Origin of the sequence: Micromonospora lupini (assembly GCF_026342015.1) — a bacterium.
Lineage (GTDB): Bacteria > Actinomycetota > Actinomycetes > Mycobacteriales > Micromonosporaceae > Micromonospora > Micromonospora lupini_B.
In genome coordinates this window covers 736,204-850,644 of the sequence record NZ_JAPENL010000003.1, presented here as the reverse complement: position 1 = coordinate 850,644, position 114,441 = coordinate 736,204, and the positions used below count along the sequence as shown (strand labels likewise).

The following is a 114,441-nucleotide window of genomic DNA, read 5'->3' as shown; positions in this document are numbered from 1 at the left end:
CAACGACTACTTCATCAAGGCGCACCCGTCGGCAAACGTCCTCTACGGGCAGGTCGGCAAGGGCGACGACGACCACAAGTGGTGGGGCCCGGCCGAGGTGCTGCCGATGGCGCGTCCCGCGTACAAGATCGACGCTAGCTGTGGCGGCGCGGACCTCGCCGGAGAGACGGCGGCCGCGATGGCCGCCTCCTCGATGGTGTTCCGGCCCACCGACGCGACCTACGCCGACAAGCTGCTCACCCACGCCCGGCAGCTCTACACGTTCGCCGACACGGTGCGGAAGTCCTACAGCGAGTGCATCACCGACGCGGCGTCGTTCTACAAGTCGTGGAGCGGCTGGCAGGACGAGTTGGTGTGGGCCGCGATCTGGCTCTACCGGGCCACCGGCGACGCCAGCTACCTCGCCAAGGCCGAGAGCGAGTACGACAAGCTCGGCACCGAGCCGCAGTCCACCACCAGGTCCTACAAGTGGACGATCGCCTGGGACAACAAGCAGTTCGGCGCGTACGTGCTGCTGGCCAACCTGACCGGCAAGCAGAAGTACGTCGACGACGCCAACCGCTGGCTGGACTACTGGACCGTCGGGGTGAACGGGCAGCGGATTCCGTACTCCCCCGGTGGGATGGCGGTGCTCGACTCCTGGGGCGCGCTGCGCTACGCGGCCAACACGTCCTTCGCGGCGCTTGTCTACAGCGACAAGACCACCGACACCACCCGCAAGGCGCGCTACCACGACTTCGCCGTCCGGCAGATCAACTACGCGCTCGGCGACAACCCGCGCAGCTCAAGCTACGTCATCGGGTTCGGCGCCAACGCGCCGAAGAACCCGCACCACCGCACCGCGCACGGGTCCTGGTGGGACAGCCAGACCGTGCCCGTCGAGACCCGGCACACCCTCTACGGCGCGCTTGTCGGCGGCCCGTCCTCGGCCAACGACGCGTACAACGACAGCCGGTCCGACTACGTGATGAACGAGGTGGCCACCGACTACAACGCCGGCTTCACGTCCGCGCTGGTCCGGCTGACCTCCGAGTACGGCGGCACCCCGCTGGCCAACTTCCCGGTCGCCGAGACGCCCGACATGGACGAGCTGACAGTGGAGACCACCGTGACGCAGGCCGAGCCGCGGGCCACCGGGCTCAAGGTGATGGTCTACAACAAGTCGGCGTTCCCGGCCCGGGCCCTGACCAACGGAAAGTTCCGGTACTACTTCCGGCCCGACGGCACCGGCCCGGTGCAGGTCACCGCCGGCTACACCCAGGGGTGCCCGTCCCCGACCACGGCCAAGCAGTACAGCGGCGACATCTGGTACGTCGAGGTCGACTGCACCGGGTACACCATCGCCCCGGCCGGCCAGTCGCAGCACCGGATGGAGGTCCAGTTCAAGATCGGCGTGCCGGAGGGCGGCACCTGGGACCCGACAAACGACCCGTCGTACCAGGCCACCGCCGGGCCGAACCGGAAGGTGCCGCTCTACGCCGGCAGCACCCGCGTCTGGGGTGACGAGCCGGGTCCGGTCGTGCCGGACACCACCGCGCCGAGCGTGCCGGGCAAGCCCGTGGCGTCCGGCCTCGCGCCCCGCTCGGTCACCCTGACCTGGGCGGCCTCCACCGACAGTGGCGGCAGCGGCCTCGCCGGCTACGACGTCCGTGAGGTCCTGGTCGGCGGCGACACGGTGGTGAACCGGCCCGTCACCGGCACCACGCTCACCATCTCGACGCTGCTGCCGGAGCACACGTACGAGTTCAGCGTGGTGGCCCGCGACGGCGCCGGCAACCGGTCGGCGGCCTCCTCGGTGCTCACCGTGACCACGCCGCCGACCGGCTCCGCCGACACGACAGCGCCGAGCACGCCCGGCACCCCGGTCGCCTCGGCGGTCACCGCCACCGGCCTCACCCTGGCCTGGACCCCGTCGACCGACAACGTGGGCGTCACCGGCTACCGGGTCTACCGCGAGGCCGGCGCCACCGACGCGCTCGTCGGCTCGCCCAGCGGCAGCACGCTCGCCGTCACCGGGCTGACGGCCTCGACGGCGTACCAGTTCTACGTGGTGGCCGTCGACGCGGCAGGCAACACCTCCCCGGCGTCCGCGCCGGTCGCGGTGACCACCGCGCCTCCGCCGGTCGGCGGCACCTGCTCGGTGGGGTACGCCACCACCGACTGGAGCACCGGCTTCACCGCCACGGTGACGATCACCAACACCGGCACCACGGCGATCAACGGCTGGACGCTGCGGTTCAGCTTCCCCGGCGGGCAGACCGTCAGCCAGGGCTGGTCGGCGACTGTCAGCCAGACCGGCGCGGCGGTCACCGCCACGAACCTGTCCTACAACGGCACGATCGCGCCGGGCGCGTCGGCGAGCTTCGGCTTCAACGGCAACCACACCGGCAGCAACCCGAAGCCCACGGCCTTCACCGTCAACAACGCCGCCTGCACCGTGGCCTGAGCCGCCGAACGTTCGAGATCGTGGACAGTTTCCGTTCAGCCAGAACGGAAACTGTCCACGATCCCTGACCGGAGTACGCGGACTGCCGTACCCGGGATGACGTCGTGCGGCTGACGCCATCCGGCCCGCGTCGGGCCACGGTGGTGGCATGACTGTTACCGCACGGACCTTCACCATCGCCGGCCTCGTCGTCGGCGCCGCGGGCATCGGCGTGCTGTGGGCCGCAGGCGTCGAGTTTCCCGTCGCCGTGCCGCCCGGGATCATCATCCTGGTGGCCGGCGCCCTGTTCGTCGCGTTCGCCCCGTGGCGCTTGTCGCCCGCGGTGGGCGCGCTGCTGGGCCTGTTCGTGGCCGTCGGGTTCGCGATCAGCCCGACAGGCGTGGACAACCTGCTCGGGCGGCACGGGGCCGCAGTGGCGACCGGACAGGCGATCCAGTTGGTCGGGGTGCTGACCGCTCTGGTCGCCGGAGTGCTCGCCACCACCGCTGCCCGGCGGACGCCGCAGCGCCGCTGACGCCGGCCCAGCGTAGTTCCGAAACTTTTCCGAAACATCATTGCCCGGCCCGGCGCGTGTGCAAGCATCGACTGAATTGGATTCCCCCCCACCGAGACCTCCGGTCGTCCCGCCTCGACGGCCCAGGTGTTGGCCAATAAGGAGGCCGAGATGGCAATGAGCCCAACCGTTTATCGCGGCGGGACTCGGCGACGGCGATCACCCGCCGTCCGAGCGCTGCTCGCCGGCGCGTTCAGCGTCGTGACCGTGGCCGCCGTCGCGGTGATGATGCCCTCGGCGAACGCCGCCGCGACCACGCTCGGCGCGGCCGCCGCGCAGTCGGGCCGGTACTTCGGCACCGCCATCGCGGCGGGCCGGCTGGGCGACTCGACGTACAGCACGATCGCGGCCCGCGAGTTCAACATGATCACGGCCGAGAACGAGATGAAGCCGGACGCGACGGAGCCCCAGCGGGGCCAGTTCAACTTCAACTCCGGTGACCAGATCTACAACTGGGCGACCCAGCGCGGCCTGAAGGTCCGTGGGCACACCCTGGCCTGGCACGGGCAGCAGCCGGGGTGGATGCAGAGCCTGAGCGGCAGCACCCTGCGTCAGGCGATGATCGACCACATCAACGGCGTGATGGGCCACTACCGGGGCAAGCTCGCCGCGTGGGACGTGGTGAACGAGGCGTTCAACGAGGACGGCAGCCGCCGCTCGTCGAACCTCCAGGGCACCGGAAACGACTGGATCGAGGTGGCGTTCCGCACCGCGCGGGCGGCCGACCCGTCGGTCAAGCTCTGCTACAACGACTACAACATCGAGAACTGGTCGTACGGCAAGACGCAGGGCGTCTACCGCATGATCCAGGACTTCAAGTCCCGTGGCGTGCCGATCGACTGCGTCGGGTTGCAGACCCACTTCACCGGCGGCAGCTCGCTGCCGAGCAACTTCCAGACCACGCTGTCCAGCTTCGCCGCGCTCGGCGTGGACGTGGCGTTGACCGAGGTCGACGTCACCAACTCCTCCACCACCCAGTACGCCGGGCTGACCCAGGCGTGCCTGAACGTGCCGCGCTGCATCGGCATCACCGTCTGGGGCGTACGCGACAGCGACTCCTGGCGCTCCAACGAGAGCCCGCTGCTCTTCGACGGCAGCGGCAACAAGAAGGCCGCCTACAACTCAGTCCTCAACGCGCTCAACGCGGCTCCCCCGACCTCGAGCCCCACCGCGAGCCCGACGGTGAGTCCGACGGTGAGCCCGACCGTGAGCCCGACCGTGAGCCCGCCGCCGAGTGGCGGCGCCGGCCGGATCGTCGGGGTGCAGTCGGGCCGGTGCATCGACGTGCCCAACGCCACGCAGACCAACGGCACACGCGTCCAGCTCTACGACTGCAACAGTCAGTCGAACCAGCAGTGGACGTACACCAGCGGCAAGCAGTTGAGGGTCTACGGCAGCAAGTGCCTCGACGCGAACGGCGCGGGCTCCGCGAACGGCACCGGAATCATCATCTGGGACTGCAACGGCCAGTCGAACCAGCAGTGGAACATCAACTCCAACGGCACCATCAGCGGCGTGCAGTCCGGCCGGTGCCTGGACGTCTGGGGCACCGGCAACGGCCAGCAGGTCCAGCTGTACGACTGCCACGGGCAGACCAACCAGCAGTGGCGTACCGACTTCGGTGGCGGCACCACGCCGACGCCGACCACCACGCCGACGCCGACGCCGACCACCACGCCGACGCCGACACCGACGTCGACGCCGCCGAGCGGCTGCGCGCTCCCGTCGACCTACCGGTGGTCCTCGACCGGCGCGCTGACGAGCCCGCAGAACGGCTGGCTCTCGCTCAAGGACTTCACAAACGTGGTCTACAACGGCAAGCACCTGGTCTACGCGTCGAACGTCAACAGCGGCGGCTCGTACGGCTCGATGAACTTCAGCCTGTTCACGAACTGGTCCGACATGGCCTCTGCCGGCCAGACCGGAATGAGTCAGGGCACCGTGGCGCCCACGCTGCTGTACTTCGCCCCGAAGAACATCTGGGTGCTGGCGTACCAGTGGGGACCGACCTCGTTCAGCTACAAGACGTCGAGCGACCCGACGAACGCCAACGGCTGGTCCTCGGCACAGACCCTGTCCACCGCCACCCTCTCGGACGCACCGTACGGCGTGATCGACCAGACCCTCATCGGCGACGACCAGAACATGTACCTGTTCTTCGCGGGGGACAACGGCAAGATCTACCGGTCCAGCATGCCGCTCGGGAACTTCCCGGGCAGCTTCGGCTCGAGCTACACGACTGTCATGTCCGACTCGACGAACAACCTGTTCGAGGCCGTCGAGGTCTACAAGGTGCAGGGCCAGAACCAGTACCTCATGATCGTCGAGGCGATCGGAAGCCAGGGGCAACGCTTCTTCCGGTCGTTCACGTCCAGCAGCCTGGGCGGCTCGTGGACCCCACAGGCCGCCAGCGAGAGCAACCCGTTCGCCGGCAAGGCCAACAGCGGCGCGACGTGGACCAACGACATCAGCCACGGTGACCTGGTCCGCACCAACCCCGACCAGACCAAGACCGTCGACGCCTGCAACCTGCAGTTGCTGTACCAGGGCAAGGACCCCAACGCGAGCGGCGACTACAACCGGCTGCCGTGGCGGCCGGGTGTACTGACCCTCCAGCGCTAGTTCGCGGAGAACCGGGGCGTGCCCGGCACCATGCGGTGCCGGGCACGCCCGCCCGGTTCAGTCGGCCAGGTCCTCCGCGAGCAGGTCCATCAGCAGGGCGTCGTGCCAGCGGCCGTCCTCGCCCCGCTCGTAGCGGCGCATGATGCCCACCGGGCGGAAGCCCACCTTCGCGTACGCCCGGATGGCCGCGCTGTTCGCCGCGGCCGGGTCGATCGTGAACCGGTGGTGGCCGTACTCGTCGATCAGGTGTCGGGCCAGGGTGCGGATGGCGTCCCCGCCCAGGCCCTCGCCGCGTACCGCCGGGTCGAGGAAGATGTCCAGGCTGGCGTGCCGGTAGTCCGGATCCGGTTCGGCGTACCACTGGATCGCGCCGACCAGCCGGCCGTCGTGCTCGATGGCGTACAGGGCGAGGTCGTCGTCGTTCAGGTCGGCGTGGACGGCCGCGGCCAGGTCGTCGCCGCCGCGCCACCACCGGCGTACCTCCGGGTCGGCCCGGATGGCCGCGAGGGCCGGCACGTCCGCGACCGTCGCCGGTCGGAGGGCCACCGCACGCCCACGCAGCATCGGCTCAGCCTCGGCTCTCGCCGTGCTCGACGCAGACCGCCGACCAGCCGACCGGCAGCACCTGCACCTTCATCCGACGTCGGCAGCGCGGGCAGTAGCGCGGCGGCTCCAGCGTCCGGGCCGCCGCGCACGAGTCGTGCCCGGCGGCCGACGCATCCTCGCCGCAGCGGTCACACCAGCGCTGCGCTGCCACAACCTCTGTCACGTCGTCCTCACCGGTCAGCTCAGAGGGTCGCGGACAGGGCCTTGACCGGCATCTTCAGCTCGTCGAGCAGGTCCAGGTCGGCGGTCGCCGGCCGGCCCAGCGTGGTCAGGTAGTTGCCGACGATCACCGCGTTGATCCCGCCGAGCAGACCGTCGCGGGTGCCCAGGTCCCCGAGGGTGATCTCCCGGCCGCCCGCGTAGCGCAGGATCGTGCGCGGCATGGCCAGCCGGAACGCGGCGATGGCCCGCAGCGCGTCCTTGCCCTCGACCACCGGGCGGTCACCGAGCGGGGTGCCGGGGCGTGGGTTGAGGAAGTTGAGCGGCACCTCGTGCGGGTTCAGTTCGGCGAGCTGCGCGGCGAACTCCGCCCGCTGCTCGACGGTCTCGCCGAGGCCGAGGATGCCACCGCAGCACACCTCCATGCCGGAGTCGCGGACCATGCGCAGCGTCTCCCACCGCTCCTCCCACGAGTGGGTGGTGACCACGTTGGGGAAGTACGACTTGCAGGTCTCCAGGTTGTGGTTGTAGCGGTGCACGCCCATGTCGACCAGGTCGTCGACCTGCTCCTGCGAGAGCATCCCCAGCGAGGCGGCGACCTGGATGTCGACCTCGGCCTTGATGGCTGCCACGCCCTCGCGCATCTGCTTCATCAGCCGCGCGTCCGGGCCGCGTACCGCCGCCACGATGCAGAACTCGGTCGCCCCGGTCTTCGCCGTCTGCTTCGCGGCCTCGACGAGCGACGGGATGTCCAGCCAGACCGAGCGCACCGGGGAGGTGAACAGGCCCGACTGCGAGCAGAAGTGGCAGTCCTCCGGGCAGCCGCCGGTCTTGAGCGAGACGATGCCCTCGACCTCGACCTCCGGGCCGCACCACCGCATCCGCACCTCGTGGGCGAGCTGGAGGGCGGCGGGCAGGTGCTCGTCGGGCAGGTTCAGCACGGCGAGGACGCCGGCCTGGTCGAGGCCGACGCCGTCACCCAGGACCTGGGTGCGGGCCTGGTCGAGGATCTCTGGCATGGCTCGTACCCTACAAGGCCCCCGGTCAGGCGGGTACGACCTGCCGTCCGGTCGATCTCCACAAGCGGAGCCCCGCCGACAGTGCGGTAGCGTCACGTGACCTGTCGATGACGTTACGTGGTGGCACTCTCCCCGGCGTCGCCCTGGGTGGCCCCGCGTGCCGAGTGGATTCGCCGGGTCGGTGGTGGCGGGTGGTAATTTCGCCCGGCGGGTGTCGGCGTGACAGGCGCGGACGGCGGTGAAGGGGTGACGGTGGCGGACTGGCTGGCGGCGCTCGATCGTCGCGCGCAGTTGCGGGCGAAGGCCGGCCTGACCCGTCGGCTGCACCCGCGTCCCGCCGGCGAACGGATGACCGACCTCGCCGGCAACGACTACCTCGGCCTGGCCACCCATCCGGAGGTCACCGCCGCGGCCACGGCGGCACTGTCGGCGTACGGGCTGGGAGCGACCGGGTCGCGGCTGGTGCGCGGCTCGACCGACGCGCACGAGGCCCTGGAGGACGAGCTTGCGCAGTGGCTGGGCACCGACCGGGCTCTCGTCTTCTCCTCCGGATACCTGGCGAACCTCGGCGCGCTGCGGGCCCTCGTCCAGCCCCGGACCCTGCTCGTCTCGGACGCGCACAACCACGCGTCGCTCATCGACGGCTGCCGGATCTCCGGCGCGGAGACGGTGGTGAGCGCGCACGCCGACGTGACGGCGGTGGCCGCCGCGCTGGCCGTGGCGCCGGGACGTCCGGCGGTGGTGGTCACCGAGTCGGTCTTCTCGGTCGACGGCGATCTCGCGCCGCTTGCCGACCTGCACGCGGTGGCCCGCCGCTACGGCGCGCTGCTGCTTGTCGACGACGCGCACGCGCTCGGTGTGACAGGTCCGTCCGGGGCCGGCGCGGTAGCGGCCGCCGGGCTGGCCGGCGAGCCGGACGTGGTGGTCACCGCCACCCTCTCCAAGGCGCTCGGCGGGGCGGGTGGGGTGGTCGCCGGCCCGGCGGAGTTCGTCCGACACCTGGTGGAGACGAGCCGTACGTTCATCTTCGACACCGCGCTGCCGCCGGCCGTCGCGGCCGGTGTGCACGCGGCGCTGCGGCTGGCCCGGCCCGGCGACGATATGCGGACCGAGCTGGCCGACCGGGTGGCGCTGGCGGTCGGTCGACTGGGCGCGGCCGGCCTGGCCGTCTCCGCGCCGGACGCGGCGGTGATCTCGGTGGCGGCCCCCGGCCCGGAGGCGGCGACCGCCTGGGCCGCCGACTGCCGGGACCGGGGAGTCGCGGTGGGCTGCTTCCGGCCGCCCTCTACCCCGGACAACCGCTCCCGGCTGCGCCTCACCGTCAGCGCCGGGGTGCCCCGGGCGGATTTCGAGCGGGCCCTGGACGTCATCGTGGAGTGTGCGCCGTGAGCGCGAGGAGTGAGCCGGGTTTGCGAGCCCCGCAGTCGCGAACCACAGGTGGTCCCGTGAGCGCGAGGAGTGAGCCGGGTTTGCGAGCCCCGCAGTCGCGAACCACAGGTGGTCCCGTGAGCGCGAGGAGTGAGCCGGGTTTGCGAGCCCCGCAGTCGCGAACCACAGGTGGTCCCGTGAGCGCGAGGAGTGAGCCGGGTCTGCGAGCCCCGCAGTCGCGAACCGAGAAGCTGCCGTGAGCGCGTGGGAGGGGCCGGTGCTCGTCACCGGCACCGACACCGAGGTGGGCAAGACGGTGGTCACCGCGGCGATCGCGGCTGCCGCGCAGGCCGCCGGCCTGCGGGTGGCGGTGGTCAAGCCGGGTCAGACCGGCACGGCCGGTGGGGAGCCGGGCGACGTGGACGCGGTCAATCGGCTGGCGGCCCCGCTGACCGGTCGCACGCTTGCCAGTTTTCCGGATCCGCTCGCCCCGCTGGCAGCCGCCCGGGTCGCGGACCTGCCGCCGCTGGAGCTGTACGCGGCGGTGGACGCGGTCCGGGAGGAGGCGGACAAGCACGACCTGGTCCTGGTGGAGGGGGCCGGTGGCCTGCTGGTGCCGATGGGGCTGCGCCCGTCGGGCGAGCAATGGACGATGGCCGACCTGGCGGTGTCGCTCGGCGCGCCCGCGGTGGTGGTCACCCGCGCCGGGTTGGGCACGCTCAACCACACCGCGCTGACCCTGGAGGCGCTGGACCGTCGGGCGGTGCCGGCCGGCGTGGTGATCGGCGCCTGGCCGGCGTCGCCTGAGCTGGTGCACTGGACGAACCTGACCGACCTGGTGCCGAACCTGATGGGCGCGGTGCCAGCCGGCGCGGGCGCGATCGATCCGGGGGTGTTCCGGCGGTCGGCGCCGGGTTGGCTCACTCCGGCGCTGCACGGCGTGCTCGACGACTGGCGCGTCTGGGCCGAGGAGAGCAGCTGAACACCTGACTTTCGTCGGTGTCCGCGCAGGTCGGGCGTGGGTAGCCTGGCCGCCGTGAGGATCCTGGACCGGTCGCTGCCGGGGCGGTGGCGGCGTCCGCTGCTGGACGTGCTGCTCTGGGCGGTGGTGGTCGCCCCGATCGCGGCTGCCCGGCTGACTCCGCCGTACCCGCGTTTCGACGTGGCGTTGCTGCTCGGCTCGCTGGCGTTGCTGGCGGTCGCTGTGGCGTCGGCGCGGCGCCTGCCGCTGGTGGGGTTGTTGCTGGTGGTGCTCGGTTCGCTTGTGGACGGTAACTTCGTCTTCGCCATCCCGGTGTTCAGCTATCTGTGCGGGCGGCGCAGTGCGGGCGCCGCGCCGGCGGCCGTGCTGTTCGGCGTGATCGCCCTCGGCGGCACGGTGCTGAACCTGGGGTTGCTCGGCACCGGGGCGGCGACCTGGTTCCTGCTCGCTTCGGTGCTGCTGTTCGCCGGGGTGTTCCCGTGGCTGGTGGGCCGCTACCGGCGGCAGCAGCAGGCTCTTGCCGACGCCGGGCGACGGCACGTCGAGGCGCTGACGCGCGAGCGGCGGGGCGCGGCGGAGCGGATCCGTCTGCGGGAGCGGGCCCGCATCGCCGAGGAGATGCACGACTCGCTCGGTCACGACCTCAGCCTGATCGCGGTGCGGGCTGCCGCGTTGGAGCTGGCCGAGGACCTCGCCCCGAAGCACCGGACGGCGGTGGGGGAGCTGCGGGCAAGCGTCGCGGCGGCGACCGAACGGCTGCACGGCATCATCGGGGTGCTCCGGGAGGAGGGCGGTCCGGCAGGCGTCCGCCCGGTGGGGGAGACCGTCGTCGACCTGGTGGCCGGGGCCCGCGAGGCCGGGATGGCGGTACGCCTGGACGCCCCGCCCGACACCGTGGAGTTGCCCGGGATGACCGGGTCCGCCGCCCATCAGGTGGTGCGGGAGGCGCTCACCAACGCGGCCCGGTACGCCCCGGGCGCATCGGTGACCGTGACCCTCGTTCGGAACGCTGACGGGGTGGAGGTGCGGGTGCGTAACGCGTCGGCGCCGGCTGGCCCGCTGCCCCGGCCGGCCTCGTCGGGGAGCGGCCTGCTCGCCCTCGCCGAGCGGGTCCGGCTGGCCGGTGGCGTGCTGGATGCCGGCCCGTCCCCCGACTGTGGCTTCGCGGTGCGCGCCCGGCTGCCGCTGCCCGCCGAATCGCGCTCCGGCGCGGGGTGGTCGGGGTTGCCCCTCCCGGTGGGCGCCGTGGTCGACGCGACGTTCGACGGTGCCGCCGTGGTCGGCGGTGGCCCGGAACTGCCGGCGGACGCCGAGCGTCGGCTGCGCGAGGCGCGTCGTCGGGCTCGGCGCAGCCTGCTGACGGCGCTCGCCGCCCCGGCCGGTTTCGGGCTCGTCCTGTCGCTGCTCTACTACTCGTTCGCCACGGCCGGGACGGTGTTGGACGAGTCGGCGTACGACCGGATGCGGCCCGGGACCGAGCGCGCCGACCTGCACGGGTTGCCCCGGCGGCAGCTCACCCCGCCGCTCGGTGTGTCGGCGCCGGGGTGCGAGTACTACACCGACGGCAACTTCCCCCTCGCCGAGCCGACGTGGCGGCTCTGTTTCACCGACGGCCGACTGGCCAGCAAGGAGCGGATCGCATCGTGAGCACCGACACGGCCGTGCCGACGCCGGTCCGGGTGGTCCTCGCCGACGACGAGGCGATGATCCGGGCCGGCGTCCGGGCCATCCTCGCCGCCGATCCGGGCATCGAGGTGGTCGCCGAGGCTGGCGACGGGCGGGCCGCGGTGGAGTTGGTGCGCGCGCACCGACCTCGGGTGGCGTTGCTGGACATCCGGATGCCCCGGTTGGACGGACTGGCCGCGGCGGCCGAGATCCACCGGGTCGCGCCGGCCACCGCGACGCTCATGTTGACGACCTTCGGCGAGGACGACCACGTGGCCCGGGCGCTCGGCCACGGCGCGAGCGGGTTCCTGCTCAAGTCCGGCGACCCGCGCGAGCTGATCGCCGGGGTGCACGCGGTAGCGGACGGCGGGGCGTACCTGTCGCCGCGGGTGGCCCGCCGGGTGATCGAGCTGGGGGCCGGACGGCTGGCCCGCCGACCGGCCGCGCGGGACCGGACGGCCGGGCTGACCGAGCGGGAACGGGAGGTGCTGGCCCTGGTCGGGGCGGGGCTCTCCAACGCGGAGATCGCCCGCCGGCTGCACCTGGTGGAGGGCACCGTGAAGAGCTATCTGACAAGCATCTTCACCCGGCTGGACGTGCGTAACCGGGTGCAGGCGGCGATCCTCGCGTACGAGGCGGGGCTTGTCGAGCAGTGAGCGGGGGCCGCGAGGGCCCCCGCTCGGCGTCTCAGGCGTCGCGGCGGCGCAGGGCGGCCCGGCCGAGCAGCAGGGCGGCGCTCGCCCAACCGGCGAGCACCAGCAACCCCACCGCGCCCGGGTACGGCTCGGTGTCGCCGGCCATGAAGTGCCCACCGGCCACGCCGGGGAACGCGTCCGCGATCCGGTTCAGGACGGCGATGTCCGGTTCCTGCAGGGACAGCGGCACGATCATCAGGGTGGCGAAGAGCACGACGATCGTGAGCACCGCGCTGCGCAGTGCCGCGCCGAGGCCGAGCGCGAGGACGCTGACCAGGGCCAGGTAGGTCGCCACCGCCGCGATGTCGCCGATCGTGGCGGCGGTCGGCGCGCTGCCCCACTCGCCGAGCACCGGCCGGGCGACCAGGGCGCCGACACCGCCGAGCAGCAGCCCGAGGACGAAGGTGACGGCGCCGGCCACCACGGCCTTGGCCAGGAGCACCCGGCCGCGTGCCGGGGTGCACTGCAGGGTGCTCCGGATGGTGCCGCTGGTGAACTCGGTGGTGATGGCGAGCAGACCCAGCGCCAGCACGGCGTACTGGGTGAGATCGACCGCGTCGATCAGCACGCTGCCGACGGCGACGATGCCCAGGTCGTCGGCCGGGTCGTCGTTGGTGTTGGCGTTGGCCGCGTAGATGGCGAGTTGTCCGGCGCTCGCGGCCATCACGAGCAGCCCGGCCAGCATCGTCCACCAGGTGCTGCGTACCGAGACCAGCTTGGTCCACTCGGCGGCCACGGCGGCGCGGAAGGCGGCCGGCGCGGTGACGGCCGGCGCGACGGTGGGACGGCTTCCCACCACTGTCTGCGTGCTCATCGTGCGTCACCTCCGGTCGGACCGCCGGCGTACTCGACGCTGTCGGCGGTCAGTTCCATGAACGCCTGCTCCAGCGACGCGCCGTGCGGGCTCAGTTCGTGCAACCGCACCCCCAGCTCGTACGCCAGGTCACCGATCCGGTCGACTGTGGTCCCGGTGACGGTCAGCTCGTCCGGGCCGTCCGGTTCGACTGTGGCGCCGTGCGCGGCCAGACGGGCGGCGAGGGTGGCGAGCCCCTCCGGGTGCGGGCTGCGGACCCGTACGGCCTGCCCACTGCCCGCGATGACGTCGCCGACCGGGGCGTCGGCGAGCAGTCGTCCCCGGCCGATCACCACGAGCTGGTCGGCGGTGAGCTGCATCTCGCTCATCAGGTGGCTGGAGACGAAGACCGTGCGGCCCTGCCCGGCCAGGGAGCGCAACAGGTGCCGGACCCAGCGCACCCCGTCCGGGTCGAGGCCGTTCACCGGCTCGTCGAACATCAGCACCGGCGGATCGCCGAGCAGCGCCCCGGCGATGCCGAGCCGCTGGCCCATGCCCAGGGACAGGGTGCGGCCCGGTTTGGCGGCGGCACGCCCGTCCAGCCCGACGGTGTCGAGCACCTCGTCGACCCGCCGGGCGGGGATGCCGTTGCTGCGGGCCATGGCCAGCAGGTGCGCGCGCCCGGACCGGGTGGGGTGGATGGCCCGGGCGTCGAGCAGGGCGCCCACCTCGTGCAGCGGTCGCCGCAGCTCCCGGTACGACCGGCCGTCGACGAGCGCCGTTCCGGCGGTGGGCCGGTCCAGGCCGAGGATCATCCGCATGGTGGTGGACTTGCCGGCGCCGTTGGGCCCGAGGAAACCGGTGACCCGGCCGGGCGCGATGTCGACGGTCAGCGCGTCGACCGCGACTGTCGCCCCGAACCGTTTCGTCAACCCACGTAATGTGATCATGCGCTGACGCTAGGCGTCCGTCACGTCGGTCCGCCGCGCCCGAAGGGCAGCACCCGACCCTGACTTTCGTCAGGCCGCCCGGGTCAGCGGATGTAGTCCTCCAGCAGCGCCGGGGTGAGCCCCGCCCGGTGGATCGCCTTCAGCGCCGCGAGGAGGTCGTCCATCAGCGCCGGTCGGAAGTGCATCAGCAGCACGTCGCCGGGCTGGACCACCTTCTCCGGGGTCTGGTAGCGCACCTTGCCCTCGTGGACGGTCTCGGACCAGTGCAGGACCGCCTTCGCGCCGCAGTCCCGCGCGGCGGTCAGCGTGGTGCTGTCGTACTCGCCGAACGGGGGGCGGAACAGGGTCGCCCGCTTGCCGAACAGCGTCTCCAGCCTGTCCGCGGCGCCGCAGATCTCCTGCTTCTGGTAGTCGTACGACCGGCCGGCAAGCGAGGTGTGCCTGATCGTGTGGTTCTCGACGATCCCGCCGGCCACCTGGATCTGCCGGAAGTACTGGTCGTGCTCCTCGGCCGCCGGTGAGTTCAGGAACATCGTGACCGGGATGTGCGCCCGCCAGATGAAGTCGGCCACCGCGGGCGGGCGAGCCAGCCCACCATCGTCGATGGTGATGAAGGCGACCTTCTGGTCGGTCGGCAGGCGGTGCCAGAACGGGATCGCTCCGGTCGCGGTCAGCGGCACCGGCTGCGGAGGCGGCGCTTCGGCAAAGGTCGGCGCCTGGGACACGTACCAGTCCAGGCTCTTGGGGGCGGGCGGGGCCGTCGTCGTCGGCGCGGCCGACGGGGACGGCGGGGTCGACGGCGTGGGCACCGGGGCCGACGGGCTCGGCGGGGCCGCGGTGATCTGCCGGGCGTGGAACACCGGTCCGGCTGTGCAGGCGCTCAGCGCCAGCAGGGCCAGAAGCGTTGCGGCGGTGAGGATCCGACGGGCAGGGGTGACGGACACGCCCGAAAACATACCGAGCCGATGTCAGGATCCGGTCAGCCCGGTCCCCTCCGGCCGACGGCGGATCACGAAGGCGTCCGGCATCCGGAAGGTGAGATTGTCCGGGCACCAGGGCGGTCGGACCACTGTCACCCCGTCGAGCAGTGACGTCGCCTCGGCCACCACCACGGCCGCCTCCATCCGGGCCAGGACGTCCCCGACGCAGCGGTGCGTGCCCGCCCCGAACGCCAGGTGCCGGCGCGACCCGCGCTGCCCCGGACGGAACTCGTCGGGGGCCTCGACGATCGCCGGGTCCCGGCCGGCGCGGGCCAGCCACAGCACGATGCTGGCGCCCGCCGGCACGGCGGTTCCGCCAAGCGTGCCGTCGACCGCCGCGACGCGCCGCCACGTGACGATTGGCGGTTCGAGGCGCAGGCCCTCCTCGACGACGTCGGCGACCGCGACGTCGCCGGTGCGCAGGCCGGCGCGTACCGCCTGTTCGCCGGCCAGCCGGTGCAGCAGCAGGGTGAGGAACTGCGACGTGGTCTCCTGGCCGGCGACCAGCAGGAAGAAGAGCGCGCCGACCACCACGTCCGGCGGGTGGCCGCCCGCGCGCAGCTCGGCGGCCAGGCCGCCGCCGGTGGCCGCGAACTCGCGCAGGACGCCGTGGAAACGGCCCACCTCGGTGGCGAGCGCCATTTGCCGGTCGCCGTCCAGGGGCGCCCAGAACAGCTCCAGCGCCGCACGGGCGAACTCCTTGACCGCGCCGACCGGCGCGTCCGGCAGCTCGACCAGCCGGGCCAGCACCAGCAGGGGCAGGTCGGCGGCGAGGTCCGCGTACAGGTCGACAGCCTCGCCGGCGTCGAGCGCGGCGCGCAGCCGGGCCACCCGCTCCCGGACCAGAGCGGTGAGCCACTGGCGCTGCGCCGCGACCCGTGCGGGGTGCAGCGCGTCGGCGACGATCGCCCGGATCTCCGGATGGCTGGCGGCGGAGTTGTTCGCAAGCGTCGGCGGCAGCCGGAACCGGTGCCCGGCGAGCACCCGCAGGGCGGTCGCCGGCATCGGGGTCACCGCGTCCAGGGCGTTGTCCGGCCGGTAGCGGACCGGGTCGGCGAGGACCTCGCGGACCAGCGCGTGCCGGGTGACGACGAGGTGACGTACGCCGACGTGGTCGGTCACCTCGGCGACGTCCGGCCAGGGTGCCTCGACCTCGGACGCCCCGCCGGAGAACAGCACGTCGACACGCTAGCCGGCAGCCCCCGGCAGGCCGGCGCGCAACTGCCAGACGGTGGTGCGCTTCACCCGGACGCTCTCCAGGGCCTCCGACACCGGCACGTCGTACGCGGCCAACTCGTCGAAGCGGTCCCGGGGCAGGAACGCCCGGCCGGGGTCACCGACGAGCGCCGGCGCCCCGGCCCGGGTGGCGCGCAGCAGGAACCGCAGCACCCGGCGGGCCATCGCCTCGCTGTAGAACACGTCCCCGGCGAGCACCACCTCGGCGTCGCCCGCGTCGCCGTCGAGGATGTCGCCGAACTCGGCGTCGACGCGTACCCCGTTGGCCTCGGCGTTGAGCGCGACCGCCGCGACGGCCAGCTCGTCCACCTCGACGGCCCGCACGGACGCCGCGCCGGCCCGGGCGGCGGCGATGGCCACCAGGCCGGAGCCGGAGGCGAGGTCGAGCACCCGGCGGCCGGCGACCAGCTCCGGGTGGTCGGTGACGTACCGGGCGAGTGCCTGCCCGCCGGCCCAGGCGAAGGCCCAGAACGGCGGCGGCCGGTCGCTGGAGAACTCGCCCTCGGTCAGCTCCCACAGCCCGATCGGTTCGTCCGCCTGGTGCAGGCGCACCTCGGGAACGAAGGGGACCGGGGCCAGCCGGGCGTGCAGCCGGACGAACGTGCTGGAGAGCTCGGACACCAGGCAATTCTCGCGCACCTGTCAGCCCGGCCGACGCAGGGAGGTGGTCGAGGACGTGCGGGTACGGGTGAAGGGTTCACCACTCTCGGTGAAATGACCCCCCGTGCTTGGCGTCCGATGCGAAGACACCCCTCTGTCCGGCCCGCCCGTTTCCTCCTAGCGTTTCCTCCAGTGACGAGAAGGAGCGAGGTGGTGGTGATCGTGTGGCGGTACGTGCTGCGGCTCGGAGCGTTGGTTGCCGGCGTTGCCGGGGCGGTGCTGACAGTGGCCGCACCGGCGCAGGCTGCCTTCGCCACCGAGATGAGCGGCCTGCCGGCCCGGTTCACCGCGGGGGACCAGGTGCGCACGATCTCCGCGGTGGTCTCGCAGACGGACCGGCGCGGCGGCTGCGCGAAGGTGCGCTGGTCGATGGTGCTCCGCGTGCAGGGCATCCGGCTCGACCAGGTGAAGATGGACCGGGTGGAGGAGACCGGCGACTTCCCGCTGGAGATCCGGACCGAGGGTGATGTGGCCCGGTTGACCGACAGGCAACTCGACCCGGGCACGCTCTGCCCGGGCCGCACGGTCACCGCCCGCTACCGGGTGGCCTTCGACAAGGACGTTACCCAGGGGCGGGTCACTCTCGCCGCCGAGGCGTACGACGCGAATTCGCGCCTGTTGGCCCGCCAGACGGCCACCCGTTCGGTGGTGGGGGTGGGCGTCCGGCCGACCGGCTCGCCGACACCGAGCGCGACGCCGGCCGAGCCCAGCGACCCGCCGAGCGAACCGGTCGAGGAGAGCTCCCCGGCCGAGGAGCCGGTCGCCGACCAGCCCGTCGACGCCGCGCCGCCCGCGGCCGGCGCCGGCCGTCCAGTCTCGCAGACCGGTGGGTTCGGCGTGGTGCAGGCCGCGTTCCTGCTCGGTGGGCTGCTGCTCTCGCTCGGGTTGGGGTTGCTGCTGCGGCTGCGTCACCTGACCCGGGCCGCCACCGCCGAGGCCGAGGTCGAGGACCCGCCGGTGGACAGGCGCTGGGATCGGCAGACCCCGGCCGGTGGCTGGCGACCGGCCCGCCGCTGAGCGGGAGGTGTCGGGGCCGACGGAGATCCGCCGGCCCCGACTGTGTCACTTCGTGAACGCCTGGAACTCGGCGATCCGGACCTGGGCACGGGCCGGGCTGGCGGTCGCGCAGTCAGTCGTCGTGGCCGGGTCGGCGTCCTGCTCACCGGCGTACTGCGGGCCGCCTGTGCACTGACTGGCCAGCACCTCCAGGCGCAGGTGGGTGGCGAGGGTGGTGGGCACCGCGAACGTCCGCAGGTTGATGTCGCGGCTGTACGCCCGGTACGCCCCGCCGGGGAACGCGTCGCCAGCGCTTGTGTAGATCCGCTGCCAGCGCGCCGGATCCGCGCAGTCGGTGGTCGTCGCGTCGCACGCGGACACCGCGAACGAGCGCAGCGCGCTGAGCGCGTTCTGACTGCCGGTGTCGGCGTCCCCGGTGATCGCGGGCCGCAGCATCGCGCTGACGTTCACCCGCTTGACCGACTGCGGGCCGTCGCCCGGCAGGTCCACGGTGAGCTGCCGGCCGGCCACCCCGTCCAGGGAGGCCCAGTTCGTCGCCTCGGTGTCGTCGGCGACCCGGTCCAGGTTGACCCCGTCGCCGGTGATCGTGGCCCCGGAGGCCGTGGACGCGAGGTTGCGACTCAACCGCAGGTCCACGTAGCCGGTCCGGCCGGCGTCGGCGACCACGCTGAGCCGCTGGTGCCCGAAGCCGGGCGCGACGGCCAGCAGGTCGTACGTGCCGGCCACCAGCTCCAGCGTGTCCGGGATGGGCGTCGCCGGGTCGGTGTCCGCGATGGGGGTGGCCCGCGCCTCGTACGCCCCGACGTACACCCGGATCGGCGCGTCGGCGCTGTCCCCGCGGGGGCGCAGGGTGAGCGTCGCGTTGCCGCCGCGCGGCGAGGCGAAGCTCGGCGTCGGGTCGGTGTCCGCGGCGCCGTTGGTGGCGGCGTCGCGGCCCATCCCGGAGCGCGCGAACTCGGCCCAGATCAGGTCCTGGTTCGCGCCCCCGAAGCGCAGCAGGTCGGCGGTGAGCATGTTGTCGCGCATGTCGAGCATGCTGACCTGGCTGGCGGCCTGGAGCAGGAACGAGTCGAAGACCAGTTGCGACCAGCGCCTGTTGCCCGGGCAGTTGTCCGCGGCCACCCTGCCCTGTGCGCACTCCACCTGCCGCCCGCCGGTGCCGAGGCCGTACCGCTTGACGAGCGCCGCGCGGACCCGGTAGTTGGTGGCGCCCCAGATCTCCCCGTCGGCGTGCACGGCCGGACCGCCTGTGTTGTAGCCGATGTCGGAGTAGTTAAGCGGGCTGCGGCTCAGGTCGTAGTTGCGGATGCCGCTGACCAGGTTGCCTGTGACGTAGCCGCCGGTGACGAAGGGCGTCTCGCCGGGCGCGCGCAGCCCGTTCTGGTACAGGTACTCGGCGGCGAGCAGGTCGCCCCACGACTCACCCATCGCCCCGCCCTGGTGGCCGCTGATCCCGCTGTCCGGGCCGGCGATCATCCGGTTGGTGATGGCGTGCGTGTACTCGTGGCCGATCACCGTCATGTCGTAGTCGCCGTCCACGCACGGCGGGTACGGGCCGCCGGCCTGGGGCTGCCACAGGTACATGTTCGTGGTCGGCGGCTGGCCGTCGCGCCCGGTGCCCTGGTTGGCGTTGTTGCGGTTGCCGGTCAGCGCCCCCTGCTGGGCGCGGCCCTGCTCGGCGTCGCCGCCCAGCCCGGCCGGGGTCAGGTTGACCGCCTGGAGGTTCCACGCCGACTCGGTGAAGCCCAACTGGTACGCCCAGTCGTGCATGCGGTTGTGCATGACGAAGAGGTTGCCGATGGCCGCGTCCGCGTCGTTGCGCTGCGCGGACGTGAACACCTCCGGGTTGCACTTCGCCTGGTGCCACTGGTCGGTGAACGGGTACTCGTAGCGGCGCTCCGGGCTGGGGGTGGCCGGGACGACAGGGGTGTTGTTGCCCCAGGAGAGCACGGTGTTGGCCGAGTTGCCGCGCGAGGTGAAGGTAGGTGTGCCGGTGGCCGCGTCGACGTCCCACGGCTGGCCGGTGGCCGGGTCCCGGTAGGCGGCCTGGCAGCCGGGGGCCGGGTCGCCGCACCAGCGCACCCGGGGGTCCTGCCCGGCGGCGAGGTCGCGGGGCGGGGTGGCCGGGAAGACCGCCCAGCTCGGGTTGTCCGAGTCGAAGTCGACGAGGTCCTCGCGGACCAGCACCTTTCCGGTGCTGCCGTCCACGTAGCTGGTGAAGGCGGCAGGGTGGTCGGCGTCCGCGCCGATCATGGTCACCTCGTAGGCGGCCCGGGGTCCGTCCAGCGGGGTGGGCACGGCCACGGCGCGCACGGTGTGGCTGGCCACCGCCGTCGCGGTCAGCCCGGCGTCGGCGAGGGCGTCGGCGTACGCCTGCTCGGCGGTGCGGCTGGCCGGCGCGGGGGCGCTGGTGTCGCTGGCCAGCGAGGAGTTGACGGCGAGCACCGAGCCGCCGGAGACCGCGAGTGTGACCAGGCCGTCGGGCCCGGCCGGCAGGTCGCCGAAGCGCTGCCGCAGGGTCACCACGGCGCCGCTGCCGATCGGTCGGACCAGCACCCGTTCCAGGTCGGCCACCGTCGCGGCGTCCATCCCGTACAGGTCGCGGTTGGCGGTCAGGTAGGCGCGGGCGGCGGCCTCCGGGTCGGTGGGCAGTCCGGTGGCGAGCGGGGTACGACCGGGGCCGAGCGCCTGCGGGGTGCCGAACCGGTTCCACCGCACGTCGGGATCGGCGGCGCGGGCCAGGCCGCGCTGGCGGGCGTCGGGTGCCGCCGTACCGGAGCGGTTGTCGAGGTCGGCGGGCTCGTGGTTGCCCTCGGCGAACGGCCCGGACGAGCGTGGGGTGGACGGCGTCCCGGCGGGGGCCGCGGTGCTCGCGCCGGTGGGTAGCAGCGCGGCGATGGTCGCTGTCGTCGCCAGGACGGCGATGAGCCGGCGTCGACGCCTGCTCATCGGGGGTGACCACTCCGGTTGTGGCACGGGACCTCCTCGTGGGAGCGGGATGGCCGGCGGCTGCCGGCCGACGCAGCGCGGTGACGCATGCGCATCTGTGGATATCAGCCGGCCGGGGTGGCGGCAAGGCCCGAGATCACTGAGGCGCCACTCAATCGAGATAAGTTGACTTTACAAAAGCTCGTCTCTTGTAAAAGAGCGTGACGGGTGCCACAGTCGGTGCGGGACGCGAGACCGGAGGTTGGCCATGACAGTCGATGCCGATCCGGCAGTCGAGCCCGCCGCCTGGCGGGACCCCCGCAAGCCGCTCTGGCCGCTGGCGCTGCTGGTGCCGGCGCTGCCCTTCGTCGGCTTCGCGCTCTGGCGGGCCGGCGGCGGCGCCTGGGCGTGGTGGCTCACCCCGGCCGTCGTCTTCGGCCTGATCCCCGTGGTCGACCTGCTGCTCGGCGACGACCGGCAGAACCCTCCCGAGGAGGCGGTGCCCCGGCTCGCCGCCGACGGCTACTACCGCTGGCTCACCTACCTCTACCTGCCGGCGCAGTACGCGGCACTGGTGCTCTGCGGCGCGGTGTGGGCCCGCGACAGCCTCTCCGCCGCCGGTGCCGCAGGCCTCGTGGCCACCGTCGGGGTGGTCGACGGCATCGCCATGAACACGGCCCACGAGCTGGGCCACAAGCGCGAACGGATGGAGCGGTGGCTGTCCAAGGTGGCCCTGGCGCCGGCCGCCTACGGGCACTTCTACGTCGAGCACAACCGCGGCCACCACGTACGCGTCGCCACGCCGGAGGATCCGGCAAGTTCGCGGCTGGGGGAGAGCTTCTGGGCGTTCTGGCCGCGTACCGTCCTCGGTGGCCTGCGCTCGGCCTGGCGGTTGGAGACCAGCCGGTTCCGCATCCGCGGCCGGTCCCCGTGGACCCACCGCAACGATCTGCTCAACGCCCTCGCCATGACCCTGGCGCTGTACGCGGCGCTGACAGTGCTCTTCGGTCCGGTGGTGCTGCCGTTCCTGGTCCTGCAGGCGGTGGTCGGCTTCTCCCTGCTGGAGGTGGTCAACTACCTGGAGCACTACGGGCTGGCCCGGCAGCGCACCGCCGCCGGGCGCTACGAGAAGGTCGACGCCCGGCACAGCTGGAACAGCGACCGCACGGTCACCAACGTCTTCCTCTTCCAGCTCCAGCGGCACAGCGACCATCACGCGAACCCGTTACGCCGCTACCAGACCCTGCGCAGCTTCGACACCTCCCCACAGCTACCCGCCGGGTACGCGACGATGGTGGTCGTGGCGCTGGTCCCGCCGCTGTGGCGACGGGTGATGGATCACCGGGTGCTCGCGCACTACGCCGGTGACGCGGGACGTGCCAACACGCGGCCCCGCCGCTGACCGCTCAGCCGCCCGGGGCCCAGTCGGGGTCGCGGCCGAAGGCGGCCAGCAGGCGGTCCTGCTCGTCGGCGTCGGCGGACACCTGTGCGCCGTCGACGACAAGCTTGTTCCGCCGGTAGTCGTCGACCCGCCCGGCGAACCATCGGGCGCACACGCGCACCGCGTCCCTGTCGAGTCGCGGGTCGGCGCCGATCGCCACCGCCAGATCCCAGCCGTGCACCAGGTGTTCGGCGAGGAGTTGCTGGACGTACTCGGCGGCCGGGGTCGGGCCGGCCGACAGGTGCACGGTGCGGTCGATCGTGCCGGGATGGGTGACGGCGATCTCGGCCTGCGCGGTCGCCTCCCGCGCCGTCGTGGCCGGGTCCGCGCCGAGCACGTCACCGTCGAAGCGGTCGCCGACCTCGTCGATGGTGCGGCCGGCGAGCAGCGGAACGCTCCACCGGTCCTCACCGACCACGTGGTTGACGAGCGTGCGGACGTCCCAGTCCGGGCACGGCGTCTCCTCGGCCCACTGGCCGGGCCCGATCTCGTCCACCCGGTCGACGAACTCGGCCAGGCTCCGGCGGTACGCCTCCAGCAGATCCATGCCGTCGATTGTTCCCCCCGGGACGGTGGCAGGAGCCGTTTTGCCCGGCCCGGAGCCCTTCTGCCCAGCCGGGAACCGCGCCGCCCCGGCCCGCTCAGTCCAGGTCGGTCGGGGCCAGGCCCAGCTCCCGGGAGGTGACCAGGCGCACCCACTCCCCGAACTGGCGGCGGGAGATCACCCGGTCGTGCACGGCGAGCTGCACGGCGAGGCCGTCCATCACGGCGCTGATCCGCCAGGCGGCCCCCTCCGGGTCGGCGCACTGGAAGGTGCCGTCGGCGACCCCGGCGGAGATGACGGCGGCGAGGTCCTGCCGCCAGCGCAGGTCGAGCCGTCGGGACACCTTCTCCAACTCGGGGGTACGCAGCGACTCGGACCAGCCGTCGATCCACATCGACCAGGACGTCGCCCGGCCGGCCGGGGTGTAGAGCTTGAGGATCCGGCGGAGCTTCGTCAACGGCGGAGCGGAGGAGCGGGTGACCACGTCCAGGCGGGCCAGATCCTGTTCGACCGCGTACGCGAACGCCTGCGCGAGCAACCGCTCCTTGGTGGCGAAGTGGTAGAACACCAGGGCCTGACTCACGCCGGCGGCCTGTGCCACGTCCGCCGTCCGGGTGTTGGCCAGACCGCGCTCCACGATCACGTCACAGGCGGTGCGCAGCAGGGCATCCAGGCGGATCTCGGCCGCACGTCTCGTCACGACCGTTACCGTAGCCCATCCACCCGAACACGAACAGTTACCGCTACCGTCCGATTCGTGGGGTAAGAGTCGGAAGCCGGACACTTTCCAGGGGTGCCGTGGTCCGGTCTACTGGCGGTGTTCGCCGAGGTCCGCCGCTCGCCGCGGGATGCATCGCCGCCGGTCGGCGGGCCTGCGCCCGGCGGCGGCACCTGTCGTCGCATGATGCCGGAGTGTGACGGTCGGAAGTCAATTGAGAAACCAGGTCAGCTCCCTAGGAAGCCTGCGGCGGGTGGCCCCGGCCCAACCCAGGACCCGTCCCGGCGTCTCGGCCGGCCGGAAGGGGGCGCGCCGACACGGACCCCGAGTTGGCAGTCGTTCACCGGCTCGGCTAAAGTTCTCATCCGTCACCCGGGAACGCCGGGGACGTGCGGACGTAGCGCAGCTGGTAGCGCATCACCTTGCCAAGGTGAGGGTCGCGGGTTCGAATCCCGTCGTCCGCTCGGAGCTGCCGCCACGCATGACGGGGGCAACCTCGGTGGGGTGGCCGAGAGGCGAGGCAACGGCCTGCAAAGCCGTGTACGCGGGTTCAAATCCCGTCCCCACCTCGGTTCTATGCACGGGCGATTGGCGCAGTGGGAGCGCGCTTCCTTGACACGGAAGAGGTCACTGGTTCAAACCCAGTATCGCCCACCAGCTGGACAAGTAGGTTCGAAGGCCCGTTGCCGGATATTCGGCAACGGGCCTTCGCCTATTCGGTCCGAGCCACACCGGCCGTCTACTCGCCGGCGCGGAGCACCTCGCTCAGCCGGTCGCGTCGTCGCAGCGCCGACTCGACAGGAACGACAGTGGCGGCCGCCGCCAGCAGCGCCACGCTCACCAGGCCGAGCAGCCACCACGGCAGGACCGCGCCCGGGTCGGCGGCCTGGCCGGTGAGCAGCCGCAGGTCGAGCGGCCCGAGCAGCAGGCGTGCGAGCAGGGCGCCGAGGAGCGGGCCGCACACCGCGGCGACCACTGCCGGCGGCAGCAGCTCTCCGGCGGCGACCCACCTGGCGTCGCGTGGTCGGAGGCCGAGGGTCCGCAGTCGGGTCAGGGTCTGCCACCGCTCCGACGCGCCCGCGGCGGCGGCGAGCGTGAGGCCGAGCAGCCCCAGCGCCAGCAGCACCGCGGCGGCCGTCCACGCCAGCCGCAGCAGCCCAGTGGTCAGCGGCGCCACGCGCTGCGCCCGCAGGACGTCCGCGCGTAGCACGACGTCGGCGGCGACGCCGCTGTTCGACACGGCCCGCGCCGCGCCGGGACCGGTCACCCAGACGGTGTTCGGGACGGCGGGCAGCCCGGCGTCGGCGAGGGCCGCGGCGTCCACGATGACGACGTCGTCGGCGCCGCCGACGGGGGGAGCGGTACCGACCGCGGCGAGACGGATCGCCGGGGCGTCGTCCCGGCTCAGCTGCAACCGCGTACCGGCCGGCAGAGCGCCGTCGCTCGATCGGACCAGCGCGGGGACGTCCCCGGGACCCTGTGCCGTGAGCCGGGCCAGCGCCGGCGCGTCGGGAAGCGGGGTGGTGGCCAGCAGGCGCTGAAACGCGTCGGCGTCCACGATGACCAGCCGTGGCGTGAGCGGTGTCGATTCGGTGAAGACGCGCGCCGAGTCGGTCACCTGCGCGACGACGACCTGCCGTACGCCGGGTGCGGCAGCGATGCGCTCGGCGAGTGCGGGCGTGGCGGCCTCGGCGTCGACGCCGACGTCGAGGCGGGCGTCGGCGCCGACGGTGCTCCACGCGCCGTCGGCCAGACCCCGGGTGACGGTGGCGCCGAGGATGAGCGCGAACGACGCGAGCGCCATGGTGCTGACCAGGACCAGCGGCGGCAGCGCACGCCCGGCCGTGGTCGCCGCCCGGGCGGCACCGAACACGGCCAGCGGGCGGCGCGAGCGCAGGGCCTGTCGGAGCGCGAACCGTGCCCCGAGAGGCAGCAGCCGGAGCAGGACGAGCGCGCCGACGAGCGCGCCCAGAGCGAGGGCGCTGACCGGCAGGATCAGGTCGCCGGTCGGCTCACCGGTGTCGCCGTCGGAGGCGACGGGCAGTAACCCGCGCTGGTGCAGTGCGCCGAAGGCGGCGACCGCGGCGATCAGGACAGCGGCTTCCACGGCGGCGCGGCGCAGCCGGGCGGTGGCCAGGATCCAGCGCCGAGCGGCCGGATTGGCAGGTTGACGTCGGTCGCGGCTGGCGCGGGCGGCGGCGAGGGTGCCGAACGCCGGCCCGGCGACGGCACCGGCCAGGACCACGGGAACGGCCCAGGCCCAGGAGACGCCCGGCGCGGCCGCGCGGGCGAGCGCGAGCCCGACGGCGGCGGCCGACAGGGACACCACGGCGGACTCGATGAGCAGTTCCGCAGCGACGTCGGGTAGCGCCGCCCCACGCTGCCGGGCGGCGGTCAGCGCCGGGGTGCGGCGGCGGACCAGCAGTTCGGCGGCGAGCAGCAGGACAAGCACCGTGGCGGTCAGCACCCCGGTGAGCAGGACGGCGGCCTGGGTGAGAACGGCGCTGATCCGGGTGCGGGCGTCGCGCAGCGCCGTGTCGAGCTGCGACTCCCACTTCAGGGACTCGTCGCGGTCGCCTGACGAACCGGAGGTCGCCTTGAGCTTGACCACCTGGCTGGCCAGCGCCGCGCTGGTGCCCCAGGTGAGCGCGTCGGGTTCCGGGGCGAAGTGGACTGTGCGCCGCAGTTGGTCCTGGTCGACGGCGAGCCGGGCGTCCGACAGCGACTCGCGCGACAGCAGGCCGGCGAACCGGGTGGTCCCCGCGCCGTCGGCGCCGGGCACGGGGCGCAGTAGCGACGGGGCGAGTCGCCAGGCGGGGTCGGCGCCGTCCGCGGGTCGGTAGATTCCGCTGACCCGGACGTCCTTGTCCCGGCCCTGGCCGTCCCGGACCGGAACTCGATCGCCGGGGCCGAGGTGGAGGGCGGCGGCCTCCGCCTCGGCGAGGCCGACCTGCACCGGCCAGGGCGGCCCGCCGTAGGGCGTCTCGACGTACTCGGCGGTGACAGTGGGGCCGGGCGCGCTGCCGGCGATCCAGGTCACGGCCGGGCCGCCGAGGTCGTCGGCCAGGTAGGTGAACTGGAAGGTACGCGGCACGCTGCCGTCGGTGATGGTGAGGATCGGGCCGTTGACGACGGCGACGGGCGGGAGCAGCGCGGCGTCCAGGTCGGGTCCGAGCGCGTACGTCGCCCGGGCGCGGAAGTCGTCGACGTTCTTGGCGAGGCCGGGTGCCCGGACCCGCCCGCCGGTCGGGCCGTCGTCGCGTTCCCAGTCGGCGCGCGCGAGGACGTTGGCGTCCTGGCCGGCGCGGTGGACCGCGTCCTGGACGGCGTTGTCGGCGGCGGCGCGCAGCAGCGCCGGGGCGGCCCCGGCGAGCAGCGCGACGGCCGCGATGACGGCGGCGATGAGCAGCAGCGGTCCGGCGTGGGTACGACTCCGGCCGCGGATGCTGGGCCAGTGGAGTGCCGGCCACCGGCGGGTCAGCCACCGCTTCACGGCGCCACCCGCAGGTGCGCGGCGTCGGCCCGGCGGGCCTGCACGGTGACCACGACGGCGACCGCCAGCAGGCATCCGACAAGCAGTACGGCGAGTAGTGCGGCCTCGGTCGGCCACGGCCAGTGCGGCTGGGCGGTCGGGACGGGCGCGGCGCCGCTGTCGGAGCGTACGAGCAGGGGAGCGACGACGCGTGTGGCGAGGGCGCCGACGGCCGCGCCCGCCGCGAGCAGGGGCAGCAGGACGCCGGCGTGCTGGCCGAGCAGCACGCCCCGGATGCCGCGCCGGGACATTCCCAGGCCGCGCAGCCGCGCCACCTCGACGGCGCGGACCTGTAGATCGCAGGTGACGTGCAGCACGACGCCTGCGAGCAGCAGCAGCGCCGCGGCCGGGACGATGAGCCGGAGCGCGGCCGGCAGCCCGGCGCGCAGCGGGCCGCCGGTGAGGCGGGCGGACTCCGCCTCGCGGGTCGTGACGGTGCCCAGGTGCAGGGCTGTGGCCCGCTCGGCGGCACCGTCGGCGGGGTGGCCGACCCACCAGGCGTCGACCGGGAACGTCAGGTCGCCTGTGACGACGCGTGCGCGGGACAGCGTGTCCAGGTCGGCCAGGACGGCGACGGCGCCGGGGGCGGACGGTACGGTCGGCACGACCTCGGCGACGACGACCGGGACGGGCGTGGCGCCGACAGTGACGCTGAGCTTGCTGCCGATCTCGGCCCCGACCTCGCTTGCGAAGCGGGCGGAGACGGCGACGGGCACCAGGCCGGGGTCCGGGAAGGCCGAGGCGACGAGGGTCCGGGCGGCGTCCTCGGCGCCGCCGAGGTCGACGGTCGCTGCCATCCGCAGCGCCGTTCCCGTCGGCGTGGCGGACACCCCGAGGGTCAGGTCGCTCACCCTGGTCGGGACCGGCGGCGCGGACGTGGCGGTCCAGTCCGATCCGTCCGTGGACCCCTCGGCCGAACCGGCGGGCGGCACGGTGAGCGTGACGGCCACGGCGACGGGTCCGCCGACCGCGTCGGCGGTGACCGGCAGGGCGACCGCGACGAGGCGCAGCCCGTCAGCCGTCGCGCAGGCCGGCAGTGGAACCTGCCGGCCGTCGAGCGGTACGGCGGGACCGGTGCAGGACGTCCGCAGGCCTGTGGCGTCCTGCAGCAGCAGCCGGGGTGTCACGGCGAGCGAGGTGTCGCCGGCCGCGGTCCCGCTCAGGACGAGCGGGGCGCCTGTCGGAACGGCGAGGCCGGTGACCCGGGTGCGTGGTGCCAGCGTGGCGCCCACGTCCGCCCATCCGCTGTCGCTGTCCAACCGCCCGCGTAGCAGCGCGTCGGCGCGTGTGGTGTCGACGGCGACCAGGCGCGGCGCCTCGCCGGCGGTGCCGAGCCACTGACCCACGCTGGTACCCCGGTTGAGGGCCGGGCTCACCGCCCCCGCGGTGGCGGCGTTGACGACAGCGCCGTCACCGGGCACCGGCGCCGTGCCGAGGGTGAGTGCCAGATCGGTGCCGACGGAGAGCGCGGCTTGGTCGCGCTGCGACTGGTGCCACGTGTCGTCGAAGGCGAGTCCGAAGGTTCCGGCCGCGCAGGCCAGCCCGACGAGCAGGCCGGCGGCGACCGCCTGGGGCCGGCGAGCGCTCTCGGAGGCCGCCAGCGGGAGCGCAAGCCCGCGGGCGCGGTACGCCAGCCGGTCGGCGCCGCGCAGGGCGGGCAGTACCACCCGGAGCGCCAGGGCGGCGCCGGCGGTGAGCAGCAGCGCCGGTGCGAGCACCCGGACCGCGTCGGCGCGCGGGCTTGCGGTGGTGGGCTGCGCGTACAGCTGCCACCATCCGGCGGCGGCGAACACCGCGAGCAGCAGGTCGGCACCGGAGCGGGCCAGCAGTTCGCGGCGGGTGCGCCGGTCGCCTGGTGCCGGGACCTGTCGGATCGCCAGGACGGTGAGGACGGCGGCGAGCGCGAGCGCGCCGCTGGCGACGGCGAGGACCTGGACGCCTGTGACGGCCGGCGGGACGGTCAGGCCGGCGCCGTCCAGCGGCGGCAGGTGGGTCAGGCCGGCGTGCAGTGCCGACGAGGCGGGTATCGCGAGCGCCGCGGCGACGGCGGCGACGAGCCCGGCCTCGAGTGTCGCGGTGGCGGCGAGTTGGCGACGGCTGGCGCCCAGGGCGGACCGTAGGGCGGTCTCGTCGGCGCGGATGCCCGCGGTGAGCCGGCCGGCGAGGACGAGTGCCGTCGCGGTCAGGACACTGCCGAGGACGGCGATGGCCAGCACGACGGCGGAGGTGACGTGCCGTTGGTCGTCGGCCGACCGCAGGGTCTGCGGCAGGTCGGAGGCGACACGTGCGAGTTGGACGCGGTCGCCGAGGGTGCCGGCCAGCCGGCGGTCCGCGCTGTCGACAGCCCCGGCGACGGTCTCCAGGTCGTGGCGGTGGGGGTCGGACAGGTCCGGGTGGGCGGTGATCTCCATCCGGTCGACTGTGGAACCTGTGGTGACCAGGTCGGCGAGGTCGACGAGGAACGGGCCGTAGGCGTTGACCGGCTGGAGGAAGCGGCCGTCCCGGTAGCCGACGGCGGAGCCGGCCGCGGCCAGCGGGTCGCGGTCCCAGCCGCGCCCCGGCAGCGGGCGTACCACGCCGACGACCGTCACGTCGACGGCCGGGACGGGCGCGTGGGCCAGTTCGGCGCCGAGGCGCACCCGGCGGCCGGGGGTGAGGCCGAGCAGGTGGGCGGTGGTCTCCAGCAGCACCGCGTCGCCCGGGTGCTGTGGCCAGCGCCCGGTGACCAGCTCGGCGCGGGCCGGCAGGTCGTCCAGCCCGGACAGGTACGCCTGGGGCGCGACCGTGGTGCCCGGCGCGAGCGCGGGCGGCAGCGCCCGCAGCACCGTCGATGCCCGCGCGGTTGTCGTCGCCGGGAACGGTGCGAGCGCGGAGGCCACCGCGGTGCGGGTGTCGGCGGCGACGGATGCCGCGTCCGGGCCCTCGACGGTTCCGGTGTAGACGGTCACGTCGACGGCGGCGGGGGCGGCACGGGCCATGGCGACCTCAAGCGCCCGCTCGGCGGTGCGGGTGCTCAGCAGGGTGCAGGTGCCCAGCAGGGTCGCGCCGATCGTGACGATCCCGAGGAGGGCTGCCAGCAGCGGCCACTGCGCGCGGGCGCGTCGGCTGACCAGCCTCAGCATCGTCGCGTCACCTGGCGTCCGGCACGGGCTCGCCCGGCTGCCCGGCCGCCTGTTCGTCGAGGTGCCCGTCGTGGATGCGGATCACCCGGTCGGCCAGGGCCATCATCACCGCGTCGTGCGTCGACACCACGACTGTGACGCCTTCGGATTCCACTATCCCGCGCAGCAGGGCCATCACCGACAGGCCGGTCTCGGCGTCCAGTTGCCCGGTGGGCTCGTCGGCGAGCAGGAGCTGGGGCGAGGCGGCCAGCGCGCGGGCGATCGCCACCCGCTGCTGCTGGCCGCCGGACAGCTCGGCCGGCCGCTGCCGGGCGTGGTCGGCCAGGCCGATCAGCTCCAGCAGCAACTCGACCCGCCGCTCGCGCTCGGCCGGGGCGACGCGGGCCAGCCGCAGCGGGGCGGCGACGTTCTCCGCGGCCGACAGCACCGGAATCAACCCGAAGCTCTGAAAGACGTACGACACCTTCTCGCGTCGCAGCCGGGACAGACCGTCCTCGTCGAGGGCTGTGACGTCGGTGCCGTCGACGTGCACGGTGCCGGCGTCCGGGCGGTCCAGGCCGCCGAGAACGTTGAGCAGGGTGGTCTTGCCCGAGCCGGAGCGGCCGACGAGGGCCACCATGGAACCGGCGGCCACGTCGAACGACACGCCGCGCAGGGCATGGACGACTGTCGGCCCGGTGGGGAAGCGCCGGTGTACGCCGCGTACGCGAAGCAGAGGCTCGCCGCTCATTCGCCGCTTCCCGCGTCGGGGTGGATGGTGATGTGGTCGCTCTCCAGGGCCAGCCGGACCCGTCGGGTCAGGGCCAGCGCCTGGCGGAACTCCCGGGGCACCTGGACGCGTCCGGCCCGGTCCATCACCGCGTACTCCTCGGCGATCGTGTGCGTGTCGCCCTCCGCGTCGGTGGTGGTACGGCGCAGCACCTCGCTGCTGGTGCGCCCATCGCGGATCGCGACTGTCCGTTCGACCTGGCCGCTGACCTCCGGGTCGTGGGTCACCACGACGACTGTGACGCCGTAGCGCCGGTTGACGTCCCGCAGCACACCGAAGACCTCCGCGGACGTGTCGGCGTCCAGCTCGCCGGTCGGCTCGTCGGCGAGCAGGATCCGCGGCTGGTTGGCAAGCGCCACCGCGATGGCGACCCGCATCTGCTGCCCTCCGGAGAGTTGCCCGGGACGCCTGTCGGCGCAGTCGGCGACGCCGAGGCTGTCCAGCAGTTCGGCCGCGCGCTCCCGGCGTTCCTCCTTGGCGGTACGGGCCGCTGTCATCGGCAGGTCCACCATCTCCCGCGCGGTCAGGTAGGGGATCAGGTTGCTTGCCGTCTGCTGGCGTACGAACCCGACGGTGTGCCGCCGGTAGTTCACCCGGTCCGCGCGGGACATGGTCAGCAGATTCCAGCTGTCGACGCGGACCCGCCCGGCGGTGGGGGAGTCGATGCCGGCCAGGATGGAGAGCAGCGTCGACTTGCCCGACCCGGAGGCGCCGACGATGGCGACCAGCTCACCGCTCTCCACGGCCAGGTCCAGTCCCTGCAGTGCCTGCACCTCGATCGAACCGGTCTGGTAGATCCGCACCAGGTTTTCGCAGACGATGAGCGCGTCCCGGCCGAACTCGGGCGCCCGCGCGGTGGGCTGCGGCAGGGACAGCGGTGTGGTGGACATTGCCAGCAGTTTCGCAATCGGCGGCGTCGTTGACCATGCCCCCGAGTGGCTTTTCTGCGGCGGCAGCGAGGAATCTTCGCCGAAGGGCCGGGCGACCCGGTCAGAAGGTGGCTCTCACCGGCGAAGACGGGACGGGCCGGCATCCTCGGGGAGGCTGCCGGCCCGTACACCGGATTGCGTCACAGCGGCGGGGCGATGTCCCGCCGCTCCTCGACCCGGCGGTACTCGACCGGCTGCTCGGGGGTGGTCACGATGGCGGTACGGCGACGCTGGAAGATCAACGCCGTCATGATCAGACCGAGTACGCCGGCGCCCATCAGGATCCAGCCGACCACGTCGAGGTTGATGCCGCCGACGCTCGCGTCGAGCGCGAAGGTGAGAATCGCGCCGAGCGCGATCAGGAAGATGCTGGTGCCGATACCCACGACAGCCTCCTTAGGGAGTGTGGTGCGCTGTCGAGGTTCATCAGTACCCCGCCGTCGAGCAGCGCAATCGCCGTCGCCCCAGGGTGCTGCGTCCGCCGATCTTGGCTTCGGGTAGAGTCTCCTCCGTCGCCGGCGGTAGCCGGGGACGTGCGGACGTAGCGCAGCTGGTAGCGCATCACCTTGCCAAGGTGAGGGTCGCGGGTTCGAATCCCGTCGTCCGCTCGCGACCCGCCTCGACGGGCCTAACGGCCGGATCGAGCGGCAACACGGGCGATTGGCGCAGTGGGAGCGCGCTTCCTTGACACGGAAGAGGTCACTGGTTCAAACCCAGTATCGCCCACCACACTTGTCGGCACGTCAGTTGGCCCGTTATCGGATTTCCGGTAACGGGTGTTCTTGTTTCTGCGCCCTGACACTCCCGCGGGACTGCGGGGAGGTGGCGCGCAGCCGCCCGGGCCGGGCGTACGCCGCCGGCGGTGTGGCGGTTGTCTGGCGCGCGCGGCGGGGTGGGTACCGAGGTTCAGGTCCGCCTCAGCCGTTCTTTTCGATCTTCCCTGCCGCGTGCCGGAGTGCGCTGACGAGTTCAGGTATGTGTGCGTCGGTAAAGCGGCCGGACATGCCGATCGCGGCGTACGGGGGTGAGCCGACGGTGACGGCAACTGTGCGTTCGGTTTTGCCGGCGCGCAGGGCGAAACCGGCTTCGCGGATCTCCGCAAGATCGGTGAGGATCTGCTCGACCGGGGTCTCGTTCGCGCTGGTTACCCACATGGCGCGGACGTCCTCGTCGTCCTGACAGGCCAGCAGTGCCATCCCGAGCCCGGATCGGGTGACCGGGAAGAGGCCGATCCGGCCGAGGGCCGTGCTGGTGTCCATGCCCGGGTCGGCGTGGTACAGGTACGACATGTGGTCGCGCCAGAGCACGCCCATGGCCACTGTGTGACCGTGGACGTGAAGCTCGCCGAGCGGTCCGAGCGCGCGGCGGATCAGGCCGGACCCGAAGAGGCTTTGCGCGGCCAGGGCATGGATTCCCGGGCCGGGACGATAGCGGCGCCGCTCGTTCTGCTCGATCAGCCGGACGTGCGCGAGGGTCTTGAGCAGCCGGTTTGCGCGAGAAGGCTCCAGCCCGAGCCGTCTGGCGACTTCGCGTGAGCCGAGGGCCTCAGCGGAACTGGCAAGCAACTGCAGGCAGTCGAGCCCGTCCTGGAGTGATTTGTTCGGCTGAGACGGCAACATGTTGCATTTATAGCATCACTTTGGGTCGGGATGCTACGGGGTCGTGTCGCAGGGGTTTCGGCGAAGCATCTTGACGGTGCTATTACTGCACCATTACGCTCGCCGCACTTGACCAACGATCCCGCCTGGTCGCCGCAGTTGGCCCTGCTTGAGCAGGCGCGATGACTGCTGCCCTGGTCGGTTTCCCACATCACGGGGTCGGTCCGGCGGGCTGCCGCCATGGACGGAAGGGCACCACACGCTGCGAACCGTGGCGAGCCGGTCGGGCTCGCCACGCACCCAAGTCACGGAACGACGATGCGCCAACGAGCGGACCGTGACTGAGCCGAGAGGTGATGACCTTGACACGACTCTCGAATGTGCACTCCCACAGGTGGCGGATGCGCGTCGCGACCGGACTGGCCGTTCTCATCGGTCTGCCCATGATCGGCGTCGCGCATCAAGCGTTCGCCGACGCGCCCGCGGCCTCCGCGGTGCTCTCGGCTACCCCGCAGTGGAACGGCATGGCCGGCAACCCCGGCGACGCCTCCGGCCAGATCTCCGCGGCGGCCACCGAGCGGGGCGGCCGCCCCTGCTGGACCACCACGCAGACGCCGATCACCAATGACTTCCTGTATTTCCGGGTCGACGCCGCCCGGCAGCCGGCCGCCACCGGTTACGCGTTCGTCAAGGTCAGCTACTTCGACGCCGGCCCCGGACACTTCACGATCCAATACGACGGCACGGGGCAGAACCGGGCCGGTGACGCCGTCCCGCTGACCGGCGGGAACGTCTGGCGTTCCTACGTCTTCCAGTTGGCCGACGCCGAGTTCAAGGGCGATCTGCCGTCCGGCGCCGACTTCCGCATCGCCTCCTGGGACAGCCGGCTCGGGCGGTCGGCCACCGACCTGTGCGTGGCCGATGTCTCGGTCAGCTTCAGCACCGCCGAGGCGGTGCGCATCACCGCGACGAACCTGGTCTTCAGCGGATCCGAGCCGCGGACCATCCCGGTGACCTCCAGCGCGGCCAGCGTGCGCTGGGCGGCCGCCGACGAGCAGGGCGTTCCGGCGGCCAGCGGCACGGCCGCGGTGTCCGGTGGCACGGCGACGGTCGACCTCGCCGCGGTCAAGCCCGGCTACTACACCCTCGGCGTCACGGCCGAGGTGGGTGGACTCCCGGTCACCAGGTACACGCCTGTGGCGCTGCTGGACGCGCTCCCCGCCGACGCCCGGCGGCCCGGGGCGCCGTGGGGAGTCGGGACCCACTTCTCCCAGAGCGACCCGCCCAGTCTCATCCCCACGATGGCGAAGGTCGGTTACACCCACGTCCGCGACGCCCTGTCCTGGCAGCATGTGGAGAAGACCGCCGGCACCTACACCATGCCCACCTACGGCGCCCCGTTCCTCAACGGGCTGGCCGCCAACGGCATGGAGCCTCTGCTGGTCGCGGCGTTCGCCAATCCGCTCTACGACGGCGGGAAGACGCCGAGCACACCGGAGGGCCACGCCGCGTTCGCCGCCTACGCCTCGGCGATGCTCAGCCTCTCCGGTACCAACAAGGTCGAGGTGTACAACGAGTTCGACGGGGGCTTCAACAACGGCCTGTGCGGTCGTACCCCGCAGTGCTACCTACCTCTGTTGCAGGCGACCTACGCCAAGGTGAAGGCCGACCACCCGCAGGCCGAGGTCGTCGCGCCGGCCGGCGGCGGACCCGCGTGGTGGGAAGAGCTGTTCCAGATCGGCGGCCTGCAGTACATGGACCGCTTCAGCGCGCACCTCTACGGCTTTCCCGCACCGCCGGAGGTCCGCGGCGTGACCCTGATCCCGACGTTCAAGGACCTGATCCGCCGCTATAACAACGGTCGCGACATGCCGATCGACATCACCGAGAACGGATTCCCGACCCACACCAGCGGCGGCGTCACCGAGCTGCAGCAGGGCGACTACCTCGTCCGGGCGGCCAGCCTGGCCGTGGCCAACGGGGCCAGCCGCTACTACTGGTACGACTTCCTCAACGACGGCACGACCGCGTCGAACCAGGAGTACAACTTCGGCGTGATGCGCCGTCCCGGGTACCTGGGGATGAACGCCTACGCCCCGAAGCCGGCGCTTGTCACGCAGTCGGTGCTGATCCGCCAGCTCGCCGGTCTGGACTTCCGTGCCGCCGACAACCTGGGGTCGGGTGTCTACTCGTACGAGTTCGCCGGTGGGCCCGGCAAGGCGCCGGTCCGGGTGATGTGGGCGACCACACCGACCCAGGTGGAGCTGAGCACCACCACCCCCGTCACGGTCACCAACGCCTACGGCCGGTCGAACACCCTGGAACCCCTGCAGGGCAAGGTGACGCTGGACCTGACCGAGCACCCGGTCTTCACCAAGGGCAAGCCGACGGCCCTCGCGGTGAGCAACCCGAAGGTGTACTCCGTCGCGGTTCCGGACACGGTCGCCGTCGGCGACGACATCCCGGTGACGCTGAAGGTGGACCGGACCCACGGTGGTGGGGGCACGTGGACCAATTTCCACGTCGAGGACAACACCTACGCGGTGTACGCGCCGGCCGGGCAGGTAGGAACGAAGACCGTCACCGTTCCCGGTAGCACGGTGAAGGGTCCGCGAACGGTACATGTGCGGGCCGGGTCCGGGGGATCGGCGTCGATGGTGCTGCGCGACGACGCGATGATCACCGATCCGGTCGTGGCGACAGTCGATCCGATCGTGACGTCGGTCGGGCCGCTCGGTGGGTCGCTGCGGGTGAAGATCACCAACAACAAGTCGGCGACGGCTCTGGACGTCGCACAGATCGCGTGGACGGTGGGGACGCAGAGCGGCACGGTGACCGGCGTCGCCCCGGTACCGCCGAACTCGGTCACCTCTGTCGACATACCGGTCGCGGGGATCGTCGCGTGGAAGTCGTACGACATGTCGGTGCGCGTCGACACGACACAGCTGGGCGCGTTCCGGGCCGGTGGGACCGTCGGCTTCAACCCGATCGAGGCCGACGGACAGAACGCCGTCGTACCCGTGAATCTGGCGGCCGACGGCGCGGTCGACTACCGGCGGGTTCCCTACGGCGGCACGTCGGACCTGTCGGGCACCGTCAAGCTCACCCGCACCGCGGACGCCCTGTGGTTGACGGCCGACGTGACCGACAACAACCACGCCCAGACGAAGACGGCCGGCAGTATGTGGGACGGCGACTCCATCCAACTGGCGGTCAGCCCCGACCTTCCGGGGCGGTCGACCGCCCGCGTCGAGATCGGCGCGGCGCTGCTGGGCACCGGTCCGGCCGTGTACACCTTCACGCCACCGGCCGGCGGAGTGGCCGGGGCGACGCCCGGCGCGACGGCGGCGATCGTCCGGAACGGAACCACCACCTCCTACCGCGTGTCGGTGCCCTGGTCCGCACTCGGGCTCAGCGGTCCGCCCACCGCGCCGGTCGCCCTGTCGTTCGTGGTAAACGATGACGACGACGGCATCGGCCGGGCCGGCTGGATCCAGTGGGGCGGCGGCATCGTCCTGGCCAAGAACACCGCGGAGTTCCGGCCGGTGCAGGTGATGGCGCCGTGAGCGGGCCCCGGCGGATCCTGGTCACCGGTGCGGCCGGACGGCTGGGCCGGGCGGCGCTGACGCTGTTCGCCGATCGGCTCATCCCCACCACCGGTCTCGACCTGCACGACCCGGGCGACACCCGGGCGGACCGGATGGTGACCGGATCCGCCGGGGACCCCATCGTGGTACGCGACGCCCTCGCTGAGGTCGACGCCGTCTTCCACTGCGCGGCCATCCCCGCGCCCACCCTCGGCACACCGCACGAGGTGTTCACCACCAACACCCAGGCGACGTTCACGGTGCTTGAGGAGGCGGCTCAGCGGGGCGTCCGCCGGGCCGTGATCGCCAGCAGCCTGTCGGTGACCGGTCTGCCCTGGTCGCCGCACCCGCAGACACCGGCCTACCTGCCCATCGACGAGGATCTGCCGCTGCAGGTGGCCGACCCGTACGCGCTGTCGAAGCAGACCGACGAGGCGATCGGCGCCATGATGGCCCGCCGGCACGGGATGACCGTCGTCGCACTGCGCCTGCCGCTGCTCGGCGGTCCCGGCGACCAGTTCGAGAAGTACGCCCGCAACTACGTCGAACACCCGTCGTGGGGCGCCAAGGAGATGTGGGCGTACCTGGACACCCGCGACGCCGCCCGCGCCGGCCTGTTGGCCCTCACCGCCCCCGTGACGGGATTCCACGCGGTGTTCGTCGCCGCGCCGGACACCCTGAGCGCCACCGACACGGAGGCGCTGCTTGACGAACACCTACCGGGGGTGCCCCGGCGGACGCGACTGACCGGCCGGAGCGTCGCCATCGACACCGGTCGAGCCACGCGGCTGCTCGGCTTCACCCCCGAGCACCTCCATCCACTGTCCCCACCCGGACAGCCACCATTCTCAGATCAGGAAGTGACGCCATGACACGTACGATCAGCCGCCGGCGCCTGCTCGCGGGCGCGGCCGGACTGGGTTCCGCCGCCCTCCTCGCGGCCTGCGGCAAGGACGAGTCCGGTGACGCCGGCACGGTGACTCTCAACGTCTGGGGCGGAGTGCCTGCGGAGAACGGACCCGACGCCCTGTTCGCCGCGTTCACCGCGAAGCACCCGAACATCAAGGTCAAGTACACCCGTTTCGTCAACGACGATCAGGGCAACCTCAAGCTCGACACCGCGCTGCAGGGCGGTCTCGAGATCGACGTGGTCGTGTCGTACGCGCGCTCGGCCCTGGCCAAACGCGTCGAGGCGGGTCTGCTCACCGACCTCACCGAACGGCTCTCCGGTGACCCGGTGTTGAAGGCCTTCGCCCCCGCCGCGAATCCGGCAAGCAACTACTTCTTCGACGGCAAGGCGTACTCCGCACCGGCCAGCCGCAGCGTGGAGACAGTGCTGGCGAACAAGAGCCTGCTCGACAAGGCCGGCGTCACCGTCCCGACGGACTGGACGACCGCCGACTTCCGCGCGATCGCGAAACAGCTTTCCGGCAACGGCGTGTACGGGTGTCTCATCCCGCCGGACCTTGCCCGCCAGCAGCTCGGCCCGGACTTCACCTACAAGCCCGGCGGCCGCGAGTCCAACTTCGACCACCCGGCGTTCCGGCAGAACTTCCAGCTCCGGCTGGACATGATGGCCGAGAAGTCCGCCGTCCCGATGACCGAGATCGTCGCGCAGAAGTGGGACGCGTTCGCCCAGACCCCGTTCCTCACGGGGAAGGTCGCGATGTGGATCTCCCAGCCGTTCGTCATGCGCTATATCAAGGACACCAAGGAGTATCCGCACGACTTCAAGACCGTTCTGCTGCCGATGCCGGCGCCGCAGAAGGGCGCGCAGTTCTGGAACACCGGTGCCTACGGCGACAACGTGGCCATCACCAAGAAGTCCAAGCACCAGGACGCCGCCTTCACGCTCCTGCGGTTCTGGCTCGGCGAAGGCGCGGCACACATGGTGCCCGGCGGCCGGCTCCCGTCGCTGCCCGGGGGCGACACCGCCAAGCTGGCCGCCGATCTGGGCGGACCCGACGCCGCGAAGCTGTTCGACGAGCAGTCGCTTGTCACCAACCTGCTGACCTCGGACGCGCGGATTCCCGTGGACGCCATCCAGACGGCGCACGCGGAGATCTCCACGATCATGAACGGGCTCAACCAGCGGGTCCTGCTCGGGAACATCAGCATCGACCAGTGGGCCCGGACCGCCAGGGAACAGTGCGACGCCGCGATCAAAAAGGCGGCCTAGAGACACATGCAGACTCTGGTTGGGTCGGCCCGGTCACCGGTACCGGCCGTCGTACGGGAGAAGAAGCGCCGGCCCGCCGGGGTCCGTTCCTGGTTGCCGTGGGTGTTCATCGCCCCCAATCTCATCGGACTGATCGCCTTCACCCTCGGTCCGATGCTGGCCGGGCTGGGCATCGCGTTCACCCGCTGGAACGTGCTGTCCGGCCTGGGCGGGATCGAGTGGGTCGGCCTGGACAACTTCACCGAGCTGTTCGCCGACCCCAAGTTCTGGAAGGCCCTGGGCCGCACGGTGTTCTTCGCCGGCCTCGGCGTTCCGCTGTCGATCGCGTTCGGCCTGCTGCTCGCGCTGGCCCTCAACCGACCGCTTGTCGGCCGGGCCGCGCTGCGGGTCGTGTTCTTCGTACCCAGCATGGTCAACACGGTCGCCATCGGTATGGTCTGGCTGCTCGTGCTCAACCCCAGCGCCGGGCTGCTCAACCAGGCCCTGCGGTTCCTGGGTCTGTCCGAGCCGCCGACCTGGCTGGTGTCCGAGAACTGGGCTCTGCCGGCCCTCGTGCTCATCCAGGTGTGGGCCGGCATGGGCTACCAGGCGGTGATCTACCTGGCCGCTCTTCAGGAACTGCCCCAGGACCTGCACGAGGCGGCGATGATCGACGGCGCCGGCGCGTGGCGCCGGTTCCGCACCATCACCTGGCCGAGCCTCATGCCGACCACCGTCTTCCTGGCGATCACGTCGTTCATCGGCACGTCGCAGGGGTTCGGGTTGATCGCCTTCCTGACCGGCGGCGGCCCGGGGGAGTCCACCACCGTGCTGGCCTACTACATGTACCAGTCCGGTTTCCAGGCCTACAAGTTCGGCTACGCCGCGGCGATAGGCGTCGTCACGTTCGCCGCGGTACTGCTGCTGACGCTGGTGCTGTGGCGGTTCCAGAAGGGACGGGGGCTCTACACATGACCCGCAGCCGTACAGACCGGACCCTGCGCACCTGGTTGCTGAGCGTCGTCATGTGGGCGATCGCCGTGCTCTTCGCCCTCCCGCTGGTGTGGATGATCTCGGCTTCGCTCAAACGCAACATCGACGTGTTCACACTTCCGGTGACGTGGATTCCCGACCCGGTTCGGTGGGTCAACTACGCGGACGTGTGGGCCGGCGACCCGCCCCTGCTGCGCTACTTCGGCAACTCCCTGATCGTGGCGACCGCTGCCGTCACGGGTGAGCTGTTCACATCCTCCCTGGCCGGGTACGCCTTCGCCCGCATGCGGTTCAAAGGTCGCGACCGCCTCTTCCTGCTCTATATCGCGACCTCGATCGTGCCGACCCAGTTGCTGCTCGTGCCCCGGTTCATGTTCTTCCAGGCCGTCGGCCTGTACGACACGCTGTGGGCGCTGATCCTGCCGAGCATGTTCACAGTCTTCGGCACCTTCCTGATGCGCCAGCACTTCTCCGCCGTACCCGGGGAGTTGGCCGAGGCCGCGCGCATCGACGGTGCCGGCGAGTGGTCGATCTACTGGCGCATCTACCTGCCGATGGCGAAGCCCGTCCTCGCGGCACTGGCGATTCTCGGCTTCGTCTGGTCGTGGAACAGCTACGAGACGCCGCTGATCATGCTCTCCACCGACGAGAACTACACGCTTCCCGTCGGCCTGACCCGTTTCGTCGACGGCGACGGCGGCCTCGCCGGTGGCCTGTCGATGGCCGCGGCCACCTCCTCGGTCGTACCGATGATCATCGTGTTCCTCGTGTTCCAGCGCCAGTTCCTGTCCGCACTGAGCCGCACGGGGCTCAAGTGACACCGACGGAGGCTCATCACCATGCGTGTTGAACACGCCGGACACGACATCACAGTGGTGGGCGGTGGTCTGGCGGGTGTGTGCGCAGCCATCGCCGCCGCCCGCCTCGGCCGGACGGTCGCGCTGATCAACAACCGGCCGGTGCTGGGCGGCAACTCCAGCAGCGAGGTGCGGGTCTGGGTGGTGGGTGCTACGAGCCACGGCGACAACCACTACGCCCGCGAAGGCGGGATCATGGGTGAGCTGTTCGTGGAGAACCAGTACCGCAACCCGCAGGGCAACCCGTACGTGTGGGACACGGTCGTGCTCGACGCCGTGCGGGCGGAACCGAACATCTCCCTGTACCTCAACACCGACGTCCGCGACGTCGACGCGGACGGGCCGCCCGAGGCGCGGCAGATCCACTCCGTCACCGGATGGATGATGGGCTCGGAACGGCTCATCCACTTCTCGTCGCCGATCTTCCTCGACTGCACAGGCGACGGACTGGTCGGCCACCTGGCCGGCGCCGAGTACCGCATCGGCCGGGAGGCCAGCGGCCAGTACGGCGAACCCTGGGCGCCCGCCGAGGCCGACGACATCACCCTCGGCAGCACCCTGCTCTTCTACACCAAGGACGCCGGTGAGCCGGTCACCTACGTGGCGCCGTCGTTCGCCAAGGACATCACGCGGACCAGCATCCCGCAGCAGCGCATCATCCGGGCCGGTGACAACGGGACCGCGTACTGGTGGATCGAGTACGGCGGGGAGCTGGACACCGTCCACGACAACGACGTCATCCGGGACGAACTGTGGTCGGTCATCTACGGCATCTGGGACCACATCAAGAACTCGGGCCGGTTCGACGCGGACACGATGACCCTGGAATGGGTCGGGGCCGTCCCCGGCAAGCGGGAGTACCGGAGGTTCATCGGCGACCACGTGCTGACCCAGAACGACATCATGGGCCAGAAGGAGTTCCCCGACCAGATCGCCTTCGGCGGTTGGTCCATCGACATGCATCCCCCGCAGGGCATGTATGCGACCGAGGTCGCCTCCAAACACCTGCACCCGGACGGCGTCTACCCCATCCCCTACCGGTGCCTGTACTCGGTGAACACCACGAACCTGCTGTTCGCCGGGCGCAACGTATCGGCCAGCCACATCGCGTTCGGGTCGACCCGGGTGATGGCCACCTGCGCGACGCTGGGCCAGGCGGCGGGAACCGCCGCCGCCCTGTGTCTCGACGCAAAGGTGGCCCCACGCGAACTCGACACGGGTCACCTCCAGCAGACCCTGTTGCGCTCCGACGCGTCGCTCATGGGCGTGGCCGCGGCCGACCCCACCGATCAGGCCCGCACGGCGCTGGTGACGGCGTCCTCGACGCTTGACGGGATCGAGGTGACCGGACCGGGTGCCCAGTGGCCGCTGACCGCCGACGCCGGGATCGTGCTGCCGGTCGATCCCGCCCTGGCGGGGCCGGAACTCCTCGTCGACGCGGCCGAGGCCACGACGCTCGTGGTGGACCTCCACGACACCGGCCTCGGACAGAACTACGTACCGGGAACGCTGATCGACACCGTGGAGGTCCCGGTCGGAGCGGGCGTGCGGCAATGGGTCCGCCTTCCGCTGGAGTGGACGCCGCCCACCGCGCGCAACGCCTTCCTGCGGGTACGGGCCAACCCCGCCGTGACCCTGCACGTCGCGGACACGACAGTCCCCGGCGTCCTGTCCCTGTCGCACGTGCCGCCGGCGGCGGGCCGCAAGGAGCGGCAACCGGTGCTCGACTGGAAGAGCACGGCCCTGCGCCGCCGGACCTTCTGCCTGCGCACCGGTCCGACGGCTGCCTACTCCGCCGACAAGGTGGTCGACGGGTACCTGCGCCCCTACGCCGGACCGCACCTGTGGATGTCGCGGCCCCTCGCCACGGACGGCGAGCCGTGGTTGCAACTGGCCTGGGCGGAGCCGGTGACGGTGAGCCGGGTCGAGATCATCGCCAACGACGACGTCAACGAGGACCTGATCAATCTGCCCCATCACCGGATGCCGTTCACGCTCATGCCGACGCTCGTGCGCGACTACCGGATCGAGGCCCGCGCCGCCGGGGCCGGTTGGCAACCGCTCGTGTCGGTGGCCGACAACCGGAAGCGTCGCCGCACGCACAGTCTCGCGGCCCCGATCGTGACCGACCGGATCAGGGTTGTCGTCACCGCCACCAACGGCACCGGTTCGGCCCAGCTGATCGCCGTGCGGGTCTACGCCTGACGGTCTGCCGTCGCCGTCCATCCACGCAACGATCCTCGAACAGGAGACCACGTTCGTGCCCCTCAATCCCATGCCGGAGACGCAGGCGCCCTGGCCCGGTCGTGACCGGCTGCGCATCACCGGCGTCCGGTCGATCGTCACCGCCCCGGAGGGCGTGCCGCTCGTCGTCGTCCGGGTCGACACCAACGACCCCGGCCTGTACGGGCTCGGCTGCGCGACGTTCACCCAGCGGTTCCACGCGGTCGCCGCCACCGTCGATCGTCATGTCGCGCCGTTGCTCGTCGGCCGCCATCCGGCCGACATCGAGGACATCTTCCGAATGGTCCACTTCTCGTCGTACTGGCGCGGCGGGCCGGTCACCAACAACGCCCTGTCCGGCGTCGACCAGGCGCTGTGGGACATCGCCGGCAAACGGGCCGGCATGCCCGTGTACGAGATGCTCGGCGGGCGGGTCCGAGCGGCGGCCGACACGTACCTGCACGCCGGCGGGACCACCGTCGAGGCCACCCTGGAGCAGGCCCGCGCCCTGCTCGCCCGGGGCTACCGGCACGTCCGGCTGCAGGTCGGCAGCCCCGGCGTCGGCACCTACGGCGCTCCGCCCACGCCCGGCGAGTACCCCGGAACACCGCATCCCGGCGGGTGGGACGTGCACCGCTACCTGCGCGACACTCCGGACCTGTTCGCGCAGGCCCGCGCGGCCCTCGGGCCCGAGCCGCACCTGATGCACGACGTCCATTCCCGGCTGACCGTCAAGCAGGCTGTCGGACTGGTCCGCCGGCTCGAGGAGTACCGGTTGTTCTTCCTGGAGGATCCGATCGCCCCGGAGTTCTACGACCGGCTTGGTGAGGTCCGCGCGGCCGCGCCCATGCCCATCGCCGTCGGCGAGCAGGTGGCGTCCGTGGCCGACGCGGCCCGGCTCGTGACGGGTGGCGGCGTCGATCTGCTGCGTCTGCACATCTCGTCGATCGGCGGCCTGAGCCCGGCGCGCAAGCTCGTCGCCCTGTGCGAACTCCACGGTGTCGGCACCGCCTGGCACGCGCCGGCCGACGTGTCCCCGGTCGGCGCGGCGGCGAACGTCGCGCTCGACGTGACAAGCGCGGCGTTCGTCGTCCAGGAGGGCCACGAGTACTCACCGGCCGTCCACGAGGTCTTTCCGGGCACGCTCGCACCCCGCAACGGCTTCCTCTTCCCGTCGGACGCGCCAGGGTGGGGCATCGACCTCGACGAGGCGGAGGCGGCCAAGTACCCGCCCGTGGAGCACCTCCACGAACGGTGGTCGGCCCAGGTACGGCACCTCGACGGCGGGATCGTGGCCCCATGAAGATCGACCGTGTCGAGACCTTCCTCGTAGCGCCCCGCTGGCTCTTCTTGAAGATCACCACCGATGACGGTGTCGTCGGCTGGGGCGAACCGGTCGTGGAAGGCCGCGCCGAGACCGTCCGGGCCGCTATCGGTGAGCTGTCCGACCTGCTCATCGGCGGTGATCCGATGCGCATCGAAGACCACTGGCAGGTCCTCACCCGCGGTGGCTTCTACCGCGGCGGCCCGGTGCTGTCCAGCGCCGTCGCCGGCATCGACCAGGCGCTGTGGGACATCGCCGGAAAGGTCCGCGGGGCGCCGGTCCACGAACTGCTCGGCGGGCCGGTACGCGACCGCGTCCGGATGTACGGCTGGGCGTACGGCGAGACCGCCGAACACGTCGCCGAAGCCGCCGCGACGGCGATCGCAGCCGGATACACAGCCGTCAAGATCGCACCTCCGGGCGCGATGGCGTTCCTGGACACCCCCGCCGGCCTGAGATCCGTCGTCGATCTCCTGGCCAAGGTCCGCGATGCGATCGGCCCCGACAACGACGTGGCGATCGACCTGCACGGCCGGGCCTCGATCGCCGCCAGCCGTCGCCTCCTGCCACTGCTGGAGCCGTACGTGCCGCTGTTCGTCGAGGAGCCGCTGCGGCCGGAGTACTCAAGCGACATCGCCCGGATCGTCACGGCGACCGCACTGCCGATAGCCACCGGCGAGCGGCTCTACACCCGGCGCGAGTTCAAGGACGTCCTGGACGCCGGCGTGGCAGTCGTCCAACCCGACCTCTCGCATGCCGGAGGCATCTCCGAGGTCCGGCGCATCGCCGCGGTCGCCGAGATGTACGACGCCGTCCTGGCCCCGCACTGCCCGCTCGGCCCCATCGCCCTGGCCGCATGCCTGCAGATCGACCTGGCCATACCCAACTTCCTCATCCAGGAACAGGCCCTCGGCATCCACTACAACAACGGCCAGGACGGCCTGAACTATCTCGTCGACGCCGACGTCCTGCGGTTGCGCGACGGGCACGTGGAGCGACTCGGCGCACCCGGCCTCGGCATCGACGTCGACGAGAACGCGGTGCGCGAAGCGGCGGCACGAGGCCACCGGTTCCGATCCCCCGTCTGGCGCGGTCCGGACGGCGCCTTCACCGAGTGGTGACGACCCACCCGACTCCCGACCAACCAGCCACCGTGGAGATGCCATGGCACTGTTCGACATGCCCGAAGACCTTCTGCTCAGCTACCGTCCCGCGGTTGCGGAGCCGGAAGACTTCGACAGCTTCTGGACCGCGACGCTCCAGGACGCGCGCGCCCATCAGCTCAATCTCACCGTCACACCTGTCGACAACGGGCTAGCAGTGATCGACACCTTCGACGTCACCTTCGCCGGCTACGACGGCAACCCGGTCAAGGCATGGCTGCACCTGCCCGTTACCCGCACCGGTCCACTGCCCGCAGTGGTGGAGTACGTCGGATACGGCGGCGGTCGCGGCCTGCCGCATGAGAGACCTCTGTGGGCAATGGCCGGATATGCCCACTTCATCATGGACACCCGAGGCCAGGGCTCCAAGGGCCCCAAGGGGGACACACCCGATCCTGACCTCGCTGGTGACCCCGCGTCCGCGGGCTTCACCACCCGAGGTATCGCCAGTCCGGAGACCTACTACTATCGCCGGGTCTTCACCGACGCGGTCCGTGCCATCGATGCCGTACGACGGCTGTCCACCGTGGACCCGAGCAGAGTGGCCGTCGCCGGAACCAGCCAGGGCGGCGGAATCGCCACCGCCGCGGCCGGCCTCGCCTCAGATCTGGTGGCCGTCATGCCCGACGTGCCCTTCCTGGCCAACTTTCCCCGTGCGCTGACCATCACCGACGCCTCGCCGTACGCCGAAATCACCGGCTATCTCAAGGTCCACCGAGACAAACGGGAGCAGGTGATGCGAACGCTGTCGTACTTCGACACGGTCAACCACGCCAAGCGGGCCAGCGCCTCAGCGCTCTACTCCGTCGGGCTGATGGACCAGGCCTGCCCGCCCTCAACCGTGTACGCCTCGTACAACCACTACGCCGGACCGAAGCAGATCCGCGTCTACCCGTTCAACGGCCACGAAGGGGGTGGGGCTTTCCACGAGGCCGAAAAGCTGAGGTTCGCCGCCAAGCCGCTCAGCGGGTGAGCGGGCACACCCGACCCGCTTGCGGCCGGGCTCACGTCACCATCAGCAGCACCGCGAAGGAGCAGCCGGCATGCAGCCGCACCACAGTCACCGATGGCTGCGCTGGCCATCGGATCCGTCCCGGAGCCGCCTCGCGTTCGGCGCCGACTACAACCCCGAGCAGTGGCCACGCCACATCTGGGACGCGGACGTTCGGGCCATGCAGGTGGCCGGCGTCAATATCGTCTCCTTGGCGATCTTCTCCTGGGCGCGGATCCAGCCGCAGGCGGACGTGTGGGACTTCGCGTGGCTCGACGACGCCATGGACCTGCTGCACGCCCACGGCATCGCCGTCGACCTGGCCACAGCGACCGCATCCCCGCCGCCCTGGCTGACCACGATGCACCCGGAGATCCTGCCGATCGACCGAGACGGCCGCACCATCTGGCCCGGCGCCCGGCAGCACTGGCGGCCGACTTCGCCGATCTTCCGATTGCACGCGCTCCGCCTGACCCGCGCACTCGCCGAGCGGTACCGCGACCACCCGGCGCTGACCGCCTGGCATGTGAACAACGAACTGGGCGGCGACAACGCCTACGACTACTCCGACGACGCCGCGACCGCGTTCCGGCACTGGCTGCGCCGCCGATACGGCACCCTGGAGGCCCTCAACCGGGCCTGGGCGACCACGTTCTGGTCACAGCAGTACAGCGACTGGGCGCAGATCCTGCCACCACGGCTGGCGACCACGCACCCCAACCCGACGCAGCAACTGGACTTCAAGCGGTTCTCCTCCGATGCGCTCAAGGACCACCTGCGCGCCGAACGATCCGTGCTGTACGAAGTGACCCCGAACATTCCCGTCACCACCAACTTCATGGTCATGGGCTGGTCCAAGGCCATCAACTACGCCGACTGGGCCGCCGAGGTCGACTTCATCGCCAACGACCACTACACGACGCCGGGCCCGCAGGCGCACGACGAACTGTCGTTCTCCGCAAACCTCACCGCGAACCTGGCCGGCGGGCGGCCGTGGTACCTCATGGAGCACTCCACCAGCGCGCTCAACTGGCAGCCGATCAACGTCGCCAAAGCGCCTGGCGAGATGGCCCGTGACTCGCTCACGCACGTCGCCCACGGCGCTGACGCGGTCTGCTTCTTCCAATGGCGCCAGTCCGCGGCGGGCGCCGAGAAGTACCACTCGGCGATGCTGCCCCACGCCGGCGTCGACAGCACCATCTTCCGCGCCGTCACCGATCTCGGCGCCACGTTGCGCGATCTCGCCGAGGTGGCCGGCACGACGCGCCGGCCGGCCGGCGCGGCCATCGTCTTCAACTGGGAGTCCTGGTGGACGGCCGAACACGACGCACACCCCAGCGACCGGCTCCGCTACCGGCAGGAGGCCCTCGACTGGTACACCGCCTTTCTCGAACTCGGTATCCGCGCGGACGTGGTTCCCGTCGACGCGCCGCTGCATCGCTACGGTCTGCTCGTCGCCCCGATCCTGCATGTCGTGCCCGGCGCGCTCGCCGAACGGCTGGGCAGCTACGTCGCCGGTGGCGGCCACCTCGTCACCACCTACTTCTCCGGCATCGTCGACGAGCACGACCACGTCTGGCTGGACGGCTACCCGGGAGCCCTGCGCGATCTGCTCGGCATCAGGATCGACGAGTTCGGTCCCCTGCCCGACGAGCAGAGCGTCGAGCTCGACAACGGCACGGTGGGCACCCTGTGGACCGACCGCATCGACCTCACGGACCCCGCGACCGAGGTCCTGGCCCGGTACGGCCAGGGCGGCCAGACTGGCCGCCCGGCCATCACCCGTCGGGCCGTCGGGTCCGGATCCGCCGCCTACGTCTCCACCCGCCTACGGCCCGCCGGGCTCACCGTCGTCCTGGCCGACCTGGCGAAACGAGCCGGCATCCACAGCGAACTCCCGCCGAGCCTGCGCGGTCGGGTCGAACTGGTCGTACGCGGACCGTACTGGTTCCTGATCAACCGTACCGGGCAGCCCCTGGACATCTCCGCAGTCAGCGGCGAACGGATCGGCGCTGGGGCCGGCGTCCTGGAACCGCGCGCCGTGGCGGTCCTGCGTCGCGCCGCGGTCCCGGACTCGGCCGGTAAGTGATGATCACTTGGCCCTCGGCGCCCGCTACGGCGCTGCCTGGACTGAACCGTGCCGCCCCATTTCGCAGCGACGACCCGAGGCTCCGGATATCGCGGCCCCTGGTCCGGACGCTGCGCCCGGAGCCGGCCGATGCCTGATCTGGTCACGCTTGGCGAGGCCATGATGGTCGTGCGCACCACGGCCGTCGGCCCGCCGCGGCCCGGCACTGCGGCGCAGCTGTCGTTCGCCGGAGCGGAGTCGACGGTCGCGATCGGGGTCCGGCGGCTCGGCCACTCGGCGCGGTGGATCGGGCGTCTGGGTACGGACGCCTTCGGTGACATGATCCTGGCCGCGCTGCGCGCCGAAGGCGTTGGCGTCGACGCGGTCGCTCGCGACGCGGACCGGCCCACCGGTCTGCTGGTCCGTCATCGGCGTACCGCGGACCGGGCGGCTGTGGCCTACTACCGCACGGGCGGTGCCGGGGCGGCTGTGGGGCCGCGCGACGTTCCCGCCGACGCGCTGCCGGCGGCACGCGTGCTGCACGTGACCGGAATTACCCCGGCGCTCGGGGAACAACCACGCGCCGCGGTCGAGGCCATGGTGGCGGCGGCCCGCCAGGTGCGCGCCCGGATCACCTTCGACGTCAACTACAGGCGTCGCCTGTGGTCCGCGTCCGAGGCCCGGCCGGTGCTGCGTCGACTGGTTGCGGGATCCGCGACCGTGTTCGCCGGGGCCGAGGAGGCCGCTCTCGTGCTCGATCGGCCGGGGCCGGTGGACGCGGTCCAGCTGGCCCGCGGTCTGGCCGAGCTCGGCCCTGAGGAGGTCGTGCTGAAGCTCGGGGCGGCGGGTGCCCTCGTGCTGGCCGGCGATGACGTCGCACGGGTGCCGGCCGTTGCGGTGACGGCCGTGGACGTCGTCGGGGCGGGCGACGGATTCGTCGCGGGCTACCTGTCGGGTCTGCTGGACGAGCTGCCTCCGGCGGGCCGGTTGGCCCGCGGCGCCATCTGCGGGGCGTTCGCGGTGTCCACCACGGGGGACTGGGAGGGTCTGCCGACACGCGCGGAGCTCGGCCTGCTCACCGGCGCGGATGTGGTGCGGTGACTCTGGTGCGAACTGGTCCCGCTACCGCAGGTCGACCACGAGGACGTTCGACATCCTCGTGCCCGGGTCATCCGACGCCGGCCGACAGTCGTGAATCCGGTGGCGGGGCGGGGCCGTTCCTTGCCAGACTCGGCCCCGTGCGAGAGCCGGACCGCTTCCGAGCCGCCGTACGCCTCTGGGCGGCCGGCGGTCCCGACGCGGCGACGGCCGCAGGCGTGGCCCGGGAACTGGCCGCCGGCCTGCGCGCCGTCGTGCTCGTCGAGGGGGTCAGCGACCAGCGTGCGGTGGAGGCGCTGGCGGAGCGACGGGGTCGCGACCTGGCCGCCGAGGGTGTGTGCGTGGTGCCGCTCGGAGGCGCGATGAGCGTTGGTCGGTACCTGCGGCTGTTCGGGGCGCACGGCCTTGCCGTGACCGTACGGGGGCTGTGTGACGAGGCCGAGGAGGGCTTCTTCAGTCGTGGCCTGGAGCAGGCGGGTCGCGGCGCCGGCCTGACCCGGTCGGCGATGGAGGTGCTCGGCTTCCACGTGTGCGTGACCGACCTGGAGGACGAGCTGATCCGCGCGCTCGGCAGCGACGGCGTCGAGCGGGTCGTCGCGGAGCAGGGGGACCTGGCCCGGTTGCGGGTCTTCCAGAACCAGCCCGCCCAACGTGGACGGTCGGTCGAGCGGCAACTGCGTCGTTTCCTGGGCACGATGAGTGGCCGCAAGGCCCGCTACGCGGGGGCCCTCGTACGCGCTCTCGAGCCCGGTGCCGTCCCCCGCCCGCTGGACCGGCTGCTCGCCGGCTGACCGGCCCGACTCCGGTTGGTCGACCCGACCGGGGCTGACCGAGCCGATCCCGGCCGACCCGCCCGGATCCGGCCGCGCGCGGGCGTCGGCGCGGGGTTCTGCCGAGGGCAGATCCGCTCCCGGTGAACAGGAGTGCCGCCCGCCGCCCCGGGCCGGCAGGGTGGAGCCCATGAGATTGCTGGTGTTGGGCGGTACGGGTTTCGTGGGCGGTGCGACGGTCGCCGAGGCGGTACGCCGGGGCTGGTCGGTGACGGTGTTCAACCGGGGGCTGCACGGGTCGGTCCCTCCGGGCGTACACCTGTTGCGGGGTGATCGGAGCGCGCCCGACGGTCTGGCCGCGCTGGCCGGCGGCGAGTGGGACGTGGTGGTGGACACCTGGGACGGCGCGCCGCGCGCCGCGCGCGACGCGGCCCGCGCCCTGGTCGACGCCGTCGGGCACTACGTGTACGTGTCGAGCGGCTCGGTCTACGCCGACCCCGTGGTGCCCGGCTCGGACGAGACCGCGCCGGTGGCCGACGCCGACCCGGCCGCTGTCGACGGCGACTACCAACAGCTCAAGGCGGGGGCGGAGCGGGCGGTGCGGGAGGTGTTCGGGAACCGCGCGCTTGTGGCCCGGGCCGGGCTGATCCTCGGTCCGGGGGAGGACATCGGCAGGCTGCCCTGGTGGCTGAACCGGATGGCGCGGGGCGGCGACGTGCTCGCCCCCGGCCCGGCCGAGCTGCCGATCCAGTGGATCGACGTGCGCGACCTGGCCGGCTGGATGCTGGACCAGGGCGAGCGGGGGCAGGGCGGCACGTTCAACGCGATCAGCCGCCCCGGGCACTCCACAATGGGTGAGCTGCTGGGCGAGTGCGTCGCGGTCACCGGCTCCGACGCCCGGCTGCGCTGGACCGACCCCGAGTCCATCCTCGCCGCCGGCGTGGAGCCGTGGAACGACCTGCCGATCTGGTTGCCGCTCGGGCATCCGTACCGCTGGCTGTTGGAGCGGGACACCAGCCGGGCCCACGCGGCGGGGTTGACCTGCCGGCCGGTGGCCGAGACGGTGGCGGACACGTGGCGGTGGCTGCGGGAGGTCGGCACCGTCCCGCCGCGCGCCGGCAGGCCCGGCCGCGGTTCGGTCGGCCTGGACCCGGCACGGGAGGCGGCGCTGCTCGCCGCCGAGCCGGCGGGCTGAGCTCATCGAGGATCCACGGGCGATCAGCCGCGGTGTACCGGGTGGTCCAGCACCTCGTCGACCACCCGACGTGGGGTCGGTCGGCCCGGCTGGCCGTACCCGATCCGCAGCACCATCTGCGGCGTGCCGAACCGCCCCAGCGACAACCGTAACTGCTCCCGCGCGGTGGGCACCTCGATCGGCTGGGACAGCATCGACACGCCCAACCCGGATTCGGTGGCGGTGAGCAGTACCCGTTGCAGGGCCTGGCCGGCGACCACCTGGTCCACTGCGGTGTTGCCGACCGAGCCGAGCACCCCCACCAGCGGCTCGGGTTCGAAGTCCCGCCCCGGCGCCCGGTCCCGTCCACCGAAGCCGCGCGTCGGCAGCACGTCCTGTGGCTCGTGCGGGGGACCGCCGGCCGAGGTGGGCACGCCGTCCGGTGCGGGCTCCTGACGCAGCCACCGCTGGCGTTCCGCCCGGTAGGCGGGGTCGCGCTCCAGCACCCGGTGCGCGCTGCGGGCGATCTCGCCGAACGCCGTCACCGCGCTCACCCCGATCAGCAGCTCCAGCCAGCACTGCTCGGCGCGGGCCGCCTCGGCGAGTTGCCACCGCGCGTCGGCCGGCACGGGGTCCGGCCAGAACGGAAGCCGGTTGCTGAACCGGCGGTGGATTGCCGCGTACAGGCTCTGCTCGGCGGGGGTGGGCCGGCGCGGGATGTCCGGCGTCAGCCGGGCCAGCAGGTCCGGCTCGGCCGGGTCGGGTCGCAGTCGTACCCGGGCGGGGATGCCGGCCACGGCCAGCGCGAGCCGCAGGTTGAACAGGGCGGCGCCGCAGGCGATCCGGACGCCCCAGCCGCTCGGGTCGGTCGCCGGCAGCCGCCGGGTGGGGTCGGCGAGCACCTCGATCCCGCCGTCGCGCAGCCGCAACCGCCAGGGCTGGGTGTTGTGCAGCGACGGTGCCCGGACTGCGTCTTCGGCGGCGGCCCGCAGGTGGTCCGCGGTGTAGACGATGTCCATGGCGAGGCTCCTTCCCGGTGTGCTGGCGCGGTGCTGCCGCCCATCCCTACCGTCCGCCGGCAGGGGAATCGCGAGCAGGGCCGGACGTCCCGACTCAGCGGGCCCGACCGCCCCTGCCGGCGAATCCCACCCAGTCCGGGTTCGAGTCGGGACCTTCGGCCCGTGCGCCCGCGCCGGCGGCGCGGGTAGAAACGAGAGATGATCCGCGTCTTCCTGCTCGACGACCACGAGGTCGTCCGCCGTGGCCTGGCCGACCTGCTGCAGAGCAGCGGTGACATCGAGGTGGTCGGCGAGTCCGGCTCCGCGCAGGAGGCCAGCCGGCGCATTCCGGCTCTGCGGCCCGACGTCGCGATCCTCGACGCCCGGCTGCCCGACGGCAACGGCATCGACGTGTGCCGCGACGTCCGGGCCGTCGACTCGTCCATCAAGGGCCTGATCCTCACCTCGTACGAGGACGACGAGGCGCTGTTCGCCGCGATCATGGCGGGGGCCGCCGGGTACGTGCTCAAGCAGATCCGTGGCACCGACCTGGTCGACGCGGTGCGGCGGGTGGCGGCCGGGCAGTCCCTGCTCGATCCGGCGATCACCGCCCGGGTGTTGGAGCGCATCCGCAACGGCGTCGAGCAGCCCCGCGAGCTGAAGTCGCTCACCGAGCAGGAGCGCCGGATCCTTGAGTACGTGGCCGAGGGGCTGACCAACAGGGAGATCGCCGGGAAGATGTTCCTGGCGGAGAAGACCGTGAAGAACTACGTCTCAAGCGTGCTGGCGAAGCTCGGCCTGGAGCGTCGCACCCAGGCCGCCGTCCTGGCCACCCGCCTGCTCGGCAAGACCACCTGAGCCGCGCCGGTCAGTCGCGCAGCGGCACTGCCCAGCACAGCTCGGTGCCGCGTGGCTGTGCCGGGCGGATCGTGAACGCGCCGCCCAGGCGGTCGGCCCGTTCCCGCAGGTTGATCAGGCCACCCCGGGCGGCTGCCGGGGCGCAGCCCACCCCGTCGTCGGTGACCGTCACGCTCACCTGCCCGCCGTCGACGCGTACGGCCACGTCGACGCTTGTGGCCTGCGCGTGGCGGACCGTGTTGGACAGCGCCTCGCGCAGCACGGCTGTGAGATCCGGGCGGACACCGTCCGGCACGGCGCTGTCCACCGGGCCGGTCACCTCCAGGTGCGGCGTGAAGCCCAGCGACTCGGCAGCCACCTCGATGGCCTCGCGGATCTCCGTGCGCAACGTGGCAGTCATCGGCGTCCGCAGCTCGAAGATGGTCCGCCGGATGTCGCGGATGGTGGCGTCGAGGTCGTCGACGGCCGCGTTTATCCGCCTCGCCACCTCGGGGCGGGCCATCATCGGCGCGGCGCTCTGCAACTGCAGGCCGGTGGCGAAGAGCCGCTGGATCACCACGTCGTGCAGGTCACGGGCGATCCGTTCGCGGTCCTCCAGGACCACGAGCAACTCCCGCTCCTCCTGACCGCGGGCCCGCTCCATGGCCAGCGCCGCCTGCCCGGCGAAGCTGCCCAGCAGCGCCATGTCCTCCTCGCTGGCGCTGCCGCCACGCTCCGGCCGGTGCGCCACGATCAGCACGCCGTGCAGCGTCTCGGCGGTGGCGAGCGGCGAGATGATCGCCGCCCCGGTGTGGAGCAGCGCCGGCCACGGCGCGGCGTGCGCCAGGTCGTCCACCTGGTCGTGCCGGCCCTCGGCCACGGCTACCCCGAAGCTGGTGTCGGCGGCCGGCAGGACCGCGCCGACAAGCGCCCGGGCCCGCTCGTCGGCGCCGTCGACGACCTCGACCGTGAACTGCGCCGTGTCGGCGTCGTGCAGCAGCACCAGCGCCAACTCCGCCTCGGCGACCTCCCGGGCGCGGCGGGCGACAAGCGCCAGCGCGTCGGTGCGGCGCACCTCACCGAGCAGCACCGTGGTGATCTCGGCGGTCGCGGCGAGCCAGCGTTCCCGCCTGTGGGCCAGCGCGTACAGGCGGGCGTTCTCGATGGCCACGCCGGCGGCGGCCGCGAGCGCGACGACGATCTCCTCGTCGTCCTCGGTGAACTGCGCGCCGCCCTGCTTGTCGGCCAGGTAGAGGTTGCCGAACACCTGGTCACGGATGCGCACCGGCACGCCCAGGAAGCTGTGCATCGGCGGGTGGTTGGCGGGGAAGCCGTACGAGCGCGGGTGCTGGGTGATGTCCGGCATGCGCAGCGGGCGTGGCTCGTCGATGAGCAGGCCGAGCACACCCCGTCCGTGCGGCAGGTCGCCGATCTGCGCGTGCTGCTCGGGCGTGATGCCGTGCACGATGAAGTCGTGCAGCAGCCGGTCCGGACCGACGACGCCCAGCGCGCCGTAGCGGGCGCCGACCAGCTCGCAGGCCGCCTGCACGATGCGTCGCAGGGTGGTGCGCAGATCCAGGTTGGTGCCGATGCCGACGACGGCGTCGAGTAGCGCCCGCAGCCGCTCCCGGCTGGTCATCACCTCACCGACCCGGTCCAGCATCTCCTGGAGCAACTCGTCGAGGCGGACCCGGGACAGCGGGCTCAGCCCGAGCGACGGCGTCGCCGGCGATTCCGGGCGGGGCTGCGGGACGCTGCTGGTCACCGCGCGATCGTAGCGCCGGCGCCGTCGTTCACCAGACCCGTCACCGCACCGCGGAGGTGTCGACCACCTGTTCCACGTCGAGCCGCGGGGTGTGCGGCGGGCCCGCGTGCGCCGGGTCCGCGATCCCCAACCGCAGCACGAGGTACGGGAAGCCGATGCCGGAGAGCATCTGACGCAGGGTCTGCCGGGTGCCCGGGACCTCCACCACCGCGCTGAGCGGCACCACCGACACGCCGAGTCGGGTGGCGGTCAGCCAGGCGGCGGAGAGCGCAGCTCCGGCGCGCAGCCAACTGTCCCGCTCGTCCTCGTCGCCGTGCAGCAGCGCGTACACCGCCGCGCGGTCGTGACCGGGGCCGACCGGCAGGCTGCCGGGACGGCCGAAGTCGCGGGCCGGCACTGTGGTCTGCGGCGGCTGCTCGGGCAGCACCTCGGCCGGCAGCCCGGTGCCGGCGCCGGCGCGACCGGTCCAGTACGCCAGCTCGGCGCGCAGCTCCGGATCCTCGGCCTCGACCGTGTCGGCGTGCCCTGCCGTGGCGGCCAGCTCCAGCACCTGGTCGCGGTCGAGGACCTGCAACCGCCCGCCCTCGGTCGTGACCGCCCGGGTGATCGCCTCGATAGCAGTGGTGGGGACTTCCTCGTCGCTGACCGGCCGCCGGTCGGTGTGCCGGACCGACATGCACTGCACCATCCGCATGGCGTCCGGGTCCGCCCCGGTCCGGCTCAGGTCCGTCAGCCGGGCCAACAGGTCGGTGTCGCCCGGGTCGGGCAGGCGCCGCACCACCGCGCGCCAGCCCTCGGCGGCGAGCGCCAGCCGGGCGTGGTGCAGGGCGGCCCCGCAGCTGATCGCCAGCAGCCGGCCCTCCGGGTCGCCGGCCGCCAGTTGCCGGTCCGCGACGGTACGCAGCTCCAACGCGTCGGGCAGCACCCGCCAGCGCCACGGCTGGGTGTTGTGCACCGAGGGGGCGTGGCCGGCGGTCGCGGCGGCCTCCGCCAACGCGGTGGTCAGCTGGCTGTCCTGACTCATGATCACGACCTTTCCGCCTCTGCCCATCGTGCCTCACCCGGCGGCGTGGTGCGGGGGGATGCCGGTCCATCCTCGGGCATCGGAGGGCGAACCCACACGGGTCGGAGGTCCCGGTCGGCCCGGGACGTTGCGCCCGCCTGCGCCGGGCCGATCGGCCGCCGAAAACGCGCACCGGGGCAGGCCGCGAGCTGCGACGATGCGCAGGTGAAGGCGGAGCCGGCCGAGTGCGTACCGGAGCGGCCGGCTCGAAGCCGCCTCCGGCGCTTGTGGGCGTGGGCGCCGCTGGTCGGGCTGGGTGTCGCCGTACTGGCGGGTGCGGCGCTGCGGATCGCCGGTCGGGCCGGCGCGGCGGACCTGATCTGGGCGGCCGTCACGGTGGCGGCGCTGCTGCCCGCCGTCTGGTCGATGCTGCGGGCGCTGTGGCGCCGGCACTTCGGCGTGGACGTGATCGCCGTGCTGGCTCTGGCCGGTGCGCTCGGGGTCGGCGAGTACCTGGCCGGTGCGGTGATCGCGGTGATGGTGGCGACCGGACGGTCGCTGGAGGCGTACGCGCAGCGCCGGGCGACCCGCGACCTGCGGGCCCTGCTGGAGCACGCTCCGCGTACCGCGCGTCGGCGCGGTCCCGGCGGCGCGATCGAGGTGGTGCCCCTGGACCGGGTGGCCGTGGCGGACCGGTTGCTTGTCGGCCCGGGGGACGTGGTGCCGGTCGACGGGACCATCGACGAGGCGGCCACCCTGGACGAGTCGGTGGTCACCGGGGAGTCCCGGCTGGCGCAGAGGGCGGCCGGCGAGGCGGTGGCCAGTGGTGTGATCAACGCCGGCGCCGGGTTCGGCATGCGGGCGACGAAGAGCGCGGCGCAGAGCACCTATGCCGGGATCGTCCGGCTGGCCGAGGAGGCGACCGCGCACAAGGCGCCCATGGTGCGGCTGGCGGACCGGTACGTCGCCGCGTTCGTGCCGTTCACGCTGGTCCTGGCCGGGTTGGCGTGGCTGCTCTCCGGCGACCTGGTCCGGGCGGTGGCGGTGCTGGTGGTGGCCACCCCCTGTCCGCTGCTGCTGGCCACGCCGATCGCGATCGTGTCCGGGCTGTCCCGGGTGGCCCGGCGCGGGGTGCTGGTCCGCGACGGCGGCGCGCTGGAGCTGCTCGGACGGGCTCGTACCCTGCTGGTCGACAAGACCGGCACGCTGACGGCCGGGCGTCCGCGCGCCGCCGAGACGGTCGTCGCGCCGGGCGGCGACCGGGACGAGGTGCTGCGGCTGGCGGCGTCGGTGGAGCAGCTCTCCCCGCACGTGCTGGCCACCGCGCTGGTTCGGCAGGCCCGCGAGCGGGGTCTGGCGCTGACCGAGCCGACCGGGGTGACCGAGGAGGCGGGCCGGGGGGTGAGCGGCCGGGTCGACGGGCGGTTGATCCGGGTCGGCCAGTTCACCGGCGAGCTGCCCGAGTGGGCGGACCCCGTGCGGGCCCGCACCGAACTGGCCGGCTGGTCCGCGGTGTGGGTGAGCGACGAGGAAAGCCCGCTGGGCGTGATCCTGCTGGAGGATCCGGTACGCCCCGATGCCCGCCGGACCGTGCGCCGGCTGCGCGCGGCGGGCCTGCGGCGGATCGTGATGGTCACCGGTGACCGGCCGGCCACCGCCGCCCAGGTCGCCGAGGCGGTCGGCGTCGACGACGTGCTCGCCCGGTGTACGCCGCAGGAGAAGGTGGACCGGGTCCGGGCGGAGGCCGAGCGGGCGGTCACGGTGATGGTCGGCGACGGGGTGAACGACGCTCCGGCGCTGGCCCAGGCGCACGTGGGTGTGGCGATGGGCGCGACCGGCGCGAGCGCATCCGCGGACGTCGCCGACGCCGTACTCAGCGTGGACCGGCTGGACCGGCTCGCCGACGCGGTGGAGATCGCCCGGTACGCCCGCCGCATCGCGGTGCAGAGCGCCACCGTCGGGATGGGGCTCGCGGTGCTCGCGATGGTCGTGGCAGCGTCCGGCCGGCTGCCGCCGGTCGCCGGCGCGTTCCTGCAGGAGGGCATCGACGTGCTGGTCATCCTCAACGCGTTGCGGGCCCTCCGCGGTGGGCTGCGCCGCCGCGACGTCCCGCCGCGTACCCGGGAGCTGCTCGCCCGCTACGCCGGGGAGCACCAGGCGGTCCGGGACGTGCTGGCCGGGCTGCGCGACACCGCCGACCTGGTCGCCGCCGACCCGGCCTCGCCGAGGTGCCTGCCGGCGGTACGCGAGACGCACCGCCGGCTGAGCGACAAGGTGTTGCCGCACGAGGCAGCCGAGGAACGGCAGCTCTATCCCGCGCTGGCCGACCCGCTGGGCAGCGGGGAGGCGACCTCGACGATGAGCCGGGCGCACGTGGAGATCCGCCGCCAGGTCGACCTGCTCGGCGCGCAGCTCGCCCAGACCGCCGACGGCCGGCTGCGTCCGGATCAGGTGCCCGACCTGCTGGCCACCCTCTACGGGCTGGACGCGGTGCTGCGCCTGCACCTGGCTCAGGAAGAGGAGGAGTTCTTCTCCCTCGACTCGTCCGACCCGTCCGACCCGGCGCCTGCGCACCGCTGATCCGAGCCGACAGCACATCCGCCGGGCGTGCCGTGCGCCCCGGGAGACGTCAGCGTTCCCGGACCACCGCGACCGGGCAGCCGGCGTGCTGGATCAGCTGCTGGCTCACCGAGCCGAGCAGCATTCCCGCCAGGCCGCCCCGGCCACGGCTGCCGACCACCACCAGCTGCGCCGACCGGCTCGCCTCGATGAGCATCGCCGCCGGGCTGCCCCCGACCACGTCGACGGTCATGCTCAGCTCGGGATACGTCCGCCGCCACGGCTCCAGCGTCTCCTGCACGGCGGCCCGCTCGTCAGGCGCTCCGGCCGCCCCGCCGGGGCCGGGCGTCCACGCGTGCAGCACGCGTAGCGGAACCCGTCGCTGGGCCGCCCGTTCCGCCGCGAAGCCGAGCGCCACGAGCGATGGCGCCGAACCGTCCACGCCGACCGCCACCGGGGCGTCCGGTCCGCCTGCCGTTCCGTCGCGGACCACCACGACCGGGCAGTGCGCGTGGGCGGCGACCGCCACCGCCGTCGACCCGGCCAGCAGCCCGCCGAACCCGCCGTGACCTCGGCTGCCGAGCACCAGCAACCCCGCGTCGGCGGAGCGTTCCTGCAACACCAGGGCGGGCGGCCCGTCGTACACCTCGCTGGTGATCGTCAGGCCGGGATGCGCGGCGGCGGCGTCCGCCGCGGCCTTGCGGACCAGGTCGTCGGCCTGCCGCCGGGCGGTGTCGTCCGGCCACACGCCGGGCGCCACGCCCGGACCGACCCAACTGGCCACCGTCAGCCATTCGAAGACGTACGCCAGCCGCACCGGCTGGCCGCTGCGCTCGGCCTCGGTCAGCGCCCAGTCCAGGGCCACCGACGCGTCGGTGGAGCCGTCGTAGCCGACCAGGATCTCCGCGTCCCGCACGTCGTCCTCCTCAGGGGTTTGTCGGGTCGGTCTCGCGGACCCAGCGCCACTCGGCGACCCGGGGGTCGTCCTCGCCGTGCTCGCGTGTGTAGTCGCGGGCGGCCTGGCGGGCGTCGACCATCTGCTGACGCAGGTGCGCGGCGCGGGCGCCCAGGCCGGGTACCCGGTCGATGACGTCGATGACCAGGTGGAACCGGTCCAGGTCGTTGAGCATCACCATGTCGAACGGGGTGGTGGTGGTGCCCTCCTCCTTGTAGCCGCGCACGTGCAGGTTGTCGTGGTTGGAGCGGCGGTAGGTCAGGCGGTGGATCAGCCACGGGTAGCCGTGGTAGGCGAAGATGACCGGCCGGTCCGCGGTGAAGATGGTGTCGAACTCCTTGTCCGGCAGCCCGTGCGGGTGTTCGGTGTCCGGCTGCAGACGCATCAGGTCGACCACGTTGACCAGCCGCACCTTCAGCTCCGGCAGGTGTTCGCGCAGCAGCTCGGTGGCGGCGAGCGTCTCCAGGGTGGGCACGTCACCGCAGCAGGCCAGGACGACGTCCGGCTCGCTGCCGCCGTCGCTGCTGGCCCACTCCCAGATGCCCAGCCCGCGGCGGGTGTGCTGGATCGCCTCGGTCATCGTCAGCCAGTTCGGCGCCGGCTGCTTACCGGCCACCACCACGTTTATGTAGTGCCGGCTGCGTAGGCAGTGGTCCATCGTGGAGAGCAGGGTGTTGGCGTCCGGCGGCAGGTAGACCCGCACCACCTCGGCCTTCTTGTTGACCACGTGGTCGATGAAGCCCGGGTCCTGGTGCGAGAAGCCGTTGTGGTCCTGCCGCCACACGTGGCTGGAGAGCAGGTAGTTCAGCGAGGCGAGGGGCTGCCGCCAGGGGATCGCCCGGGTCACCTTCAGCCACTTGGCGTGCTGGTTGAGCATCGAGTCGACGATGTGGATGAACGCCTCGTAGCTGGTGAAGACGCCGTGCCGGCCGGTCAGCAGGTAACCCTCCAGCCAGCCCTGGCACAGGTGCTCGGAGAGCACCTCCATGACCCGGCCGTCGGGGGAGAGGTGGTCGTCGCCGGGGACCGTGGCGCCCATCCAGGCCCGGTCGGTCACCTCGAAGGCGGCGCCCAACCGGTTGGACGCGACCTCGTCCGGGCCGAACAGCCGGAACGACTGCGGGTTGGCGCTGATCACGTCGCGGATCCACGGGCCGAGCACCCCTGTCGCGCCTGCCATCGGCTGACCCGGCTCCCGGACGTCCACGCCGTAGTCGCGGAAGTCGGGCAGGGTCAGGTCGCGCAGGACCACTCCGCCGTTGGTGACCGGGTTGGCGCTCATCCGTCGGTCACCGCGTGGCGGCAGTGTCCGCAGCTCGTCGACCGGGGCGCCGGTGGCGTCGAACAGCTCCTCCGGCCGGTAGCTGCGCAGCCAGTGCTCCAGCTCGGCCAGGTGCGCCGGGTTGTCGCGTACGCCCGACAGTGGCACCTGGTGAGCGCGGTACGTGCCCTCCACCTGGGTGCCGTCGACCTCGCGGGGGCCCGTCCAGCCCTTCGGCGTGCGCAGCACGATCATCGGCCAGCGGGGACGCTCGACGACGCCGCCGGAGCGTGCCCGGCGCTGGATCGCGGCGATCTCGTCCAGCGCCCGGTCCATCGTGGCCGCGAGCGTGCGGTGCACCACCGCCGGGTCGTCGCCGGACACCACGTACGGCTGGTAGCCGGAGCCCCGCAGGATGCCGAGCAGGTCCTCCTCGGGGATCCGGGCCAGCACGGTCGGGTTGGCGATCTTGTAGCCGTTGAGGTGCAGGATGGGCAGCACCGCGCCGTCGCGGGCCGGATTGAGGAAGACGGTGGAGAGCCAACTGCCGGCAAGCGGCCCGGTCTCCGCCTCACCGTCGCCGATTACGCAGGCCACCACGAGGTCCGGATTGTCGAACGCGGCGCCGTAGGCGTGGCTCAGGGCGTACCCCAGCTCGCCGCCCTCGTGGATCGAGCCCGGCACGTCCGCCGCGACGTGGCTGGGGATGCCGCCGGGGAAGGAGAACTGTCGGAACAGCCGGGCCATCCCGGCCTCGTCGCGGCCCACGTCGTGGTAGCGCTCCGACCAGGTGCCCTCCAGCCACGTGTTGGCCACGATGGCCGGGCCGCCGTGCCCCGGCCCGGTGACCAGCATGGCGTTCACGTCGCGAGCGACGATCACCCGGTTGAGGTGGGCGTAGATCAGATTGAGCCCCGGGCTGGTGCCCCAGTGCCCGAGCAGCCGGGGCTTGATGTCGTCGGGGGTCAGCGGCTCGCGCAGCAGGGGGTTGCCCAGCAGGTAGATCTGCCCGACGGTGAGGTAGTTCGCGGCACGCCAGTAGGCGTCCAGCCGGCGCAGCTCCTCGTCGGTGAGTGCGCGGTGCACGTCGAGAGCGGTGTCCATGATGCTGCCTCTCGCGGGTAGCGGGTGGGTGTCCGGCTTCCAGCCTCGCCGCTGCCGGCGCGGCGGGTCAGGGCCGTTGGTCCCGGGCCGGGCGGGCGTCGGGCCCGGTGAGCGGCATCTCGGCCAGGCCGCGTACGACGACCACCGGGGCGGGGGAGTGGTAGAGCAGGGACTGGGCGACCGCGCCGAGCATGGCTCGTCCGGGTTCGTCGCCCCGGGCGGCGACCACCGCCAGTTGGGCCGACCGGGACGTGTCGACGAGCACCTGCCCGGGGTCGCCACGGACGACCCGGCACTCGGTGGGCACTCCGCTGTGCCGGTCGGCGTGGCGGGCCAGGGCCTCGCCGAGCTGTTCGGCTACCGCGTCGGTGTCCTCGTCGCTCTCCACCACCCGTAGCGCCACGAGGCGGGCGTCGCGCCGGAAGGCGCACTCCACGGCCCAACGCAGGGCGAGGTGGGAGCTGGGTGAGCCGTCCACCCCGACCAGGATCGGGCCCGGTGGCGGTGGTTCGCGGCGGACCACGAGCAGCGGGCAGTCGGCCCGCGCGGCCAACTGCACGGCGGCCGTCTCGGCCGGGACGCACTGGCCGCTGCCTGCCATTCCGCTGTCGCCGACAGCCAGCAGGAAGGCAGTCTCGGACCGGCGGATGAGGGTGGGCAGCAGGCCGCTCTCGACGATCTCCGCGCGCACGGTCAGACCGGGTTCGACATGGTGGGCGAGCTGGGCGGCCCGGGTGATCAGTCTCTCGGCCTGATCCCGGGGCGCCGCGACGGTCTCCGCCGCGAAGGCCGCGTGCCAGTCGAAGGTGTGCACCACGTGCAGGGGGCGGCCGTGCCCGGCGGCCTCCTGCGCGGCCTGCTCCACGACGGGAAGGTCACCGTCCGAGCCGAGGCCGACAAGCACCTCCGCGTCGGCGGATACGGCCATCCGATATCACCTCCCGGGCGTCGCGCCCGGCACGACCGCGCTGTCTCCTGACCGAGGGTAGTCGGGTGGCCACGATGATGGGCCGGTTCCGGCCGGTGGTCAGCACATCGACGGCGAGGCGGCCGGCCCGTCAACAAAGGTTGACAGGAGTGGTGCTGTCAACGTATGTTGACGACATGAGTCAGGCGACGGAACTCGCGGCGGCAGCCGGCAGCACCGACCCCCGGGTCGGGCTGCGCGCCGTCCGCGCGCTGCGCCGGCTGCTCGAGCGACTCGAGGTGGTCCAGGTGGACAACGCCCGACGGCAGGGCTGGTCCTGGCAGGAGATCGCCGACGCGCTCGAGGTCAGCCGGCAGGCGGTGCACAAGAAACACGCTGGGCGACCGGCGGTCAACTCATCCTGGGAGGCGTGATGTTCGAACGGTTCACCGACCGGGCGCGCGGCGTGGTGCGGCAGGCGCTGGAGGAGGCGCGGGCCGAGGGCCAGCGGCCGGTCGGCACCGAGCACCTGCTGCTCGCCCTCCTGGCCGACGAGGCCGGCCTCGCCAGCCGGGTGCTGACCGACGCCGGGGTACGCGCCGACGACCTGCGCGAGCGGGTCCGGCGGCACACCAGCAGCGGAGGCGCCGGCCTCGGTGACGCGGACGCGGCGGCGCTGCGCGAGATCGGCATCGACCTGGCCGCCATCGTGGCCCGCGTCGAAGAGTCCTTCGGCCCCGACGCGCTGCGCGAGGCCGTGCCGGCGCCGCGCAGCCGCTGGAGGCGTCGACGCCACCTCGGCGGGCCGTTCTCGCCCCGGTCGAAGAAGGCGCTGGAGCTGTCGCTGCGGGAGGCGCTGCGGCTGCGCCACAAGCACATCGGCACCGAGCACATCCTGCTCGGGGTGCTGCGTGAGGGCCACGGGCTGGGCGCGCTTGTGCTCACCGAATCGGGGGTCGACCTCGACGATCTGCGCCGACGGGTGGAGACCGCGCTGCGCACGGCGGCGTGACGGGCACCCACGCGTTGAAACCTGTCTGTGGCACTTCCGACGCCTACCGCCCGCCGGGTCGCTGAAGGCGGCCCGGTGCTGCACACTGGCGCCGTGGATGCTGGACAGGACAGGCGCCCCTCAGGTGGCGACGGCGGGCTGCGCTCCGCCGTGGTGGTCAACCCGGCGAAGGTCGACGATCTCGACGAGCTGCGCCGCACCGTGAACGACGCCCTGACCGCCGCCGGCTGGCCCGAGCCGCAGTGGTTCGAGACCACGGTCGACGACCCGGGCCGGGGCCAGACCGAGCAGGCCGTAAAGGCAGGCGTCGACCTGGTCTTCGCCTGCGGCGGCGACGGCACCGTGATGTCCTGCGTCAGCGGGCTCGTCGGCACCGACGTGGCCCTCGCCGTGCTGCCGCAGGGCACCGGCAACCTGCTCGCCGCCAACCTCGGGCTGTCCACCGACCTCGCGGCGGGGCTCCAGGTCGCCGTCGAACGCGGCCGGCGGCTGCTCGACGTCGGCGCGGTCGAGAACCAGTACTTCACAGTCATGGCCGGCATGGGCTTCGACGCCCAGATGCTGGAAGCCACAAACGAGACCACCAAGGCCCGTATCGGCTGGCCCGCGTACGTCGTGGGCGCTGCCCGGCACCTGCGGGACCGGCCGATGCGCGTGCAGATCCGCATCGACGACCGCCCGCCGCTGCGCCGCCGGGCCCGCACAGTCATGATCGCCAACGTCGGCCGACTCCAGGGCGGTGTGACCCTGCTGACCGAGGCCGAGCCGGACGACGGCTGGCTCGACGTCGCCGTGCTCACGCCCCGCAACCTGCGGCACTGGCTCGCGCTCGGCTGGGCGGTGGTTCGCCGCAGCGGCCAGGTGCCGCAGATGGAGGTCTTCCGCGCCCGCCGCGTGGTGGTCAGCAGCAACCGGGCCCAGCCCCGGGAACTGGACGGCGACCTCATCGCACCGGGTCGACGACTGCGCGCCGAGATCCGGCCCAAGGCGCTCTGGCTCTGCGTCCCGCAACCCGAGGACGCCCCCGACCTGTCCGTTGACGCCCAGGGCGCCGGGGAGCGGGGCGAGCAGCTGATCGAGGAAGCGCGCCGTGAGTAGCACCCGGATCGTGCCGGAGACCCGGCTGATGGCCAACGACGAGCTGTCCGCCGACGACGCCTGGCACACACTGCGCCGCAAGGGCAGCTGGCACCTGCTGCGCGACGCGTTCATCAGGTTCCGCTACGGCGACGGGTTCAGCCACTCCCGCGCCTTCGCGCTGCAGCTCTGCCTCGCCGTGGTGCCGTTCCTGATCGCCCTCACCGGCCTGATCAGCGAGCTGGGTGTCGAGGAGGGCGGCCAGGTGGTCGCCGACACCGTGCTGGCGCTCACGCCGGGCCAGAGCGCGCAGATGGTCGGCGAGCTGCTCGGCGAGGGCGAACGCGTCGAGGACGCCGGCGAGCTGGCGCTCACCCTCGGTCTGCTCACCGGGCTTGTCGCGCTGACCACCACGATGGCCCAGATCGAGCGGGGCGCCAACCGCATCTACGGGGTCGAGCGGGACCGCCCGGCCCTGTGGAAGTACCTGCGGGCGGCCATCCTGGCCGTCACCGCCGGCCTGCCCGCCCTGGCCGGCTTCCTGATCCTCGTCGGCGGCGGGGCGATGGGCGACTCGGTCCGCAGACACTACGAGTGGGGCGCGGTCGCCAACGGCATCTGGGACGTGGTCCGCTTCCCGCTGAGCCTCGGACTGACCGTGCTCGCCGTGGCCGTGCTGTTCCGGCACGCGCCACGCCGTAACCAGCCCGGCCTGTCCTGGCTGTTCTTCGGCGCGGGCATCGCCACCGCCCTGTGGTGGCTGGCCAGCCTGCTGCTCGCCGCGTACGTGCGGTTCAGCGAGGGCTTCGGCCAGACCTATGGCGCGCTCACCGGCATGATGGCGCTGCTGCTCTGGGCCAACCTGACAGGCATGGCGCTCTTCGGCGGGCTGGCCTTCGCCGCCCAGTTGGAGGCGCTGCGCATAGGTGTGGAGGAGCCGGCGCAGCCCGACCTGTGGGAGCCCGAGGCCGACCGCGTCGAGCTCTTCGACACCGGGGACATGACGGCCCTCTGAGCGCCGCCGGGGTGTACGCCTGACCCGGATCGGGTACAGCGCCTCGCCAGGTACGACAAGGGAGGTGTGGGGTGACCGCGGTCAAAGAGGTGGCTCGGCGTCCGATCGGCCATTTCGCCGAACGGAGCATCGCCGGCCTGGCGGCCGTCACCGGCGCCGGCGTGGCGTTCGGGCTGTTGTTGTTGCTCGTGCGGGTGCGGTGGAGCCCATTGCAGGACGCCGACCACGCGGTCGCCGAGTGGTTCAACTCGCTCGTCGCCCCGCACCACCCGCTGGTCACCGTGCTGCAGGCGGTGACCGACCTGGGCGGCCGGCCGATCCTCATCTGGCTTGTCACCATCGCGGTGGTCGGGCTGCTGATCCGACGGCAGCCCCGGCTGGCCGTCTACCTGATCATCACCGGGGTCGGTGGGCTGATCCTCGACCCGTCGCTCAAGACGCTCGTCGGCCGGCTCCGCCCGGTGGTGGACATCCCGGTCGCCAGCGCACCGGGCAACAGCTTCCCGAGCGGGCACGCGCTCGGCTCGTTCGTCGCGTACGGGGCGCTGCTGCTGGTGTTCCTGCCGGCGATGGCGCCGCGCTGGCGCAAGCCCGCGATCGTCGGCGTCGGTGTGCTGGTGGCGCTGATCGGGTTGACCCGGATCGCGCTGGGCGTGCACTTCGTCTCCGACGTGCTGGCCGGCTGGCTGCTCGGCGCCGTGTGGCTGGGCGTGACCGCGTACGCCTTCCGGCTGTGGCGGCGCGAGCGTGGCCGGCCGGTGCCGCCGCTGAGCGAGGGGCTGGAGCCGGAGGCCGGGCACGACATCGCCCCCGCCCCCGCCGAGGAGCACGTGCTGGCGCACCCCCGCTCGGCGGTGGCCGAGCTGCTGGTCGGCTGGGTGCTGGTGTTCGGCGCGCTGTACGGCTTCGGCACGTACGTCAGCTACCACGCCAAGGGCACCTTCTTCGACACCCTCGACACCGAGGTCCCGCGCTGGTTCGCCGCCCGGCACACCGACTTCCTGACCGAGGTGAGCTGGTGGTGGAGCAAGTTCGGGGACACCCACGCGATCCTGCTCATCTCGCTTGTGTTCTGCCCGCTGGTGCTCGCGGTGTGGCGGCGGTGGCGACCGGTGCTGTTCGTGGCGCTGGCCATGGTCGGTGAGCTGACCCTCTTCCTCGCCTCGGCGCGGGCGGTCGAGCGGCCACGGCCCCCGGTGGAGAACCTGGACGGGCAGATGCCCACGTCCTCCTTCCCGTCCGGGCACATCGCCGCGACGATCTGCGTCTGGCTGGCGATCACCCTCATCGTGTTCCCGCGTACCGACCGCTGGTGGCGGTGGATCTTCGTGGCGCTGGCCGTGATCATGCCGGCCGGGGTGGCCACCTCGCGGATGTACCGGGGGATGCACCACCCGACCGACTTCATGGGCGCGATCCTGCTCTCCGCCCTCTGGATCGGGCTGCTCTATCTCGTGATCCGCCCGAACGCCGACCTGAAGGAGGGCAACCAGCCGGCAATCGAGTCGGAGGACGTGGACACCCTCGACGACGAGCTGGCGCGCGCCGGCCGAGCGGACTGAGCGCCGCCGTGCGGGTGCTGACCTGGAACATCCGCACCGGCGGCCGGGACCGCAACGGCACCGACCGGCTGGATCAGGTGGTCCAGGTCGTCAACGAGCAGGCACCGGACGTGCTGGCCCTGCAGGAGCTGCGCGGCTTCGACTCGGACGGGTTGCTGGCCGACGTGGCGGGTCGGGTGGGGATGACGCCCCACCTGGCCCGGTCCTGCTTCGGGCAGCCGGTGGCGGTGCTGGTCCGGCCGCCGTACCAGGTTCTCGACGCGGGGGCGCTGCGCCGGCCGTTCCACCACGCCGCCGTCCGTGTCGTGGTGTCCACCTCGGCGGGTCCGCTCACCGTGTTCGGCACGCACCTCTATCCGTACTCGGGGGGACGCCGGCGGATGGAGGTCGACTGGCTGGTGGCGGCGATGCGCCGCGCCCCGGGGCCGTTGACGCTGCTCGCCGGCGACCTCAACTCGCTCGACCCGACCGTCGACCACACCGAGCGGCTGGCCGGCCTGCCGGCCCTGTACCGGCGACGGCACCTGCGCCGGGGCGGTCGCGGCGTGGACACCCGGGCGGTCGCCCGTCTGCTCGCCGCCAACCTCGTCGACCTGTGGCCGTCGTCGAACGTCGGAGCGCCGGAGGCCGACGGCCTGACCGTGCCCACCCGGTTCGGCGGTGCCGAGTTCGCCGGGATGCGGCTGGACTACCTGCTCGGCACTCGCGCGGTGGCCGAGCGGGTGCGTGGCTGCCGGGTGATCCGTGGCGGGGTCGCGGACACGGCCTCCGACCACTATCCGCTGCTCACCACCCTCGACCTGACCTGACGCCGCCAGGGCGTGGCGCTGCCGGCCACCACGGTTGGCGCGGCTCGGTTACCGTGCCCACAGTGACCGATCGCCCCACCGTTCGCGCGCCCCTGCCCGCGCCGCGACCCGCGCACCCGACCGCGCCGATCGTGACGCGTCCGGTCCGCGACCTGTCGGCCCCACACACGGCGGAGCCGGCCGCCGTCGCGCTTCCGCTTGTCGCGGCCGTCGCGCGCGGTCTGGCGTTGGTGCTGGTGCTGCCGGTACGCCTGCTCTGGGAGTTGATCGCGGCTGCCGGCCGGCTGGTGTACCGGAGTCTGCTCAGCCCCGCCGGCCGGTTCCTGCGCCGCTGGTTGCTGTCCCCACTGGCCTGGGTGCTGCACCGCCTCCTGTGGCTTCCGCTGGTCTGGGCCGCGCGCAACCTGCTCTGGCTCCCGCTGCGGTGGGCGGCCCGTACTCTCGTCTGGCTTCCGCTGGTCTGGCTGGGGCGAGGGTTCGCCTGGGTTGTCGGCACCCTTATCTGGCGTCCGCTGGTCTGGCTTGCGTACGCGGTGGCCTCGGTGGCCCGCACGCTGCTCTGGGCGCCGCTGCTCTGGTTGGCCCGGGTGGTGCTCCGTCCGCCTCTGGTCGGGCTGGGCCGCGTGCTGGTCTGGCTCGTCGATCACCTGGTGGTGCGGCCGGTGCGGTGGCTGGGCGCGGCACTGCGGCCCGCCGGCCGGCTGGTCGTCGCCGCGGTGGTCGGCGCCTGGCGGACTGCCGGCCGGCTGCTGCGGCTGCTCCACCGACTGCTGCTGCGCCCGCTCGGACGAGGGCTGCGCTGGTTGTGGCGGCACACCGTCCGCCCGCTGGCGCGGGGTGTCCGCTGGGTCTGGTCGGCCACGGTAGTGCCTGTGGCACACGCTGTAGGGGCGCTCTGGCGGGCCACGGTCACACCCGCGGCGCGATGGATCAGGCGTTCGGTGCTCGACCCGGCCCGGCTGGCCACCCGAGAGGTGCTCAGCGCACTGGGCCTGCGGCGCTGACGTCGGCGCCGCCCAGGTGCGGACGGCTCAGAGCACGACGTTGAGCAGAACGGTCAGCACCACCGAGGCGACGATCGAGAAGAGGATCATCAGGAGGCAGCCGAGGCCGCCGCCGAGGGGTCGGATCTCCGTGTTGCCGAAGCGCATGGGATCTCACCTGTTCGTGGGAGTCGGGCACGGAGCCGGCCGGGGCGCGGCAATGGAGAGCCGCGGCTCGGCCGGCCCGAATCGACAGGCGGGCGTCGACCTCACAGTTGGCGCAGCCGGGGCAGCAGCTGCTCCTGTGCCCAGTCCAGGAACATCGGCTGGGTCTCGCCGCCGACCTGAACGATCGCCACGTGCGTGAAGCCGGCGTCGACGAACCTGCGGAACGCCTCGACGTGCGCTTCCACGTCCGGCCCGCAGGAGATGCCCTCGGCAACGTCCTCCTCCCGGACGAACTGGGTGGCGGCGGCGAAGGCATCCGGGTCGGGCAGATCGGCGTTGACCTTCCAACCCATGCCGAACCAGCGGAACTGGTCGTGCACGATCTTGCGGCACTCGGCCTCGTCCGGGCCGTAGCAGATGGCCACCTGCCCGTAGCGGGGCTGGCCGGCCCCGCCGGCGTCGTCGTACATCTCGATGATGTGCCGGTCGGGCTCGGTGGAGACGAGGCCGTTGCCGTACTCGGCGGCGAGTGTGGCGGACTGCCGGCCGGAGGCGGCGATTGCCATCGGCACCGGCCGCTCGGGGCGGTCCCAGACGTAGGCGTCGGGCACGTCGAAGTGGTTGCCGGAGAAGGTCAACGTCTCACCGTTGAGCAGCGGCCGGATGATCTGCAGCGCCTCCTCGAACATCTCGTGGCGCTGCTGCACGTGCGGCCAGCCGCCGACGACGTGTTCGTTGAGGTTCTCCCCGGCGCCCAGGCCGAGGGTGAACCGCCCGTCCGAGAGCGCCCCGATGGTGCTTGCCTTCTGCGCGACCACGGCCGGGTGGTAGCGGCGGATCGGGCAGGTCACGAAGGACATCAGCTCCGCGCGGGAGGTGGCGTGCGCGACCGCGCCGAGCACCGACCAGGCGTACGGGGAGTGGCCCTGGGCGTCGAGCCAGGGATAGTAGTGGTCAGAGATCACCAGTTGGTCGAAGCCGGCGGCCTCGGCCCGTACCGCGTGGTCCACCAGTTGCTTCGGACCGGCCTGCTCGCACATCAGGGTGTAGCCGACGCTCACCATCCGGGTATCTCCTTCTCGCCGACGGTTCGTCCCGAGATACCCAGGTCAGCAGCGGTCAACCCTCTCGTCCGGTTCGGACGGGCGATGCTTGACGGATGTCGGAGACCGGCCTACCGTCGTCTTAACCGGTTAAGACCTACGGTCTGGCGCACATCCTGTGGTGGGGATGACCGCCCCGTGACGGCCCGCGTCCGCGCGGGCCGTTTCGGCTGTCTGCGCCCCCTGGCCGGGCTACTGAACCGGTTGCTAGGGCTGACCCATCGCCCTACGCTGATGCGAGCGTCGCCGGGAGTCGGGTGGCGGCTGTCGGGCTGCAGCCGCCTTCCCCTGTCACGTCCCACCCCTGTCGGGCATCGGGGGTCCTCCCTGAGGAAGGCCATGAAGACTCGACTCTCCGCCGCCGGCGCGGCCCTGCTCGCGCTGCTCCTCGCCGTGCTGGCGTTCGGCCAGCCGGCGCACGCCGCGGCCGGCTTCTCCGTCGCGGGCGGCAAGCTGTACGACGCCAACGGCGCCGAATTCATCATGCGCGGGGTGAACCACGCCCACACCTGGTATCCGCAGCAGACCCGCTCGTTCGCCGACGTCAAGGCGCTCGGCGCGAACACCGTGCGGGTGGTCCTCGCCAGCGGCGACCGGTGGACCCGCAACACCAACGCCGACGTCGCCAACGTCATCTCGCTGTGCAAGGCCAACCGGCTGATCTGCGTGCTGGAGGTGCACGACACCACCGGCTACGGCGAGCAGAGTGGCGCGATCACACTTGACCGCGCCGTCGACTACTGGCTCAGCCTCGCCGACGTCCTCGCCGGACAGGAGCGGTACGTCCTCGTCAACATCGGCAACGAGCCGTACGGCAACCAGAACTACGGGTCGTGGGCCACCGACAACGCCAACGCGATCAAGCGGCTGCGCGCCGGTGGGTTGACCCACACCATCATGGTGGACGCCCCGAACTGGGGGCAGGACTGGTCCTTCACGATGCGGGACAACGCGGCGTCGGTCTTCGCCGCGGATCCGGCCCGCAACACGGTCTTCTCCATCCACATGTACGGCGTCTTCGACACCGCCGCCGAGATCAGCGACTACCTGGGCCGTTTCCGCGCGGCAGGGCTGCCCATCGTGGTCGGTGAGTTCGGCTTCAACCACTCCGACGGGGACCCGGACGAGGACACCATCCTCGCGTACAGCCAGGCGAACGGGATCGGCTGGCTGGGCTGGTCGTGGAGCGGCAACGGGGGTGGCGTGGAGTATCTCGACATGGCCACCGCGTTCAACCCGGCCAGCCTGACCACTTGGGGGCAGCGGATCTTCAACGGCGTCAACGGCATCCGGCAGACGGCCCGCGAGGCAAGCGTCTTCGGCGGCACCCCGCCGTCGACCACGCCCCCGCCGAGCACGCCGCCCCCGACGACGCCCCCACCGACGACGCCCCCACCGACGACGCCCCCGCCGACGACGCCGCCTCCCACGACGCCCCCGCCGAGCACGCCGCCGCCCGCCGGTGGCTGCACGGCGACGTACACGGTGCTCAACCAGTGGCAGGGCGGCTTCCAGGCCGAGGTACGGGTGACCGCGGGCGCGACGGCGATCGCCGGCTGGACCGCCAGGTGGACCCTCGCCAACGGCCAGAGCGTCACCCAGTCCTGGAACGCGACGGTCACCAGCAGCGGATCCACGGTGACCGCGCGCAACGTGGACTACAACGGGCGACTGGCGGCAGGCGCCAGCGCCAGCTTCGGCTTCCTCGGTGGCTGGAGCGGCACCAACCCCAAGCCTGAGGTGAGCTGCACGGCGACCTGACCGACACCAGGTGGCCGGGCCCCGCACCGGACCCGGCCACCGCGTCCGGCCACCGCGCCGGCTGCTGTCAGTGCTCTCCGGTCAGGTTCACGATGACCACCCCCGCGATGATCAGAGCGATGCCGGCGAGCTTGACCAGCCCGACCGACTCACCCAGGAACACCGCGCCGATCGCCACGATCGCCGCGGTCCCCAGACCCGACCAGAGGGCGTACGCGACACCTACCGGTATCTCCTTCACGGCCTGGGCCAGCAGGAGGAACGCCAGCGCGTACCCGGTGAGGCAGCCAAGCGTCGGCCAGAGGCGGCTGAACCCGGCGGTACTCTTGATCAGGCTGGTCGCCACAACCTCGGCAAGGATGGCGATCCCCAACAACACGTACGCCATGCGGCTCCTCAATCCTCGGCGGTCGCTGCTCGGCGGTCGGCGGGTCGGATCGCCGGTGCCCAGGCTAGTGCCGGACTTGTGGGCCCTCCGGCGATGCTTCAGATCCGGCTACGCCAGTCGGACCGACCTCTGCCGCACCGTCCGAGCGCGCGGACCGTCCCCCCGCCGCCCGCCTGCTGCCCGCCGCCGCGCCGCCGCCCCGCGCCGCCCGGTGCGGACCGCCGCCCGCCGCCGCCCGCCGCCGCCCGCTGCGGACCGCCGCCCGCCGCCCGCCGCTGCCCGGTGCGGACCGTCTCCCCGCCGCCCGCTGCCCGGTGCGGACCGTCTCCCCGCCGCCCGCTGCCCGGTGCGGACCGTCTCCCCGCCGCCCGCCGCCCGCCGCCCGCCGCCGCCCGCCGCCCACCGCCCGCCGCCCGCCGCCCGCCGCCCCAACGGTGGTCGGGCCGGGCGTCTGCGGTCCTGGCCGGGCGTCTGCGGCCTGGTCGGGCCGCCTCGTCCCTGTCGTCGCGTCGGCCGCTCCGGCGTCTGGTTAATAGCCTTTGGAGCTGATGCCACAAACGAATCGGATGTGCCGGACGGCCCACCCGACCGATGGGTGATGCATCCACGACATCAGCTCCATAGGCAGCGGGCATACCCCGTCGCCCCCGACCGGGCCAGCTCACCCGGCCGAGCAACGCGCCACCACGGCGACGCGGTCCGCTCTCGGTGCGGTCCGCTCTCGGTGCGGTGCGGTGCGGTGCGGTGCGGTGCGGTGCGGTGCGGTGCGGTGCGGTGCGCTGCGGTGCGCTGCGCTGCGGTGCGGTGCGTGCGGTGGGCTGCCATGCCGTGTCGTGTCGTGTCGTGCAAGGCCGTACCTCGGGTCAGGGCACATCGGGACGGTGCGGCGCCTCGGCGGAGGCAGGCCCGTCCGGTGGGCCGGAGGCGAGCCGGGCGGCTCGCATGGTGAGGTAGCGCTGTTCGGGAAGGCTGCTGGTACGCGCGGCGGCGGCGCGGTAGTCCTCGATCGCCCGCTGCCGGTCGCCGGCCATCTCGTGCAGGTGCGCGCGGGCGGCGGCCAGCCGGTGGTGCCCCGCCAGCCGGGGATCGTCGCCCAGCGCGTCGAGGGCCGTGAGGCCGGCCGCGGCTCCGTGCACCATGGCGGTCGCCACGGCCCGGTTGAGTGCCACCACGGGGGTGCCGGCGAGTCGTTCCAGCACCTCGTAGAGCGCCAGGATCTGCGGCCAGTCGGTCGCCTTGGTGCTCGACGCCTCGTCGTGCAGGGCGGCGATGGCGGCCTGCACCTGGTATGGGCCGACCGGACCGCGCGGCAGCGCCCGGGTGACAAGTGCGACTCCCTCGGCGATCGCCGCCGCGTCCCAGCGGCTGCGGTCCTGGTCGGCCAGGGAGATCAGCTCGCCGGAGGGGCCGGTCCGCGCCGGGCTGCGCGCCTCGGTGAGCAGCAGCAACGCCAGCAGCCCGGCCGTCTCGCTGTCGTCGGGCAGTCGCGTGTGCAGCGCGCGGGTCAGTCGGATCGCCTCGGCCGCGAGGTCGACGCGGCGCAGGGCCGGGCCGGCGGTGCTTGTGTGCCCCTCGGTGAAGATCAGGTAGAGCACCTGCCGGACGGCGGCCAGCCGGTCTGCCCGCTCTGCCTCCTCCGGCATCCGAAACGGCAGACCGGACGAGCGGATACGCTGCTTGGCCCGACTGATCCGCTGGGCCATTGTCGCCTCGGGCACCAGGAACGCGCGGGCTATCTCGGCTGTGGTGAGCCCGCCGACCGCGCGCAGGGTCAGCGCGACCGCCGAGGCCGGGGCGAGCGCCGGGTGACAGCACATGAAGAGCAGCACCAGGGCGTCGTCCCGCTCGGCGGTCAACTCCTCGTCCGCTGCCGGCGCGTACTGCCGGTCGTCGGGGTCCCGGCGGGCGACCAGGTCCTCCCGGCGGCGGCGGGCCTGCTCGCCGCGGATCAGCTCGATCATCCGGCGGTAGCCGACCTGGATCAGCCAACCGCGCGGGTTCGCCGGCAGTCCGTCGGCCGGCCACTGGGTCACGGCGGCGAGCAGCGCCTCCTGTACGGCGTCCTCGGCGGTGGCGAAGTCACCGAACCGGCGGGCGAGCACGCCGAGGACCTGCGGCGCCAACTCGCGCAGCAGGTCCTCGAGGTGGGGATCGGTGGTCAGCCCCTCACAACTCCTCGGTGGGCGCGGACATCACCGGGTGCACCTCGATCGGCATGTTCAGCGGCCGACCGCCGGGGCCGGGCGCCGTGGAGATGTACGCGGCCAGCTCCACCGCCCGCTGCGGGCTGTCGCAGTCGACGATCCAGTAGCCGGCGAGGAACTCCTTCGTCTCGGCGAACGGCCCCTCCGTGACGACAGGGGTCCCGCCCTCGCCGGCGCGTACGATCCGCGCCTGCTGCGGGCCGCCGAGGCCCTGCGCGTCGACCCACTCGCCGGCCGCGGTGAGCTTGTCGTTGACCTCTCCCATGAAGGCGATGTGGGCCCGGACCTCGTCCGGGGTCCAGGTGTCGATGCTCGGGAAGTCGGTCCCGGCGGTGCTGAACTGCATCAGCAGCATGTACTTCATGGTTCGCCCCTCACGTCCGCGCACCGTCGTCGGTGCTCTCACCCTGAGGTAGAAACACGCGGCACGGTTCTCGACACTCCGGCGCAAAAATTTCTAGCCGACCGCGTCGACCTCCAGCATGAGGCTCTGCTCCGGGTGCAACGCGGGTAGCTGCACACCGACCCGGGCCAGCGCCGCCCCGCTGAGCGTGACACCGGAGGCCAACCACTGTGGCGCGGACCTTCCGATTGTCTCCGGAGCGGGTACGTCCGCCACCTGTCGCACCCGGTACCGCCGGGCCGGGTCGAGGCCGGGCAGCCGTACCGCGCCGGGCACCTGCGTCACCGAGGTGGTCAGCCGGGCCACCGCGTACACCGCCCTGGTGTTGTCGTGACCGATCACGCCGTGCGCCCAGACGGCCGGGTCCGGGTGGTCGACCCGGACCACCCGCCCGGAGTGCAGCAGCGGGCGCAGCCGCTTGTGCAGCGCCACCCAGGCCGCCAGCTCGGCCTGCTCGGCGGCGCTGATCGAGGCGATGTCCCACTCGATGCCGTGGTGGCCGAACAGCGCGGTGGCCGCCCGGAAGCCCAGGTCGTGCACGCGGTGGGTGGTGTGTGAGCGTTCCGGGCCGATGTGCGTGCCGATCAGCTCCGGTGGCAGCAGCAGACCGGTCCAGCGTTGGATGCTGAGCCGTTCCAGGGCGTCGTTGCAGTCACTGGCCCAGACCCGGTCGGTGCGGGCCAGGATGGCCAGGTCCACCCGGGCGCCGCCGGACGAGCAGCTCTCGATCTCCACGTCGGGATGGCGGCGGCGCAGCTCGTCGAGGAGGCGGTAGACGGCGAGGGTCTGCCCGTGCACCCCGGGCCGGCCGTGGTGCCCGGCCTCGGTGAGGTCCCGATTCTGGTCCCACTTGAGGTAGCTGATGCCGGGATGGTCGCTGAGCAGCGCGTCGAGGCGTTCCCGCACGTAGTCGTACGCCTCCGGGCGGCCCAGGTCGAGCACCTGCTGGTTGCGCCAGGCCGGTGGCAGCCGTCCCGGCACGGCCAGCAGCCAGTCCGGGTGCGCGCGGAACAGGTCGGAGTCGGGATTGACCATCTCCGGCTCCACCCACAGGCCGAACTGGAGGCCCTGGCCGGTCACGTGGTCGATGAGCGGTTGCAGGCCGTTGGGCCAGACGCCCTCGTCGACGTACCAGTCGCCGAGTCCGGCGGTGTCGTCGCGCCGGCCGCGGAACCAGCCGTCGTCGAGCACGAACCGTTCCACGCCGAGGTGCGCGGCGCGGTCGGCGAGGGCCCGCAGCCGGTCCAGGTCGTGGTCGAAGTAGACCGCCTCCCAGACGTTGAGGGTCACCGGGCGGGGGGAGCGCGGGTGTCCGGGCCGGGCCCGCAGATGCGCATGGAGTACGTCGCTGAGACCGTCCAGCCCGACGTCGGACCAGACGGCGTAGAGCAGGGGAGTGTCGTACGCCTCGCCGGGGGCGAGCCGGATCTCGCCGGGCGCCAGCAGTTCGCCGCCGCCGAGGGTGGACTCGCCTGTGGGACACCGTTCGGCGACTGTGACGTGGTCGCCGCTCCACGCGGTGTGCACCGCCCAGACCTCGCCGTGGCCGAAGCCGAACCCGGCGGTGCCGGCGACAAGCAACAGCGTGGCGTCGTGCCCGGTGCGCCCGTGCCGGCCCTCGCGGACCCAGGCGCCGTGCTGCCACGGGTGCCGCTGTGGCGAGCGTTCCCGACACCAGCGGCCGGTCAGGTCGAGCAGTTCGGTGGCGACAGCCGGCACCGGAAGCACAGGCGTCAGCTCCCGCACCTCGTACGCGCCGTCGCCGTCGTTGCGCAGGCGGTGGCGGATGGTCAGCAGGCCGTGCGGGTCCAGCGTGATCTCGCTGGTCAGGGTCAGCCCGGCGGCCGGGTCCGACGCCCGCACGGTCAGCAGCGCCGCACCGGGCCCGCCGTGCCCACCGTCTGCCGGGTGTACGACCACCACCTCGCCGCCCGCGGTCAGGTGGCCCGGGTCGGTGCTGACGTCGCGCACGTCCAACCCGTCGAGGCGGAAGGAGGTGGACCAGTCCCGCCCGTCGCGGTGCCCGGCCAGTCCCGGTCGGCCGCTCCAGCCGGCGCTCGCCTCCGGCAGCAGGGACAGCGCGGGTGGCTCGTCGAAGCTGCTCGGCACCACGGGTGGCACTGTCGCGTCGGCGAGCTGACGCAGGGTGTCGTCGTCGAGGTCGCCGACGTCGCCGCCCCAGTGCACGACGCGGGGGAGCCCCGGGCCGCGCGCGTCGAGCACCAGGCTGGTCCGCGCGCGGCGCAGGTGGAGGATCGTCATCCCTTCGAGGCTCCCAAGGTCAGGCCCCGGACGAAGTGCCGCTGGAGCATAAAGAAGATCACCAGGGTGGGGATCGCGACGAGCACGCTGCCCGCCGAGACCAGGTTGTTGTCGGTGAAGAACTCGCCGCGCAGGTTGTTGAGCGAGCTGGTCACGGGGAATTTGTCGCCGGTGCGCATGAGGACCGTGGCCCAGAAGAACTCGTTGTAGATCCAGGTCACCTCCAGCGTGGCAAGCGCCGCCAGGGCCGGCCGGCACAGCGGCATGGTGACCTGCCAGTACTGTCGCCAGACGCTGGCACCGTCCACCATCGCCGCCTCGTACAGGTCGCGGGGCAGCGCCTTCATGTAGTTGCTGAGCACGAAGACGCAGAACCCGCACTGGAAGGCCACGTTGATCAGGATCAGGCCCCAGTAGCTGTCGTAGAGCAGCTCCGAGTCGCTCATGAACTCCGGCAGCGGCACCTCGGTGAACAGCCGGAACAGCGGAATGAGCAACGCCTGTTGGGGCAGCAGGTTGGCGGCGGTGAACACCCCGAGCAGGACGAGGTTGATCTTCCAGTTGAACCGGGCGATGACGAACGCCACGCAGGAGGCGAGGAACAGCGTCAGCAGCACCGCCGGCACGGTGATGTAGACCGAATTGAGGAAGTGCTTGCCGAACTCCGCCGTCCGCCAGGCGGTGACGTAGTTGTCGAAGGTCCAGCCGCCGAACGAGACGTAGCCGTTGGCGGCCGTGTACTCGTAGGAGCGCAGCGAGGTCAGCACGGCCCAGGCGATCGGGAAGATCCAGGCCAGCGACACGACGATGAGGAAGCCGTGCAGCAGCAGCCGCGCCGGGGTCAGCTTGCGGCGGCGGACCGGGATGTCGGTGCCATCCTCGGTACGCCGGGTCACTGTAGCGGTGCTCATTCCCGGTTCTCCCTCATCACGGTCGCCAGGTAGATGGTGATGAAGACAAGCGAGACGACCAGCATGATCGTCGCCAGCGCCGAGCCGAAGCCGATCCGGCTCGCCTCACCCACCACGTTCTGGGTGACCAGCGCGGAGATCAGCTCCAGCCCGTTGCGGCCCTTGTTGACCACCCAGACCAGGTCGAACGCGCGCAGCGACTCGATCACGGTCACCACCAGCACGATGATGTTGATGGGCCGCATGACCGGGAACACGACCCGGAAGAACGTCCGGCTCTCCGACGCACCGTCGACTGCGGCGGCCTCCCGCAGCGACGGGTCGACGCCCTTCAGACCGGCCAGGTAGAGCAGCATGATGTAGCCGACGTGCCGCCAGCTGGACGCGATCATGACCGCCCAGATGTTGACGCTTGAGTCGCCGTACCAGTCGACGTTGCTGCCGAAGACGGCGTTGATGAGTCCCTGGTCGCGGGAGTAGAGCAGTTGCCAGACGAAGCCGATGAGCGCCAGCGAGAGCACCACCGGCAGGTACAACGCGGTCTGGTAGAAGCGGCTGCCGCGCAGCTCCTTGTCGAGCAGCACTGCCAGGAACATGCCGAACGGGGTGGCGACCACGAACAGCACGGCCAGCCAGAGCAGGTTGTGCTGGATCGCCGGCACGAACGGCGGGTAGATGTTCACGACGTCGCTGTAGTTGCGGGCGCCAACGAAGTCGATCTCGTTAAGTGGGCCGATGCCGTCCCAGTCGGTGCCGGAGAGCACCACTGTCGCCAGCGCCGGCAGCCAGACGAAGGCGGTGACGAGCAGCAGCGGGACGAGCACCATCAGCGTGATGACCACGCGGTCGGTGCGGGACAGGAGCCGTAGCCGCCGGCGACGACCACCAGTTGAGGTGGTCGCGGCCGGCGGCGGCACGGCGCGATCCGCTTGGATCAGGGGCAGGTCGGACACGATGTCCTCCCCCTTCCGCCGTCAGTCAGTGAAGATCGACTTCTTCTGGTTCTCGATGGACGAGGTGAGGCCGTCGATGTCCTTGGGGTTCTTGATGAACTGCTGGATCGCCGGGATCATCACCGTGGAGGCGAAGTCCGGCCGGGTGTCGCGGTCGAGGAACTGCGCGATCTCGGTGGCCGACCCGACCAGCTCGGCGGCCTTCTTCTGCAGGGCTGTGTAGCCGCTGACGTCCGCGCCGGTGTTGGCGACCAGGGTGGTCGGGTCGCTCTTGACAGTGATGTCCCCGGCGGCCTTGCCGCCGAAGTACTCCATCAGCTTGCGGGCGTTGTCCTCGTTCTTCGGCTTGCGGGCCATCATGTAGCCGTCGATCGGCGCGTCGAGGGCCTTCGCCCCGATGGACGGGTCGATCTCCGGGAACGTGAAGAAGTCGAGGTCGTTCTGCTCGTCGTTGCTGAACTGCTGACCGACGAAGAGACCGAGCAGGTACATGCCGCTCTTCTTCTGCTGCAACGACTGCGCGGCCTCCTGCCAGGTGCGGCCGAGGCTGTCCGGCTGGTGCAGGGGGAGCAGGCCGGCCCAGGTGTCGAAGACCTTCTTGACCTTGTCGGAGGTCCAGGCCTCCTTGCCGGCCATCAGGTCGACGTGGAACTGGTAGCCGTTGATCCGCAGGTTGAGGATGTCGAAGGTGCCCATCGCCGGCCAGCCGTCCTTGTCGGCGAAGGCGATCGGAGTCAGGCCGTCCTTCTTCATCTGCGCGCCGAGCGCGGTGAACTGGTCCAGCGTGGTGGGCACCTGGTAGCCGTGCTGCTGCCAGACCGACTTGCGGTAGAAGACGGCCCACGGGTAGTACGACGCCGGCACGAAGTACTGCTTGCCGTCGTCGCCTGTGGACGCCTTCTTGAAGGCGTCGGAGTAGCCGGAGATCTTGCCCCACACGTCGCTGATGTCGCTGGCCAGGCCCTTCTGCGCGAAGAAACGCATCCGGTAGCCGGCGAACCAGGTGAAGACGTCGTCCGGCTTGCCCTGTAGGTAGTTGTTGATGTTCTCCTGGAACGTGTTGTGGTCGACCGTGTTCACCGCGACCTGGACGCCGGACGAGGTCTTGAACCCGTCGGCGACCTTCGCGAGGACGTCCTTGGGCTTCGGGTCGGACTGGTTGGATCCGAGCGACACGTCCTTGCTGGACCCGCCGGAACCGGAGTCGTCGCCGCAGCCGGCGAGCAGGCCGGTGCCGAGCAGCGCGCCCGTGCCGGCCGCACCGGCCAGCAGCGACCGTCGGTTGATGCCGGCGACGGAGGGCGGTACGAGCCGAGCCAGGTACTCGGCTTGGGATCGGGGACGGGACATGTGTGCCTCCTGCGGATGAAGAGGTGCTTACGCCCAAGGGCCGTCAGGGGTGGTGAAGAGCGTGTCAGGGCCTTGTGGATACGCATCGTGATCCACCGAGAATCCACATTGGCGAACACGATCGGCCATTGGGGCCTCAAGCTACCCCTCCGTAGGCCGCTGTCAAGAGGGCTGTTCGCCTCCGATAACCCACTCGTGATACGGCCGTTACGTGGTAAACGTTGTAAAGAAGTTCGATGTTGGAACCTGTTGACTTCCGTACGACGGCCGGTGCACCCTCAGCTGTCATGCGGCAATGGCAGGGCAACGGCATCTATTTCGGTGGCGACTACAACCCCGAGCAGTGGCCCGAGGAGACCTGGTCCGAGGACGTCGAGCTGATGCGTCGGGCCGGGGTCAACCTGGTCTCCGTCGGCATCTTCTCCTGGGCTCTGCTGGAGCCCACCCCGGGTCGGTTCGAGTTCGGCTGGCTGGACCGGGTCCTGGATCTGCTGCACGACGGCGGCATCCAGGTCGACCTGGCCACCGCCACCGCCAGCCCGCCGCCCTGGCTGGCCCGCGCGCACCCGGAGACGCTGCCCCGCCGGGCCGACGGCGTGATCCTCTGGCCGGGCGGCCGACAGGCGTACTGCCCCAGCTCCCCGGTGTTCCGCGAGCGCTCCCTGGAACTGGTGCGCGCGGTCGCGGGTCGGTACGCCGAGCATCCCGCAGTGGTCATGTGGCACGTCTCGAACGAGCTGGGCTGCCACAACGCGCACTGCTACTGCGACGTCAGCGCCGAGGCGTTCCGGGGTTGGCTGCGGGAGCGCTACGGCGACCTGGATTCGCTCAACGACGCCTGGGGCACGGCCTTCTGGAGCCAGCGCTACGGCGACTGGGCCGAGATCAACCCGCCGCGTACGGTGACGGCCTTCGCCAACCCCACCCAGCAGCTCGACTTCCTGCGCTTCTCCTCCGACGAGCTGCGCGCCCAACTGCGCGCCGAACGGGAGGTGCTCAAGACGCTTGTCCGCCAGCCGATCACCACCAACTTCATGATCGGCATGGGCGTCAAGCACATGGACTACCAGTCCTGGGCACCCGATGTGGACCTCGTGTCCAACGACCACTACCTGACCGCTGCCGACCCGCGGGCGTACCTCGGTCTGTCGCTCGCCGCCGACCACACCCGTGGCGTCGCCGGCGGTGACCCGTGGCTGCTCATGGAGCACTCCACAAGCGCGGTCCAGTGGCAGCCGCGCAACGTGGCCAAGCTGCCCGGCCAGCTTCGCCGCAACAGCCTCGCGCACGTCGCCCGCGGCGCCGACGGGGTGCTGTTCTTCCAGTGGCGGGCGTCGCGGGCCGGCGCGGAGAAGTTCCACTCCGCGCTGGTGCCGCACGCCGGTGCGGACACCAAGGTGTTCCGCGAGGTCTGCCAGCTCGGCGCGGACCTGAAGGCGCTGGCCGAGATCCGCGGCAGCCGGGTGGACGCCGACGTGGCGATCCTGTTCGACTGGGAGGCGTGGTGGGCGGTCGAGCTGGACTCGCACCCAAGCGTCGACATCACCTACGCCGACCGGATGGACGCCCTGTACGGCGCGCTGTGGCGGGCCGGCGTGACCGCCGACATCGTCCACCCGTCGGCCGACCTCAGCGGCTACCGACTGGTTCTGGCGCCCACCCTCTACCTGGTCCGCGACGCCGACGCCGACGCGCTGCGCAGGTTCGTCGAGGCCGGTGGCACAGCGGCCGTCACCTACTTCAGCGGCACCGTGGACCCCAACGACCACATCCGGCTGGGCGGCTACCCCGGCGCGTTCCGGGACCTGCTGGGCGTACGGACCGAGGAGTTCTTCCCACTGCGCGAGGGCGAGCGGGTCCAGCTCGACGACGGCAGCACCGCCGACGTGTGGACCGAGTGGCTGCACGCCGACGACGCCGAGGTGCTGGCGTCGTACACCGATGGGCCCTTGCCGGGGGTGCCGGCGCTGACCCGGCGGCCGGTCGGCGCGGGCGCCGCGTGGTACGTCGGCACCCGGCTCGACGAGCCGGCCACCGACCGACTCGTCGCCCGGCTGCTCGACGAGGCCGGCGTCCGCCCGGCGGCGCAGGCGCCGACCGGGGTGGAGGTGGTACGACGGCGCGACGGCGAGCGGAGCTGGCTGTTCGCGATCAACCACACCGACGCGGAGGTACGGCTCCCGGCGCACGGCGACGAGCTGTTGACCGGGGCGCGGTGTGCCGGTGAGCTGACAGTGCCGGCCGGCGAGGTGGCGGTCATCCGTGAGGATCGGACCTGATTCTGACGTCAGTCACGGTACGAAGGAGGTTTCCCCGATGCTTGCCCAGCAGCGCCAGACCGCCATCCTCGATCTGATCCGCCAGCGTGGCGGCGTGCGGGTGAGCCACCTGGTCAGCCGGTTCGGCGTGTCCGACATGACGATCCGGCGTGACCTGGAGGTGCTGGCCGAGCGCGGCCTCGTCGACAAGGTCCACGGCGGCGCGACACTCGCCGGGCCGGGCTCGGCCGAGGAGCCCGGGTTCGCCGCGAAGTCGATCCGTCAGCAGGCGGAGAAGCGGGCCATCGCCGAGCGCGCGGCGACGATTGTGGAGCCGGGGATGGCAATCGCGCTGTCCGCCGGGACGACCACCGCCGCGCTTGCCACCCTGCTCTCCGACGTACGCGGGCTGACCGTGGTGACCAACTCGATCCCGGTGGCCGACGCGCTCTACCAGAACCCGCGCGCCGACCAGACTGTCGTGTTGACGGGCGGGATCCGTACGCCGTCGGACGCGCTCACCGGTCCGGTCGCCGAGGCCGCGATCAGCGCGCTCAACGTCGACCTGCTCTTCCTGGGTGTGCACGGGATCAGCCCGCGTACCGGCTTCACCACGCCGAACCTGCTGGAGGCCGGCGTCAACCGTTGCCTGATCGGTGCGGCCCGTCGCCTGGTGGTGCTCGCCGACCACACCAAGTGGGAGACGATCGGCATCGCCACCATCGCCCCGCTGGAGGCGGCCGACGTACTGATCACCGACCGGGGGCTGCCCGCGGACGCGCGTACCGCGATCGACGAACAGGTCGGCGAGCTGCTGATCGTCGACCCGTGATCGACCCCAGGTCGCTGATGTGGGGGTGTCCCGGTCGGGCTGATACCCCGATATCGGCGATGTGGAGTTGATCAATAATGGGTGGCGGCTTCCACCGGCCGGTGGGCACCATTCGTGTCGTGGAGGCGCACGAGGTGGCGGAGCTGTTCGACCAGGCGGTGCGGCGACTGCGTCGCGTCGTCGACTCGGGCGGCGCGGACGACTCCGACGACGGCTCCGACCTGCTTGAGCAGGCGGCCAGCACGGGTGCGCTGGCCGTGCGGTTGGCGGTCGGGCACCTGGCCGACGCGGACCGGGTGGTGCGCGCTGCGGCGTGCGACCTGCTCGGCCTCACGAGTGCCGTGCACGGGGACGACCTGCGCAGCGACGCCGCGACGGCCCTGATCGCGCTTGCCGACACCGAGGCCGATCCCGAGGTGCACTTCTCGATCGCGCGCGCCCTGGGCGCTACCTGTGATGCCCGTGGCCTGCCCACCCTTGTCGCCCTCGCGGGCAGCCCCGACAGCGACGTGCGGTTCCAGGTCGCGGTCGCGGTGCCGGCGCTGCTCGACGACCCGCCGGCCGAGGCCGGCGAGGCGGTGTTGCTGAACCTGTGCACGGACGCCGACCCGACGGTGCGGGACTGGGCCACCTTCGGCCTCGGCTGGGTGAGCACCGCGGACGGGAACGCCGTCCGCCAGGCACTGTGGGACCGCACCCGGGACACCAACGACGAGGTACGCGCGGAGGGCGTCCGGGGCTTGGCGCGGCGACGGGATCCCCGGGCGCTTCCGCTGGTACGCGAGTTGCTGGCGCAGGACGAGGTCCACACGTTCACCTTCCAGGCCGCCGCGTACCTGGGGGACCAGTCGTTGCTGCCGCTGCTGGACGGGTTCGACCCCGCAGCGGACGGTGTCGCCGAGGCCCTGCTCGAGTGTGACCCGGAGCGCCGCGCTCGGCGCGACGAGTCGGTGTGGCGGATCCTCGAAGCCATTCACCGCCGCCGCCCCGATCTGCGGGCCACCGTCTTCGGTGAGCGGTGCGACCTCGGCCTGTATCTCGACGTCACCGACGGAGCGGACATCGCCGGCCACTGGTTCGCCGACGGACTGGTCATGCGGAGGGCCGGGAACGACCCGGAGCGGGCCGCCGACCTGGCCATCGACGATCTGGGCCTCTGATCGAGCATCGCCCGCACCGGAGCCGAGACGCTTCACAGCCACCTCACAGGGGTGCTGGATAGGGTGCCCGTCGAGTCAACGTCCGACTCCAACACAGGAGCGGTCGGCTGTCGCACAGGAGTTCCGATGGTCTTCAAGAAGATGTTGAGCGCGTTCGGTGTGGGTGGCCCCAGTGTGGACACCGTGCTGACCAACCCCAACACCCGGCCCGGCCTGACCCTCGACGGGCAGGTCAACCTCGTCGGCGGTGACAGCCCGGCGGCCATCGAGCAGGTGGTGATCGGTCTGGTCACCCGGGTCGAGGTCGAGGGCCACGACACGGAGTACGCGGGCACAATGGAGTTTCACCGGATGTCCGTGAGCGGCGCGTTCCAGCTCGCGCCCAAGCAGGAGTTGTCGATCCCGTTCCAGCTCCCGGTCCCGTGGGAAACCCCGATCACCGACGTGTACGGCCAGCGCCTGCACGGCATGACGATGGGCCTGCGGACGGAGCTGTCGGTGGCCCGCGCGGTCGACAAGACCGACCTGGACCACGTGGCCGTGCACCCGTTGCCGGTGCACGAGCGGATCCTGGAGGCGTTCCAGCGCCTCGGTTTCCGGTTCAAGCACGCCGACCTGGAGCGCGGTCACATCCGGGGCGTGCAGCAGACGCTGCCGTTCTACCAGGAGATCGAGTTCTTCGCGTCCCCGCAGTACGCGGGCACCATCAACGAGGTCGAGCTGACCTTCGTGACCAATCAGCGCGGTGCCGAGGTGATCCTGGAGTGTGACAAGCGGGGCGGCTTCCTCAGCGCCGGGCACGACGCGTTCGGCCGTTACCAGGTGTCCCATGCCGATGTCGACCGCGTCGACTGGGCGCAGGTCGTCGACGGGTGGCTGCGCGAGACGACGTCCCGTTACGGAAGCCTGCGCTCCCAGTACGGCCACGGCCACGGGCATGGCCGCGGGCACGGCGGCATGGGCGGTATGGGCGGCATGGTGGCCGGCGCCGCGCTCGGCGTCGCCGGCGGGATGATCGCCGGCGAGGTGATCGAGGACGCCTTCGAGGGGGACTTCGGCGGCGATTTCGGCGATTTCGGCGGCGACGAGTAGCCGCGGGTCCACACACGACGGCAGTGGCCCCCGGGAGAAGTCTCCCGGGGGCCACTGTTCACGTGCGGGGCGTCAGCGCCCGCGCATGGTCCGCTCCTTGCCCGACCGGCGTTCGGAGCCGGCCTTCGACAGGCCACGGCTGACCAGGTAACCACCGGTCAGAATGGTCAGGAACAGCCAGGCCCGGTTCGGGTCGTTGATGTTCAGCCCGTTCGCGGTGGTGCCCTTCCAGAACGCGGCGATCACCACGAGCGCGACGGCAGCGGCGTAGACCCAGAATTCCGTCGTCAGGAACGCCTGCTTGGTCTCCGTACCCGGCGACGGCATCGGGTCTCGGTGCCCGTCGTGCATTGCCGGCATCTGCTGCGTCTCCCGCATCGAAGCGGGGTTCTGCACGTCCGACATCGGCCGGTTCATCGGCCGGGTGGAAGCAGCCTGCGTGCTCATCTGGTCCTCCTCAGGATGCGATGAGTCGTACCTGCGTTCCCTCGCCCCGCTACCGCGTTTCGGCCACGGCACGGTTCGCGTTCACGGCGGGGACACCCCCCGACTACCCGAGGCCACCGACCAGGTAACACGTCCTGCGGCCGGAAAAGAATCGGCGCTGCCTGTTCTCAGCGCGGGCACACGGGCGGGCCGCGACAGCACGGCCCAGTGCGCCGGATGTCCGTTTCCCGGTCACCCGGTGCGCTGCGGGTTTGGCCGACGGGCGACCGGGCACGCAGTCAGTTCCACAGCTTCTGCGAGGTGATGAACGTGCGTGAGGACGACATGCGGCAGGAGGCCGCCCGGCGGGCCGAGAATCGGATCGCCGGCGGCGTGTACGGCGAGGGCGCCCTCGACGAGGTGACACTGCCCCGTACCGACATCGAGAGCCAGATCCAGCGGGACGACCCGTTCGATCCGGCGAAGGAGCGGGTCGACCCGCAGGTGCTTCGCGACGGTGGCCCGGTCGGAGGTCAGGGCGCGGTGACCACCACCGGCGGCACTGCCGGCCCGGCGAGCGTGCGTCGGGTGGCCCGCCAACCGGAGCGACACCCCGGCAAGGTGGCCCCGACGACGACCGGGGACGCCACCACCGGCGGTCTGAGCACCCCGATGGGCGGCGGCACCAGCGACCAGTCCACGTCCGCCACCGGGCCGGCGAAGTCCATCAGGGACAAGGCCGGAGACTGACCCGCTGCGGCGCCCCGTCCTCGGGGCGCCGCACGCCTCCCGGCACCTCGATCATGAGGTGGACGGGGGCTTCGATCATTCGGGCCCCCGTCGACCTCATGATCAACCTACGGGGGCGGGGCGCAGGACGCCGAGGCGCTGGGTGGCCCTGGTGAGCGCGACGTACAGGTCGCTGCGCCCGCGCGGCGACTCGGCCACCATCCGGTCCGGGTCGACGACAAGCACCGAGTCGAACTCGAGCCCCTTGGCCTGTGCGACAGTCAGCACGACCACGCGGCTCTCCAGCTCCGGGTGCTCGCCCACCGTGGCCTCCGGCAGCGCGGCTGTCAACGCCGCGCCGAGCGCGTCCACCCGGCTGGCCGGCACGATGACGCCCAGCCGGCCCTCGGCCAGCCCGGCGGCCTCGCGCGTCGCCGCCGACACCAGCTCCGCGGGGAGCTGCTCGCCGGGCACCGCCCGGTCCCACGGCGGTACGCCGCTCTCGCGCACCGAGCGGGGCGGCCGCAGCGTCGGGTCGATCTCGGCCAGGACGTCGGCGGCGACGGCCATGATCTCGGCCGGCGTGCGGTAGCTGACAGTCAGCTCGGTCAGCCGCCAGCGCTGCGCCACGTAGGGGGCGAGGGCATCGGCCCAGGAGGGCGTCCCGGCGAGAGCGCCGGTCTGCGCGACGTCCCCGACGATCGTCATCGACCGGCTCGGGCACCGCCGCATCAGCAGCCGCCACGCCATCGGCGACAGCTCCTGCGCCTCGTCGACAATCACGTGGCCGAACGCCCACGTCCGGTCGGCGGCGGCGCGCTGCGCGGTGGTCAGCCGGTCGGCCTCCTCCTGCCGTTCCAGCAGCCGGTCGGCGTCGATCAGGTCGGTCACGCCGAGGATCTCGCCGCCCTCGGCCTCGTCCTCGACGTCGATCGAGCGGGAACCCCGGGCGATCTCCAGCACGCCCTCGGCGTACTCCCGTTCCATCATGCGGATGCGGTCCCGGCGGGCGGCGGCGGCCCGCTCGTCCTCGCCGAGCAGCTCGGCGGCCTCGTCCAGCAGCGGCACGTCCGCGGGCGTCCACCCGCCCGGCTCGCGATGCAGCCGGGCCCGCTCGTCGTCGGTGAGCATCGGCGCGGCGATGGCGATCCGGTCCGGGTCGGCGTACAGGTCGGCGAGCAGGCGCTGCGGGGTGAGCACCGGCCACAGCCTGTCGAGGGCGGCCTGGATCTCCGTCTCCTCGCGCAGCTCGCGGCGGATCTCGGCGCGGTCGGCCTCGTCGAGCAGGTTGTCCCCGCCCAGCGGGTCGGCGCCGATCCGCTCCGCCACCTGGTCGGCGAGCGCGTGCACGATCTCCACGTCGAAGAGCGCCCGCGCCAGGTTGTGTGGCCGGTCGGTGCGGCGCACCCGGTCCCGAGCGGCGCGGACGGTCTCCGGGTCGAGGGTCAGCACCTCCCGCTCCACCTCGATCTCCAGCGGCTCGTCCGGCACCCACTGCCGGTCCCGGACGGCGAGCGCCAGCACCTCCGCGAGCACCGCACGACCCTTGAGCGCCGCCGTCTCCGCCGGCTCGACGCGCTGGGCGCTCACCCCGGGGAACAGATCACCCTGGGTACGCAGCAGCACGCCCGTCTCGGCAAGTGTGGGCAGCACCTGGGAGATGTAGCGCAGGAATGTCGCGTTCGGACCGACCAGCAGCACACCGCGGCTGGACAGCTCCCGCCGGTGTGTGTAGAGCAGGTACGCCGCCCGGTGCAGCGCGACAGCCGTCTTGCCGGTGCCGGGGCCGCCCTGGACCACCATGACGCCTGGCAGTTCGGCGCGGATGATCCGGTCCTGCTCGGCCTGGATGGTCTCCACGATGTCGCGCATCCGGCCGGTCCGACCGGCGTTGAGGGCGGCGAGCAGCGACGCCTCGCCGGTCAGCTCCTCGTGCCCGCCCGGCGAGGCGCTCCCGATGTCGAGCACCTCGTCGTTGAGCCCTGTCACCTTGCGCTGGCGGGTGCGCAGGTGCCGCCGCCGGCGTACGCCCTGCGGGTTGGCGGCGGTGGCGAGGTAGAACGGACGCGCTGCGGGGGCCCGCCAGTCCATCAGCAGCGGGTCGTAGTCACCACTGGTGTCGAAGATCCCGATCCGGCCGATGTAGCGGCGGGAGTCGTCGTCGCCGTCGAGCCGGCCGAAGCAGAGACCATTCTCCACTGCGGAGAACTGCTCGACCTGGTCGGCGTACATGGCCACCGAGCTGTCGCGCTGGGAGCGGTCCTGCAGGGTGCCGCCGGTGTTGCGCAGCGCGTCGGTGAGCCGGTGGGCGGCCTGCTCACGCAGCCCGTCCAGCCGGCCGTAGAGCATCGAGACGTACTCCTGCTCGCGGCCGATCTCGTCGTCGAGCGGCAATTCACCGGTACCGCCGGAGTGCCTTGACAAGCCGTCTCCCTAAAGATTAGAATGCCTTGCAGGAACGGCTTTTAATGCCGTTCTTTTTTGTGCCCTCGAATTGTTGAAGATAGCGCGGTCCGCCGGCTGTCACCAAGCCGACCGGGCCGATTCACGTCACACAACGACGAACGCCGGGCCGACCAGATGGTCGACCCGGCGCGAGAGCTTCGGGACGTCAGCCGCGAGCGACCTGGTAGAGCCGCTCGGGGGTGACCGCTCCGGCGAGCACCCGACCGTCGTCGGTGAGCAGCACGCTGAACAGCTTGCCGGTGAGCAGCCGGCCGCTGCCCCAGTCCCCACGGACCGCCGGCAACCCGCCGAGCAGCTTCGACAGGTCCGCGTCCGGCGCGGCACCGGCCGGCTTACCGGCGACCGCCTCGCCCGGGGTCCCGTCGAGGCGCGCGACCAGGACGGTGGTCCAGCCGTCGCCCACGGCACGCACCTGCGGGTCTGCGCCCCGCGCGGCCTGTGCGGGCCGGCCCGCCGAGGGCCGCTCGGCGGTCTCCTCGGTGACGGCCACGCCCGGTGGCGGGTTGAAGGCGAACTGGTCGGCGTCGGGCCGCCGGTAGTCGACCTGGGTGAAGGCCATCTCGAACGCCGGCTGGTCGCTGCCCTTGGCGAGCACCTCGAAGCGCAGCGGCACGTGCTGCGTCGCGTCGATGGCGATCCGCAGCTGGTGCACGAGCGAGTCACCGTCGCGCGGCTGGAGCACCAACTCGTACGCGTCCCGACCGGCGACGGTGGCCGAGCGGCCGACGCTGACCTCGGTGCTCGGGTCGATCGCGCCCAACGCCAGGTCGGCGGCCTCCTGCGGGGTGGCGGGGAGACTCGGCGTCGCCGCGTGGCCCGGCTTTCCGGCCGTGCCCGCGTCGCCGAGCGTGCGGTGGCGGGCGGTGTTGCCCCGGCTCTCCCAGGTCCACAGGTCCCGGTCGTTGCGGATCACGTCCTGCTCGCCGAGGGTGTCCAGCAGCGCGACGCGCTGCCGCTCCGGCCCGGAATACCAGACCCGCAGGGTGTGCGTGCCGGTCAGCAGGGTCGTCAGGTCGTTGCCGGGGACCAGCCCGACAAGCGGCGGCAGACCGAGGTCGGCGCGCTGCACGACAGTCCCGGACAACCCCTCCAGCCGGGAGGTCTGAAGATCTACCAGAAGCTGGGCTGCGGTACGCGGCGGCAGGCTCGGCTCCGCCTCGGCGGCGAACGTGCCGATCGCGGCGCCTCCGCCGATGACGGCGACGCCGGCGGCTGCCGGGACCAGCCAGCGCAGGACGGGACGGCTTCTCAGGATCGACATGGTGGGCACCTCCTGCCCGCCATCCTGCCCCCTCGGCCCTGTGAACGCGCTGAGGACGCCGGCATTGACCCGGGTGGCACCCTTGAGCCGTGCGGTTGTTGGTGGTGGAGGACGAGGCCCGGCTGGCGGCTGCCCTGCAACGCGGTCTGCAGGCGGAGGGGTTCGCTGTCGACGTGGCGGCGACCGGCCCGGCCGGCCTGGACGCTGCCCGGCACGGCGAGTACGACGCGATGATCCTCGACGTGATGCTTCCCGGCCTGTCCGGCTACGAGCTGGTCCGCCGGCTGCGCGCCGAGCAGCACTGGCTGCCCGTCCTGATGCTCTCGGCCAAGGACGGCGAGTACGACCAGGCCGACGGCCTGGACTGCGGCGCCGACGACTACCTGACCAAGCCCTTCTCGTACGTGGTGCTGCTGGCCCGCCTGCGGGCCCTGCTGCGCCGGGGAGCGCCGGAACGTCCCGCTGTGCTGACGGTCGGCGACCTGCGACTGGACCCGGCCCGCCGACGGGTGACCCGCGCCGACGCCGAGGTGGCGTTGACCGCGCGGGAGTTCGCGTTGCTTGACTACCTGATGCGTCGGCCCGGCCAGGTGATTTCCAAGATCGAGCTGCTGGACCACGTGTGGGACGCAAGCCTGGAGACGGCACCCAACGCGGTCGAGGTGTACGTCGGCTACCTGCGCCGCAAGCTCGGCCGGGACCGACTGGAGACCGTCCGGGGCGCCGGCTACCGGCTGGCGACGTGACACCTGACGACCCGGTGGGCGGTCGCTGGGCCCGCCGGCTGCCCGGGTGGGGTCTGCGCGGGTTGGGCCTGCGCGGGCGGCTCACGGCGCTCGGCGTGGTCGGTCTCACCGTCGGGCTGGCGCTCGGCGGGGCGGTGCTGCTGGGCGCGCTCGGCTTCGTGCTCCAGCGCACCGTGGACACCGAGGCGTTCCGTACCGCCGACGCGGTAGCCCTGCTCGCCGCCGAGCACGCGCTGCCCGACCCGCTGCCGGTGGCCGGCGGGCAGGTCCGGGTCCAGGTGATCGACGCGCAGGGTCGGATCCGGGCCGCCTCGATCGACGCGGACCGGCTGGTCCCGATGGTCCGCCCCGAGCGGTTGGAGGCCGGTCGCCGGCAGAGTCTGGTGGCGCCGGCGGAGCGGGTCGGGCTCGCCGGCCCGGTCCGGGTGGTCGCCGTGCCCGCAGGCACGGAGGCCGATCCGCTCACCGTGCTGGTCGCCCGGTCGATGGCCGACGTCCGGCACGGCACGCACGTCGTACGGACCATCCTGTTGGTGGCGTTCCCGCTGTTGGTGGCGGTCCTGGCCGCGGTGGCGTGGCGGGTGGTCGGCGCGACGTTGCGTCCCGTGGAGGCGCTGCGCCGGGGCGCCGAGGAGATCACCGGCCGCGCGGGCGGCGACCGCCTGCCGGTGCCGGCCTCCGCCGACGAGATCCATCGGCTGGCAATCACCCTCAACGGCATGCTGGACCGGTTGGAGTCGGCCCGGACCCGGCAGCGCACGTTCGTCTCCGACGCGGCACACGAGCTGCGCAGCCCGCTCACCAACATCCGCACCGAGTTGGAGGTGGCCCAGCGGCTCGCCGACCGGACGGACTGGACGGCGGTGACAGTCAACCTGCTCGCCGACACCGAGCGGTTGAGCCGGCTGGTCGACGACCTGCTGCTGCTGGCCCGCCTGGACGAGATGCCACCGGCCCGCGGGGTCGGCCCGGTCGACCTGGGCGCGCTGGTGACCGAGGTCGCCGAGCGGTATCCGTCGCCGCCGGTTCTCCTCGTGCCGCCGTCGGGCCCGCTGTGGACGGCCGGGAACGCGGCCGAGCTGCGGCGGGTGCTGTCGAACCTCGTCGACAACGCGGTCCGACACGCCCGGAGCAGCGTGGTCCTCACGGCCGAGCCGCACCGGGAGGCCGCGTACCACCTGGTGACGGTGACCGACGACGGCCCGGGGATTCCGGCGGCCGACCGGCGACGGGTCTTCGACCGGTTCACCAGGTTGGACGACGGCCGGGGCCGCGACGGCGGCGGCGCCGGCCTGGGCCTCGCCATCGTGTGGGACCTGGTCCGCCGCGCCGGCGGCACCATCACCCTGACCGACGCCGACGGCTCGCCGGGGTTACGGGTGTGTCTGCTGCTCCCGACGCTGCCGCCCGAGGACCAGCGGGGACCGGCGGTCGACACACCATGACGAAGGTCGCCAGCCGGTCGGGACGTCAGCGGCGGCGGGTGCAGACCTGGTCGGCGCTCGCGACGGTGTCGGTCGACCAGACGACGGCCACTGTGAAGCAGTAGTCGTTGGCGCGGTTCAGCGCGTAGACGATGTAGGTGTCGGTGCCGGCGGGCAGCGTGGCGATGGCCGTCTTCTCCTGCCCTGCCCGGCCGGCCGACACGACCACCGGCCCCTCGCCGCCGGCCGGATACGTCCAGCTCAGAGCGATGTTGTCCCGGTTGTCGCGCAGGCTCACCGTGCCCGGAGGGGTGCCGGGTGCGGCTACCGGCGCCGTCGCGCCGGCGGCTGCGGTGCCGGTGGCGGCCGGCGCGCCCGTGCCGGTCGGGCCGGCGCTGGGGGAGCCGTTACCCGGCCCGGGTTTCGGGTCGTCCCCGTCGCCGACCCGCGCCACCCCGGCGATCACCGCCGCCGTGCCCAGCAGCACCACGACGACGCCGGCCACCAGCACCGGCACCAGCCGGTTGCGCGGCGGCATCTTCGCCCGGTGCACGGGCACCGGCAACAGCCGCGACGGCGTGTACGGCTCCAGCGGCGCGTACGGCTGGGTCGGTGGGTTCGGCTGGGCCGACGCGCCGGGACGGTGCAGCCGGTAGACGCCGGACGCCTCCTCGACGCCGCCGGTGAACCCGGCCACCGATGGGGGCACCGGCGGGACGGTGGGGTGCGGGGCGGGGTCGTCGTACGTCGGGTCCGGCGGCCAGCGGAAGTCCGGCTCGTCCGTCGGGTCGGGCGGCGGCCAGCGGAAGCCCGGCGACCCGTCCGGCTCGTCGGCCGGGACCCGGGGGTTCGGCACCGAGCCGACCCCGTGCGCGGCCCATGACTCGTCCTCGCGGTCGGCCGGAGCGGTCACCTCCTCCTCGACCTGACGCGGCGGGGACGCGGGTGGGTGGTAGGCGGACTCGACAGGTCTGTCGCTGTGCGGCGCGGTACGCGCGGCCGGCACCACCGGAACGTCCCGCTCGGCGGGCGCGTCGTCGGCGCAGGCGTGGTCGGGGTTGGCCGCCGCCCGGGCGAGAGCGGCCACCTGCGACGCCAGTGGATCATCGGCGGCCAGGTGCTGCCGGCACAGCTCGCGGGCCAACGCCAGGTTGTCGTGCGCCTCGGCGAACTGCCCACAGTCGCGCTGCATGGCGCCGAGCCGGGCCAGCATCTTGATGCCGCTGGGGTGACCGTCGCCGTACACCTCGCGGTGCAGCTCCCAGGCGTCCTGGAGGCGGTCGCGGGCCACCGTGCACTGGCCGCGGGCGTACTCGACGGTGGCCAGGTCGGCGTGCGCGGCCAGCACCCGCAGCGACTCGGGCCCGTCCTGCGCGGTCAGCTCGATGATGACTTCCTGGTACAGCCGGGCGGCCCGGGAGTGGCTGCCCACCCGGTGCAGCACGGCGGCCAGGGTAGCCGCGGCGGCCACCGTGCGAGGGTCGGAGCGGCCGTGCAGACGGGTGGTGGCGGCGTACGCGAAGGCGGCCCAGCCTCGGGCGGAGTGCGGCTCGCCGAGGGCGACGAGCACCCGCGCCTGGAGGCTGGCCGCCTCGGCCAATTCGGGTGTGGCGTTGGCCGGGCGGGGGTCGGCGTCGGTGAGCGCGTCGGAGAGCAGCCGTTGCGCGCCGGCCACGTCGCCAGTGGACACGAGGTGGTGCGCCTGGTCAGTCAACTCGTCGAAGCCGGAGGACACGCCCCATCGTGCTCATCCGACGACGGTAAGTACAAGACCCGCGCCGGTGCCGATCGGTCAGGATCTGGTCAGGTGCTCGGCCAACGTCTCGCTGATCCGGCGCAACTGGTCGACCTGGGCCGGGCTCAACGCGTCGAACAGGTGTCGGCGTACCCCCTCGACGTGGCCGGGGGCCGCGGCCGCGAGGATCGCGAAACCCTCGTCGGTGAGCACCGCGATCTGCCCGCGCCGGTCGGTGGGGCAGTCCTCGCGACGCACCCAGCCGGCCGCCTCGAGGCGGGCCACCGCGTGCGAGAGCCGGCTGCGCGACGACCCGGCCGCCTCGGCCAGGTCGCTCATCCGTAGTTGCCTACCCGGTGTCTCGGAGAGCCGGACCAGGATCTCGTAGTAGGCGTGCGGCATGCCGGCGTCGCGTTGCAGCTCGCGGTCGAGCGTGTCCATCAGCGCGCGTGAGGCGGCGAGGAACGCCCGCCAGGTGCGCTGCTCGTCGGGGTCCAACCAGCGGGTCATGACGACCATCATACCCGCGATGGTTGAACGCTCAACCAAATGGCGCTAGCCTGGGATCATGGGTATCCACCGGCTCAACCACGCGGTCCTCTACGTCAGTGACCTCGCCCGCAGCGTCGCCTTCTACCGCGACGTGCTGGGCTTCCGCCCGGTGGCGATGACCCCGGACGGTTTCCGGGGCGCCACCTTCCTCCAGGCCCCCGACTCCACCAACGACCACGACCTCGGCCTGTTCGAGATCGGCGCCGCCGCCGGGCGGTCCACCGCCGGCCGGGCCACCGTCGGGCTCTACCACCTGGCGTGGGAGGTCGACACCCTCGACGAGCTGGCGGCCACCGCCGAGCGGCTCACCGCCGCCGGGGCGCTTGTCGGCACGTCCGACCACGGCACCACCAAGAGCCTCTACGGCCAGGACCCGGACGGGCTGGAGTTCGAGGTGGTCTGGCTGGTCCCGGCCGACCGGCTCGACGACGGCGCGCTGGCCGCCCGCAAGCGCATCGGCCGGCTCGACCTGGCCGCCGAGCGGCAGCGCTACGGCGGGCAGACCCGCGGTGGTGTGGGGATCTCCGTGCCGGCCTGAGCCGGCCATAGGGTAGAACGGACCGATGCCGACCAACCGGACCACCGACTTCCTTCGTGAGCTGCTGGTCCGCCAGGTGGCGACCTGGCTGCCCGCCGCCCTGCACCGCTCCCGGCGGGCAACAGTCGCGCTGGCCTGGGCCGGCGCCGACGGCGGCGGGGCAGAAGCGGTGCTGCGGGTGGTCGCCGGCCACGCCGCCCAGGTGCGCGGTCGACAGGTGACGGTGCTGGTGCTCGCCGACGGCGCCGCCGACCTGCCGGCCCGGCTCGGGCCGATCGAGGCGGAGCTGCCGGCCGAGGTGACGGTGCACCTGCTGCCCGGCGGGCCGGACCGGCTGCCGGTCGCGGTGAAGGCGGGCGGCGCGGCCGGTTCGCCGCTGTTCTGCTTCCTGGACCTGCCCGGCGAGGTGCCCCCGCGTCTGCTCGACGCCGCCGCCAACGGTCGCACCGGCGAGGTGCTGCTGCACGCCGGCAGTGCCACCCGCGCGGCCCTCGTCGCCGCCGGATTCCCGCTGGTCGCCGAGGTGGCGCCGGTGCTACCGGCCGACCCCTCAGGTGACGCGGCAAGTGCGGCAGGTGACGCGGCGGCCGGCGTGGTCGCGTTCGGCAGCCGCTCGGACCGGAGCCTGGAGGCGGTCCGTGAGGCGCTCTGGACGGTCGGCGCGGAACTCGGCGTGCGCTACCGCGACCCCGCCGACCCGGCGGCCCCGCCTGTCGACGTGGCCGGGGAGCCGGCCCTGGAACCGCTGGCCCGCCAGTTGCTGGCCGAGCTGCGCCACGGTGGGCCGCGGCCGGTCACCGAGCTGCGCCGGCACACCCTCACCGCGACCGTCTATCGTGCCGCGGACGCCAACCGAGCGCTCACCGATCTGGTGGACGCGGGCGACGTGCGCCGCGAGCGCGACACCGGCCGACTTGCCGGCGACGAACTCATCACCCCCACGCCCTGAACCGGCGGCCCCGGCCCGGTGGCGCAGACGCCGAGCGGGGTGCCGGTGAATCACCGGCACCCCGCTCGACTCCCGGGACGCTACGACCGGGACTTGTCCTGCTTCCAGGACAGCGGACCCGGCAGGTCGACGCGGTGCGCCCGGGCCTTCGAGTTCCAGGACCAGCGCCCGATCTTGATGCTCCACGAGGAGAAGCCGTTCTCGGTGAAGTTCAGGATCAGCGGACCGATCTTCTTGCGCTTGCGAAACATGAGGCCCATCGGAGGACTCCCCTCGTCACCGTTCCCTGCCGTGTCGAGATCGAACATTCCCGAACGGGCGAATTCCGAAACCCTCTCCTCGTCCCGGTTGGACGGTGACGCCGTCCGCTTCGGCAATCTCTATCCACCAGGTAGGTGTTGCGCGGCGGTAAACACTGCTCGGGGCGCTTCGCCACATCGGCAGCGGTGAAATTCTCACCTTCTGGAAGACCGTTGACCCGTCGATCCCACCGGCGGCAGCATGAGGTCATGTCGCAGCGGGATGAGCTCCTCCTCATCGCTTGCGTGCACGTCGACCTGGTCCGGCACGCGAGCGCGCTCTGTTGAGCTGACCGGTTCTCCCCGGCTCGGCTCCGTCGCCGCACTCGCACCGCTCGCCCGCTCACCGCGGAGCGGCGTGCCTTCAACGCCCTACCCGGGCGCCCCGCACTCCCACCGTGCACAGATCAGGAGACCCCCATGCCCCCACCCCGTCGTGCCGTCGCGGCCACCGCCGCGTTGACCCTGCTGACAGGCGTGGCCGGGGGTGACCCCGAGCCCGGGTGGGCCGCCGAACTGCGTCAGCGGGGCTCGGGCGGCCAGGTCACCCTCCCCGAACTCACCGCCGTCAACTGCCGCTCGTACGCCACGCCGACCCTGGCGTCGGCGTGACCACCGTGGAGCGTCCGGTCACGGACGCCGCCGAGCTGCGACCTGTGGACCAGAACCTGTTCCGCGCGTTGCTGCGCCGACAGGCCACGAGCGTCACGGTGGTCACCGCGGTGGCCCGCGCCACCGATCCGGCCTGCCTGGGCGGGATCGGCGCACCGATCCGGGCCGGGTTCACCGCCACCTCGTTCACCTCGGTCTCGCTGGACCCGCCGCTCGTCTCGTTCTGCCTCGGTGTGGCGTCGTCGAGCTGGCCGGTGCTGGCCCGCGCCGAGCATGTCGCCGTCCATCTGCTGGCCGCGGGGCAGCGGGAGGCGGCGACTGTCTTCGCCACCAGCGGCATCGACAGGTTCGCCGCCTACCCGGACTGGACACCCGGCCCGTTCGGTGTGCCGCTGCTGACCGGGGTGCTGGCCCGGCTGTTCTGTCGGGTGGTGCACCGCGTCCCGGCCGGCGACCACACGCTGGTGATCGCCGAACCGCTCGCCCTGAGCGACGGCGGCGACGGCCGGCCGCTGGTGCACCACCAGGGCGGCTACCTCGCGGCGACGCCGGAATGACCGCACCCGCCGCGGCCGACCTGTTCGCGTTGGACCGGGCCGCCCAGGACCTGCTGTTCCGGGCGGCCCGCACGGCCAACACGTTCACCGACGAGCCGGTCACGGACGCCCAGGTCGCGGCCATCCACGACCTCATCCGGTACGGACCGACGGCGTACAACGGCCAGCCGCTGCGGGTGCTGCTGCTGCGCTCATCGGAGTCGCGGGCCCGGCTGCTGCCGTACGTGTCGTCGAGCAACCGGGCGAAGACGGCAAGCGCGCCGCTGGTGGCGGTGCTCGCCGCCGACGTGGACTTCCACGAGCGGCTGCCCGAGCTGTACCCGCACCGCCCGCAGGCCCGCGACTGGCTCGCCGACCGGGTGGCGCGTGCCGAGCAGGCCCGCTTCAACGCGACCCTCCAGATCGGTTACCTGCTGGTGGGCGTACGCGCCGCGGGGCTGGCCGCCGGACCGATGGCCGGGTTCGACGCCGCCGGGGTGACCCGGGAGTTCTTCCCCGCCGGGCGGCACGAGGCGCTGCTGTTGATGAGTGTGGGCCATCCGGGCCCGGACGCCTGGCGCGAGCGGCTGCCCCGCCTGCCCACGGCCGACGTCATCCACACCCTGTGACAACTGTCAGCGGGGTTCCCACGCGTCGGGCAGGGCGGTGAGCCTGCGGACGTGCGCGGGCAGCCGTCCGCTGATGATCTCGGCGAGGCTCACCTCGTCGACCACCCGCCGGACGGCGGCTCGTACCGCCACCCACAGGCCGGGCAGGTTCTCCGCCGCGCCCTCGTAGCGGGTCTCCTCCGGCCGCAGGCCGCGGACGCCCGCGAGCGGGCCCTCCACCGCGCGCAGCACCGCGCCGACCGTCACCTCGCGGGGCGCACGGGCGAGGGTGTAGCCACCCTCGGCGCCGCGCTGGGCGCGCACGATGCCGGCCCGGCGCAGATCGGCCAGGACCGCCTCCAGGAACTTGCGGGGCATGTCCTGTTCGGCGGCGATGGCCTGGGTGGACAACAGCGAGGGGTACGCGGTCGCGAGGCTCAGCGCCGCCCGTACCGCGTAGTCGCCACGCGCGGAGATCTGCACACCGCCATCATGCCCGCCCGGTGCCGCCGCCCGGCCCGGTGGGCGTCCCGGACCGCGTGGCGTGACCGCCGTTGGCCGGTTCGACTGCCGTGCCGGAGCGGAACCGGCCGCCGTTGGCGCCCGTCGACTCGACCGCGGGTCGGGGTCGGACGACCCGGCCGCCGGCCGGCTGATCGCGGGCGGCGCGGAACGCCCCCGGGCTGACCCCGATCTCACGGGTGAAGAACCGGCCGAAGTTGGTGGGCTCGGAGAAGCCGAGCTGACGGCCGATCTGCGCGATCGGTTCGTCGCTCGCGGCGAGCAGCCGGGCGGCCTGCAACGCGACCCGCTCGTCGATGACCTGCTTGGCGCTGCGACCGGTCACGGCCAGGCAGGCACGGGTCAGGGTGCGTACCGAGCAGCCGAGCGCGGCGGCGTAGTCCTCGACCCGCCGGGTCACCTGGTAGCCGTGCTCCACCTCCCGGCAGAACCGCTGGAACGTCTCGACCTCCGGCCGGTGCCCGCTCCGCGCCACACCGGGCAGCGCCAGTCGCAGCAGCAGCACGGCGAGTTGGTGGCGCAGCAGCGCACGACCGGCGGGGCCGTCGCCGTGCCGTTGGCAGTCCACCGCCAACTGGCTCACCTCGTTGATCACCGCGTCCTCGTCCTCGCCGGCCAACTGCCGCCAGGTCTGCGGGGCGTCCGGGTCGACGGCCAGCCCGTCCAGCGCCTCGGCGGTCCAGCCGACCACAGTCGCGTCGAACTGCGGTCCGGCGCAGCGCAGCACCTGACCGGCGCGGACCCGCAGCAGCGTGCCGGGTCGGCACGGCAGCAGGTGGAAATCCAGCTCGGCGTCGCCGTGACCCCTGGTGGTGAGGATCAACAGCTCCCGCTCGACGAACACCGGCCGCCGCCAGCCGGGGTCACCAGCCAGGTCGGCCAGCGCGAACGTGGAAATCTCGTCGGGTACGGGTGACGCCGTTCCGATCGATGGCGCGGGGGAGGGATCGGTGGAGACCATCGTCTGCGACGGTAGCCCGAAGCGCAGGTCACCGCATCCCGATCTCCGTACGCGGCAGCGGCGAGGCTTGTCGCGATCCCCGCGGCCGGGCTACGTTACCCGGCGGTAGCGCTGTGCGGTCCGTGGTCTGCGCGGCGTCCGCCGTCCGCCCGACCGCCCGGCGGACCCGCCGACACGCGATGGGATGGGCATGACGCAGCTGTTCTCGGTCGAAGGCAAGACGGTCCTGGTCACCGGCGGGTCGCGGGGGATCGGGTTGATGATCGCCCAGGGCTTCGTCCGGGCCGGCGCCCGCGTGATCATCTCGTCCCGCAAGGCGGACGTCTGCGAGACCGTCGCCAAGGAGCTCTCCGCCGAGGGCCACTGCGAGGCGATCCCCGCCGACCTGGGCGCCGACGCGGGCGCCGAGTCGCTGGCCGCCGCCGTCCGCGAGCGCGTCGACCGTCTCGACGTGCTCGTCAACAACGCCGGCGCCACCTGGGGCTCGCCGCTGGAGAGCTACCCGGAGGCCGCGTTCGACAAGCTCTGGGCGGTGAACGTCAAGGCCGTCTTCCGGCTCACCACGGCGCTGCTGCCGGCGCTGCGCGCCGCCGCCAGCGCCGACGACCCCGCCCGCGTGATCAACATCGGGTCCATCGACGGGATCCGCGTGCCCTTCATGGAGGTGTACGCCTACTCGGCCACCAAGGCGGCCGTGCACATGCTCACCCGCAGCCTCGCCCACCAACTGGCAGGCGAGCAGATCACCGTCAACGCGATAGCGCCAGGCCCCTTCGAGAGCAAGATGATGGCGTTCGCCCTGAACGACCCGGCGAGCCGGGCCGCCATCGAACAGCAGGTGCCGCTGGGCCGCATCGGACGCCCGGAGGACATGGCCGGCACCGCCATCTATCTCTCCTCGCGGGCCGGCGCATACCTCACCGGCGCGGTCATTCCCGTCGACGGCGGCATCACCACGCACGGCTGATCTGGGTCGGGCGGCCACGGCTGGGCGTCGCCTCCGGCCGACCCGGGTCGGGCTGCCCGCGTACTCCCGGGTATGCCGGGGCCGCGCGGACTCGGCAGATCCGCGCGGCCCCGTCTGGCCGGTTCATGCTCGTTCGGGCGGTGCTCAGCGACCGGCGAGCAGCCGGTTCACCGCCGTGTCGACGTCCAGGTGCTCGGCCTCGCGGCCGCGCGGGACGACGACGTACGTCCGTCGAAGGAAACGCACCAGGACGCTGCGCGGCACCTCGAAGAGGGCGTTGCCGTCCGGTGACGAGAGGGCCAGCGCGACGAAGTCGCCGCGCGGTGTGGCCCAGGGCCAGACCCGCACATCGCCGATGCCGGCCGGTTCGTCCAGGCCGGTCACCAGAAGTTCGCGAGCGAACGACCAGCTCACCGCCTCGCCCCCTGCCGACTCGGCATGGAACAGGACATGGACCGCATACGGGTCAGCAGGGTCGTAACGCAGACTGGCACGCACCGGCAAGGCGGTGGCGTCAGGTGCGACGAGCCTTAGCGACGTCTCGACCTCTACGGTCGTCGGTCGGATGACACTCATGGACGTTCTCCCCCCGGCACCGCTGCGGAACGCGCGTGTCCCGCTTTTCCCATACTCAGGTGCTACTCCTGGCTACGCTCCGCCATACGCTGACTTCACCCAGTGGTGGGAAGGGGGACGGAAAGACCGCGTGAATGTGAGCATTCATGTAGGATTTCCGGTTCTGCCCAGTGCGTGATCCCGCCCGGTGTCGGGTGGCTCAGTCGTCGACTTACTCCGGTAACGTCCAGTCGGCCGTTGCAGTGACGGGCCCGAGCGACACTGGGGGGTGAAATGGTCACGAACCGATCCTCAGTGGATCCGGTGACCGCGCCCGGTCCGCCGAAAGTCGCGGTCCGAGCAGCCGAAAAGCGGGGGTACGACGTGCCGATGGAGCAGCCCGAGCGACCCGGCCGGTCGACGCCCGACGCCGGCCGCCCCGGCGGGGTCACCGTCGTCGGAGACCCGCCCCGGCGCCCACGCTGGCGGGACCGCGTCGCGACGACCCTCGACCTGATCCGCGCCAACCCCACCGGCCGGATCGCTCTCAAGATCTTCATAGGGATCGCCGGCGCGTTGGTGGTCACCATCGGCATCGCACTCATTCCGCTGCCCGGCCCTGGTTGGCTGCTGGTCATCGCCGGCCTGGGCATCTGGGCCGTCGAATACCACTGGGCCCGCCGGCTGCTCGGCTTCACCCGCCGACACGTGCACGGCTGGACGCAGTGGGTGACGCGACAGTCGCTGCCGGTGCGCTTCGTGCTGGGTGTCGTCGGCCTGGTCTTCGTGGGCGTGGTGGTCTGGCTCTCCCTCAAGCTCAGCTTCGGCATCGACGTGGTGGCCGAGGCGATGCGGTACCTCGCGACGCACTGACCCCGGATTTCCGGTCCGGTTCCACGATCGGGTAGAGTCAGTGGCGCTGAGGGCGATTAGCTCAGTGGGAGAGCGCTTCGTTCACACCGAAGAGGTCGCTGGTTCGATACCAGCATCGCCCACTCTCAGTTTGTGCAGGCCAGAAGCCCGTTGCCGGAGTATCCGGTAACGGGCTTCGCCGTATGTGCTGCTTACATTGGGAGCAGCGCGGCTGGTGCTGTGTTCGGGCCGCCATGGACCTGTGCGGTTGAGTGGCCTGGTGTGCGGTCCCGAGCGGGCCTGTTGGCTAGTTGAGGAGTTGGGCCGACCGTTGCCGGTGCCGCGCGGCGAGAGGGTGGCCCGGTTATGGATCATTGGTTGACTGGCGGCCGTAGGTCCGATGGTTGGCCCATTGGTCGGTCCACAAGGCGAGGTCGTGTACCCAGGGCTCGGCGCTCTGCCGGGACTTGACGGCCCACTTTGTTGCGTTCTTCGACGCGACCTGTCCAGCATTCGGCTTCCCGACGGGCGGCCCGCTGGGCAGCGCCTCACCGCCCGACTCCGTGCGGCCGGGTTTTCCTACGACTCCCGTCGCCGTCGGATCAGCTGCACCGGTCGCCGTGACGTCCGCCTCCCGTACAGCTACCTCGGCGCCGACGATCGCGCTGGTGCCAACTACACCGGACAAGCCGCCGTGCATTCCTACTACGCCGAAGACGACTGACCGCGCCGGCAGCGTCGAGCGGTTCCTGTTAAGTCGTGATAGTCGTCTGCCATCCGTCGGTCGCATGACGTCTGGGTTGTTATGGATTGCCTTGTTGATTGGTCGCACGTTCTTCTTACATGCCCACTCACCCAAGGCTGAGCCACTCAGCGTCCTGGTAGGCGAGGGTGCATCCGTTGGGGCGGGCGCCTGGCCGTAGGGACTCGGCGCGCGCGAAGAAGCGGCTCGCGGAGCAGATTCGCTGACCCCGCAGCCTGAGAGCATGGCGGTTAACAGAAGGAAAGGGCTGTGAGAACACGGTGTGACACCCGCTGAGGCTACCTGGCACGGAGTGTGACGTGACCTTGTGGACCAAACCCCTCGTTACTGGGCATCGGCGGGGGTGGACTCCGTCCGTGGCTTGCGAGGACTGCGGTGCCAGGGTGCCTCGCGGGCGGAGGACTGCAGGGTTGCTCAGGCGACGCGCTTCTACCCAACTGCTGCCGGCAGGCAAAGAGGCGACACAACCTCGTTGCCTGCCGGTAGCAGCTCACTCCGCCCATTCGGGGTCGGTGCGGGCTGCGGATCCGGGGAGCAGGTTGGGAGCAGCGGGGCGCCCTGAACGGCCTTGAACTGCGTCCAACGGCAGCGACTGGGCCTCAACTGCACCCACATGACACTCAACCAGATGCACGCGCCTCGGTGTGACCGATGCCTGCGAGCAGCGGCCCGCCATCGACTTCGTGACGAGCGGATCGCGGCACGTCCGGACGTCGTCGCACCTGGATGCGCCACGATCAGTAGCTACCGACAGTGATGGGCATGCCGGTGCTGCCGCGCACCCTGCCAGCGGCAATTGCGGCGCCGTGAGGGCGTCCTTCGCGTGTCATCGGGTGGTGTGGGCGCCTCCGTTGACGTGTACGGTCTGGCCGGTGATGTGGCGTGCCCCATCAGAGGCCAGGAAGTACGTTGTTTCGGCGATGTCGTCGGGGTGCCCGGGCCGTTTGTTGTGGGTTGCCTCGATCAGGGCGGTGCGCCGTTGCTCGCTGAGCTGACCGTGGAAGAAGTCGGTCTCGGCGATGTAGCCGGGTGCGATCAGGTTGGCCGTGAGTCTCTGGGCGCCCACCGTGGACGACAGCCCAGCGGTCCAGGCGGCCAGGGCGGCCTTTGCCGCGCCGTACGAGGTGGAAGCGTACTCGGCCCCGATGGAGCCGATGTTGATGATCGAGCCGCCGGGCCGCAGCTTGTCGAGTACGGCCGTCGTGGTGAGCACGGCGCTGAGCAGGTTTGCCTCCAGATTCGCCCGCCACGCGGCCATCACCTGTTCCAACTGTGTGCCCTGCCGGTCGCGCTGGTCGAGGTCCGTGTTGCCGCCCGCCATGTTGACCACCACATCGAGGTCTGCGCCCAGCTCATCAGCCATCCGTGCGACCTGCTCGGGATCGGTGGCGTCACAGGTGATCGGCCGGGCGCCGATCTCGCTTGCCGTGGTGGCCAGCCGGTCGGTGTTACGTCCGGTGATGATCACCCGGTCGCCCCCGGATCGGAACCGGCCGGCGACGGCCTTGCCGAGCCCGTTTCCGCCGCCGGTGACCAGCACGATACGACTCACAGCTAACCCTCCAGTGCTATGTTTAGCTCTAAATGTAGCGGGAGGGGTGCGTGATGTCCAACGGTCTCGACGCCGAGGACTACCCGGTCGGGTCGCCGTCGACGTGGCCCGCAGCCGATATCGCCGCATCCTGGAATCGCGAACTGCCTGGTGTGCGGACCGAGTCCATCGAGATCGTCACGCCTGTCTGGCGGATCGCGAAGGTCCTCGCGGAGGACCGGCGGCGCACCCTGGCCAAGCTGGGAGTCGACTCGTCCACACTCGATCTGCTGAGCGTGATCCGGCGTTCCGGTCCGCCCTATGAGCTGACCACCCGCGAGATTGCCCGTCGCACGCTGATCACCGCGGGCGCCGTCTCCCAGCGCGTCGCCCGGGCTGAGCAGGCCGGGCTCGTTGAACGATCACCGTCATCCGTGTCACGTCGAGCGGTCTCCGTAAGGCTGACCGAGACCGGCCACAGCCTCATCGAGAGCACGGTACGGCAGCTTCTCAATCATGAGGCCATCCTGGTCAGCTCGCTCACCGCGGCCGAGCGCACGATCCTTCTCGGCCTGCTCGGCAAGCTCGAACGGATGCTCGTCACGCCAACGCCGGATGAACCTGAGGAACCGGATGAGCTGCGGGAGTAAGTCGATTAGAGCGTCCGCACATTGGCAGATCCGTGCATCCCGCACCCAGGTCCGTGCCATGATCATTTGCACTGAGGGTGGATGAGTTCTGGAGCTACCGCCGGCACCACTGGCCGGAAAGATCTACGAGTGGTACCGGTGTTCACGAACATCGCGGCACACCCGACGAATACGACGCCTTCGAATACGGCGCTGCACCAGTGGCCCGGCCGGACATGTTGGTTTACGACGTGCCGCTCCTGCTCGGCGAGGAAGAGGGCCACTTCGGGGAGCCGTAGCAGCGACCTGGAAACGCCGCCGGTCGATCTGGAGCTGAAGGGCCGCGACGAGTGGTCCGACGAGAAGACCGACCAGAGTTTCGCCCCGGCGCTGGCAGGCTTCTGTAGCGGCGCGCGCCGCGAGGCGGGCTTTGGCGCCGACGCCGGTCCGGGGCCCAGGCGAAACAATCCGCGCCGGGCCCCGGTCGACGGGTTATCCGAGCCAGCGACGCAGCAGCCAGCCAACGAGCTGCCCTAGAGCGACCTGCGCCAGGACCGTCACCGCTGCTGGCGGCCAAAATTGGACATCTGGCCGCACGCGCTGCAGATCGACGTGCCGCGTAACCGCGCAGGTTCGAGCCCCAACTCGTCCGCAAGCGCCAGCGCCGCTTGTCCGGGTCGACGAGGTCGGGTTATCGCTGTAAGTGAGTGTTTGTGAAGCTTCAATGTGGATGGTGTGACGTCGTGACACCGGCCGAAATGGTCGGCAGGGTGGTGGGTGTGGCCCGCTCGCCGTGGTTACCCGTCTGACCGGACCGACGCTCAGGGGGCACTGATCGAGCCCTTGTTGCCGGAGCCGAACACCGACGGCAGGCCCGAGAAGCACCCACGCCGGGAGATCGTCAACGCCATCCTGTACGTCGTGCGCTCCGGCTGCCCGTGGCGTTATCTGCCAGCGGATCTACCACCGTGGCAGACGGTGTACTGGTACTTCACCCGCTGGGAAGACGAGGACGTGACCGAGAGGTTGCTGACCGCCCTGCGGGTCAATGCTCGCCTCCAGCAGGGCCGGGCCGCGCAGCCGTCGGCCGGAATCATCGACCCGCAGAGTGTGAAAGGCACCGACACCGTCGGCGCTGACAGCAGCGGCCGACCGGCACGACGCCAGAGCCGACGCACCTTCACCTGGACCTGAAACACCTCTGGGATCGTCGGCGCAGCCGATGCACTCAGGACGGTGGCATACCTTTACCTGCGTGACGATCGAGATGGTGTCGCGCTTTGCCGTGGACAACCGAGTCCTGAACTCCCTACATGCCCGGGCCTTCGGTGCCGAGACAGCCGAAGTGACGCCGTGGGCGCAGCGGCTGGCCCGGCACGCGCTGACCTGGATTGGCGCCTTCGATGACGAACGCCTGATCGGTTTCGTCCAGGTCTGCTGGGACGGCGGCGCCCACGCGTTCCTGCTCGACACTGCGGTTGACCCCGACTGGCAGCACCGAGGTGTCGGCGCAGAGCTAGTCCGGCACGCCGCCGCCGAAGCCGCTGCCGCTGGATGTCAATGGCTACACGTCGACTTCGAGGCACACCTACAAGACTTCTACCTGCAGCGTTGTGGTTTCAGGGCCACCTCGGCAGGCCTGCTAAGACTCGGCTCCGAACAGCCTTTTCGCCAAGAGCTGAGGATCAGTAACCACCCACCCCCTGCCTCCGGCGCCGGCCCTCGAAGTACATCCGTCCGGCAGCACAATTCAGCCACCTCCGGAACGAGCGCCAGAAGGTCCGCATCCAACGCCTCGTTTGACGTCGGCAGTACAGCAGCGAAGTAGGTTGCTGGTTCGATACCAGCAACGCCCACTCTCGGCCCCGCCATGATCGGAAGGACGCGCCCTAGTCGATCTGTAGTAGCGCGTGCGGCGGGCTAGGCCACGGTTTCAGGTTCTGGAGAGCAGCGGCTGCACGCACGAGTAGGTCTTCGCGGTGATGGCGGGTGACTATCTGGAGGCCCACCGGCGTGCCGTCGGGAGCGAAGCCGGCAGGAACGCTGGCGGCCGGGTGACCGCTCAGGTTGAATGCCCAGGTCAGCGCAACGTTGATGCGGCTGCCTGGCCCTACGTGATCGTGAGCCTGATAGGGCGTCGTCGGTGTCAGCAGCACGTCGGCGCATGCGAACAGCTCAGCCAGCCGGCGAGCGTTGGCGGCGTGCAGTTCGTCAGCGGCATGCCCCGTGGGTGAGCCTGTCCGGCGAGCCTGCCAGGCGGGCGTGGGGTCTTCGAGGACCAGGTCGTGCCGAACCCATTGGAGCAGGCCACCGGCCGCGAGTTGCTCCGCGGCGTCGCGGGCGGGAGCTGTCACCTGCGGATCGACCTCCGCGTAGCCCAAGGCGGTTGACCACACTGCGCGGAGAGGCGCTCCTTGGAGAGGGTCCCTGGTGTGGGCGGCGAGATTCGTACCGAGGATGGCGTCAAGGTAGGCGGCTGCGTCAGCGACGGTGCGGGCCAAGGGGCCGGGTGCGTTGAGCGTGTTGACGGACGGTAGGCACCCGTTGGTGGTCTTGATGCCGACGACGCCACACCAGGCTGCCGGGATCCGTACCGACCCAGCACCGTCGTTACCCGTGGCCAGTGGTACGAGGCCTGCTGCGACTGCGGCCGCGGATCCGGCGGATGATCCTCCGGGCGAGCGGTCTGCACGCCAGGGATTGATGGTGGGGCCGCGGTCGGTGTGCCCCCAGGTCTGCCAACTGGTACCTCGCGGCACTGACGTGGTGCCGATCGGGATACACCCCGCCTCGAGCAGCCGACGTGCCTGTGGCGAGGTGAGACCTTCGCTCGCTTTGACAGCCAGCGGAACCCCCGCGAGCGGTAGGTGGAAGCCGGCGTCGACGACCCCTTTCAACTCGTACGCCGTCCGGCGCGCGCGGTCCGACCAGACCTCACGAAAGGCTCGCAGCTCTGTGTCGACGGTCGCGATGCGCCTTAAGGCGGTTTCGACGACGTCGGTCGGACAGAGCTCTCTCCGGTTGACCAGCTCCGCGATGGAGACTGCGTTCAGGGTTGGCGAGTTGGTGACCGGCGGCGTCATCGATGGTGGCCCCGATCGCTGCCGCGCTCAGATCTACCTCGCGGCGGGGGTGGCTGGTCCGAGGCCAACTGCCCGGCCTGGCGAGGTACTCGGGTCGGGCTGGGAAAGGCGAGTGCTGCAGTTTGGGCAGCCGCGGCGGAGCCGCTGGTGCGGGTCTGGTACGGACGCCCTGGGTACTGCCACGGCTGCAGGTCGGGAGCCAGCTCATTGCGGACAGCTCGCTCGACGAGGACCGCCATCTCGACGGGGCCGATTCCGCCCGGTACCGGGGTGATGTTCTGGGGGATTCCACTGGCGTGCGGAGAGACGTCGCCGGCGACCCCGCCATTGGGAAGCGGAACGAAGCCAGAATCCACCACGAGCCGGTGCTCCGGGCGTAGGTGTTCCGGACCGAGTAGCCCGGGGCTCCCGGTGACGGAGATGACGATGTCGACGTCACGTACAGCGGCCAGGTCGTCGCCGAGATCGAGCTGCAGCGGCTCGTGACCATGCTCGACGAGACGGCTGACCACACCGCGTCCAACGAATCCACGGGCCCCCACGACCGCGATATCTGGCGCGTCTCCGGTGAACGGTTGCACTACCCGCCAGATCCCTTCGGCAGTGGCACACACCTGCCGGTGGGATCCCTCGGTCAGTGCGTCGATGTCCTTGTGCGGGGCGATGTCCTGCACGAACTGGCGCAGCCGGGCCGGAACCGGCTGTTGCACGATAATGGCGGTGACGCTCGGGTCGACATTCGCCCGCTCGAGGGTGGCCGCGAACTTCGCCGGGGTCACGCGGGCTGGTAGGACCCGATGGTCGACCTTCAGGCCGATCCTGCTGAAGTTGGCGACCTTCTGCTCAGCGGAGATCCGCGAGGCATTCGCGCGGGCCTGCCAGTCGACCGGGTCCTCAGCCGCAGCCTCAACTCGGATGATCGTCACCGTCTTGCCGAGGGCCGCCATAGGACCGCGATAATCGGTGTATAGGTCATGGACGGCCCGCAGGATCTGCCGACCCGAGATGTGGTTTTCCGCCTGGATGCTCACTACGGCGATCTCAGGAGGGCCAGCCGAGGCCGGCGAGCACTCTGGGTACCGGTTCCAGAGTCTGACCGCCGAGTAGGTCGTACACCTCACGCTCGCTTAGCAGGCGGTGGGCTTCAAGATTGTCCTCGTAGCGCTGTCCGTCCCAGGACAGAGGGATAAGGGTAAAGGTGTCGGGGTCAAACGCGTCGTGGTACGAGAAGGCGCCGTGGTGGGCCAGCCAGGTGATGCGGTGTGGGTCTGCGTCGACGTGCTCCTGGGCCAGGTGCAGTGCCTCTGCGGCGACGCCAGGCATGTCGTCGGCGATGCCGTAACGGTCGTCATTGGAGCTGATCTCCGATGCGACTGCCACGATTCGGCCGTCGAATGGATAGAGACGCACCAGACACTGGGCCTGGCCACCGCGGCGGTGTCGCCAGGCCACCATGGCATCGAGATGGCCGTCAGGCTGAAGAACTACCGGCACGTTGCTGGTCACTCGGGTGTCCCTTCTGTCGATGACATGGGAGCTGGCGACGGCCGGTGCCACCGGATGCCCGAACCCTCGTACTTCCCAAAGGCCGCTGCCAGGCGAGACCAAGGCGTGAGGTCGACAAACGTCTGGTGGTCGAGCTTACGACGCTGATGACCCGGGCTCGACCCCGAAGCGATCGCGCAGCTCGTCGACGAGCGTCACGACCGTCGCCAGGTCGAGTTCCGAGGCGAAAAAGTCGATGCAGCTTTCAAGACCCTCATTCGTCGGCTTCAGCTCGGCGTTCTCCCGCCGCAGCGGCGCAACTCCTCCAACTCAGACGTCGTCGACCGGTCGTGGTTCGCCAAGCGGCCGGCAGAGGTCGGCCCAGGGCCTTGTCGGCGTTGGCGAACTCCTGGTCGTTCACCGGAGCGCGGTATTCGGCTTCCTCGATTATGGCGCCGACCTTCCACTCTCGGGCGGTCTTCGTGGCGTACCAACGGTTCAGGACAGGATAGAAGATCGGCTGGTCCGTCAAGCGTGGTGGCCAAGCCCGCCAACCCGACACCGCCACGAGCCCCAGCGTCGTAGGACCTGAGCGAGTTTTGCGGCGGCCGGCGGGTTCGCGGAGTGAACGTTGATGATGCCGACGTCAAAGGGGCGCTCGTCGAAGGCAGCTCGTTCCAGAACCTCCACGACCGGCCAGATCGGGTCGTCCCCGCCTGGGTCGTGGTCCAGCCACAGCTCGTCTAGGCGCCGGCCCGGTATCGACCGAGGAGGTCAACTCCGGCGGCACTGGTACCGGCCACCTCGGCGCTACGGCCATCCACGAACGTACGGAGGTCATCGAACAGGACGATCGCTCGGTGAGCATCCACGCGATGATGATGCCTGGCACCGTCAGGGATCATCGCGGTGTCGGAGATCGGCGCGGCCCAGCCGTGGGCAGCACTTCCGGTGGAGACATCGACGTGCTTCGGTAAGAGCGCCACCACCACACGCCACTGGAGTAGAGATGACCCGGACTGTCCGGAACGGCTTCTTGGGCAGTCTGACCGCTGTCGCCCTCACCGCAACGCTGGGCCTGCCCGGCGTTGCCACGGCCGAGCCGAAGCACCGGCCCGTCCCGGTCTGCGCGCTACGGCCACTGACCCTCCCGGCGGACATGAATGGTCGAGCTCTGGCGGTCGATCCGACTGGTCGGTTCATCGCCGGTACCGGCTACCGGATCGATGAGCAAGATCCGCAGCCGCTACTGCTGCTCTGGGCCGGATCGCCGCGCCGACCTGGGCCTGGGGTGTGGGACGAACACCGACTCACCGTCGTCACCATCGGAGCCTGGCAGCAAGTCGAGGACATCAATCGGTACGGCGTTGCCGTCGGCAATGCCTTCGTTGACAACGTCTACCGCCCGTGGCGCTACCGCTACGGGAACCTGGAGTGGCTGCCCGTCCTGCCGGTGTTCGCCAACACCTTGGCGCTGGAAATCAACTCGCGTGGCGACATCATTGGCCAGGGCTACGTCGAGGAGACCGAGACGACCCTGCCGCTGCTCTGGCCCGCCGACCGGCCGGGAACCGTCGAGGTGATCGACGCCCCGCCCCCCGCCAGCGCGAGGGGGATCCTCGACGACGGCACCATCATCGGCTCCGCGGGCGACTTCGGCTGGGTACGCCATCCCGACGCAACGACCGACCGGCTCAGCGCTCCCGGCGCCCGGTGGTCGTGGGTCGCCGCGGCGCAGGGGACCTGGGCAGTTGGTCGCATCGGCATCGGCCTCGGCGCCGGGGACGAGGACAGCGCCCCGGTGCGCTGGGACCTGCGGACTGGCGTGGCGTCCGCCGTGAACCCGGCGCTGGTATCAACGCTGGACATCAACAGTCGGGGCACTGTGCTCGGCGATCGAGCCGTCGACCATGGCGGCCGGCTCGTCGCCCTGAGCGGTGCCATCCCCGATGTCCAGGATCCCTTCGGCTGGGGAATCGCCGATGACGACCTCGTCGTGGGCTCCATCAACGGCATCCGAACGCGTCCAGCGCGCTGGATCAACTGTTGAAACAGCCGGCGCGACGTCTTGTGTCTCGTGCTCCAAATCGAGACCAGCCGGGCACCCTGAGCAGCCTTGAACTGCACCCAACGGCGTCTGCCGTCGCCCAACCGCGCTCGCCCCTGCCAGCTGCTTCACCTCTGCGCAGCTGTCGACGACTCTCTGCGTCGCCTGGCCGGGAGTGGTGCGAGGTCAAGGCGGTGAGTCGTTGGTTCGCCCGGACGTCGACGGACAGGTACGGGGCTTAGTGGACGGGCTGCTTGGTCGCACGAAGCCATAGCCAGAAAGCGGGACGCCGGCTCCAGGCCGGCTGAAACCTGTCCCACGCTGTGCCTGACCACTACTCAGTGACCGGCTGAGCGGCGACGGAGTGGGCGCCGCCGAAATGGCAACCAGGGCCGCCGCCGGGTCCAGGATCGGGCGTTCTTGGCGGGCACACATCCGGATCAGCGTGCAGGCGAAGAGCGAGCGCGGGCCGGCGGCGCATGCGGTCGCGTCGAGGACGAACCTCGGGACGTCTGGCCTCACGCGGCGGAGGCGTTCCGGCCGCGCTGCTCGACACGCGCGTCGTTGCGGTGCATGAACTGCTGCGCCCATTGCGCGGCGGCGGCCGCTTTACCGGTAGCGGGATCGGGTCACTCGAACCGCAGCTCCTCGGTGCGGGTGATGCGGCGGGCGGCCGGCAGCAGGACCGCGATCGTGGTGATCAGGACCAGGGTGGAGCCGGCGGCGACCGGGGTGAGGATCGCGGCGACTGCGAATCTGATCGGCACCTCCGACATGCGCATCAGCGCTGCGCCGAGGGCGGTGCCCCAGCCGACGGCGAGGATGAGACCGGCCAGCAGAGGCACGATCGCCTGCAACAGCAACGACCAGACCACCGTCGATCGGCGTGCGCCGATCGCGGCGATCACGCCGAGGAGCCGGCGCCGGTCATGAAGCCGGGCCGTCACGTCGAGCAGCAGGCCGATGCCCATCATCAGCAGGATCGCGGTTGATCCGATGTCGAGGGCGGCCCGGAACTCGGCGTACTTGTCGTGCTGCGGCACAAACGCGGTGAATAGCGCCAAGGGATCGATCTCGGCCGCGACGCCGGCAATCCGGCCACCCAGGGCGGGCGGTGCGCCGTCAGCGGTATAGATGTTCGTCTGCACGGCCCATTCCTCGTCCTCGGATCGGAAGGTGGGTACCGCACGAGGGGTCATCAGCACGCTGCGCCCGGCGTTCTGCGCGGCGGAACCGACCAGGGTGGTGGACCGGGCCGAGCGCGGGAGCGGCACCCGCGCACCGGCGGTCGATCCGAACTCCGTCTCCTCAAGCAGGGTGACCGACCGGCCCGCGTCACCGAAGATGAAGACGTCCCCGTCCGCGCACCGATCGAGGGCGGCGATCCGGCCCAGAGCCGCACAATCGCCGATGTAGAGATAACCGACTGTGGCGGTGGCAGTGGTGTCGTACAGCATGTGTTGGGCGATGGTGCCCGCCCGTACCCCCTCGATCTCCTCGAACATCGCGCTGCGCCCCCGCATGGCGGCGGGTGTCAGCCGAACGCCGCCCTGGAGAAGGCTGTAGGAGGGGTCGGCGGGATGGTCCTGGACCGCACGCTGGACGCCGGCCGCGGCGAAGAACGTGTGCAGGGCGATCGCCCCGGTAACGGCGACGACGATGCCGGTGACGGCCCTGGTCGACGCCGACGGATTGCGCCGCAGTTGCTGGGCGGCGAGCTGCCAGGCCACCGGGC

Annotated in this window: 96 protein-coding genes, 6 tRNA genes and 2 pseudogenes (2 of these 104 cut by a window edge); 57 read left to right on the top strand and 47 right to left on the bottom strand. The window is 71.9% G+C overall.

The genetic code is table 11. The features are described from left to right. The 3 genes from OOJ91_RS31915 to OOJ91_RS31905 all read left to right on the top strand — a co-directional run. Window positions 1–2,446 carry the 3' portion of a glycoside hydrolase family 9 protein gene (locus OOJ91_RS31915; RefSeq protein ID WP_266250932.1) on the top strand. Its footprint begins 449 nt before the window's first position, so the window shows 2,446 of its 2,895 coding nt (coding positions 450–2,895); the start codon falls outside the window, past its left edge; the stop codon is at window positions 2,444–2,446. A 148-nt stretch (window positions 2,447–2,594) separates the two neighbouring features. Further along, window positions 2,595–2,960 carry a hypothetical protein gene (locus OOJ91_RS31910; RefSeq protein WP_266250930.1) on the top strand — a complete coding sequence of 122 codons (366 nt, stop codon included), beginning with the start codon at window positions 2,595–2,597 and terminating at the stop codon, window positions 2,958–2,960. A 150-nt stretch (window positions 2,961–3,110) separates the two neighbouring features. After that, window positions 3,111–5,621 carry a non-reducing end alpha-L-arabinofuranosidase family hydrolase gene (locus OOJ91_RS31905; protein ID WP_266250928.1) on the top strand — a complete coding sequence of 837 codons (2,511 nt, stop codon included), beginning with the start codon at window positions 3,111–3,113 and terminating at the stop codon, window positions 5,619–5,621. A gap of 57 nt (window positions 5,622–5,678) precedes the next feature. Here the strand turns inward: OOJ91_RS31905 and OOJ91_RS31900 are convergent, their stop codons facing one another. The 3 genes from OOJ91_RS31900 to bioB are packed head-to-tail and all read right to left on the bottom strand — an operon-like array spanning window position 5,679 to window position 7,405. Next, a complete protein-coding gene (locus tag OOJ91_RS31900) occupies window positions 5,679–6,185 on the bottom strand; it encodes a GNAT family N-acetyltransferase (RefSeq protein WP_266250926.1) in 507 nt (168 codons plus the stop codon). A gap of 4 nt (window positions 6,186–6,189) precedes the next feature. Continuing rightward, window positions 6,190–6,408 (bottom strand): biotin synthase auxiliary protein BsaP, encoded by a 219-nt coding sequence (bsaP, locus tag OOJ91_RS31895; RefSeq protein ID WP_323178599.1) that lies wholly within the window; start codon window positions 6,406–6,408, stop codon window positions 6,190–6,192. 1 nt (window position 6,409) lies between these two features. Beyond that, the gene (gene bioB / locus OOJ91_RS31890; protein ID WP_266250923.1) at window positions 6,410–7,405 is read right to left on the bottom strand and encodes a biotin synthase BioB; all 996 of its coding nucleotides are present in this window, start codon (window positions 7,403–7,405) and stop codon (window positions 6,410–6,412) included. Between the two features lie 252 nt (window positions 7,406–7,657). On the opposite strand from bioB, the gene OOJ91_RS31885 reads away from it, so the two are divergent. From OOJ91_RS31885 to OOJ91_RS31870, 4 genes are all read left to right on the top strand, one after another. Further along, window positions 7,658–8,794, top strand: a complete 1,137-nt coding sequence (locus OOJ91_RS31885) for an 8-amino-7-oxononanoate synthase (protein ID WP_266251527.1) — start codon at window positions 7,658–7,660, stop codon at window positions 8,792–8,794. 256 nt (window positions 8,795–9,050) lie between these two features. Continuing rightward, window positions 9,051–9,755 (top strand): dethiobiotin synthase, encoded by a 705-nt coding sequence (gene bioD / locus OOJ91_RS31880; protein ID WP_266251526.1) that lies wholly within the window; start codon window positions 9,051–9,053, stop codon window positions 9,753–9,755. Between the two features lie 54 nt (window positions 9,756–9,809). Further along, complete coding sequence (locus OOJ91_RS31875; RefSeq protein ID WP_266250921.1) at window positions 9,810–11,402, top strand: sensor histidine kinase; 1,593 nt, start codon at window positions 9,810–9,812, stop codon at window positions 11,400–11,402. Between the two features lie 56 nt (window positions 11,403–11,458). Then, window positions 11,459–12,076, top strand: coding sequence for a response regulator (locus OOJ91_RS31870; RefSeq protein ID WP_266251523.1), 618 nt, complete (start codon window positions 11,459–11,461; stop codon window positions 12,074–12,076). Between the two features lie 31 nt (window positions 12,077–12,107). Here the strand turns inward: OOJ91_RS31870 and OOJ91_RS31865 are convergent, their stop codons facing one another. From OOJ91_RS31865 to OOJ91_RS31845, 5 genes are all read right to left on the bottom strand, one after another. Beyond that, window positions 12,108–12,929 carry an ABC transporter permease gene (locus OOJ91_RS31865; RefSeq protein WP_266250920.1) on the bottom strand — a complete coding sequence of 274 codons (822 nt, stop codon included), beginning with the start codon at window positions 12,927–12,929 and terminating at the stop codon, window positions 12,108–12,110. Next, complete coding sequence (locus OOJ91_RS31860) at window positions 12,926–13,858, bottom strand: ABC transporter ATP-binding protein (RefSeq protein WP_266250918.1); 933 nt, start codon at window positions 13,856–13,858, stop codon at window positions 12,926–12,928. The genes OOJ91_RS31865 and OOJ91_RS31860 overlap by 4 nt, the downstream gene beginning before the upstream one ends. An 83-nt stretch (window positions 13,859–13,941) precedes the next feature. Continuing rightward, window positions 13,942–14,802 carry a polysaccharide deacetylase family protein gene (locus tag OOJ91_RS31855; protein ID WP_266250916.1) on the bottom strand — a complete coding sequence of 287 codons (861 nt, stop codon included), beginning with the start codon at window positions 14,800–14,802 and terminating at the stop codon, window positions 13,942–13,944. A 24-nt stretch (window positions 14,803–14,826) separates the two neighbouring features. Beyond that, window positions 14,827–16,017, bottom strand: coding sequence for a cytochrome P450 (locus OOJ91_RS31850; protein WP_266250913.1), 1,191 nt, complete (start codon window positions 16,015–16,017; stop codon window positions 14,827–14,829). Window positions 16,018–16,026: 9 nt separating this feature from the next. Beyond that, window positions 16,027–16,695, bottom strand: coding sequence for a class I SAM-dependent methyltransferase (locus OOJ91_RS31845; RefSeq protein WP_266250911.1), 669 nt, complete (start codon window positions 16,693–16,695; stop codon window positions 16,027–16,029). Between the two features lie 171 nt (window positions 16,696–16,866). Between OOJ91_RS31845 and OOJ91_RS31840 the strand changes: the two genes are divergently transcribed. Next, window positions 16,867–17,751: a hypothetical protein gene (locus OOJ91_RS31840; protein ID WP_266250910.1), complete on the top strand. Its 885-nt coding sequence runs from the start codon at window positions 16,867–16,869 to the stop codon at window positions 17,749–17,751. Between the two features lie 45 nt (window positions 17,752–17,796). Here OOJ91_RS31840 and OOJ91_RS31835 read toward each other — a convergent pair whose 3' ends face one another. Beyond that, window positions 17,797–20,727 (bottom strand): M36 family metallopeptidase, encoded by a 2,931-nt coding sequence (locus OOJ91_RS31835; RefSeq protein WP_266250908.1) that lies wholly within the window; start codon window positions 20,725–20,727, stop codon window positions 17,797–17,799. A 220-nt stretch (window positions 20,728–20,947) separates the two neighbouring features. Here OOJ91_RS31835 and OOJ91_RS31830 point away from each other — a divergent pair, with 220 nt between their 5' ends. Further along, window positions 20,948–22,081, top strand: a complete 1,134-nt coding sequence (locus OOJ91_RS31830) for an alkane 1-monooxygenase (protein WP_266250906.1) — start codon at window positions 20,948–20,950, stop codon at window positions 22,079–22,081. A 4-nt stretch (window positions 22,082–22,085) separates the two neighbouring features. Here OOJ91_RS31830 and OOJ91_RS31825 read toward each other — a convergent pair whose 3' ends face one another. After that, window positions 22,086–22,667 (bottom strand): TIGR03086 family metal-binding protein, encoded by a 582-nt coding sequence (locus tag OOJ91_RS31825; protein WP_266250903.1) that lies wholly within the window; start codon window positions 22,665–22,667, stop codon window positions 22,086–22,088. A gap of 94 nt (window positions 22,668–22,761) precedes the next feature. Then, complete coding sequence (locus OOJ91_RS31820) at window positions 22,762–23,364, bottom strand: TetR/AcrR family transcriptional regulator (protein ID WP_266250900.1); 603 nt, start codon at window positions 23,362–23,364, stop codon at window positions 22,762–22,764. Between the two features lie 409 nt (window positions 23,365–23,773). Here OOJ91_RS31820 and OOJ91_RS31815 point away from each other — a divergent pair. The 3 genes from OOJ91_RS31815 to OOJ91_RS31805 all read left to right on the top strand — a co-directional run bounded on the left by OOJ91_RS31815 (window position 23,774) and on the right by OOJ91_RS31805 (window position 24,039). Then, window positions 23,774–23,846: transfer RNA gene (locus OOJ91_RS31815), tRNA-Gly, on the top strand. A gap of 34 nt (window positions 23,847–23,880) precedes the next feature. Next, window positions 23,881–23,951: transfer RNA gene (locus OOJ91_RS31810), tRNA-Cys, on the top strand. Between the two features lie 13 nt (window positions 23,952–23,964). Then, window positions 23,965–24,039: transfer RNA gene (locus OOJ91_RS31805), tRNA-Val, on the top strand. An 82-nt stretch (window positions 24,040–24,121) separates the two neighbouring features. Here the strand turns inward: OOJ91_RS31805 and OOJ91_RS31800 are convergent. The 5 genes from OOJ91_RS31800 to OOJ91_RS31780 all read right to left on the bottom strand — a co-directional run bounded on the left by OOJ91_RS31800 (window position 24,122) and on the right by OOJ91_RS31780 (window position 32,120). Further along, entirely contained in the window at window positions 24,122–26,875 is a 2,754-nt protein-coding gene (locus OOJ91_RS31800) for an FtsX-like permease family protein (protein WP_266250898.1), read from the bottom strand. Further along, a complete protein-coding gene (locus tag OOJ91_RS31795; RefSeq protein ID WP_266250896.1) occupies window positions 26,872–30,036 on the bottom strand; it encodes an FtsX-like permease family protein in 3,165 nt (1,054 codons plus the stop codon). The genes OOJ91_RS31800 and OOJ91_RS31795 overlap by 4 nt, the downstream gene beginning before the upstream one ends. A gap of 7 nt (window positions 30,037–30,043) precedes the next feature. Next, window positions 30,044–30,766 (bottom strand): ABC transporter ATP-binding protein, encoded by a 723-nt coding sequence (locus OOJ91_RS31790; protein WP_266250893.1) that lies wholly within the window; start codon window positions 30,764–30,766, stop codon window positions 30,044–30,046. Further along, on the bottom strand, window positions 30,763–31,695 hold the full coding sequence (locus OOJ91_RS31785; protein ID WP_266250891.1) for an ABC transporter ATP-binding protein: 933 nt from the start codon (window positions 31,693–31,695) through the stop codon (window positions 30,763–30,765). Before OOJ91_RS31785 ends, OOJ91_RS31790 begins: the two co-directional genes overlap by 4 nt. Before the next feature lie 179 nt (window positions 31,696–31,874). Next, window positions 31,875–32,120 carry a DUF6458 family protein gene (locus tag OOJ91_RS31780; protein WP_266250889.1) on the bottom strand — a complete coding sequence of 82 codons (246 nt, stop codon included), beginning with the start codon at window positions 32,118–32,120 and terminating at the stop codon, window positions 31,875–31,877. A 149-nt stretch (window positions 32,121–32,269) separates the two neighbouring features. Here OOJ91_RS31780 and OOJ91_RS31775 point away from each other — a divergent pair. Together OOJ91_RS31775 and OOJ91_RS31770 are read left to right on the top strand one after the other, a co-directional pair. Continuing rightward, a tRNA-Gly gene (locus OOJ91_RS31775) sits at window positions 32,270–32,342 on the top strand. A gap of 46 nt (window positions 32,343–32,388) precedes the next feature. Next, a tRNA-Val gene (locus tag OOJ91_RS31770) sits at window positions 32,389–32,463 on the top strand. Window positions 32,464–32,651: 188 nt separating this feature from the next. Here the strand turns inward: OOJ91_RS31770 and OOJ91_RS31765 are convergent. Then, window positions 32,652–33,353 carry an IclR family transcriptional regulator gene (locus OOJ91_RS31765; protein WP_266250888.1) on the bottom strand — a complete coding sequence of 234 codons (702 nt, stop codon included), beginning with the start codon at window positions 33,351–33,353 and terminating at the stop codon, window positions 32,652–32,654. A 380-nt stretch (window positions 33,354–33,733) separates the two neighbouring features. Between OOJ91_RS31765 and OOJ91_RS31760 the strand changes: the two genes are divergently transcribed. The 13 genes from OOJ91_RS31760 to OOJ91_RS31700 all read left to right on the top strand — a co-directional run bounded on the left by OOJ91_RS31760 (window position 33,734) and on the right by OOJ91_RS31700 (window position 51,759). Beyond that, window positions 33,734–36,898 carry a sugar-binding protein gene (locus OOJ91_RS31760; protein WP_266250886.1) on the top strand — a complete coding sequence of 1,055 codons (3,165 nt, stop codon included), beginning with the start codon at window positions 33,734–33,736 and terminating at the stop codon, window positions 36,896–36,898. After that, the gene (locus tag OOJ91_RS31755) at window positions 36,895–37,791 is read left to right on the top strand and encodes an NAD-dependent epimerase/dehydratase family protein (RefSeq protein ID WP_266250883.1); all 897 of its coding nucleotides are present in this window, start codon (window positions 36,895–36,897) and stop codon (window positions 37,789–37,791) included. Before OOJ91_RS31760 ends, OOJ91_RS31755 begins: the two co-directional genes overlap by 4 nt. Next, window positions 37,788–39,098, top strand: a complete 1,311-nt coding sequence (locus OOJ91_RS31750) for an ABC transporter substrate-binding protein (RefSeq protein WP_266250882.1) — start codon at window positions 37,788–37,790, stop codon at window positions 39,096–39,098. The genes OOJ91_RS31755 and OOJ91_RS31750 overlap by 4 nt, the downstream gene beginning before the upstream one ends. A 6-nt stretch (window positions 39,099–39,104) precedes the next feature. Then, window positions 39,105–40,052 (top strand): carbohydrate ABC transporter permease, encoded by a 948-nt coding sequence (locus OOJ91_RS31745; RefSeq protein ID WP_266250880.1) that lies wholly within the window; start codon window positions 39,105–39,107, stop codon window positions 40,050–40,052. After that, a complete protein-coding gene (locus tag OOJ91_RS31740) occupies window positions 40,049–40,888 on the top strand; it encodes a carbohydrate ABC transporter permease (RefSeq protein ID WP_266250878.1) in 840 nt (279 codons plus the stop codon). Before OOJ91_RS31745 ends, OOJ91_RS31740 begins: the two co-directional genes overlap by 4 nt. A 21-nt stretch (window positions 40,889–40,909) precedes the next feature. Continuing rightward, window positions 40,910–43,132: an FAD-dependent oxidoreductase gene (locus tag OOJ91_RS31735; RefSeq protein WP_266250876.1), complete on the top strand. Its 2,223-nt coding sequence runs from the start codon at window positions 40,910–40,912 to the stop codon at window positions 43,130–43,132. A 55-nt stretch (window positions 43,133–43,187) separates the two neighbouring features. Beyond that, complete coding sequence (locus OOJ91_RS31730) at window positions 43,188–44,453, top strand: enolase C-terminal domain-like protein (protein WP_266250874.1); 1,266 nt, start codon at window positions 43,188–43,190, stop codon at window positions 44,451–44,453. After that, on the top strand, window positions 44,450–45,595 hold the full coding sequence (gene dgoD, locus OOJ91_RS31725) for a galactonate dehydratase (RefSeq protein ID WP_266250871.1): 1,146 nt from the start codon (window positions 44,450–44,452) through the stop codon (window positions 45,593–45,595). The genes OOJ91_RS31730 and dgoD overlap by 4 nt, the downstream gene beginning before the upstream one ends. Before the next feature lie 43 nt (window positions 45,596–45,638). Next, entirely contained in the window at window positions 45,639–46,610 is a 972-nt protein-coding gene (locus OOJ91_RS31720; protein WP_266250869.1) for an acetylxylan esterase, read from the top strand. Window positions 46,611–46,680: 70 nt separating this feature from the next. Next, window positions 46,681–48,717 (top strand): beta-galactosidase, encoded by a 2,037-nt coding sequence (locus tag OOJ91_RS31715; protein WP_266250867.1) that lies wholly within the window; start codon window positions 46,681–46,683, stop codon window positions 48,715–48,717. 129 nt (window positions 48,718–48,846) lie between these two features. Continuing rightward, window positions 48,847–49,797 carry a sugar kinase gene (locus OOJ91_RS31710; protein ID WP_266250866.1) on the top strand — a complete coding sequence of 317 codons (951 nt, stop codon included), beginning with the start codon at window positions 48,847–48,849 and terminating at the stop codon, window positions 49,795–49,797. Between the two features lie 137 nt (window positions 49,798–49,934). Continuing rightward, window positions 49,935–50,585, top strand: a complete 651-nt coding sequence (locus tag OOJ91_RS31705) for a TOPRIM nucleotidyl transferase/hydrolase domain-containing protein (RefSeq protein WP_266250864.1) — start codon at window positions 49,935–49,937, stop codon at window positions 50,583–50,585. A 169-nt stretch (window positions 50,586–50,754) separates the two neighbouring features. Continuing rightward, entirely contained in the window at window positions 50,755–51,759 is a 1,005-nt protein-coding gene (locus OOJ91_RS31700) for an NAD-dependent epimerase/dehydratase family protein (protein ID WP_266250862.1), read from the top strand. A 23-nt stretch (window positions 51,760–51,782) separates the two neighbouring features. On the opposite strand, the gene OOJ91_RS31695 is transcribed toward OOJ91_RS31700, so the two are convergent. Next, a complete protein-coding gene (locus tag OOJ91_RS31695; protein WP_266250860.1) occupies window positions 51,783–52,757 on the bottom strand; it encodes an Acg family FMN-binding oxidoreductase in 975 nt (324 codons plus the stop codon). Between the two features lie 198 nt (window positions 52,758–52,955). On the opposite strand from OOJ91_RS31695, the gene OOJ91_RS31690 reads away from it, so the two are divergent. After that, window positions 52,956–53,594: a response regulator gene (locus OOJ91_RS31690; RefSeq protein ID WP_266250858.1), complete on the top strand. Its 639-nt coding sequence runs from the start codon at window positions 52,956–52,958 to the stop codon at window positions 53,592–53,594. Between the two features lie 10 nt (window positions 53,595–53,604). Here OOJ91_RS31690 and OOJ91_RS31685 read toward each other — a convergent pair whose 3' ends face one another. Further along, complete coding sequence (locus OOJ91_RS31685) at window positions 53,605–55,281, bottom strand: sensor histidine kinase (protein ID WP_266251521.1); 1,677 nt, start codon at window positions 55,279–55,281, stop codon at window positions 53,605–53,607. A gap of 97 nt (window positions 55,282–55,378) precedes the next feature. Then, window positions 55,379–56,362 carry an Acg family FMN-binding oxidoreductase gene (locus OOJ91_RS31680; protein WP_266250856.1) on the bottom strand — a complete coding sequence of 328 codons (984 nt, stop codon included), beginning with the start codon at window positions 56,360–56,362 and terminating at the stop codon, window positions 55,379–55,381. Between the two features lie 204 nt (window positions 56,363–56,566). Here OOJ91_RS31680 and OOJ91_RS31675 point away from each other — a divergent pair, with 204 nt between their 5' ends. After that, on the top strand, window positions 56,567–58,921 hold the full coding sequence (locus tag OOJ91_RS31675) for a heavy metal translocating P-type ATPase (RefSeq protein WP_323178589.1): 2,355 nt from the start codon (window positions 56,567–56,569) through the stop codon (window positions 58,919–58,921). Between the two features lie 49 nt (window positions 58,922–58,970). On the opposite strand, the gene OOJ91_RS31665 is transcribed toward OOJ91_RS31675, so the two are convergent. From OOJ91_RS31665 to OOJ91_RS31655, 3 genes are all read right to left on the bottom strand, one after another. Next, window positions 58,971–59,816 (bottom strand): universal stress protein, encoded by an 846-nt coding sequence (locus OOJ91_RS31665; RefSeq protein WP_266250854.1) that lies wholly within the window; start codon window positions 59,814–59,816, stop codon window positions 58,971–58,973. Between the two features lie 10 nt (window positions 59,817–59,826). Continuing rightward, on the bottom strand, window positions 59,827–62,220 hold the full coding sequence (locus tag OOJ91_RS31660) for a phosphoketolase family protein (RefSeq protein WP_266250852.1): 2,394 nt from the start codon (window positions 62,218–62,220) through the stop codon (window positions 59,827–59,829). A 67-nt stretch (window positions 62,221–62,287) separates the two neighbouring features. Next, window positions 62,288–63,148, bottom strand: a complete 861-nt coding sequence (locus tag OOJ91_RS31655; RefSeq protein WP_266250850.1) for a universal stress protein — start codon at window positions 63,146–63,148, stop codon at window positions 62,288–62,290. Between the two features lie 176 nt (window positions 63,149–63,324). On the opposite strand from OOJ91_RS31655, the gene OOJ91_RS31650 reads away from it, so the two are divergent. The 7 genes from OOJ91_RS31650 to OOJ91_RS31615 all read left to right on the top strand — a co-directional run bounded on the left by OOJ91_RS31650 (window position 63,325) and on the right by OOJ91_RS31615 (window position 69,606). Beyond that, window positions 63,325–63,561 (top strand): HTH domain-containing protein, encoded by a 237-nt coding sequence (locus tag OOJ91_RS31650; RefSeq protein ID WP_007457155.1) that lies wholly within the window; start codon window positions 63,325–63,327, stop codon window positions 63,559–63,561. Further along, window positions 63,561–64,139 carry a Clp protease N-terminal domain-containing protein gene (locus tag OOJ91_RS34450; RefSeq protein ID WP_323178598.1) on the top strand — a complete coding sequence of 193 codons (579 nt, stop codon included), beginning with the start codon at window positions 63,561–63,563 and terminating at the stop codon, window positions 64,137–64,139. Before OOJ91_RS31650 ends, OOJ91_RS34450 begins: the two co-directional genes overlap by 1 nt. A 93-nt stretch (window positions 64,140–64,232) precedes the next feature. After that, window positions 64,233–65,237: a diacylglycerol/lipid kinase family protein gene (locus OOJ91_RS31635; protein ID WP_266250844.1), complete on the top strand. Its 1,005-nt coding sequence runs from the start codon at window positions 64,233–64,235 to the stop codon at window positions 65,235–65,237. Then, window positions 65,230–66,231: a YihY/virulence factor BrkB family protein gene (locus OOJ91_RS31630; RefSeq protein ID WP_266250842.1), complete on the top strand. Its 1,002-nt coding sequence runs from the start codon at window positions 65,230–65,232 to the stop codon at window positions 66,229–66,231. The genes OOJ91_RS31635 and OOJ91_RS31630 overlap by 8 nt, the downstream gene beginning before the upstream one ends. Window positions 66,232–66,302: 71 nt before the next feature. Beyond that, window positions 66,303–67,793 (top strand): phosphatase PAP2 family protein, encoded by a 1,491-nt coding sequence (locus tag OOJ91_RS31625; protein WP_266250840.1) that lies wholly within the window; start codon window positions 66,303–66,305, stop codon window positions 67,791–67,793. An 8-nt stretch (window positions 67,794–67,801) separates the two neighbouring features. Then, on the top strand, window positions 67,802–68,602 hold the full coding sequence (locus OOJ91_RS31620) for an endonuclease/exonuclease/phosphatase family protein (RefSeq protein WP_266250838.1): 801 nt from the start codon (window positions 67,802–67,804) through the stop codon (window positions 68,600–68,602). Window positions 68,603–68,664: 62 nt separating this feature from the next. Beyond that, window positions 68,665–69,606 carry a hypothetical protein gene (locus OOJ91_RS31615; RefSeq protein ID WP_266250836.1) on the top strand — a complete coding sequence of 314 codons (942 nt, stop codon included), beginning with the start codon at window positions 68,665–68,667 and terminating at the stop codon, window positions 69,604–69,606. 248 nt (window positions 69,607–69,854) lie between these two features. Here the strand turns inward: OOJ91_RS31615 and OOJ91_RS31610 are convergent, their stop codons facing one another. Next, a complete protein-coding gene (locus tag OOJ91_RS31610) occupies window positions 69,855–70,817 on the bottom strand; it encodes a TIGR03557 family F420-dependent LLM class oxidoreductase (protein WP_266250834.1) in 963 nt (320 codons plus the stop codon). Between the two features lie 378 nt (window positions 70,818–71,195). On the opposite strand from OOJ91_RS31610, the gene OOJ91_RS31605 reads away from it, so the two are divergent. After that, complete coding sequence (locus OOJ91_RS31605) at window positions 71,196–72,617, top strand: cellulase family glycosylhydrolase (RefSeq protein WP_266250833.1); 1,422 nt, start codon at window positions 71,196–71,198, stop codon at window positions 72,615–72,617. A 67-nt stretch (window positions 72,618–72,684) separates the two neighbouring features. Here OOJ91_RS31605 and OOJ91_RS31600 read toward each other — a convergent pair whose 3' ends face one another. From OOJ91_RS31600 to OOJ91_RS31570, 7 genes are all read right to left on the bottom strand, one after another. Next, window positions 72,685–73,005, bottom strand: coding sequence for a DMT family transporter (locus OOJ91_RS31600; RefSeq protein WP_266250832.1), 321 nt, complete (start codon window positions 73,003–73,005; stop codon window positions 72,685–72,687). Between the two features lie 863 nt (window positions 73,006–73,868). After that, complete coding sequence (locus OOJ91_RS31595; RefSeq protein ID WP_266251517.1) at window positions 73,869–75,167, bottom strand: RNA polymerase sigma factor; 1,299 nt, start codon at window positions 75,165–75,167, stop codon at window positions 73,869–73,871. 4 nt (window positions 75,168–75,171) lie between these two features. After that, window positions 75,172–75,573, bottom strand: a complete 402-nt coding sequence (locus tag OOJ91_RS31590; RefSeq protein ID WP_266250831.1) for a YciI family protein — start codon at window positions 75,571–75,573, stop codon at window positions 75,172–75,174. Between the two features lie 93 nt (window positions 75,574–75,666). After that, window positions 75,667–77,874: an alpha-galactosidase gene (locus tag OOJ91_RS31585; RefSeq protein WP_266250830.1), complete on the bottom strand. Its 2,208-nt coding sequence runs from the start codon at window positions 77,872–77,874 to the stop codon at window positions 75,667–75,669. After that, window positions 77,871–78,785 carry a carbohydrate ABC transporter permease gene (locus tag OOJ91_RS31580; RefSeq protein ID WP_266250828.1) on the bottom strand — a complete coding sequence of 305 codons (915 nt, stop codon included), beginning with the start codon at window positions 78,783–78,785 and terminating at the stop codon, window positions 77,871–77,873. Before OOJ91_RS31580 ends, OOJ91_RS31585 begins: the two co-directional genes overlap by 4 nt. After that, window positions 78,782–79,738, bottom strand: a complete 957-nt coding sequence (locus tag OOJ91_RS31575; RefSeq protein WP_266250827.1) for a carbohydrate ABC transporter permease — start codon at window positions 79,736–79,738, stop codon at window positions 78,782–78,784. The genes OOJ91_RS31580 and OOJ91_RS31575 overlap by 4 nt, the downstream gene beginning before the upstream one ends. Window positions 79,739–79,759: 21 nt before the next feature. Then, on the bottom strand, window positions 79,760–81,088 hold the full coding sequence (locus OOJ91_RS31570; RefSeq protein WP_266250826.1) for an ABC transporter substrate-binding protein: 1,329 nt from the start codon (window positions 81,086–81,088) through the stop codon (window positions 79,760–79,762). A 287-nt stretch (window positions 81,089–81,375) separates the two neighbouring features. Here OOJ91_RS31570 and OOJ91_RS31565 point away from each other — a divergent pair, with 287 nt between their 5' ends. The 4 genes from OOJ91_RS31565 to OOJ91_RS31550 all read left to right on the top strand — a co-directional run bounded on the left by OOJ91_RS31565 (window position 81,376) and on the right by OOJ91_RS31550 (window position 86,430). Further along, window positions 81,376–83,367 carry a beta-galactosidase gene (locus tag OOJ91_RS31565; RefSeq protein WP_266250824.1) on the top strand — a complete coding sequence of 664 codons (1,992 nt, stop codon included), beginning with the start codon at window positions 81,376–81,378 and terminating at the stop codon, window positions 83,365–83,367. A 37-nt stretch (window positions 83,368–83,404) separates the two neighbouring features. Then, a complete protein-coding gene (locus OOJ91_RS31560) occupies window positions 83,405–84,178 on the top strand; it encodes a DeoR/GlpR family DNA-binding transcription regulator (protein WP_266250822.1) in 774 nt (257 codons plus the stop codon). A gap of 119 nt (window positions 84,179–84,297) precedes the next feature. Further along, window positions 84,298–85,338 (top strand): HEAT repeat domain-containing protein, encoded by a 1,041-nt coding sequence (locus OOJ91_RS31555; protein ID WP_266250820.1) that lies wholly within the window; start codon window positions 84,298–84,300, stop codon window positions 85,336–85,338. A 126-nt stretch (window positions 85,339–85,464) separates the two neighbouring features. Further along, window positions 85,465–86,430, top strand: coding sequence for a sporulation protein (locus OOJ91_RS31550; protein WP_266250818.1), 966 nt, complete (start codon window positions 85,465–85,467; stop codon window positions 86,428–86,430). Window positions 86,431–86,502: 72 nt separating this feature from the next. Here the strand turns inward: OOJ91_RS31550 and OOJ91_RS31545 are convergent, their stop codons facing one another. Beyond that, on the bottom strand, window positions 86,503–86,790 hold the full coding sequence (locus OOJ91_RS31545) for a hypothetical protein (protein WP_439117159.1): 288 nt from the start codon (window positions 86,788–86,790) through the stop codon (window positions 86,503–86,505). A 396-nt stretch (window positions 86,791–87,186) separates the two neighbouring features. On the opposite strand from OOJ91_RS31545, the gene OOJ91_RS31540 reads away from it, so the two are divergent. Next, complete coding sequence (locus tag OOJ91_RS31540; RefSeq protein ID WP_051065919.1) at window positions 87,187–87,606, top strand: hypothetical protein; 420 nt, start codon at window positions 87,187–87,189, stop codon at window positions 87,604–87,606. A 102-nt stretch (window positions 87,607–87,708) separates the two neighbouring features. On the opposite strand, the gene OOJ91_RS31535 is transcribed toward OOJ91_RS31540, so the two are convergent. Both OOJ91_RS31535 and OOJ91_RS31530 read right to left on the bottom strand, forming a co-directional pair. Then, entirely contained in the window at window positions 87,709–90,009 is a 2,301-nt protein-coding gene (locus OOJ91_RS31535) for a HelD family protein (RefSeq protein WP_266250813.1), read from the bottom strand. Window positions 90,010–90,196: 187 nt separating this feature from the next. After that, complete coding sequence (locus tag OOJ91_RS31530) at window positions 90,197–91,312, bottom strand: LolA family protein (RefSeq protein WP_266250812.1); 1,116 nt, start codon at window positions 91,310–91,312, stop codon at window positions 90,197–90,199. An 89-nt stretch (window positions 91,313–91,401) separates the two neighbouring features. Here OOJ91_RS31530 and OOJ91_RS31525 point away from each other — a divergent pair, with 89 nt between their 5' ends. Further along, on the top strand, window positions 91,402–92,058 hold the full coding sequence (locus tag OOJ91_RS31525) for a response regulator transcription factor (protein ID WP_266250810.1): 657 nt from the start codon (window positions 91,402–91,404) through the stop codon (window positions 92,056–92,058). A 53-nt stretch (window positions 92,059–92,111) separates the two neighbouring features. Continuing rightward, entirely contained in the window at window positions 92,112–93,503 is a 1,392-nt protein-coding gene (locus tag OOJ91_RS31520) for an ATP-binding protein (protein WP_266251514.1), read from the top strand. 25 nt (window positions 93,504–93,528) lie between these two features. Here the strand turns inward: OOJ91_RS31520 and OOJ91_RS31515 are convergent, their stop codons facing one another. Both OOJ91_RS31515 and OOJ91_RS31510 read right to left on the bottom strand, forming a co-directional pair. After that, the gene (locus OOJ91_RS31515) at window positions 93,529–95,217 is read right to left on the bottom strand and encodes a tetratricopeptide repeat protein (protein WP_266250808.1); all 1,689 of its coding nucleotides are present in this window, start codon (window positions 95,215–95,217) and stop codon (window positions 93,529–93,531) included. Window positions 95,218–95,274: 57 nt separating this feature from the next. Beyond that, on the bottom strand, window positions 95,275–95,736 hold the full coding sequence (locus tag OOJ91_RS31510; RefSeq protein ID WP_266251513.1) for a MarR family winged helix-turn-helix transcriptional regulator: 462 nt from the start codon (window positions 95,734–95,736) through the stop codon (window positions 95,275–95,277). A gap of 49 nt (window positions 95,737–95,785) precedes the next feature. Here OOJ91_RS31510 and OOJ91_RS31505 point away from each other — a divergent pair, with 49 nt between their 5' ends. Continuing rightward, window positions 95,786–96,307, top strand: a complete 522-nt coding sequence (locus tag OOJ91_RS31505) for a VOC family protein (RefSeq protein WP_266250807.1) — start codon at window positions 95,786–95,788, stop codon at window positions 96,305–96,307. A gap of 25 nt (window positions 96,308–96,332) precedes the next feature. Next, entirely contained in the window at window positions 96,333–97,256 is a 924-nt protein-coding gene (locus OOJ91_RS31500) for a hypothetical protein (protein WP_266250806.1), read from the top strand. 80 nt (window positions 97,257–97,336) lie between these two features. Here the strand turns inward: OOJ91_RS31500 and OOJ91_RS31495 are convergent, their stop codons facing one another. Then, window positions 97,337–97,516, bottom strand: a complete 180-nt coding sequence (locus tag OOJ91_RS31495) for a DUF4236 domain-containing protein (RefSeq protein WP_007457220.1) — start codon at window positions 97,514–97,516, stop codon at window positions 97,337–97,339. 459 nt (window positions 97,517–97,975) lie between these two features. Between OOJ91_RS31495 and OOJ91_RS31490 the strand changes: the two genes are divergently transcribed. Genes OOJ91_RS31490 through OOJ91_RS31480 form a run of 3 tightly spaced genes read left to right on the top strand, consistent with a single transcriptional unit; the run spans window position 97,976 to window position 99,332 of the window. Beyond that, window positions 97,976–98,167, top strand: a complete 192-nt coding sequence (locus OOJ91_RS31490) for a hypothetical protein (protein WP_266250805.1) — start codon at window positions 97,976–97,978, stop codon at window positions 98,165–98,167. After that, complete coding sequence (locus OOJ91_RS31485) at window positions 98,164–98,724, top strand: flavin reductase family protein (protein WP_266250804.1); 561 nt, start codon at window positions 98,164–98,166, stop codon at window positions 98,722–98,724. The genes OOJ91_RS31490 and OOJ91_RS31485 overlap by 4 nt, the downstream gene beginning before the upstream one ends. After that, on the top strand, window positions 98,721–99,332 hold the full coding sequence (locus OOJ91_RS31480; protein WP_266250803.1) for a malonic semialdehyde reductase: 612 nt from the start codon (window positions 98,721–98,723) through the stop codon (window positions 99,330–99,332). Before OOJ91_RS31485 ends, OOJ91_RS31480 begins: the two co-directional genes overlap by 4 nt. Window positions 99,333–99,338: 6 nt before the next feature. Here OOJ91_RS31480 and OOJ91_RS31475 read toward each other — a convergent pair whose 3' ends face one another. Continuing rightward, a complete protein-coding gene (locus tag OOJ91_RS31475) occupies window positions 99,339–99,794 on the bottom strand; it encodes an RrF2 family transcriptional regulator (RefSeq protein WP_266250801.1) in 456 nt (151 codons plus the stop codon). Between the two features lie 7 nt (window positions 99,795–99,801). Further along, on the bottom strand, window positions 99,802–100,794 hold the full coding sequence (locus tag OOJ91_RS31470) for a helix-turn-helix transcriptional regulator (RefSeq protein ID WP_266250799.1): 993 nt from the start codon (window positions 100,792–100,794) through the stop codon (window positions 99,802–99,804). Between the two features lie 190 nt (window positions 100,795–100,984). On the opposite strand from OOJ91_RS31470, the gene OOJ91_RS31465 reads away from it, so the two are divergent. Beyond that, window positions 100,985–101,761, top strand: a complete 777-nt coding sequence (locus OOJ91_RS31465; protein ID WP_266250796.1) for an SDR family oxidoreductase — start codon at window positions 100,985–100,987, stop codon at window positions 101,759–101,761. A 144-nt stretch (window positions 101,762–101,905) separates the two neighbouring features. Here OOJ91_RS31465 and OOJ91_RS31460 read toward each other — a convergent pair whose 3' ends face one another. Further along, window positions 101,906–102,337: an SsgA family sporulation/cell division regulator gene (locus tag OOJ91_RS31460; RefSeq protein WP_007457244.1), complete on the bottom strand. Its 432-nt coding sequence runs from the start codon at window positions 102,335–102,337 to the stop codon at window positions 101,906–101,908. Window positions 102,338–102,631: 294 nt separating this feature from the next. On the opposite strand from OOJ91_RS31460, the gene OOJ91_RS31455 reads away from it, so the two are divergent. Both OOJ91_RS31455 and OOJ91_RS31450 read left to right on the top strand, forming a co-directional pair. Further along, window positions 102,632–103,189 (top strand): TIGR02611 family protein, encoded by a 558-nt coding sequence (locus OOJ91_RS31455; protein WP_439117158.1) that lies wholly within the window; start codon window positions 102,632–102,634, stop codon window positions 103,187–103,189. A 50-nt stretch (window positions 103,190–103,239) separates the two neighbouring features. Next, window positions 103,240–103,311: transfer RNA gene (locus OOJ91_RS31450), tRNA-Val, on the top strand. 1,446 nt (window positions 103,312–104,757) lie between these two features. Here OOJ91_RS31450 and OOJ91_RS31445 read toward each other — a convergent pair. Then, the gene (locus tag OOJ91_RS31445) at window positions 104,758–105,483 is read right to left on the bottom strand and encodes an SDR family NAD(P)-dependent oxidoreductase (RefSeq protein WP_266250759.1); all 726 of its coding nucleotides are present in this window, start codon (window positions 105,481–105,483) and stop codon (window positions 104,758–104,760) included. 53 nt (window positions 105,484–105,536) lie between these two features. Here OOJ91_RS31445 and OOJ91_RS31440 point away from each other — a divergent pair, with 53 nt between their 5' ends. The 4 genes from OOJ91_RS31440 (at window position 105,537) to OOJ91_RS31425 (ending at window position 107,919) form a co-directional block, all read left to right on the top strand. Next, window positions 105,537–106,112, top strand: a complete 576-nt coding sequence (locus tag OOJ91_RS31440; RefSeq protein ID WP_266250757.1) for a MarR family winged helix-turn-helix transcriptional regulator — start codon at window positions 105,537–105,539, stop codon at window positions 106,110–106,112. Between the two features lie 77 nt (window positions 106,113–106,189). Further along, window positions 106,190–106,390, top strand: a complete 201-nt coding sequence (locus tag OOJ91_RS31435) for a hypothetical protein (protein WP_266250755.1) — start codon at window positions 106,190–106,192, stop codon at window positions 106,388–106,390. Window positions 106,391–106,868: 478 nt separating this feature from the next. Then, the gene (locus OOJ91_RS31430) at window positions 106,869–107,285 is read left to right on the top strand and encodes an IS5 family transposase (protein ID WP_266250753.1); all 417 of its coding nucleotides are present in this window, start codon (window positions 106,869–106,871) and stop codon (window positions 107,283–107,285) included. Window positions 107,286–107,346: 61 nt separating this feature from the next. Then, a complete protein-coding gene (locus OOJ91_RS31425; protein ID WP_266250751.1) occupies window positions 107,347–107,919 on the top strand; it encodes a GNAT family N-acetyltransferase in 573 nt (190 codons plus the stop codon). 61 nt (window positions 107,920–107,980) lie between these two features. Here the strand turns inward: OOJ91_RS31425 and OOJ91_RS31420 are convergent, their stop codons facing one another. The 5 genes and pseudogenes from OOJ91_RS31420 to OOJ91_RS31400 all read right to left on the bottom strand — a co-directional run bounded on the left by OOJ91_RS31420 (window position 107,981) and on the right by OOJ91_RS31400 (window position 111,564). Further along, a complete protein-coding gene (locus OOJ91_RS31420) occupies window positions 107,981–109,174 on the bottom strand; it encodes an amidase (RefSeq protein ID WP_266250749.1) in 1,194 nt (397 codons plus the stop codon). Further along, window positions 109,171–110,205 carry a tetrahydrofolate dehydrogenase/cyclohydrolase catalytic domain-containing protein gene (locus OOJ91_RS31415; protein WP_266250747.1) on the bottom strand — a complete coding sequence of 345 codons (1,035 nt, stop codon included), beginning with the start codon at window positions 110,203–110,205 and terminating at the stop codon, window positions 109,171–109,173. Before OOJ91_RS31415 ends, OOJ91_RS31420 begins: the two co-directional genes overlap by 4 nt. A gap of 10 nt (window positions 110,206–110,215) precedes the next feature. Next, entirely contained in the window at window positions 110,216–110,680 is a 465-nt protein-coding gene (locus OOJ91_RS31410; protein ID WP_266250745.1) for a hypothetical protein, read from the bottom strand. Window positions 110,681–111,110: 430 nt separating this feature from the next. Continuing rightward, window positions 111,111–111,236 (bottom strand): annotated as a pseudogene (locus OOJ91_RS31405) (ADP-ribosylation/crystallin J1); the annotation flags it as partial. Then, window positions 111,188–111,564 (bottom strand): annotated as a pseudogene (locus OOJ91_RS31400) (cyclic-phosphate processing receiver domain-containing protein). The pseudogenes OOJ91_RS31400 and OOJ91_RS31405, both read right to left, overlap by 49 nt. A gap of 104 nt (window positions 111,565–111,668) precedes the next feature. Here OOJ91_RS31400 and OOJ91_RS31395 point away from each other — a divergent pair. Next, the gene (locus tag OOJ91_RS31395; RefSeq protein WP_266250743.1) at window positions 111,669–112,709 is read left to right on the top strand and encodes a hypothetical protein; all 1,041 of its coding nucleotides are present in this window, start codon (window positions 111,669–111,671) and stop codon (window positions 112,707–112,709) included. Between the two features lie 626 nt (window positions 112,710–113,335). Here OOJ91_RS31395 and OOJ91_RS31390 read toward each other — a convergent pair. Next, on the bottom strand, window positions 113,336–114,441 hold the 3' portion of the coding sequence (locus OOJ91_RS31390) for an ABC transporter permease (RefSeq protein ID WP_266250741.1). The gene runs 1,171 nt beyond the window's last position; only the last 1,106 of its 2,277 coding nucleotides appear in the window; its start codon lies beyond the right edge, outside the window; the stop codon is at window positions 113,336–113,338.

Bases quoted from the DNA above. Each gene is read 5' to 3' on its own strand.
- OOJ91_RS31545 (WP_439117159.1), bottom strand. From the start codon at position 86,790: ATGCCGGCAATGCACGACGGGCACCGAGACCCGATGCCGTCGCCGGGT.
- OOJ91_RS31790 (WP_266250893.1), bottom strand. From the start codon at position 30,766: ATGAGCGGCGAGCCTCTGCTTCGCGTACGCGGCGTACACCGGCGCTTC.
- OOJ91_RS31740 (WP_266250878.1), top strand. From the start codon at position 40,049: ATGACCCGCAGCCGTACAGACCGGACCCTGCGCACCTGGTTGCTGAGC.
- OOJ91_RS31900 (WP_266250926.1), bottom strand. From the start codon at position 6,185: ATGCTGCGTGGGCGTGCGGTGGCCCTCCGACCGGCGACGGTCGCGGAC.
- OOJ91_RS31565 (WP_266250824.1), top strand. From the start codon at position 81,376: ATGCGGCAATGGCAGGGCAACGGCATCTATTTCGGTGGCGACTACAAC.
- OOJ91_RS31660 (WP_266250852.1), bottom strand. From the start codon at position 62,220: ATGGACACCGCTCTCGACGTGCACCGCGCACTCACCGACGAGGAGCTG.
- OOJ91_RS31395 (WP_266250743.1), top strand. From the start codon at position 111,669: ATGACCCGGACTGTCCGGAACGGCTTCTTGGGCAGTCTGACCGCTGTC.
- OOJ91_RS31870 (WP_266251523.1), top strand. From the start codon at position 11,459: ATGATCCGGGCCGGCGTCCGGGCCATCCTCGCCGCCGATCCGGGCATC.
- OOJ91_RS31530 (WP_266250812.1), bottom strand. From the start codon at position 91,312: ATGTCGATCCTGAGAAGCCGTCCCGTCCTGCGCTGGCTGGTCCCGGCA.
- OOJ91_RS31720 (WP_266250869.1), top strand. From the start codon at position 45,639: ATGGCACTGTTCGACATGCCCGAAGACCTTCTGCTCAGCTACCGTCCC.
- OOJ91_RS31690 (WP_266250858.1), top strand. From the start codon at position 52,956: ATGATCCGCGTCTTCCTGCTCGACGACCACGAGGTCGTCCGCCGTGGC.
- OOJ91_RS31570 (WP_266250826.1), bottom strand. From the start codon at position 81,088: ATGTCCCGTCCCCGATCCCAAGCCGAGTACCTGGCTCGGCTCGTACCG.
- OOJ91_RS31795 (WP_266250896.1), bottom strand. From the start codon at position 30,036: ATGCTGAGGCTGGTCAGCCGACGCGCCCGCGCGCAGTGGCCGCTGCTG.
- OOJ91_RS31580 (WP_266250828.1), bottom strand. From the start codon at position 78,785: ATGAGCACCGCTACAGTGACCCGGCGTACCGAGGATGGCACCGACATC.
- OOJ91_RS31715 (WP_266250867.1), top strand. From the start codon at position 46,681: ATGCAGCCGCACCACAGTCACCGATGGCTGCGCTGGCCATCGGATCCG.
- OOJ91_RS31465 (WP_266250796.1), top strand. From the start codon at position 100,985: ATGACGCAGCTGTTCTCGGTCGAAGGCAAGACGGTCCTGGTCACCGGC.
- OOJ91_RS34450 (WP_323178598.1), top strand. From the start codon at position 63,561: ATGTTCGAACGGTTCACCGACCGGGCGCGCGGCGTGGTGCGGCAGGCG.
- OOJ91_RS31460 (WP_007457244.1), bottom strand. From the start codon at position 102,337: ATGAGTGTCATCCGACCGACGACCGTAGAGGTCGAGACGTCGCTAAGG.
- OOJ91_RS31560 (WP_266250822.1), top strand. From the start codon at position 83,405: ATGCTTGCCCAGCAGCGCCAGACCGCCATCCTCGATCTGATCCGCCAG.
- OOJ91_RS31500 (WP_266250806.1), top strand. From the start codon at position 96,333: ATGCCGACCAACCGGACCACCGACTTCCTTCGTGAGCTGCTGGTCCGC.
- OOJ91_RS31510 (WP_266251513.1), bottom strand. From the start codon at position 95,736: ATGGTCGTCATGACCCGCTGGTTGGACCCCGACGAGCAGCGCACCTGG.
- OOJ91_RS31505 (WP_266250807.1), top strand. From the start codon at position 95,786: ATGGGTATCCACCGGCTCAACCACGCGGTCCTCTACGTCAGTGACCTC.
- OOJ91_RS31710 (WP_266250866.1), top strand. From the start codon at position 48,847: ATGCCTGATCTGGTCACGCTTGGCGAGGCCATGATGGTCGTGCGCACC.
- OOJ91_RS31480 (WP_266250803.1), top strand. From the start codon at position 98,721: ATGACCGCACCCGCCGCGGCCGACCTGTTCGCGTTGGACCGGGCCGCC.
- OOJ91_RS31910 (WP_266250930.1), top strand. From the start codon at position 2,595: ATGACTGTTACCGCACGGACCTTCACCATCGCCGGCCTCGTCGTCGGC.
- OOJ91_RS31490 (WP_266250805.1), top strand. From the start codon at position 97,976: ATGCCCCCACCCCGTCGTGCCGTCGCGGCCACCGCCGCGTTGACCCTG.
- OOJ91_RS31785 (WP_266250891.1), bottom strand. From the start codon at position 31,695: ATGTCCACCACACCGCTGTCCCTGCCGCAGCCCACCGCGCGGGCGCCC.
- OOJ91_RS31605 (WP_266250833.1), top strand. From the start codon at position 71,196: ATGAAGACTCGACTCTCCGCCGCCGGCGCGGCCCTGCTCGCGCTGCTC.
- OOJ91_RS31610 (WP_266250834.1), bottom strand. From the start codon at position 70,817: ATGGTGAGCGTCGGCTACACCCTGATGTGCGAGCAGGCCGGTCCGAAG.
- OOJ91_RS31765 (WP_266250888.1), bottom strand. From the start codon at position 33,353: ATGTTGCCGTCTCAGCCGAACAAATCACTCCAGGACGGGCTCGACTGC.
- OOJ91_RS31440 (WP_266250757.1), top strand. From the start codon at position 105,537: ATGTCCAACGGTCTCGACGCCGAGGACTACCCGGTCGGGTCGCCGTCG.
- OOJ91_RS31905 (WP_266250928.1), top strand. From the start codon at position 3,111: ATGGCAATGAGCCCAACCGTTTATCGCGGCGGGACTCGGCGACGGCGA.
- OOJ91_RS31860 (WP_266250918.1), bottom strand. From the start codon at position 13,858: ATGATCACATTACGTGGGTTGACGAAACGGTTCGGGGCGACAGTCGCG.
- OOJ91_RS31470 (WP_266250799.1), bottom strand. From the start codon at position 100,794: ATGGTCTCCACCGATCCCTCCCCCGCGCCATCGATCGGAACGGCGTCA.
- OOJ91_RS31585 (WP_266250830.1), bottom strand. From the start codon at position 77,874: ATGACGATCCTCCACCTGCGCCGCGCGCGGACCAGCCTGGTGCTCGAC.
- OOJ91_RS31655 (WP_266250850.1), bottom strand. From the start codon at position 63,148: ATGGCCGTATCCGCCGACGCGGAGGTGCTTGTCGGCCTCGGCTCGGAC.
- OOJ91_RS31825 (WP_266250903.1), bottom strand. From the start codon at position 22,667: ATGGATCTGCTGGAGGCGTACCGCCGGAGCCTGGCCGAGTTCGTCGAC.
- OOJ91_RS31600 (WP_266250832.1), bottom strand. From the start codon at position 73,005: ATGGCGTACGTGTTGTTGGGGATCGCCATCCTTGCCGAGGTTGTGGCG.
- OOJ91_RS31750 (WP_266250882.1), top strand. From the start codon at position 37,788: ATGACACGTACGATCAGCCGCCGGCGCCTGCTCGCGGGCGCGGCCGGA.
- OOJ91_RS31650 (WP_007457155.1), top strand. From the start codon at position 63,325: ATGAGTCAGGCGACGGAACTCGCGGCGGCAGCCGGCAGCACCGACCCC.
- OOJ91_RS31495 (WP_007457220.1), bottom strand. From the start codon at position 97,516: ATGGGCCTCATGTTTCGCAAGCGCAAGAAGATCGGTCCGCTGATCCTG.
- dgoD (WP_266250871.1), top strand. From the start codon at position 44,450: ATGAAGATCGACCGTGTCGAGACCTTCCTCGTAGCGCCCCGCTGGCTC.
- OOJ91_RS31830 (WP_266250906.1), top strand. From the start codon at position 20,948: ATGACAGTCGATGCCGATCCGGCAGTCGAGCCCGCCGCCTGGCGGGAC.
- OOJ91_RS31745 (WP_266250880.1), top strand. From the start codon at position 39,105: ATGCAGACTCTGGTTGGGTCGGCCCGGTCACCGGTACCGGCCGTCGTA.
- OOJ91_RS31590 (WP_266250831.1), bottom strand. From the start codon at position 75,573: ATGAAGTACATGCTGCTGATGCAGTTCAGCACCGCCGGGACCGACTTC.
- OOJ91_RS31695 (WP_266250860.1), bottom strand. From the start codon at position 52,757: ATGGACATCGTCTACACCGCGGACCACCTGCGGGCCGCCGCCGAAGAC.
- OOJ91_RS31680 (WP_266250856.1), bottom strand. From the start codon at position 56,362: ATGAGTCAGGACAGCCAGCTGACCACCGCGTTGGCGGAGGCCGCCGCG.
- OOJ91_RS31550 (WP_266250818.1), top strand. From the start codon at position 85,465: ATGGTCTTCAAGAAGATGTTGAGCGCGTTCGGTGTGGGTGGCCCCAGT.
- OOJ91_RS31865 (WP_266250920.1), bottom strand. From the start codon at position 12,929: ATGAGCACGCAGACAGTGGTGGGAAGCCGTCCCACCGTCGCGCCGGCC.
- OOJ91_RS31735 (WP_266250876.1), top strand. From the start codon at position 40,910: ATGCGTGTTGAACACGCCGGACACGACATCACAGTGGTGGGCGGTGGT.
- OOJ91_RS31760 (WP_266250886.1), top strand. From the start codon at position 33,734: ATGCGCGTCGCGACCGGACTGGCCGTTCTCATCGGTCTGCCCATGATC.
- OOJ91_RS31420 (WP_266250749.1), bottom strand. From the start codon at position 109,174: ATGACGCCGCCGGTCACCAACTCGCCAACCCTGAACGCAGTCTCCATC.
- OOJ91_RS31700 (WP_266250862.1), top strand. From the start codon at position 50,755: ATGAGATTGCTGGTGTTGGGCGGTACGGGTTTCGTGGGCGGTGCGACG.
- bioB (WP_266250923.1), bottom strand. From the start codon at position 7,405: ATGCCAGAGATCCTCGACCAGGCCCGCACCCAGGTCCTGGGTGACGGC.